Source organism: Mesorhizobium sp. EU05-FHT14A09, assembly GCF_058790995.1.
Genome location: NZ_JBYTDF010000006.1, coordinates 150,119 through 262,619, shown reverse-complemented (window position 1 = coordinate 262,619; position 112,501 = coordinate 150,119). Strand labels below are relative to the sequence as shown.

The 112,501-nt window shown below is 64.1% G+C and carries 104 protein-coding genes and 2 riboswitches (2 of these 106 cut by a window edge); of the genes, 45 read left to right on the top strand and 59 right to left on the bottom strand.

Annotated features, from left to right (window positions below; genetic code table 11):
* Positions 1-452, top strand: partial view of an AcvB/VirJ family lysyl-phosphatidylglycerol hydrolase gene (locus AC3WTO_RS21700; protein WP_492462985.1) — the 3' portion only. Its footprint begins 877 nt before the window's first position; the window shows 452 of its 1,329 coding nt (coding positions 878-1,329); its start codon lies beyond the left edge, outside the window; the stop codon is at positions 450-452.
* A 24-nt stretch (positions 453-476) separates the two neighbouring features.
* Here the strand turns inward: AC3WTO_RS21700 and AC3WTO_RS21695 are convergent, their stop codons facing one another.
* A complete protein-coding gene (locus tag AC3WTO_RS21695) occupies positions 477-1,343 on the bottom strand; it encodes a helix-turn-helix transcriptional regulator (protein WP_492462984.1) in 867 nt (288 codons plus the stop codon).
* 129 nt (positions 1,344-1,472) lie between these two features.
* Here AC3WTO_RS21695 and AC3WTO_RS21690 point away from each other — a divergent pair, with 129 nt between their 5' ends.
* On the top strand, positions 1,473-1,889 hold the full coding sequence (locus AC3WTO_RS21690; RefSeq protein WP_492462983.1) for an ester cyclase: 417 nt from the start codon (positions 1,473-1,475) through the stop codon (positions 1,887-1,889).
* A 43-nt stretch (positions 1,890-1,932) separates the two neighbouring features.
* Here the strand turns inward: AC3WTO_RS21690 and AC3WTO_RS21685 are convergent, their stop codons facing one another.
* Complete coding sequence (locus AC3WTO_RS21685; RefSeq protein ID WP_492462982.1) at positions 1,933-2,685, bottom strand: carbon-nitrogen hydrolase family protein; 753 nt, start codon at positions 2,683-2,685, stop codon at positions 1,933-1,935.
* Positions 2,686-2,810: 125 nt separating this feature from the next.
* On the opposite strand from AC3WTO_RS21685, the gene AC3WTO_RS21680 reads away from it, so the two are divergent.
* Positions 2,811-3,641, top strand: coding sequence for a GNAT family N-acetyltransferase (locus AC3WTO_RS21680; RefSeq protein ID WP_492462981.1), 831 nt, complete (start codon positions 2,811-2,813; stop codon positions 3,639-3,641).
* Positions 3,642-3,658: 17 nt separating this feature from the next.
* Here AC3WTO_RS21680 and AC3WTO_RS21675 read toward each other — a convergent pair whose 3' ends face one another.
* A complete protein-coding gene (locus AC3WTO_RS21675) occupies positions 3,659-4,837 on the bottom strand; it encodes an MFS transporter (protein ID WP_492462980.1) in 1,179 nt (392 codons plus the stop codon).
* A 125-nt stretch (positions 4,838-4,962) separates the two neighbouring features.
* Here AC3WTO_RS21675 and AC3WTO_RS21670 point away from each other — a divergent pair, with 125 nt between their 5' ends.
* Positions 4,963-5,550 carry a TetR/AcrR family transcriptional regulator gene (locus AC3WTO_RS21670; RefSeq protein ID WP_492462979.1) on the top strand — a complete coding sequence of 196 codons (588 nt, stop codon included), beginning with the start codon at positions 4,963-4,965 and terminating at the stop codon, positions 5,548-5,550.
* 393 nt (positions 5,551-5,943) lie between these two features.
* On the top strand, positions 5,944-12,609 hold the full coding sequence (locus tag AC3WTO_RS21665; protein WP_492462978.1) for an autotransporter outer membrane beta-barrel domain-containing protein: 6,666 nt from the start codon (positions 5,944-5,946) through the stop codon (positions 12,607-12,609).
* Positions 12,610-12,652: 43 nt separating this feature from the next.
* On the opposite strand, the gene AC3WTO_RS21660 is transcribed toward AC3WTO_RS21665, so the two are convergent.
* The 3 genes from AC3WTO_RS21660 to AC3WTO_RS21650 form a co-directional block, all read right to left on the bottom strand.
* On the bottom strand, positions 12,653-13,189 hold the full coding sequence (locus AC3WTO_RS21660; protein ID WP_492462977.1) for a PRC-barrel domain-containing protein: 537 nt from the start codon (positions 13,187-13,189) through the stop codon (positions 12,653-12,655).
* Positions 13,190-13,350: 161 nt separating this feature from the next.
* Positions 13,351-13,656 (bottom strand): hypothetical protein, encoded by a 306-nt coding sequence (locus AC3WTO_RS21655; protein ID WP_492462976.1) that lies wholly within the window; start codon positions 13,654-13,656, stop codon positions 13,351-13,353.
* Between the two features lie 120 nt (positions 13,657-13,776).
* A complete protein-coding gene (locus AC3WTO_RS21650; RefSeq protein WP_492462975.1) occupies positions 13,777-14,076 on the bottom strand; it encodes a DUF982 domain-containing protein in 300 nt (99 codons plus the stop codon).
* Positions 14,077-14,292: 216 nt separating this feature from the next.
* On the opposite strand from AC3WTO_RS21650, the gene AC3WTO_RS21645 reads away from it, so the two are divergent.
* A complete protein-coding gene (locus AC3WTO_RS21645) occupies positions 14,293-15,489 on the top strand; it encodes an MFS transporter (RefSeq protein WP_492462974.1) in 1,197 nt (398 codons plus the stop codon).
* Positions 15,490-15,711: 222 nt separating this feature from the next.
* On the opposite strand, the gene AC3WTO_RS21640 is transcribed toward AC3WTO_RS21645, so the two are convergent.
* From AC3WTO_RS21640 to AC3WTO_RS21605, 8 genes are all read right to left on the bottom strand, one after another.
* Positions 15,712-16,857: an alpha-hydroxy acid oxidase gene (locus AC3WTO_RS21640; protein WP_492462973.1), complete on the bottom strand. Its 1,146-nt coding sequence runs from the start codon at positions 16,855-16,857 to the stop codon at positions 15,712-15,714.
* Between the two features lie 161 nt (positions 16,858-17,018).
* The gene (locus AC3WTO_RS21635) at positions 17,019-17,795 is read right to left on the bottom strand and encodes an L-fucose dehydrogenase (RefSeq protein WP_492462972.1); all 777 of its coding nucleotides are present in this window, start codon (positions 17,793-17,795) and stop codon (positions 17,019-17,021) included.
* 3 nt (positions 17,796-17,798) lie between these two features.
* Positions 17,799-19,073, bottom strand: a complete 1,275-nt coding sequence (locus tag AC3WTO_RS21630; protein WP_492462971.1) for an L-fuconate dehydratase — start codon at positions 19,071-19,073, stop codon at positions 17,799-17,801.
* 27 nt (positions 19,074-19,100) lie between these two features.
* Complete coding sequence (locus tag AC3WTO_RS21625) at positions 19,101-19,958, bottom strand: fumarylacetoacetate hydrolase family protein (protein ID WP_492462970.1); 858 nt, start codon at positions 19,956-19,958, stop codon at positions 19,101-19,103.
* Between the two features lie 77 nt (positions 19,959-20,035).
* On the bottom strand, positions 20,036-20,977 hold the full coding sequence (locus tag AC3WTO_RS21620; RefSeq protein ID WP_492462969.1) for an ABC transporter substrate-binding protein: 942 nt from the start codon (positions 20,975-20,977) through the stop codon (positions 20,036-20,038).
* Between the two features lie 92 nt (positions 20,978-21,069).
* On the bottom strand, positions 21,070-22,071 hold the full coding sequence (locus AC3WTO_RS21615; protein ID WP_492462968.1) for an ABC transporter permease: 1,002 nt from the start codon (positions 22,069-22,071) through the stop codon (positions 21,070-21,072).
* 15 nt (positions 22,072-22,086) lie between these two features.
* On the bottom strand, positions 22,087-23,589 hold the full coding sequence (locus AC3WTO_RS21610; RefSeq protein WP_492462967.1) for a sugar ABC transporter ATP-binding protein: 1,503 nt from the start codon (positions 23,587-23,589) through the stop codon (positions 22,087-22,089).
* A gap of 1 nt (position 23,590) precedes the next feature.
* Complete coding sequence (locus AC3WTO_RS21605; RefSeq protein ID WP_492462966.1) at positions 23,591-24,319, bottom strand: SDR family oxidoreductase; 729 nt, start codon at positions 24,317-24,319, stop codon at positions 23,591-23,593.
* A 193-nt stretch (positions 24,320-24,512) separates the two neighbouring features.
* Between AC3WTO_RS21605 and AC3WTO_RS21600 the strand changes: the two genes are divergently transcribed.
* The 3 genes from AC3WTO_RS21600 to AC3WTO_RS21590 all read left to right on the top strand — a co-directional run bounded on the left by AC3WTO_RS21600 (position 24,513) and on the right by AC3WTO_RS21590 (position 27,907).
* Positions 24,513-25,205 (top strand): FadR/GntR family transcriptional regulator, encoded by a 693-nt coding sequence (locus AC3WTO_RS21600; protein WP_492462965.1) that lies wholly within the window; start codon positions 24,513-24,515, stop codon positions 25,203-25,205.
* 262 nt (positions 25,206-25,467) lie between these two features.
* Complete coding sequence (locus tag AC3WTO_RS21595; protein ID WP_492462964.1) at positions 25,468-26,373, top strand: helix-hairpin-helix domain-containing protein; 906 nt, start codon at positions 25,468-25,470, stop codon at positions 26,371-26,373.
* Between the two features lie 406 nt (positions 26,374-26,779).
* Positions 26,780-27,907: a hypothetical protein gene (locus AC3WTO_RS21590; protein WP_492462963.1), complete on the top strand. Its 1,128-nt coding sequence runs from the start codon at positions 26,780-26,782 to the stop codon at positions 27,905-27,907.
* 95 nt (positions 27,908-28,002) lie between these two features.
* On the opposite strand, the gene crcB is transcribed toward AC3WTO_RS21590, so the two are convergent.
* Positions 28,003-28,434: a fluoride efflux transporter CrcB gene (gene crcB, locus AC3WTO_RS21585; RefSeq protein ID WP_492462962.1), complete on the bottom strand. Its 432-nt coding sequence runs from the start codon at positions 28,432-28,434 to the stop codon at positions 28,003-28,005.
* Between the two features lie 51 nt (positions 28,435-28,485).
* Positions 28,486-28,679, bottom strand: a riboswitch (Fluoride riboswitch).
* Between the two features lie 69 nt (positions 28,680-28,748).
* A complete protein-coding gene (locus AC3WTO_RS21580; RefSeq protein WP_492462961.1) occupies positions 28,749-29,654 on the bottom strand; it encodes a LysR substrate-binding domain-containing protein in 906 nt (301 codons plus the stop codon).
* Positions 29,655-29,755: 101 nt separating this feature from the next.
* On the opposite strand from AC3WTO_RS21580, the gene AC3WTO_RS21575 reads away from it, so the two are divergent.
* Both AC3WTO_RS21575 and AC3WTO_RS21570 read left to right on the top strand, forming a co-directional pair.
* Positions 29,756-29,905: a hypothetical protein gene (locus AC3WTO_RS21575; protein ID WP_492462960.1), complete on the top strand. Its 150-nt coding sequence runs from the start codon at positions 29,756-29,758 to the stop codon at positions 29,903-29,905.
* A gap of 27 nt (positions 29,906-29,932) precedes the next feature.
* Positions 29,933-30,544 carry a class I SAM-dependent DNA methyltransferase gene (locus tag AC3WTO_RS21570; RefSeq protein ID WP_492462959.1) on the top strand — a complete coding sequence of 204 codons (612 nt, stop codon included), beginning with the start codon at positions 29,933-29,935 and terminating at the stop codon, positions 30,542-30,544.
* Between the two features lie 19 nt (positions 30,545-30,563).
* Here AC3WTO_RS21570 and AC3WTO_RS21565 read toward each other — a convergent pair whose 3' ends face one another.
* Positions 30,564-30,971, bottom strand: coding sequence for a GFA family protein (locus AC3WTO_RS21565; protein WP_492462958.1), 408 nt, complete (start codon positions 30,969-30,971; stop codon positions 30,564-30,566).
* Positions 30,972-31,138: 167 nt separating this feature from the next.
* Complete coding sequence (locus tag AC3WTO_RS21560) at positions 31,139-32,092, bottom strand: helix-turn-helix domain-containing protein (protein ID WP_492462957.1); 954 nt, start codon at positions 32,090-32,092, stop codon at positions 31,139-31,141.
* 109 nt (positions 32,093-32,201) lie between these two features.
* Here AC3WTO_RS21560 and AC3WTO_RS21555 point away from each other — a divergent pair, with 109 nt between their 5' ends.
* Complete coding sequence (locus AC3WTO_RS21555; protein ID WP_492462956.1) at positions 32,202-35,876, top strand: autotransporter domain-containing protein; 3,675 nt, start codon at positions 32,202-32,204, stop codon at positions 35,874-35,876.
* A gap of 18 nt (positions 35,877-35,894) precedes the next feature.
* On the opposite strand, the gene AC3WTO_RS21550 is transcribed toward AC3WTO_RS21555, so the two are convergent.
* From AC3WTO_RS21550 to AC3WTO_RS21530, 5 genes are all read right to left on the bottom strand, one after another.
* Complete coding sequence (locus tag AC3WTO_RS21550; protein ID WP_492462955.1) at positions 35,895-36,959, bottom strand: ABC transporter ATP-binding protein; 1,065 nt, start codon at positions 36,957-36,959, stop codon at positions 35,895-35,897.
* An 89-nt stretch (positions 36,960-37,048) separates the two neighbouring features.
* Positions 37,049-39,079, bottom strand: a complete 2,031-nt coding sequence (locus AC3WTO_RS21545; RefSeq protein ID WP_492462954.1) for an aldo/keto reductase — start codon at positions 39,077-39,079, stop codon at positions 37,049-37,051.
* A gap of 34 nt (positions 39,080-39,113) precedes the next feature.
* Complete coding sequence (locus AC3WTO_RS21540; protein WP_492462953.1) at positions 39,114-39,947, bottom strand: carbohydrate ABC transporter permease; 834 nt, start codon at positions 39,945-39,947, stop codon at positions 39,114-39,116.
* Positions 39,947-40,807, bottom strand: coding sequence for a carbohydrate ABC transporter permease (locus AC3WTO_RS21535; protein WP_492462952.1), 861 nt, complete (start codon positions 40,805-40,807; stop codon positions 39,947-39,949). Before AC3WTO_RS21535 ends, AC3WTO_RS21540 begins: the two co-directional genes overlap by 1 nt.
* 169 nt (positions 40,808-40,976) lie before the next feature.
* Entirely contained in the window at positions 40,977-42,248 is a 1,272-nt protein-coding gene (locus AC3WTO_RS21530) for an extracellular solute-binding protein (protein ID WP_492462951.1), read from the bottom strand.
* A gap of 602 nt (positions 42,249-42,850) precedes the next feature.
* Between AC3WTO_RS21530 and AC3WTO_RS21525 the strand changes: the two genes are divergently transcribed.
* The gene (locus tag AC3WTO_RS21525; RefSeq protein ID WP_492463014.1) at positions 42,851-43,663 is read left to right on the top strand and encodes a helix-turn-helix domain-containing protein; all 813 of its coding nucleotides are present in this window, start codon (positions 42,851-42,853) and stop codon (positions 43,661-43,663) included.
* Between the two features lie 36 nt (positions 43,664-43,699).
* Here AC3WTO_RS21525 and AC3WTO_RS21520 read toward each other — a convergent pair whose 3' ends face one another.
* Entirely contained in the window at positions 43,700-44,509 is an 810-nt protein-coding gene (locus AC3WTO_RS21520; protein ID WP_492462950.1) for an SDR family oxidoreductase, read from the bottom strand.
* Between the two features lie 193 nt (positions 44,510-44,702).
* On the opposite strand from AC3WTO_RS21520, the gene AC3WTO_RS21515 reads away from it, so the two are divergent.
* The 7 genes from AC3WTO_RS21515 to AC3WTO_RS21485 all read left to right on the top strand — a co-directional run bounded on the left by AC3WTO_RS21515 (position 44,703) and on the right by AC3WTO_RS21485 (position 53,124).
* The gene (locus AC3WTO_RS21515) at positions 44,703-45,602 is read left to right on the top strand and encodes a LysR family transcriptional regulator (protein ID WP_492462949.1); all 900 of its coding nucleotides are present in this window, start codon (positions 44,703-44,705) and stop codon (positions 45,600-45,602) included.
* A 144-nt stretch (positions 45,603-45,746) separates the two neighbouring features.
* Positions 45,747-46,775 carry a BMP family protein gene (locus tag AC3WTO_RS21510; RefSeq protein WP_492462948.1) on the top strand — a complete coding sequence of 343 codons (1,029 nt, stop codon included), beginning with the start codon at positions 45,747-45,749 and terminating at the stop codon, positions 46,773-46,775.
* Between the two features lie 254 nt (positions 46,776-47,029).
* Entirely contained in the window at positions 47,030-48,559 is a 1,530-nt protein-coding gene (locus AC3WTO_RS21505) for an ABC transporter ATP-binding protein (protein ID WP_492462947.1), read from the top strand.
* Between the two features lie 405 nt (positions 48,560-48,964).
* A complete protein-coding gene (locus AC3WTO_RS21500; protein WP_492462946.1) occupies positions 48,965-50,014 on the top strand; it encodes an ABC transporter permease in 1,050 nt (349 codons plus the stop codon).
* Complete coding sequence (locus AC3WTO_RS21495; RefSeq protein WP_492463013.1) at positions 50,014-50,955, top strand: ABC transporter permease; 942 nt, start codon at positions 50,014-50,016, stop codon at positions 50,953-50,955. Before AC3WTO_RS21500 ends, AC3WTO_RS21495 begins: the two co-directional genes overlap by 1 nt.
* A complete protein-coding gene (locus AC3WTO_RS21490; protein WP_492462945.1) occupies positions 50,952-52,229 on the top strand; it encodes an amidohydrolase family protein in 1,278 nt (425 codons plus the stop codon). The genes AC3WTO_RS21495 and AC3WTO_RS21490 overlap by 4 nt, the downstream gene beginning before the upstream one ends.
* A 94-nt stretch (positions 52,230-52,323) precedes the next feature.
* The gene (locus AC3WTO_RS21485; RefSeq protein WP_492462944.1) at positions 52,324-53,124 is read left to right on the top strand and encodes an MBL fold metallo-hydrolase; all 801 of its coding nucleotides are present in this window, start codon (positions 52,324-52,326) and stop codon (positions 53,122-53,124) included.
* Between the two features lie 14 nt (positions 53,125-53,138).
* Here AC3WTO_RS21485 and AC3WTO_RS21480 read toward each other — a convergent pair whose 3' ends face one another.
* On the bottom strand, positions 53,139-54,125 hold the full coding sequence (locus AC3WTO_RS21480; RefSeq protein WP_492462943.1) for a GlxA family transcriptional regulator: 987 nt from the start codon (positions 54,123-54,125) through the stop codon (positions 53,139-53,141).
* A gap of 109 nt (positions 54,126-54,234) precedes the next feature.
* On the opposite strand from AC3WTO_RS21480, the gene AC3WTO_RS21475 reads away from it, so the two are divergent.
* Positions 54,235-54,876: an HD domain-containing protein gene (locus AC3WTO_RS21475; protein ID WP_492462942.1), complete on the top strand. Its 642-nt coding sequence runs from the start codon at positions 54,235-54,237 to the stop codon at positions 54,874-54,876.
* A 245-nt stretch (positions 54,877-55,121) separates the two neighbouring features.
* Here AC3WTO_RS21475 and AC3WTO_RS21470 read toward each other — a convergent pair whose 3' ends face one another.
* Positions 55,122-55,835: a glyoxalase superfamily protein gene (locus tag AC3WTO_RS21470; protein ID WP_492462941.1), complete on the bottom strand. Its 714-nt coding sequence runs from the start codon at positions 55,833-55,835 to the stop codon at positions 55,122-55,124.
* A 327-nt stretch (positions 55,836-56,162) separates the two neighbouring features.
* Between AC3WTO_RS21470 and AC3WTO_RS21465 the strand changes: the two genes are divergently transcribed.
* Complete coding sequence (locus AC3WTO_RS21465) at positions 56,163-57,632, top strand: nucleobase:cation symporter-2 family protein (protein ID WP_492462940.1); 1,470 nt, start codon at positions 56,163-56,165, stop codon at positions 57,630-57,632.
* Between the two features lie 80 nt (positions 57,633-57,712).
* On the opposite strand, the gene AC3WTO_RS21460 is transcribed toward AC3WTO_RS21465, so the two are convergent.
* The 8 genes from AC3WTO_RS21460 to AC3WTO_RS21425 all read right to left on the bottom strand — a co-directional run bounded on the left by AC3WTO_RS21460 (position 57,713) and on the right by AC3WTO_RS21425 (position 67,723).
* Complete coding sequence (locus tag AC3WTO_RS21460; protein ID WP_492462939.1) at positions 57,713-58,546, bottom strand: ATP-binding cassette domain-containing protein; 834 nt, start codon at positions 58,544-58,546, stop codon at positions 57,713-57,715.
* Positions 58,543-59,259 (bottom strand): siderophore-interacting protein, encoded by a 717-nt coding sequence (locus tag AC3WTO_RS21455; protein ID WP_492462938.1) that lies wholly within the window; start codon positions 59,257-59,259, stop codon positions 58,543-58,545. The genes AC3WTO_RS21460 and AC3WTO_RS21455 overlap by 4 nt, the downstream gene beginning before the upstream one ends.
* Complete coding sequence (gene fhuB, locus AC3WTO_RS21450; RefSeq protein WP_492462937.1) at positions 59,256-61,226, bottom strand: Fe(3+)-hydroxamate ABC transporter permease FhuB; 1,971 nt, start codon at positions 61,224-61,226, stop codon at positions 59,256-59,258. The genes AC3WTO_RS21455 and fhuB overlap by 4 nt, the downstream gene beginning before the upstream one ends.
* On the bottom strand, positions 61,223-62,152 hold the full coding sequence (locus tag AC3WTO_RS21445) for an ABC transporter substrate-binding protein (protein ID WP_492462936.1): 930 nt from the start codon (positions 62,150-62,152) through the stop codon (positions 61,223-61,225). Before AC3WTO_RS21445 ends, fhuB begins: the two co-directional genes overlap by 4 nt.
* Positions 62,153-62,173: 21 nt before the next feature.
* Positions 62,174-64,582, bottom strand: coding sequence for a TonB-dependent siderophore receptor (locus AC3WTO_RS21440; RefSeq protein ID WP_492462935.1), 2,409 nt, complete (start codon positions 64,580-64,582; stop codon positions 62,174-62,176).
* A 257-nt stretch (positions 64,583-64,839) separates the two neighbouring features.
* A complete protein-coding gene (locus AC3WTO_RS21435; RefSeq protein WP_492462934.1) occupies positions 64,840-65,838 on the bottom strand; it encodes a FecR family protein in 999 nt (332 codons plus the stop codon).
* Positions 65,839-65,964: 126 nt separating this feature from the next.
* Entirely contained in the window at positions 65,965-66,480 is a 516-nt protein-coding gene (locus AC3WTO_RS21430; RefSeq protein ID WP_492462933.1) for an RNA polymerase sigma factor, read from the bottom strand.
* A gap of 385 nt (positions 66,481-66,865) precedes the next feature.
* Positions 66,866-67,723, bottom strand: a complete 858-nt coding sequence (locus tag AC3WTO_RS21425; protein WP_492462932.1) for a LysR family transcriptional regulator — start codon at positions 67,721-67,723, stop codon at positions 66,866-66,868.
* A 92-nt stretch (positions 67,724-67,815) separates the two neighbouring features.
* Here AC3WTO_RS21425 and AC3WTO_RS21420 point away from each other — a divergent pair, with 92 nt between their 5' ends.
* The gene (locus AC3WTO_RS21420; RefSeq protein WP_492462931.1) at positions 67,816-68,274 is read left to right on the top strand and encodes a DUF3237 domain-containing protein; all 459 of its coding nucleotides are present in this window, start codon (positions 67,816-67,818) and stop codon (positions 68,272-68,274) included.
* Positions 68,275-68,286: 12 nt separating this feature from the next.
* Here AC3WTO_RS21420 and AC3WTO_RS21415 read toward each other — a convergent pair whose 3' ends face one another.
* Positions 68,287-68,505 (bottom strand): hypothetical protein, encoded by a 219-nt coding sequence (locus AC3WTO_RS21415; RefSeq protein WP_492462930.1) that lies wholly within the window; start codon positions 68,503-68,505, stop codon positions 68,287-68,289.
* A 190-nt stretch (positions 68,506-68,695) separates the two neighbouring features.
* Between AC3WTO_RS21415 and AC3WTO_RS21410 the strand changes: the two genes are divergently transcribed.
* On the top strand, positions 68,696-69,076 hold the full coding sequence (locus AC3WTO_RS21410; protein ID WP_492462929.1) for a RidA family protein: 381 nt from the start codon (positions 68,696-68,698) through the stop codon (positions 69,074-69,076).
* Positions 69,077-69,121: 45 nt separating this feature from the next.
* Here the strand turns inward: AC3WTO_RS21410 and AC3WTO_RS21405 are convergent, their stop codons facing one another.
* The gene (locus AC3WTO_RS21405; RefSeq protein ID WP_492462928.1) at positions 69,122-69,520 is read right to left on the bottom strand and encodes a DoxX family protein; all 399 of its coding nucleotides are present in this window, start codon (positions 69,518-69,520) and stop codon (positions 69,122-69,124) included.
* A gap of 692 nt (positions 69,521-70,212) precedes the next feature.
* Between AC3WTO_RS21405 and AC3WTO_RS21400 the strand changes: the two genes are divergently transcribed.
* A complete protein-coding gene (locus tag AC3WTO_RS21400; RefSeq protein ID WP_492558436.1) occupies positions 70,213-70,566 on the top strand; it encodes a hypothetical protein in 354 nt (117 codons plus the stop codon).
* A gap of 34 nt (positions 70,567-70,600) precedes the next feature.
* Here the strand turns inward: AC3WTO_RS21400 and AC3WTO_RS21395 are convergent, their stop codons facing one another.
* From AC3WTO_RS21395 to AC3WTO_RS21385, 3 genes are all read right to left on the bottom strand, one after another.
* Positions 70,601-71,065, bottom strand: coding sequence for a hypothetical protein (locus tag AC3WTO_RS21395; protein WP_492462926.1), 465 nt, complete (start codon positions 71,063-71,065; stop codon positions 70,601-70,603).
* A gap of 234 nt (positions 71,066-71,299) precedes the next feature.
* Entirely contained in the window at positions 71,300-71,635 is a 336-nt protein-coding gene (locus AC3WTO_RS21390) for a cupin domain-containing protein (protein WP_492462925.1), read from the bottom strand.
* 30 nt (positions 71,636-71,665) lie between these two features.
* Positions 71,666-71,806, bottom strand: coding sequence for a hypothetical protein (locus AC3WTO_RS21385; RefSeq protein WP_492462924.1), 141 nt, complete (start codon positions 71,804-71,806; stop codon positions 71,666-71,668).
* A gap of 105 nt (positions 71,807-71,911) precedes the next feature.
* On the opposite strand from AC3WTO_RS21385, the gene AC3WTO_RS21380 reads away from it, so the two are divergent.
* A complete protein-coding gene (locus tag AC3WTO_RS21380; protein ID WP_492462923.1) occupies positions 71,912-72,463 on the top strand; it encodes a hypothetical protein in 552 nt (183 codons plus the stop codon).
* Positions 72,464-72,474: 11 nt separating this feature from the next.
* Here the strand turns inward: AC3WTO_RS21380 and AC3WTO_RS21375 are convergent, their stop codons facing one another.
* The 4 genes from AC3WTO_RS21375 to AC3WTO_RS21360 form a co-directional block, all read right to left on the bottom strand.
* Positions 72,475-73,464: an AraC family transcriptional regulator gene (locus tag AC3WTO_RS21375; protein WP_492462922.1), complete on the bottom strand. Its 990-nt coding sequence runs from the start codon at positions 73,462-73,464 to the stop codon at positions 72,475-72,477.
* 37 nt (positions 73,465-73,501) lie between these two features.
* Entirely contained in the window at positions 73,502-74,329 is an 828-nt protein-coding gene (locus tag AC3WTO_RS21370; RefSeq protein ID WP_492462921.1) for an SDR family oxidoreductase, read from the bottom strand.
* A gap of 118 nt (positions 74,330-74,447) precedes the next feature.
* Positions 74,448-74,660, bottom strand: a complete 213-nt coding sequence (locus AC3WTO_RS21365; protein WP_492462920.1) for a tautomerase family protein — start codon at positions 74,658-74,660, stop codon at positions 74,448-74,450.
* 29 nt (positions 74,661-74,689) lie between these two features.
* Positions 74,690-75,424, bottom strand: a complete 735-nt coding sequence (locus AC3WTO_RS21360) for an SDR family oxidoreductase (protein WP_492462919.1) — start codon at positions 75,422-75,424, stop codon at positions 74,690-74,692.
* Between the two features lie 154 nt (positions 75,425-75,578).
* Between AC3WTO_RS21360 and AC3WTO_RS21355 the strand changes: the two genes are divergently transcribed.
* Positions 75,579-76,475 (top strand): LysR family transcriptional regulator, encoded by an 897-nt coding sequence (locus AC3WTO_RS21355; protein ID WP_492462918.1) that lies wholly within the window; start codon positions 75,579-75,581, stop codon positions 76,473-76,475.
* Between the two features lie 7 nt (positions 76,476-76,482).
* On the opposite strand, the gene AC3WTO_RS21350 is transcribed toward AC3WTO_RS21355, so the two are convergent.
* Entirely contained in the window at positions 76,483-76,905 is a 423-nt protein-coding gene (locus AC3WTO_RS21350) for an ABZJ_00895 family protein (RefSeq protein WP_492462917.1), read from the bottom strand.
* Between the two features lie 521 nt (positions 76,906-77,426).
* Between AC3WTO_RS21350 and AC3WTO_RS21345 the strand changes: the two genes are divergently transcribed.
* From AC3WTO_RS21345 to AC3WTO_RS21335, 3 genes are all read left to right on the top strand, one after another.
* A complete protein-coding gene (locus AC3WTO_RS21345) occupies positions 77,427-77,795 on the top strand; it encodes a DUF2147 domain-containing protein (RefSeq protein ID WP_492462916.1) in 369 nt (122 codons plus the stop codon).
* Positions 77,796-77,799: 4 nt separating this feature from the next.
* A complete protein-coding gene (locus AC3WTO_RS21340) occupies positions 77,800-79,227 on the top strand; it encodes a cryptochrome/photolyase family protein (RefSeq protein ID WP_492462915.1) in 1,428 nt (475 codons plus the stop codon).
* Positions 79,228-79,328: 101 nt separating this feature from the next.
* Entirely contained in the window at positions 79,329-79,730 is a 402-nt protein-coding gene (locus tag AC3WTO_RS21335; RefSeq protein ID WP_492462914.1) for a DUF2177 family protein, read from the top strand.
* 6 nt (positions 79,731-79,736) lie between these two features.
* On the opposite strand, the gene AC3WTO_RS21330 is transcribed toward AC3WTO_RS21335, so the two are convergent.
* The 4 genes from AC3WTO_RS21330 to AC3WTO_RS21315 all read right to left on the bottom strand — a co-directional run bounded on the left by AC3WTO_RS21330 (position 79,737) and on the right by AC3WTO_RS21315 (position 82,947).
* Positions 79,737-80,768 (bottom strand): SAM-dependent methyltransferase, encoded by a 1,032-nt coding sequence (locus AC3WTO_RS21330; protein ID WP_492462913.1) that lies wholly within the window; start codon positions 80,766-80,768, stop codon positions 79,737-79,739.
* Complete coding sequence (locus AC3WTO_RS21325; RefSeq protein WP_492462912.1) at positions 80,759-81,586, bottom strand: DUF1295 domain-containing protein; 828 nt, start codon at positions 81,584-81,586, stop codon at positions 80,759-80,761. The genes AC3WTO_RS21330 and AC3WTO_RS21325 overlap by 10 nt, the downstream gene beginning before the upstream one ends.
* Before the next feature lie 192 nt (positions 81,587-81,778).
* Positions 81,779-82,402 carry a ChrR family anti-sigma-E factor gene (locus tag AC3WTO_RS21320; protein ID WP_492462911.1) on the bottom strand — a complete coding sequence of 208 codons (624 nt, stop codon included), beginning with the start codon at positions 82,400-82,402 and terminating at the stop codon, positions 81,779-81,781.
* Positions 82,399-82,947 carry a sigma-70 family RNA polymerase sigma factor gene (locus AC3WTO_RS21315; RefSeq protein ID WP_492462910.1) on the bottom strand — a complete coding sequence of 183 codons (549 nt, stop codon included), beginning with the start codon at positions 82,945-82,947 and terminating at the stop codon, positions 82,399-82,401. Before AC3WTO_RS21315 ends, AC3WTO_RS21320 begins: the two co-directional genes overlap by 4 nt.
* 258 nt (positions 82,948-83,205) lie before the next feature.
* Between AC3WTO_RS21315 and AC3WTO_RS21310 the strand changes: the two genes are divergently transcribed.
* The 3 genes from AC3WTO_RS21310 to AC3WTO_RS21300 all read left to right on the top strand — a co-directional run bounded on the left by AC3WTO_RS21310 (position 83,206) and on the right by AC3WTO_RS21300 (position 87,643).
* Positions 83,206-84,546 (top strand): NAD(P)/FAD-dependent oxidoreductase, encoded by a 1,341-nt coding sequence (locus AC3WTO_RS21310; protein WP_492462909.1) that lies wholly within the window; start codon positions 83,206-83,208, stop codon positions 84,544-84,546.
* Positions 84,543-85,313 (top strand): DUF1365 domain-containing protein, encoded by a 771-nt coding sequence (locus tag AC3WTO_RS21305; RefSeq protein WP_492462908.1) that lies wholly within the window; start codon positions 84,543-84,545, stop codon positions 85,311-85,313. The genes AC3WTO_RS21310 and AC3WTO_RS21305 overlap by 4 nt, the downstream gene beginning before the upstream one ends.
* 347 nt (positions 85,314-85,660) lie before the next feature.
* Entirely contained in the window at positions 85,661-87,643 is a 1,983-nt protein-coding gene (locus tag AC3WTO_RS21300; RefSeq protein ID WP_492462907.1) for a NosD domain-containing protein, read from the top strand.
* Positions 87,644-87,740: 97 nt separating this feature from the next.
* Here AC3WTO_RS21300 and AC3WTO_RS21295 read toward each other — a convergent pair whose 3' ends face one another.
* Positions 87,741-88,067: a PRC-barrel domain containing protein gene (locus AC3WTO_RS21295; RefSeq protein WP_492462906.1), complete on the bottom strand. Its 327-nt coding sequence runs from the start codon at positions 88,065-88,067 to the stop codon at positions 87,741-87,743.
* A 124-nt stretch (positions 88,068-88,191) separates the two neighbouring features.
* Positions 88,192-93,321 carry a putative Ig domain-containing protein gene (locus AC3WTO_RS21290; RefSeq protein WP_492462905.1) on the bottom strand — a complete coding sequence of 1,710 codons (5,130 nt, stop codon included), beginning with the start codon at positions 93,319-93,321 and terminating at the stop codon, positions 88,192-88,194.
* 305 nt (positions 93,322-93,626) lie between these two features.
* Here AC3WTO_RS21290 and AC3WTO_RS21285 point away from each other — a divergent pair, with 305 nt between their 5' ends.
* On the top strand, positions 93,627-94,643 hold the full coding sequence (locus AC3WTO_RS21285) for a helix-turn-helix domain-containing protein (protein ID WP_492462904.1): 1,017 nt from the start codon (positions 93,627-93,629) through the stop codon (positions 94,641-94,643).
* Positions 94,644-94,691: 48 nt separating this feature from the next.
* On the opposite strand, the gene AC3WTO_RS21280 is transcribed toward AC3WTO_RS21285, so the two are convergent.
* Entirely contained in the window at positions 94,692-94,922 is a 231-nt protein-coding gene (locus AC3WTO_RS21280) for a hypothetical protein (RefSeq protein ID WP_492462903.1), read from the bottom strand.
* Positions 94,923-95,274: 352 nt separating this feature from the next.
* Between AC3WTO_RS21280 and AC3WTO_RS21275 the strand changes: the two genes are divergently transcribed.
* A complete protein-coding gene (locus tag AC3WTO_RS21275) occupies positions 95,275-96,249 on the top strand; it encodes a nucleoside hydrolase (RefSeq protein ID WP_492462902.1) in 975 nt (324 codons plus the stop codon).
* An 803-nt stretch (positions 96,250-97,052) separates the two neighbouring features.
* Here AC3WTO_RS21275 and AC3WTO_RS21270 read toward each other — a convergent pair.
* The 3 genes from AC3WTO_RS21270 to AC3WTO_RS21260 form a co-directional block, all read right to left on the bottom strand.
* Positions 97,053-97,490, bottom strand: a complete 438-nt coding sequence (locus tag AC3WTO_RS21270; protein WP_492462901.1) for a VOC family protein — start codon at positions 97,488-97,490, stop codon at positions 97,053-97,055.
* Between the two features lie 288 nt (positions 97,491-97,778).
* Positions 97,779-98,435, bottom strand: coding sequence for a hypothetical protein (locus AC3WTO_RS21265; RefSeq protein WP_492462900.1), 657 nt, complete (start codon positions 98,433-98,435; stop codon positions 97,779-97,781).
* Between the two features lie 323 nt (positions 98,436-98,758).
* Positions 98,759-99,166: a GGDEF domain-containing protein gene (locus AC3WTO_RS21260; protein WP_492462899.1), complete on the bottom strand. Its 408-nt coding sequence runs from the start codon at positions 99,164-99,166 to the stop codon at positions 98,759-98,761.
* 7 nt (positions 99,167-99,173) lie between these two features.
* Between AC3WTO_RS21260 and AC3WTO_RS21255 the strand changes: the two genes are divergently transcribed.
* The 4 genes from AC3WTO_RS21255 to AC3WTO_RS21240 are packed head-to-tail and all read left to right on the top strand — an operon-like array spanning position 99,174 to position 100,013.
* A complete protein-coding gene (locus AC3WTO_RS21255; protein WP_492462898.1) occupies positions 99,174-99,311 on the top strand; it encodes a hypothetical protein in 138 nt (45 codons plus the stop codon).
* A gap of 2 nt (positions 99,312-99,313) precedes the next feature.
* Complete coding sequence (locus AC3WTO_RS21250) at positions 99,314-99,556, top strand: hypothetical protein (protein ID WP_492462897.1); 243 nt, start codon at positions 99,314-99,316, stop codon at positions 99,554-99,556.
* The gene (locus tag AC3WTO_RS21245; protein ID WP_492462896.1) at positions 99,541-99,750 is read left to right on the top strand and encodes a hypothetical protein; all 210 of its coding nucleotides are present in this window, start codon (positions 99,541-99,543) and stop codon (positions 99,748-99,750) included. The genes AC3WTO_RS21250 and AC3WTO_RS21245 overlap by 16 nt, the downstream gene beginning before the upstream one ends.
* On the top strand, positions 99,747-100,013 hold the full coding sequence (locus tag AC3WTO_RS21240; protein ID WP_492462895.1) for a hypothetical protein: 267 nt from the start codon (positions 99,747-99,749) through the stop codon (positions 100,011-100,013). The genes AC3WTO_RS21245 and AC3WTO_RS21240 overlap by 4 nt, the downstream gene beginning before the upstream one ends.
* 56 nt (positions 100,014-100,069) lie before the next feature.
* Here AC3WTO_RS21240 and AC3WTO_RS21235 read toward each other — a convergent pair whose 3' ends face one another.
* The 5 genes from AC3WTO_RS21235 to AC3WTO_RS21215 all read right to left on the bottom strand — a co-directional run bounded on the left by AC3WTO_RS21235 (position 100,070) and on the right by AC3WTO_RS21215 (position 106,188).
* Positions 100,070-101,776: an amidohydrolase gene (locus tag AC3WTO_RS21235; protein ID WP_492462894.1), complete on the bottom strand. Its 1,707-nt coding sequence runs from the start codon at positions 101,774-101,776 to the stop codon at positions 100,070-100,072.
* Between the two features lie 111 nt (positions 101,777-101,887).
* Positions 101,888-102,811 carry an alpha/beta hydrolase gene (locus AC3WTO_RS21230; RefSeq protein ID WP_492462893.1) on the bottom strand — a complete coding sequence of 308 codons (924 nt, stop codon included), beginning with the start codon at positions 102,809-102,811 and terminating at the stop codon, positions 101,888-101,890.
* 24 nt (positions 102,812-102,835) lie between these two features.
* The gene (locus AC3WTO_RS21225) at positions 102,836-104,236 is read right to left on the bottom strand and encodes a sensor histidine kinase (protein WP_492462892.1); all 1,401 of its coding nucleotides are present in this window, start codon (positions 104,234-104,236) and stop codon (positions 102,836-102,838) included.
* The gene (locus tag AC3WTO_RS21220) at positions 104,233-104,904 is read right to left on the bottom strand and encodes a response regulator (protein WP_492462891.1); all 672 of its coding nucleotides are present in this window, start codon (positions 104,902-104,904) and stop codon (positions 104,233-104,235) included. The genes AC3WTO_RS21225 and AC3WTO_RS21220 overlap by 4 nt, the downstream gene beginning before the upstream one ends.
* Before the next feature lie 471 nt (positions 104,905-105,375).
* The gene (locus AC3WTO_RS21215) at positions 105,376-106,188 is read right to left on the bottom strand and encodes an FkbM family methyltransferase (RefSeq protein WP_492462890.1); all 813 of its coding nucleotides are present in this window, start codon (positions 106,186-106,188) and stop codon (positions 105,376-105,378) included.
* A 203-nt stretch (positions 106,189-106,391) separates the two neighbouring features.
* Between AC3WTO_RS21215 and AC3WTO_RS21210 the strand changes: the two genes are divergently transcribed.
* The 6 genes from AC3WTO_RS21210 to AC3WTO_RS21185 all read left to right on the top strand — a co-directional run.
* Positions 106,392-106,685 (top strand): PilZ domain-containing protein, encoded by a 294-nt coding sequence (locus AC3WTO_RS21210; RefSeq protein WP_492462889.1) that lies wholly within the window; start codon positions 106,392-106,394, stop codon positions 106,683-106,685.
* A 101-nt stretch (positions 106,686-106,786) separates the two neighbouring features.
* A riboswitch (cobalamin riboswitch) is annotated at positions 106,787-106,993 on the top strand.
* A 182-nt stretch (positions 106,994-107,175) separates the two neighbouring features.
* Positions 107,176-109,026 carry a TonB-dependent receptor domain-containing protein gene (locus tag AC3WTO_RS21205; protein WP_492462888.1) on the top strand — a complete coding sequence of 617 codons (1,851 nt, stop codon included), beginning with the start codon at positions 107,176-107,178 and terminating at the stop codon, positions 109,024-109,026.
* An 82-nt stretch (positions 109,027-109,108) separates the two neighbouring features.
* Positions 109,109-109,927, top strand: a complete 819-nt coding sequence (locus tag AC3WTO_RS21200; protein ID WP_492462887.1) for an ABC transporter substrate-binding protein — start codon at positions 109,109-109,111, stop codon at positions 109,925-109,927.
* Positions 109,924-110,925, top strand: a complete 1,002-nt coding sequence (locus AC3WTO_RS21195; RefSeq protein WP_492462886.1) for a FecCD family ABC transporter permease — start codon at positions 109,924-109,926, stop codon at positions 110,923-110,925. Before AC3WTO_RS21200 ends, AC3WTO_RS21195 begins: the two co-directional genes overlap by 4 nt.
* Entirely contained in the window at positions 110,922-111,731 is an 810-nt protein-coding gene (locus AC3WTO_RS21190) for an ABC transporter ATP-binding protein (protein ID WP_492462885.1), read from the top strand. The genes AC3WTO_RS21195 and AC3WTO_RS21190 overlap by 4 nt, the downstream gene beginning before the upstream one ends.
* Positions 111,718-112,501, top strand: partial view of a DUF6925 family protein gene (locus tag AC3WTO_RS21185; RefSeq protein WP_492462884.1) — the 5' portion only. It continues 257 nt past the right edge of the window; the window shows 784 of its 1,041 coding nt (coding positions 1-784); the start codon lies at positions 111,718-111,720; the stop codon falls past the right edge of the window. The genes AC3WTO_RS21190 and AC3WTO_RS21185 overlap by 14 nt, the downstream gene beginning before the upstream one ends.

Genomic DNA, 112,501 nt, shown 5'->3' with positions numbered 1-112,501 from the left:
CACTGCATTACTTCTGGGCGAAGCGCACACCGCAGGAACTGGCCGCCGACATCAGCACTCTGATCAAGGGCGCGGACCCGCAGGGTAAGCTGCCGATCATGCTGATCGGCTATTCCTTCGGCGCGGACACGATCCCCTTCGCCTATCCGCTGCTGTCCAAGGAGTTGCAGGACAGGACCAAGGTACTCGGGCTGATGGCGCCCAGCATTTCCACCTCGATGCAGGTCACCATCTCCGGCTGGCTCGGCATCGACGACAGCGGCTATCCGGTGCCGCCGGCGATCGCCGCCCTGCCCAAGGACAAGGTGCTGTGCATCTACGGCAAGGACGATGACGAAGGCGGCTGCGAGGATCCGGCCGTCAAGGACATCACCAAGATCGAGACGGATGGCGGCCATCATTTCGACGGCGAATACACCAACATCGCAAAGCGGTTCCTCGACAAGCTCTGAGGCGTCCCCGAACTGGCGCGACAGCTATCGCACCATCGTGCCGACCTGCCGTTCACGCCATGCGCGCATCAGCGACGCGACCTTCTCGGCACTGCCGCGGGTGGCCGGTGCGTAGATGACGATGCGCATGGTGGGCGCATCCTCCAGCAGCAGGACCGTCTGGTCGAGTTCCAGCTCGCCGGTGCCGGGCACGTTGAAACGCTTGGGCTTTTCGTTCCTGACCGTCACATCATGTTCCGGCCACCAGGCCCGGAAGGATGGGCTTATCCCCTGCAGCCGTTCGATCAGCGTCAGGAAACTGGCATCGTTGCGGTTGCGCCCATATTCGATGCGGAAGCGGGCCAGCATCGATCGCGCGGCGACCTCCCAATCCGGAATCGCCGCCTGGTGCTCGGGACTGGCGAACATCAGCCACAACATGTTGCGGTTCTGCTGCGGCAAAGGCGCCAGGTCGCCGAAGACGGCGGACAGGCACTGGTTCCAGGCTGCGACATCAAGGCATGGGCTGGCGATGTAGGCCGGCCCCTCGATCGCCTCCAGCATGCGCAGATGCGCCGGCTTCAGGACCAGCCCCGCAACATTCTGGTCGGGAGGCGGACGGTTCTGGGCGAGGCTGAACAGATGGGTGCGCTCGTTCGGATCGAGGCGCAAGGCATGAGCGATGCGCTCCAGGAAATGCGCCGAGACCTCCATCTCGCGCCCCTGCTCGAGCCAGGTGTACCAGGTGACGCCGACGCCGGCCGCCTGCGCCACCTCCTCGCGACGCAGTCCCGGCGTGCGCCGGCAGCCGGTCATCGGCAGCCCGATATCGGCCGGCTGCAGGCGGCCGCGACGCGTGCGCAGGAACTGCGACAGTTCCAGCCGGTCAGACAATCTTGGATGCCTCGTCATGACGATTGCCAGTGATAATAGGATAACTTCTTCACTGTAATACGATGAGAGCATCACTCATCTTCCCGTCGCAGGCAACGAGCGTTTCCGTGAAAAGGAAAGCTCCCACCGCCGGGAAAAGGACAAAGCATGACATCGAATGACGCACGCAAGCGGCTGCTGGCCTTCCGCAGCCGGCTTTATGTCGACCATGATCTCAGCGCGGTCGATGAATATCTGCATCCGAACTTCGAAAGCGACTCGCCGCTGATCGCAAGGCCGGGACGCGAAGCCTACAAGCAGTTCGTCCGCATGCTGCATGGAGGGCTGCCGGACCTGAGGCCTATCGAGCAGGCGATCCTGGTCGAACAGGACACCATGATGGCGATGACGATCTGGCGCGCGACGCATTCAGGCCCCTTCCTCGGCGTCGCCGGCACCGGCAAGGCCGTGATCTTCAAGACGGCCGATCGCTACGAATTGCGTGACCAGCAGCTCTATCGGCATTGGGATGTCGTCGACCGCCTCGACGCCTCGATCGCGATCGGCCTGCTGCGGCCGGCGTGAACGGCACCGCGCGGGAACCGGCATCCTGGCGTCTTGGCCGGCGCTAGATGGAAGTGGAACTGACCGGCAGGTCAAAGACCAACAGCCCCGGCCGGTTCAGCGGCAGTTGCGCGGCGACGTCGCCCGACGGGCCGAGGACCGCTGTCGGGCCCCAGCATATCCGCCCGTCCCTTTCGCCCGTCACGTCGGCTGAAACCAGCCACATCCCGTTCTCGCGGCAAAGTTCGGCACGCACCGCATTGTGGGCATGCCGGTATTTTTCCGCCTTATGCCGCGGCAACATGTTGTTGGCCGGACAAACGATGAGAAAGGCGCCGCTGTCGGCCAGGAACCTCGACGCAGCAGGGAAATTGGTGTCAAAACAGATGTTGATGCCGAACCGCAGCCCATCGACCTCGAACACATCGGCGCTGTCTCCGGGATGGAAGCAGCGTTCCCGGGACAGCAGATGGATCTTGCGATAGCGCCCGACGAGGGTCTGGCGATGCACCACGACGGCGGTGTTGAAAAGCCGACCTCCCTCGATCTCGATAAGGCCGAAGACGGTCATCGGTGCGTCTGGCGGGAACATGCGCAGGAGTGCCGCAAAGGCCGGCGAGCCAAGGTCGATGGCGTGCCTCCATGCAACCTGCTCAACAGTCAGATAACCCTGGAGGAAACATTCCGGCAGGCACAACAGCGACGCACGTTCACGCTGCGCCCTGTCGACCAGATGCAGCAGGTGTCCGGTCGCCGCCGCGATGTCCTCGCGAAAATCAGGTGTCTGAGCGGCCGCAATGCGAATGGTCGTCCCCATGCTAGAGCATTTCCAGTTTTTCCCGATCGCGGGCGGCCCCTGGATCGCCCTTTTCATCCAGGTGGTCATGCCGAATCGGCCGGCAGCACGGTAGGTCGGTGTGTGACACTGGCATGGGAAGAGATATGGCACCTGAAATTTCGTTCTTCTCCCTGGTGCATGTCCCGCTTGCCGAAGCCTGCGCAACGCTGAATGCCGGCTATGAAGGCTACATCGTGCCGATCGCCTTCGATTCCGCCTCGCTCGCCCGCCGCATCCAGGCGGAGCATATCGACCTGGTGTCGAGCCAGCTTCTGCGTGTTGACGACAAGACCGCCGGCATCATGCTGATCGCCCGGCGCGGCCGCACGAGCCGGCTCGCGGCGCTCGGCATCGCACCGGGGTTGCGTGGCGCCGGCATCGGCTCGCGAGCGGTGGCCGCCGCGATTGCTGCAGCGCAGGCACGCGACGACGAGCGCATGGTGCTGGAAGTGATCGACAGCAACGTCAAGGCGATCGCCACCTATACGAAAGCCGGCTTTGCCCCACGCCGTACGCTGGTAGGCTATGCACATGCCCCGGTGCAGGCATCACCGCTATCGGACGAAGCCTTGCCCTGCGCGGTCGACAGCGCCTTGCCGTTGCTGCTCGATGCCTATCCGCGCGATGCGAGCTGGCAGACCGCGCCGGTTTGCTTTGCCGGCGCAGCACAGCCGACCGAGGCGTTCCGGAGCGGCGACGCCGCCGCGCTGGTCGATGCCAGCGGACCGGCGGTGCGCCTGCTGGCGTTCGCCGTTCGCTCTCCGCGACAAGGCATCGGTCGCCGCTTCATGCAATCCCTGCTGGCGCGGTTTCCGGAGCGGGCCTGGTCGATTTCGGCAACCTTGCCGGCCGGGCAAGCAGCGGAATTCCTCGGCGCCACCGGCTGGAAGCAAACTGCGCTGTCGCAGCTGGAAATGGTTTTGCCCCAGGGATAAGGCCGCGCCGTTTCCGGCTACGAGAACCGGCGCGCGCCCGCGGGCGCCAGGCTGAGCAGGCCGAGAAGCGCCAGGGCAAAGCCGATCCACAGCGGTGAGGTCAGTCCGAAGCCCGACGAGATGCCGAGGCCGCCGGCCCAGGCGCCGAAGGCCAGCCCGACATTGATGATCGAGACGTGGACCGTGTTGACAAGCGGACCGGCCTGCACCACGCGCATGACACGCGCCACCATGGCCGGATTCAATGGCAAGCCGAACAGGCCGACAAGCACCGAACCCGCGATCGCCACGGTCGCATTGCCGGCAAACAGCGCGAAAACGAGCAGCGCCAGCGACAGCACGGCCAGCCCGCCGACGAGGATCGTCAGGAAATGGCGGTCGGCGTAGCGGCCGATGACCAGATTGCCGACAACGGTGGCGGCGCCATAGACGGCAAGGACACCCGGGACCGCGGTCGGGGCGAAGCCGGTGACTTCGATGAAGATGGGCGAGAAATAGCTGAAGGCGGCAAAGGTCGCGCCGATGATGAAGGCACTGGTGGCGTATGCCGCCCAGAGACGGCCATCGCGGAAGGCTTTCACCTCACCCGCGAGGCTGGCGACGGTGCCCGGCCGATCCCGATCGTTTGGCGCAAGGGCTGCGATCAGGGTCATGCAAAGCGCTGCCAGGACGATCACCGCCCAGAAACTCGCCCGCCAGCCGAAATGCTGCTCGATGATCGTCGCGGCAGGCACGCCGACGACCGTGGCCAGCATCAGGCCTGCAAGAACAAGCGATGACGCCCGCCCCTTCCGGTCGTGTGACACAAGACCGGCGGCGATCGAGATGGACACGCCGAAGCAGGCGGAAGCGGCCACACCGGTCAGGATGCGGGCAGCGGCCATGACCGGGTAGGCTGACGTTCCCGCCGCAACGAGACTTCCGGCGATGTAGACGACGAGCAGCGCAAGCAGCGCCGCCTTGTTCGAAATGCCGAGCCTGAGCAGCAGCACGGTCAGGATCGGACCGCCGACGACCATGCCTGCGGCATAAAGCGAGATGAGATTGCCGACCTCGGCGATGGAAGCATCGAAGGCCTGCGCCAGCGTCGGCATCATGCCTGCCACCATGAATTCCGACATGCCGAGCATGAAGCAGGTCAGGCTTAGGACATAGACCACGGGCGGCATGGCCGCGCGTGCGATCTCCGGCGACATGCAGGGTTCCAAGGTGCTCATGAGCGGCACGCCCTCTTTCTGTAATTTCGATTACAGAAATGGCTATCGACCTTGCCAGGCGCGGTCAAGCAATTTATGTAATCGAAATTACAGAAAGGATTCCGATGTCGCCGCGTGGCCGTCCCCGCAGTTTCGATCGCGATCAGGCGCTTGAGCGCGCGATGGAAGTATTCTGGTCGAAGGGCTATGAGGCCACGCAGATCGACGACCTGATGTCGGCGATCGGCATCGCCGCTCCGAGTTTCTATGCGGCCTTCGGGTCGAAGGAAGCGGCCTTCATCGAAGCGGTGGATCTCTATGTCGTCACGGTTGGTTCGCGCTCGATGCAAGCGCTGGAGGCTGCGCCCACGACAAGGGAAGGCATCCGGGCGATGCTTGGTTGCAGCATCGACGTCGCGCTTTCTTCAAAGTCGGGCGGCTGCCTGCTGATCCTCGGCGCGGTCAATTGCCTTCCCAGCCATCAGCCGGCCCGCGAGCATCTCATGAAAGCCCGCCGCAAGACCGTCACGCTCATCAGGGCGCGGCTCCAGCGCGGCATCGAAGATGGCGACCTTGCCGGGACCGTTGATGTCGACCAGCTGGCCGCCTTCTATCACGGCGTGCTGCAGGCGATCTCCTTCCAGGCACGCGATGGCGCGACCCGCGCTGAACTCGAGGCTCTGATCGAGCCGGCCATGGCGGCGCTGTCCTGAGCCGTCGCCTCGCAGGCGTCCTGCCGCCCGACCTATCCTCGGGCGCTCCCGTCAATTGCGCGGCTTGTTGCCGGCGCGGGGGTCGTGAACCCCATCAGTGGTCGGTGCGGGTAACGATGAACACACCAATTAATCAATTAGAATTTTCTAATATTCACTGACCCAGAAACGACCGATTGAGCACAATCTCGGAATATTCTTCCTCGACCAAATTATCTTCGATTCATGAAGAGACACCGATTCAATCAATTAACACGATAAATATGATGTATACTTAAATTATGAATTTCTAAAATAGGCTACATTCTAGATATTCTTTCCTAAATTGGTTGCGCCCACTCAACCTGCTGGCTAGAACCGATTCGGTATTACTCCAGGTTGCAAGGGGCGCGTATGCGGCAGGCTCGACACGGCTTCATATGGTCAACAACCTTCCTGAGCAGTCTCGCCGGGCTGTCGTCGGGACTTCTGCTTTTCCCGACGGGCGCCCTGGCCAACTGCACCACTGTGGGTGGCGTCACCACCTGCGACACCGCGGCACCCAATCCCTATACGACGCGCGTCGGCACCGGTACGGCTGACAACAACCGCACCGTGACGGTCGGCAGCGGCGCGACGATCAATGTCACCGCCAACAACGCCATCAGCCTCGGCAACGCCGCCACCATCACGATCGACGGCACCGTCCGCAACGTCGCCAACACCCCGAACGGGGCCGGCACCTCGAACACCGGCAACAACACGGTCGAATTCGGCAGCAACAGCACGTTGAGGATCAATGCCGGCGGCAGCATCATCGCGGCCGGCAACTCGACCAATTCGGAAGCCATCAACCCGACCGGCTTCGGCAACACCATCATCAACTACGGCCTTATTCAGGCCACCACCAGCAACGCCATCTGGTTCGAAGACCGCGTCAACGGCACCAAGAATGTCGTCGACAATTACGGCACCATCGAAAGGGTCGGCGGCGGCGGCGTGATGGGCAGCAGCGGCAATTCCGGCATCACTTTCTACAACCGCACCGGCGCAAAGATTTTCGGCAACCTCACCTTCAGCGGCGGCAACGACGACCTGATCTTCGAGTCAAACTCCACGGCATCGGGTGGTATCAATGGCGGCGGCGGCACCAACAACCTGACCCTGCAGGGAGCGGCCGGTTCGAACGATATCCTGCCCGGCAGCATCACCAACTTCAGCACGCTGACGAAGGACGGCCAGGGCCAGTGGACCGTCACCGGCAGCCTGTCCGGTTTCACCATCGTCACCGTCAAGAACGGCGTGCTGGCGCTCACCGGCAACAATGCCGGCTATACCGGCAACCTGATCGTCGAGCCGACCGGCATCCTGGAAGCGCGCGCGCAGAGCCTACCGACCAAGGCGACTGCTTCCGACAACGTCAACAACGTCCAGAACGACGGCCTGGTGCGCTTCACGCAAGGCGACAACGGCAGCTATATCGGACAGATCACCGGTTCGGGCTCAGTGGTCAAGCTCGGCGCCGGCGTGCTGACGCTGACGCCCGCCGTCGCAGCGGGCAACACCTTCCTCGGCGGCCTGTCGATCAACCAGGGCACGGTGGCGGCGGCAGCCGACAACGCGCTCGGCGGCGCGACGGGTTCGCTGACCTTCAATGGCGGCACGCTGCAGCTCAACAGCAGCTTCGATCTCGCCAGCAGCCGCGCCGTCACCATCAACGCCGCCGGCGGCACCATCGACACGCAGGGCTTCCAGTCGACGATCAGCCAGGGCATCACCGGCACCGGCGCACTGACCAAGGCAGGCTCCGGCACGCTGGTGCTCAACGGCGCCAACAGCTATGGCGGCGGCACCGTGATCAATGGCGGCGTGGTCCGGGTTTCCAATGACGGCGATCTGGGCGCGACGTCCGGCGGCGTCACCTTCAACGGCGGCACGCTGCAGCTCAACAGCAGCTTCGACATCAATGCCGGGCGGGCGCTGACCGTCAACGCAGCCGGCGGCACCATCGACACGCAAGGCTTCCAGTCCACGGTCAGCCAGGGCATCACCGGCGCCGGCGCGCTGACCAAGGCGGGAACCGGCACGCTCACCCTGACCGGCGCCAACAGCTATGGCGGCGGCACGACGATTGCCGGCGGCACTTTGCAGCTTGGCAATGGCGGCACCACCGGCTCGATCACCGGCAATGTGACGAATAACGGCACGCTCACCTTCAACCGCTCCGACGCCGTCACTTTCGGCGGGCTGATTTCAGGCACCGGCGCGGTCCAGCAGATCGGCTCCGGCATCACCACGGTCACCGGCGCCAACAGCTATAAGGGCCCGACGACGGTCGGCGCCGGCACACTGATCGTCAACGGCAACCAGACCGCCGCGACCGGCGACACAACCGTCAATGCCGGGGCCACCATCGGCGGCACCGGCACCATCGGCGGCAGCATGACGGTTGCGAACGGTGGCACGCTGGCGCCCGGCAATGTCGGCACGACGCCGGGAACGCTCACCGTCAACGGCGCGGTCGTGCTCAACAACACCACCAACCTCAACTACAATTTCGGCCAGGCCAATGTCGCGGGCGGCCCCTTCAACGACCTGACCAATATCGCCGGCAGCATCGTCCTGGACGGCAAGCTCAACGTCAACCTGACGCCGGGCGGCTCCTTCGATCCGGGCGTCTACCGCATCATCAACTATGGCGGCGCGCTGCAGAACAACGGGCTGGACATCGCCAGCCTGCCACCGGGCACACCGCCCGGCACCTTCTTCGTGCAGACCTCGGTTGCCCAGCAGGTGAACCTCGTCAACACCGCCGGCCTCCAGCTCACCTTCTGGGATGTCGGTCCGAAGAACAATGGCGCGGTCAACGGCGGCACAGGTACCTGGCAGAATGCCGGGGCGACGGACAACTGGGCCGACCAGTCCGGCGCGGTCAACGCTCCCTGGGCCGACAGCGGCTTCGCCATCTTCATGGCGACGCCGGGCACCGTGACGGTCGACAACGGCAATGGCGCCGTTCGCGCAGCCGGCATGCAGTTCGCCAGCGACGGCTATGTCATCCAGGGTGGTACGCTGACGCTGGTCGGCGCGCCGACCTCGATCATCAAGGTGGGCGACGGCACCACCGGAGGCGCCGCCTATACGGCGACGATCAACTCCGTGCTGGCCGGCACGACGCAACTGGTCAAGACCGATCTCGGCACGCTGGTGCTCAACGGCGCCAACACCTACACCGGCGGCACCGCCATCAATGGCGGCACGCTGCAGGTGTCGAGCGACGGCAATCTCGGCGCGGCAGCGGGCGGGCTCAGCATCGACGGCGGCACGCTGCGGCTGGGCGCCAGCTTCAACATCAATGCCGGCCGCGCCATCACGCTCAATGCAGGCGGCGGCACGGTCGACACGCAAGGCTTCCAGACCACGGTCAGCCAGGGCATCACCGGCGCGGGCGCTCTCACAAAGACGGGAGCCGGCACGCTGGTGCTCAGCGGCGCCAACGCCTATGGCGGCGGCACGACGATTACCGCCGGCACGCTGCAGCTCGGCAATGGCGGCACCTCCGGCTCGATCACCGGCGATGTGACCAACAACGCCACGCTCGCCTTCAACCGCTCCGACATCGCCACCTTCGCCGGCGTGATTTCCGGCACGGGCGCTGTCCAGCAGAACGGCATCGGCACGACGGTGCTGACCGCCGCCAACACCTACACCGGCGGCACCACGATCAATGCCGGCACCTTGCAGCTCGGCAATGGCGGCACGTCCGGCTCGATCACCGGCGACGTCACCAATAACAGCACGCTCGCCTTCAACCGCTCCGACGCCATCACCTTCGGCGGACTGGTTTCGGGAACGGGTGCCGTCACGCAGATTGGTTCCGGCATCACCACGCTGACCGGAGCCAACAGCTACACCGGCACGACGACGGTCAGCGCCGGCACATTGATCGTCAACGGCAATCAGGCTGCCGCGACAGGCGCAACGACCGTCAATGCGGGCGCCACCATCGGTGGCACCGGCACGATCGGCGGCAACGTCGCCATCGCCAATGGCGGCACACTCGCCCCCGGCGAAGTCGGCACGACGCCGGGCGCGCTGACCATCAACGGCACGCTCGCCCTCAACGACACCTCGAACCTCAACTACAATTTCGGCCAGGCCAACATCGCCGGCGGCGCCTTCAACGACCTCACCAATGTCGGTGGCGATCTCACCCTCGACGGCAAGCTCAACGTCAACCTGACACCGGGTGGCGCCTTCGAACCCGGCATCTACCGTGTCATCAACTATGGCGGCACGCTGACCAACAACACGCTGGACATTGCCAGCCTGCCGCCCGGCACACCTCCAGGCACCTTCTTCGTGCAGACCTCGGTTGCCCAGCAGGTCAACCTCGTCAACACCGCCGGCCTGAACCTGACCTTCTGGGACGGCGATGCCGGCCCCAAGAACAACAGCGCCGTCAATGGCGGCAACGGCACCTGGCAGAATGCCGGCGCGTCGGACAACTGGACCGACCAGACCGGCGCGGTCAACGCAGCCTGGGCCGATGGCGGCTTTGCCGTGTTCATGGCAACGCCTGGCACCGTCACCGTCGACAACGGCAATGGCGCGGTGCGCGCCGCCGGCATGCAGTTCGCAAGCGACGGCTATGTCATCCAGGGCGGCACGCTGACACTGGTTGGCGCACCATCGTCGACCATCCGCGTCGGCGACGGCACCACCGTCGGTGCCGGCTACACCGCAACCATCAATTCGGTGATCGACGGCGCCACGCAGTTGGTCAAGAGCGACCTCGGCACGCTGGTGCTCAACGGCGCCAACACCTATACCGGCGGCACCGCCATCAATGGCGGCACCGTGCAGGCGTCGAGCGACGGCAATCTCGGCGCAGCCTCGGGTGGTCTCAGCTTCAACGGCGGCACATTGCGGCTCGGCGCCAGCTTCGATGTCGGCGCTGCCCGCGCCGTTACGCTCAATGCAGGTGGCGGCACCGTCGACACGCAGGCTTTCCAGACGACCGTCGGCCAGGGCATCACCGGCGCCGGCGCGCTGACCAAGACAGGCACCGGCACGCTGACGCTGACCGGCGCCAGCAGCTATGCAGGCGGCACCACGATCACGGCGGGAACGCTGCAGCTCGGCAATGGCGGCACCTCCGGCTCGATCGTCGGCAATGTGACCAACAACGGCATCCTCGCCTTCAACCGCTCCGATGCCACCACCTTCGCCGGCGTGATCTCAGGCACCGGCGCTGTCCAGCAGAACGGCACCGGCACCACCGTGCTGACCGCCGCCAACAGCTACACCGGCGGCACCACGATCAATGCCGGCACCTTGCAGCTCGGCAACGGCGGCTCCTCAGGCTCCATCGTCGGCAACGTGACCAACAACGGCACCCTCGCCTTCAACCGCGCGGACGCCCTTACCTTCGGCGGGCTGATCTCGGGTACGGGTGCCGTCAGGCAGATCGGCTCGGGAACGACCACGCTGACCGCCGCCAGCACCTACAGCGGCGCGACCACCGTCGCCAGCGGCACGCTGACGCCCGGCGGCGCCAACATCCTCAGCGCATCCTCCGCCTTCTCGGCTCTTTCCGGCGGCACGCTGGCGCTCAACGATTTCGACCAGACGCTGGCATCGCTTTCCAATGCCGGGCTCGTCGATCTCGGCACCGGCAAGCCGGGGACAATGCTGACCATCGCCGGCGACTATGCCGGCAATGGCGGCACGGTGCAGCTCGCCACCGTGCTCGGCGGCGACAATTCCATGACCGACAGGCTGGTGATCAACGGCGGCACCTCCGGCACCAGCGTGCTGAAGGTGGTCAATGCCGGTGGCAGCGGCGCACCGACGATGCAAGGCATCAAGGTGGTGCAGGTGGACGGCAATTCGGCCGGCACCTTCTCGCTGGCCGGCGACTTCACCTTCAAGGGTGCGCCCGCCGTGGTTGCCGGCGCCTATGCCTATCGCCTGTTCCAGGGCGGCGTCTCGACGCCGCAGGACGGCGACTGGTACCTGCGCTCGGCGCTGACCAACAGCGACCCGCAATACAATCCGGGTGCCCCCGTCTACGAGGTCTACCCGCAACATCTGCTCGGCATGAACGGCCTGCCGACGCTGCAGCAGCGTACCGGCAACCGCTACTGGAGCGGCGGCGGCGCCAATGTGGTGGCCGAAGGCGCCGATGCCCCGGCCGAGAACCCGGCGCCGGATGGCGTCACGCCGACCTCCCAGGAAGGCCGCGGCATCTGGGCCAGGATCGAGGGCGCGCACAGCAGCATCGACCCGGCCTTCTCGACCAGCAGCGCCAGCTATGATCAGAACGTCTTCCGCCTGCAGACCGGCGTCGACCTGCTGTTGGCCGAGAACGAAGCCGGCCGCCTCCTTGGCGGCATCGCCATGCATTACGTGCACGGCAAGACCAATGTGACGGCGCCGAGCGGCGACGGCAGCATATCGAGCGACGGCTATGGCTTCAGCGGGACGCTGACTTGGTACGGCAATGACGGGCTTTATGTCGACGGACAGGCACAGGCGACCTGGTACGACAGCAATTTGTCGTCAAGCTCGACCGGCATGGCGCTGGCCTCGGGCAACAATGGCTTCGGCTATGCGCTGTCGCTGGAAACCGGCAAGCGTTTCGCGATCGGCGAAGGACTGACGCTGACGCCACAGGCACAGCTGGTCTATTCGCGCGTCAGGTTCGACAGTTTCGTCGATCCGTTCGGGACCGATGTCAGCCTGGAAGACGGCGACAGCCTGCTCGGCCGGCTCGGCATCTCGCTCGACCGGGAGAACTCGTGGACCGCGGCCAATGGCACGCTGACCCGCAGCCATCTCTATGGGCTGGCCAACCTGCGCTACGAATTCCTGCAGGGCACACGCGTCGATGTCGCCACCGTCGATTTCGCGAACAGGACCGACCGGTTCTGGGGAGAAGTCGGCATCGGCGGTTCCTACAACTGGAACGACGACAAATATTCCGTCTATGGCGAGGGATCGGTGGCCACCAGCCTGTCCAATTTCGGCGACAGCAATGCCATCAAGGGAACGCTGGGCTTCCGCGTGAAGTGGTAGGCGGAGAAAAGGCCCCGACCGAAACCGGCCGGGGCCTTGTCATTTATTGAGCGGGTGCCGGCGAGGCCGGTGCTGGTGCAGCGCTGCCGGCACCGGCAGCGCCTGAGGCGGCATCGGCAAGCTTGCCGCGGTCGAAGGCCGGCGCCGCGTTGAGCTGATCCTTGCTGGCCTTCATCACCAGCCAGGTCTTGCCGTCGCTGCGCGTCGCCACCTGCAGCTGGTCCGGGCTGACCGCGACATCCTTCTCGCCGACACCGAGGAAACCGCCGACGCCGACGACCGCGGCTTCGATCTTGCCCTCGGACGTCAGGATAAGGTCGTTGACCTTGCCAACGGTCGCGGCATCGGCCTTTTCGCTTTCATAGACGCTTTCGCCGATGAAGGACGACGCCAGGATCTGGCCATCCTTCGGTTGGATCGCCCCGACAGTGCCGGCGTCGGTGCCGGCCGGGGCGGCGAAGACGTCCTTGGTCTGAACCGACATCTCGGTCTCGGCCGGTGCGCTCGGCGTCGCGGTCTGCGCAAGGGCAGAGCCGGTCATCAGCAACGAGGCAGCGAGAAATGTTGTTCTGATCATCATGTGAGTTTCCTTTCTGCGTGGACACATAAAGCCAACGGAACCCGGCGGCGCCGGTTCCAGAAATCTGATCCGGTGGGAGGGATTTTTGCTGTGGGATGAAAGGCTTGGATGAATGCTGGCCGGGACGCGGCACGCCCGGCCAGCGACTTCAGACGGCTGCGTTACTTGCCGCAATAATTGTCGTTGACGACCGGGCCGTTGCCCGGCTGCGGTCCGTCATATCCGGGCTGGTAGGCACATGGGCCTGCACCACTGTTGCCCTGAGACGGCCCGCTCTGATCGTTGATGCTCTGGGTGGTCGTCGTATCGACTGCATCGGGATAGACCGGCTGCGGCTCGACCGTGGTCTGCGCCGGCTGGTTCGGATCGACGCGGTCATTGACCATTGGATCACCCATGCTCTGGGCCATGGCCGAACCGGCGAGTCCGACCGCGAAAGCTGAAGCGATGACGATCTTCTTGAGCATGATGCTCTCCTTTTTCGTCTGGTTGGTTTGCATAGGGCTAACCGGACACGGGAAGGAAGGTTCCGACAAAGTTCGGGCGATGTGCAAATCCTTGCGGATCTCACGCGGCCGCCGCTCGATCTAGCGACGCCCGGCCTTGAACAGCGGCTCGCGTGGTTTGCTCACCATGACGGGCACATCTTCCGCGCGCACATAGATGCCGGTCACCTCCGCAAAGCCGATGAAGGTGCGCATGGCGTCGAGCTCGGAGACATGTCCGCTCGACACGGCGTTGCAGGCATTCCAGGTGCACATGTAGACGTGGCCTCGCCTGTCTTCCGGCCAGCGGCGAAGGAAATTCAGCGCTCGCTCTACCGTTGCTATTTCTTCGACCCTGCCGTCGAACATGACGTGCACGGGTCTGTTTGGCTGCCTTTCCATTGCGGCCTCCCGAACCCACGGCGGTGGGTTTGGGTCAACGCAGCCACGCGGCCTCCGGTTCAGAAATCTTTGCAAGGGAGGCGGGGGGTACAGAGACTCGTTTCCACCCGTTCTGGATCAGCCGAAGCTCGGCCGCGAACTCTTGCCCAACCCGGCATATGGCGATATTGCGCCGCAACATAACAATGCGCGGCTGCGTCGCGCAGGAGCAGCCTGATGTCCCAGACCGACCTAGCCATCGACGAGAACGAGCCGGCCGTGCGGCCGTGGCTGGTGATGCTGGCGCTGGCGATCGGCGGCTTCGCCATCGGCTCGACCGAATTCGCGGCGATGAGCCTGCTGCCTTACATCGCGTCGGGGCTCGGCATCGACGAACCGAAGGCGGCGCATGCGATCAGCGCCTATGCGCTGGGTGTGGTCGTCGGTGCGCCGATCATCGCCGTGTTGTCGGCACGCGTGCCGCGCCGCACGCTGCTGATGGCGTTGATGGCGGCCTATGGCATCACCAACTGCCTCACCGCTTTGGTGCCCAATTATGAATGGCTGCTGGTGCTGCGCTTCCTGAGCGGCATGCCGCACGGCGCCTATTTCGGCGTGGCCGCACTGGTCGCGGCATCGCTGGTCGGCCCGAAGGAGCGCACGACCGCAATCGCCCGCGTCATGCTCGGCCTCACGGTGGCGACGATCATCGGCGTGCCGGCGGCAACCTATCTCGGCCAGGCTTTCGGCTGGCAGGCGGGTTTTGCCCTGACCGGTGTGCTGGCGCTGGCGACCTTCATCATGGTCGCCCTGTTCGCGCCGCGCGACAGGCCCGACGAAGACGCCAGCCCGCTGCGCGAACTGGGCGCCTTCCGCAACCGCCAGGTGCTGCTGACGCTGGCGACCGCCATTGTCGGCTTCGGCGGGCTTTTCGCGGTCTATTCCTACACCGCCTCGACATTGCTCGAAGTGACCAAGGCTGATCCGCGCGTCGTGCCGCTGGTGATCGGCCTGTTCGGCGTCGGCATGACGCTGGGCAACCTCATCTCGGCCTGGGCCGCCGACAAGGCGCTGAAGCCGACGGCGACGGTGCTGATCATCGCCAGCGCTGCCGCGCTGTTTGCCTTCCCCTCTTCGGTCGGCTCGTTGTGGTCGATCTCGCTGGTGGTGTTCCTGATCGGCTGCACCACCGGCCTCGCCATCGTGCTGCAAACCTACCTGATGGACGTGGCGCACGATGCGCAGACGCTCGCCGCCGCCGCCAACCACAGCGCCTTCAATGTCGCCAACGCGCTCGGCCCCTGGCTGGCGGGCCTAGCGATTACCGCTGGCTATGGCTTCCCATCGGCCGGCTATGTCGGCTGCGCGCTGTCGCTCGGCGGGCTGGTGCTGTGGCTGATCACGCTGTGGGACGCGAAGCGCCGGAAGGTTTAGGGACGCGCGATCTTTCCTTCTCCCCCTGTGGGAGAAGGTGGCCGAGCCCGGTGGCGAAGCCGCCGGAAGCGAGGTCGGATGAGGGGTGCTGGACGGAGCGCAGCTTTCCCGACCATCGACCGATGCAGGGCGCGTAATCTCGCTCGATTTCGTTTCTTCCAACACCCCTCATCCGCCCTTCGGGCACCTTCTCCCACAAGGGGAGAAGGGAACGTCGCGCTCCTAGCGAAACCGCAAATTCTTCCGGGTAAGCTGGTCGATCGTGGTGCAGCCCATCAGCTTCATGGCGCGTTCGATCTCGATGCGGATCTGCTCCAGTGCGCGCTCGACACCGGCCTGACCGGCGGCGGCAAGCGGGAACAGATAATAACGGCCGAGCCCGACCGCCCTGGCACCCAAAGACAGCGCCTTCAGCACATGGGTGCCGCGCTGCACGCCGCCATCCATCATCACGTCGATGCGATCGCCGACGGCATCGACGATCTCGGCGAGCTGGTCGAAGGCGCTGCGCGAGCCGTCGAGCTGGCGGCCGCCATGGTTGGAAAGCACGATGCCGCTGCAGCCGATCTCGACGGCGCGGCGGGCATCCTCGACCGACATGATGCCTTTCAGGCAGAACGGCCCGCCCCAGTGCCGCACCATTTCGGCGACGTCGTCCCAGGTCATCGACGGATCGAGCATCTCGGTGAAGTAGCGGCTGATCGACATCACGCCGCCGCCCATATCGACATGGCTGTCGAGCTGCGGCAGCCTGAAGCTTTCATGGGTCAGGTAATTGAGCGCCCAGGCCGGCTTCACCGCGAACTGGGTGATGCCGGCAAGGTTGAGCCTGAAGGGGATGGCAAAGCCGGTGCGCTTGTCGCGCTCGCGGTTGCCGCCGGTGATGCTGTCGACCGTCAGCATCATCACCTCGACGCCGGCCTGTTTGGCGCGCGCCATCATCTCGCGGTTCAGGCCGCGATCCTTGTGGAAATAGAACTGGTAGACCTGCGGCGCACCGCTGATCCGGCGCGCCTCCTCGAGGCTGACGGTGCCGAGCGAGGAGACACCGAACATGGTGCCGTATTTGCCGGCCGCCGCCGCGACGGCGCGCTCGCCCTGATGGTGAAACAGGCGCTGCAGCGCCGTCGGCGAACAATAGACCGGCAGCGCCAGCTTCTGGCCCATGACGGTGACCGACAGATCGATGTCGGTGACGCCACGCAGGACATTGGGCACCAGGTCACAGGCCTCGAAGGCTGCCGTGTTGCGCCGATAGGTGACCTCGTCGTCGGCGGCGCCGTCGATGTAGTTGAAGATCGGCCCCGGCAGGCGCCGCCTGGCCAGCTCCCGGAAATCATGGAAGTTGTGACACTGGCTGAGACGCATGAAGCTCTTTCCCTGGAGCGCGGTGACCGAAGTCTACGCGACTGGCGACACCAGAGCGTTTCCGTTTTTCACGGAACGCGGAAACGCTCCAAGTTTTGTTTTCGAAGCATTTTTGTAACGCCAAGTGATTCCATTTGGCTACAGAATGCTGCAGGCGATATCTAGCCGATGGCCCGGTCAAGGTGCGTATAGCCGCCATCGACGAACAGCCACTGGCCGGTGGTGTGACTGGCGCGCTCCGACAGCAGGAATACGACGGTGGCGGCGATTTCGTCGGCCGTCGTCATGCGCTTGCCGAGCGGAATGGCGGCGGTGATTTCCTGCAGCCTGGCCTGCGGATCGGGAAAGGTCGCCAGCCAGTTCTCGTAGAGAGGCGTCAGGACCTCGGCCGGGATGACCGCGTTGACCCGAATGCCGTCGCCCAGCAGAGCAGCCGCCCATTCCCGCGTCAGCGACAGCTGCGCGCCCTTGGCCGCGGCATAGGCGCTGGTATTGCCCTGGCCGGTGACGGCGGTCTTGGACGAGATGTTGACGATCGCGCCCCGGCTCTTCTTCAGGAAAGGCAGCGCGTGATGCACGACCGCGTAGTAGTGCACCAGGTTGCGGTCGAGCGACCTGCGGAATTCGGCTGGGCCGGCATCGAGCCCGACACTGTCGTTGACGCCGGCATTGTTGACGACGCCGTCGATCCGCCCGAACGATGCTGCCACCTGGGCGATCGCCGCTGCCGTCTCGCTATCGGATTCGAGGTTGGCCTGGAAGAATGCCGCTGCCGGTGACAGCGCCTTGAGCTCAGCCTCGAACTCGCCGCCGAGCGGGCTGCGGCCGACGATGGCCGGAATGGCCCCTTCGGCCGCCAGACCGAGCGAGATGGCACCGCCAATGCCGGAGCCGCCCCCGGTCACGATCACGACCTTGCCGGCAAGACCCAGATCCATCGGTCAGCCCTTGAACTGGTACTGGCTGCGCGATTGCGGCTTCATCTCGATGGAGAAGCCGGGCAGTGCCGGTGGCATATAGGCGGCGTTGCGGATGTCGCAGGGGTCGACGAAATGCTCATGCAGATGGTCGACATATTCGATGACGCGCCCTTCCTTGGTGCCGGACACGCAAAGATAATCGATCATCGACAGGTGCTGAACATATTCGCACAGGCCGACGCCGCCGGCATGCGGCCAGACCGGCAAATTGTATTTCGCGGCGATCAACAGAACGGCGAGCACCTCGTTGAGGCCGCCCATGCGGCAGGAATCGATCTGCACGATGTCGATGGCGCCTTCGGCGATGAACTGCTTGAACATGATGCGGTTCTGGCACATCTCGCCGGTCGCGACCTTGATCGGCTTGACCGCCTCGCGGATCTTGCGATGGCCGGCGACGTCGTCGGGGCTGGTCGGCTCTTCGATGAAGAACGGTTTCGAGAAGGCGAGCTGCCTGAGCCAGTCGATCGCCTGCGGCACTTCCCAGACCTGGTTGGCGTCGATCATCAGGTAACGGTCCGGACCGATGATCTCGCGTACGATGCTCAAGCGCCGGATGTCGTCTTCGAGATCGCGGCCGACCTTCATCTTGATGTGGTTGAAGCCGGCGTCGATCGCTTCCTTGCACAGCCGGCGCAGCTTCTCTTCGGAATAGCCGAGCCAGCCTGCCGAAGTGGTGTAGCAGGCATAACCTTCGCGCTTCAGCGTCGACACCCGGTCGGCCTTGCCGGCCTCGGCCTCGCGCAGGATCGCCAGCGCCTCGTCGGGGGTGAGCACGTCGGTGAGGTAGCGGAAATCGACGATCTTCAGGATCTCTTCGGCGCTCATGTCGCCGACGAGCTGCCAGACAGGCTTGCCGGCCTGCTTGGCCAAAAGGTCCCAGATGGCGTTGACGACGGCTCCGGTGGCGAGGTGGATGGCGCCCTTGTCGGGACCGATCCAGCGCAGCTGGCTGTCGCTGGTGAGGTGGCGCCACATGCGGCCCGGATCCTCCGCGACCCAGCCAAGGTCCAGGCCGACGACGAGATGGCGCATCGCTTCGATGGCGGCGCAGCAGATCTCATTGCCGCGGCCGATGGTGAAGGTCAGGCCGTGGCCCTCGAGCCCGCTCTCGGTCTTCAGGATGACATAGGCGGCGGAATAATCCGGATCGGGATTCATCGCGTCCGATCCGTCGAGATGTTCGGAGGTGGGGAAGCGCAGGTCGAGCACTTCCATGTCGGTGATCTTGGCCATGACCGTTTCCTATGCCGCTTATGCCGATTATGCCGCGTCGATGACGCGCTGGCGCTGTTCGCCCAGGCCCTCGATGCCGAGACGCATCTCCTGCCCTGCCTTCAGATAGACCGGCGGCTTCTGGCCGAGGCCGACGCCCGGCGGCGTGCCGGTGGAAATGACATCGCCCGACTGCAGGCTCATGAAGCGGCTGAGGTAGCTGACGATGTGGCGCACGGAGAAGATCATGGTGCTGGTGGAACCGTCCTGATACTTGACGCCGTCCACAGAGAGCCACAGCCGCAGGTTCTGCGGATCGGGCACCTCGTCGGCGGTGACCAGCCAGGGACCGGTCGGGCCGAATGTGTCGCAGCCCTTGCCCTTGTCCCACTGGCCGCCGCGCTCGATCTGGAACTCACGTTCGGAAACGTCGTTGATGACGCAATAGCCGGCGACATGGTCGAGCGCGTCCGCCTCGTCGATGTAGCGGCCGGGCTTGCCGATCACCACGCCGAGCTCGACTTCCCAGTCGGTCTTGACCGAGTTGCGCGGGATCTCGACATCGTCATTGGGGCCGACGACGGCGCTGGTCCATTTGTTGAAGACAACGGGCTCCGGCGGGATCGGTGCGCCCGTCTCGGCGGCATGATCGGCGTAGTTCAGGCCGATGCAGATGAACTTGCCGATCGCACCGATGCAAGCACCAAGACGAACATCGGACTGGGGCGTTCCGCCGACCTTCGGCAGGGTTTCGGGATCGATGGCGCGCAGGCGCTCGAGGCCGGCCGGCGTCAGGACGTCGGCGGCAATATCGGGGACGATGCCGGCCAGCGACCGGATCTGACCGGCCGTGTCGAGCAGGCCCGGAAGTTCTTGGCCCTTGAGGCCATAACGCACCAGTTTCATAGGGTCACCATTGTGGGAATGCGTGAGAAAACGCGCGGGCGACGACGTGCCGCCCGCACAAGTCAAATGGATGGGTCTCAGTCGTAGAGAACGGCCGCGATCTCGGGCTTGTCGATGTTGGTCTTGTCGTACCAGAAGAAGCCGGTATCGATCTTCTTCTCGACCTTCTCGCCCTTGCTGGCCTTCACCGCAGCTTCGACGGTCTTGTAGCCGATGCCGACCGGGTTCTGGGTGATGGCGCCGGCCATCAGGCCGTCCTTGATCGCCTGCTTCTGCAGCGCGCCGGAATCGAAGCCGATGATGGTGACCTTGCTGCCCAGTTCCTTGACGCCGTTGACGACGCCGATGGCCGAGCCCTCATTGGTGCCGAACACGCCCTTCAGATCCGGGTTGCCCTGCAGGATCGACTTGGTGATCTCGGTCGACTGCAACTGGTCGCCGCCGCCATACTGCACCGAAACGATCTCGATCTTCGGATAGGCTTCCTTGATGCGGTTGACGAAGCCGTCGCGGCGATCGATGCCGGTGCGGCTGGTCTGGTCATGGGCGACGACGGCGATCTTGCCTTCCGAGCCGATCAGCTCGGCCATCTTGTCGGCGGCAAGGGCAGCGGCGGCAACGCTGTCGGTCGCGGCGGTGGCAACCGGAATGTCGCTGTCGACGCCGGAGTCGAAAGCGACGATCGGGATGCCGGCGGCTTTGGCCTGCTCAAGCAGCGGAATGGCGGCCTGGCTGTCGAGCGCGGCGAAGCCGATCGCAGCCGGCTTCTTGGCGATGGCAGCACTCAGCATATCGATCTGGCGATCGACCTGAGCTTCGGTATCCGGACCTTCGAAGGTGACGGTCACGCCGAGGTCGGCGCCGGCCTTGTCGGCACCGGCTTTCACCGCCTGCCAGAACTGATGCTGGAAGCCCTTGGAGATCAGGGCGACATAAGGCTTGTCCTGCGCCATCGCGGGCGCGGAAAGCGCGAACAAAGCGGCGCTGGCTGCGCCGATCAAAAGACGTCTGGTAATCACTTTCGGGTTCCTCCACTCATGTTGTTTTCCACCACGCACACCGGCGCGGTTCCTGGCGGCGTTCAGGCCGCCAGAACTTTTCGCATCGCGGGTCACGATGCGTTCCTGTTGCGCAGCATGTCGATGTAGACGGCCAGGATGATGATCGTTCCGGTGATCACCGTCTGCCATTCCTGGGGCACCGACATGATGCGCAGACCGTTGGCGAGCACCGAGATGATCAGCGCGCCGATCAGGGTGCCGAGGATGGTGCCGCTGCCGCCGGCCAGCGAGGTGCCGCCGATGACGACGGCGGCGATGGCGTCGAGCTCGTAGCCCTGGCCCAGCGCCGGCTGCGCCGAATTCAGGCGCGAAGCGATCAGAAGTCCGGCGATGCCGCAGATGGCACCGGCCAGCGTGTAGACGGCGACCTTCCAGCCCTTGGTGTTGACGCCCGACAGGCGCACTGCCTCCTCGTTCGAGCCCAGCGCGAAGGTGTAGCGGCCTAGCGCGGTGCGGGTCAGCGTCAAGCTGATGACGATGGCGACCGCGAACAGCACCAGCACGCCGTTGGGCACCGGCACCGCCGGGATGATCGTGCCGACGATCGAACCCTGCGAAATGCCGGTGAAGCCGGGCGTGCCATTGAAATAGATCGGCCGCGTGCCGGAAATGACCAGTGACAGTCCTTTCAGGATCAGCATCATGCCGAGCGTGGCGATGAAGGGCGGAATGCGCAGCCGGGCAACGATGTTGCCGGTGACGAAACCGGCGCCGGCGCCGGCCAGGATCGCGCCGGCAATGCCGAGCGGCAACGGCAGGCCGAGAAAGGTCAGGACGACGCCGGCGATGACCGCGCAGAACGTCATCAAGGTGCCAACCGAAAGGTCGATGCCGCCGGTAATGATGACGACGGTGGCGGCGATCGCCAGCACGCCGTTGACCGAGGTCGCCTGCAGGATCGCCAGGACGTTGCTGGTCTGCAGGAAATTGGGCGAGGCCAGGCTGAAGACGACGAACAGGATGATGAGGCTACCGAAGGCGAGCAGCTTGTAGCGGGCGCCGCCGGCGCCCTGCGATTTGCCGATCAGGTTAGCGAAGACATTGTCGCTCATATTTCTTCTCTCTCCCTAGGCCGCCGTGCCGCGCAATGTCGCCAGATGCATGATGTCTTCCTGTGGCGCCCCCGCCGGCAGGAAGCCAGTGAGCCGGCCCTCGCACATCACCGCGATGCGGTGGCTTAGGCGCAGCACTTCCGGCAGTTCGGACGAGATGACGATGATGGCCTTGCCTTCGGCGGCGAGCGCGTTGAGCAGCTTGTAGATCTCGCTCTTGGCGCCGATGTCGATGCCGCGCGTCGGTTCGTCGAAGATCAGCACCTTGCAGTCGCGCAGCAGCCATTTGGCGATGACGATCTTCTGCTGGTTGCCACCGGACAGCAGGCGCGCCGGCTGGCGATCCGACGGTGTCTTGATGGCGAGCTTCTCGATGTATTCGTTCGCCGCCGCGTGCATGGCCTGCTCGTCGAGGACACCGAGAAACTTGCTGAAACGCGGGATGCTGGCGAGCGCGATGTTGTTGCGCACATCGAGGCCAGTGGCGAGACCAAGCGCCTTGCGATCCTCCGACAGGTAGCCGATGCCGTGGCGCACCGCATCCTGGGGGGCCGCGACATCGATGCGTTTGCCGCCGAGCAGAATGTCACCTTTGTCTGCCTTGTCGGCGCCAAAGATCAGCCGTGCCACCTCAGTGCGGCCGGCACCCATCAGCCCGGCGAAACCGAGGATTTCGCCGGCCTTGACCGCGAAGGAGACGTCGCGCACCTGGCTGCCGCGCGTCAGGCCGCGCACTTCAAGCGCGACGGGTGCTGCCGACAGATCGGGCACCGCCGGCGCCTCATTGTCGATCTCGCGACCGACCATCATCGAGATGATCTTCGAGATCGGCGTTTCTTTCGCATCGACCGTGCCGACATAGGCGCCGTCACGCATCACCGTGACGCGGTCGGCGATGCGTTTGATCTCGTCCATCTTGTGCGAGATGTAGACGACGCCGACGCCGTCGGCCTTCAAGCGGTTGATGATGGCGAAGAGCTCGGCGACTTCCTTGTCGTTGAGCGCTGCGGTCGGCTCATCCATGATCAGGATGCGCGAGCGGAACGACAGCGCCTTGGCGATCTCCACCATCTGCTGCTTGGCGATGGTGAAGGAACCGACCGGCGTGCGCGGATCGAGCGAAAGGCTCATGCTCTTGAAGACGTCGGCGGCATAGGCGTTGAGCGCTGCCTCGTCGAGCAGAAGCCCACCGGCCTTGCGTGGCTCGCGCCCGATCAGGATGTTCTGGGCGGCGGTGAGATGCGGCATCAGGATCAGCTCCTGATGGATGATGCCGATGCCGGCGGCGATCGCGGCGCGTGGCGAGCCGAGATCGACCGGCTGGCCGCCGACCAGCACCTCGCCCGCGTCGTGACGGTAGATGCCGGCCAGGATCTTCATCAGCGTCGACTTGCCGGCGCCGTTTTCGCCCATCAGCGCATGGACTTCGCCCGGGCGCAGGTCGAACTGCGCTGCCTTGAGGGCGCGCACGCCCGGGAACGCCTTGTCGATGCCCCGCATGGTGACGAGGTCGGTCATCTCAGGCCGTCCAGCCGCCGTCGATGATGTAGGTGTGGCCGGTCGTGAAGGTGGCGCCGGCCAGGTAGACGACAAGATCGGCGACCTCGTCGGCAGTGCCGATGCGACCCATCGGTTGGCGCGCGACGAAGGCCTTGCGGGCTGCCTCGTAGTCGCCGGTAGCTCTGAGCCGCCCTTCGAGCGACGGGCTGTCGACGGTTCCCGGGCAGATGGCGTTGCAGCGGATGCCGCGCGAGACGTAGTCGGCGGCGACCGATTTGGTGAGGCCGATCACCGCCGCTTTGCTGGCGGAATAGGCGAAGCGGTTCGGCACGCCTTTGATGGAGGAAGCGACGGTCGCCATGTTGATGATGCAGCCGGAACCGCGCTCCAGCATGCCCGGCAGCACCGCCTTGATGGTGCGTATCTGCGCCTTGAAATTGAGATCGAGGGCGAAATCCATCTCGTCCTCGGTGCAATCCAGGATGGTGCCGTTATGAACGACGCCAGCGCAGTTGAAGAGGATGTCGACGGGCCCTACCTCCGCAGCCACGACGTTGACCGCGGCGCTGTCGAGCACGTTCAGCACCCGGGTCTCGATGCCGTGTCCGGCAAGCCCGGACAGAAGCTCCACATTGATGTCGGTGGCGACGACACGGGCGCCCGCCTCGGCAAGCGCGATGGCCGAAGCGCGGCCGATGCCTTGTGCGGCCGCGGTCACGAGACAGTTTTTCCCTGCCAGATCAGCCATGCGAACTCCTCCCGTACCGCGCAGTCGCCTTTCAATAGGCAAGCACGGGTCATGCTGTCAAGTGGTCATACCACCAGATGCCAGATGGTCAGACCAGTGGACGGACAAGGCTGGCTTCGTTATGCTCGTCGCGAAAATTGTGATCGTCGCCGGCGCATGACCGATTCGTGCAGCCGCCCGGACGGAGGTGGGTTTGAAACTCCAGGCTGTCTCGAACAGGAAGCTTTATCTGCAGATCGCCGACCAGATCCGCGACCAGATCCTGTCGGGCGAGGCGACACCCGGCCAGCAACTGCCGTCGGAACGCGATCTCGCCGTTTCGCTCGGCGTCTCGCGGCCGACGGTGCGCGAAGCGCTGATCGCGCTGGAGGTCGCAGGCATGCTGGAGGTGCGCGTCGGTGTCGGCGCCTTCCTGAAAGCCCCGGCCGATCCGACCGGGGCCCTTTCGGAAGTCGGCCATTCGCCAATCGAGGTGATGGCCGTACGCCGCCTGCTGGAACCGGAAGCGGCAGCCCAGGCCTCCCAGCACATTTCAGCGGAAGGCCGGCGGCGGCTGAAGGCGGCGATCGTGGCACTGCGGGACGAAACGGCGCGCGGCGACTGGTCGAACGACAGTGACCGCGCCTTTCACATGACGATCGTCGAGAACTGCGGCAACCGGCTGCTGCGCGAGATGATTTCGCAGCTTTGGGCATCACGCTCGGAAGAGATCGACCAGCAGTTTCACCGTCACCTCGCCGAGGCGCCGGTGCTGCGCAGCCACATCCTCGACGATCACGAAGCCATCTGCACCGCCATCCTCACCGGCGAGGCTGACCAGGCTCGCGACGCCATGGCGGCACATCTGAGCTATGTCGAAGAGGCCATGCTGCGCGTATGGGATTGATGGTGGATCATCCCAATTTCGCGCACCTTGCCGGACCTTCCTTCGCCGCCCCGGAACGGATTGACAACCGCACGAACGACCGCAGACCGCGGAGTGCAGGGCCATGCAGGGACGCTGATGGCACAGATGACAGGCGGGGCATGAACTAAGTTTCTGATTTGATATAGACTTTAATACAAGCATCTTTCCTTTTGCAGCTACTCTGTCACAAGATGACGTGTCGCAAAAATTTGGCGGGACGATTTCTGACAGGAGAGAAGCAATGACTTTTTTCTACGTGATATTGGCATTCATTGTCGGCTTGTTGCTCGGCTGGTTTTTATGGGGACGCCTGCGCGATGAACTTGCGCGTGTGCAGGGCGATCTCGACAGCATCCGCAACGAGCGGGACAGGCTGAAATCCGATGCAAAGCGCCTGACAGGCGACCTGGAAAGCTGCGCCAGCGCGCGCACCGATCTCGAGCGGCAACTGCGCGAGACGAAATCCGTCTCGTCCTCACCGGCTCCGCTGCTGGCTTCGTCGGCTACGGTTTCCGCAGCCCCGAGCAAGCCTGCGCAAGCCAAGCCTGCTGCAGCCAAGGCACCTGCGGCCAAGGCTGCGACAGCACCCGCAGCCAAGGCCGCCCCAGCCAAGGCACCGGCGACCAAGCCAGCCGCAGCAAAGGCGCCTGCAGCCAAGCCGACCCCGGCAAAGGCGCCCACGGCCAAGGCAGCGCCTGCAAAGGCGCCTGCGGTCAAGTCAACCCCGGCCAAAGCACCCGCCGCCAAGCCTGCCCAGGTCAAGGCGGCTGCAGCGCCTGCAGCCAAACCAGCCGCAGCCAAGACGCCTGCCGCCAAGTCGTCCCCAGCCAAGGCACCGGCAGCCAAAGCTGCCCCAGCAAAGGCGCCAGCGGCCAAACCAGCCAAGTCATCGGCTGGAGACGATCTGCGCCGCCTGATCGGCATCGGCCCCGTCAATCAGCGCCGTCTCAAAGAACACGGCATCACGACCTATGCCCAGATAGCGGGATGGACCGCGGCGGACATCCAGCGCGTGGAGGAATATCTCCAGTTCGACGGACGCATCGAGCGCGAGCGCTGGGTGCAGCAGGCCAAGCTTCTCGCCGCTGGCGACGAAAAGGAATTCGCCCGCCAGTTTCCGACAGCTGGAAGCTCGAACAACACGTAATACCAGAGGCCCTGGATGTTGCTCATCCAGGGCGCCTCAATCGCCGGCGCAGCCCATCCGGGCCGCTTGGCTAACGGGCGCGGCGCGCAGTCGCGCGCTCCAACGGTCAATCAAGATGACCGTTGGTAAAAGTATTTTCCGGATCGGCGGTGCGGGCCTTCCCGCGCCGCTTCCTCATCTCTACAGCGAACCCAGCCGCTTCGATGCTTCCCCATCGTCAAGTGGCCTGACCACTTGACAGCATGACCGTTGCGAGCCAGTCTATGTCCAAGATGCGGAGGAATGCGTAATACGGGTGGGCATTTGATCACCCGCGGGCAGGGCTTAATTAGATCAACGCGCTTCCGCGGTCTCATAACTCACGTCCAAGAGCCGAGGGCTCCGGATATGATCATGGGGGCTGGATATGCTCGATTTAAGCAACATTCCGGAACGGATGTACGAAGCGGCGTTCCTTCCGGAACTCTGGGTGCCGTTGCTCGACGACCTGGCGATCGCCACAGGCTCCGGTATCGGCGCGATCAGCATCTACTGGCCCGAGCAGAGGGGCATCACGACCTCATTCGAAGTCTCACCGGCTCGCCCGCTTTGGGTCCAGACCCCGGAAGAAACCCAGAACTGGCTGGCCGATATCCGTTCGGACGGCTACGTCAATCGCGGCTTCTTCCAGGCCGACCCCTATGCGGGGGACTGGGGCGATATCTCCGACCTCGACATTCGCCTCAAGAACCATGCGGAACGGGGCCTCGGCGTCGAGACCGGGGCCGTGCTGGAGCAATTCAACGGCGAGGTGATTACGCTCGAATTCGCGCGGCGGTTCGGCGATCCGCGCTACGACGACGCTGTGATGGCGAGCCTGAACAGCCTCCATCCCGCTTTCAAACAATCGGCATTCTTCGCTTCGCGCCTGCAGTTCGAGCGCGCGCGCGCCAGCATCGAAACTCTCAATGATTTCGGCCTGCCCGCCGTAGCCCTGAACAGCAAGGGCCAGATTCTCTACGCAAACGCGTTGTTCGACGGCGTCGACCACTACGTGTCCAGAACCGCTTCCGGCCGGATCGAGATCAGAGGCAGCGACGGGCTGCGCAAGACCTTCGCCGAGGCACTGGAGCGATCGGCGACGGCCAGTGTGAGCGTGGCTATTCCGGCTGGCGATTTCAGGAGTGCCGCCACCATCCAACTGATGCCGCTATGCCGCGATGTGAGGTCAATCTTTGCCCTGTCCGGCACGATCATGGTTCTGTGTCCTGTCGCGACGACCGTCGGCGTGCCACCAGCCGGGCTTGTTTCGGACCTGTTCGGATTGACGCCCGCAGAAGCAAGACTCGCCGCCGCCCTTGCCACCGGCCTTTCGCTGCGCGACGGCGCCGCCAACCAGGGCATCACCGTCGGTACGGCACGCAGTTATCTGATCCGGATTTTCTCCAAGACGAACACCAGCCAGCAAAGCGAACTCGTCAGCCTGCTGAAAGGCATCGCGGCATCCAGCTATGGCAACACCTTCGAAATAGCGAAGTCTTCAGGGGGGCGGTAGTTTCACGGATATCTGTTCTGCCTGCCTGTCCGGATGATGCGGAGCTTCGAAAGACGGACGCAAGCCGCCGCATGAACGCCGGCGTTCCATCATGTTCAGGCATCTTCTTCCAGCGTGGTCTGCGCGATCCGGGTCTCGCCGTGATTGAGCCAGGACGCAGCCAGATGCCCGGCTGCGACAGCCGCGGTGCACAGGGCCACGGAGGCGGCGATGTTGATCACCGCCCGGACAACCGCGCCGGAACGGAGCAGGTCCAGGGTCTGCAGGCTGAAGGAGGAAAAGGTGGTGTAGCCGCCGCAGATGCCGATCATGACGAACAGGCGTACGGCTTCGGGAACCGGGTAACGCCCCTGCGCCAAGGTGAGCGTGCCGAAAAATCCGATCAGCAGCGATCCGGTGACGTTGATGATGATGGTGCCCCAGGGCAGTTGGCCGCTGATCGGCAAGGCGAGCCAGGACACGAGATAACGCGCCAGCGTGCCGAGCGCACCGCCGAGCATGACCACGAGACAGTTGGTGAATGACATTTTCGATCCTTCCATATGCGGCAGGATCGGGACAGACTCCTACCGCGTTGTTACGCAGCAGGAGTCATCAGCCACAGGATTCCGAGCAAGAATGAAAATGCTCTAGTGGCATTTTGTAGCCAAGTGGAATCACTTGGCGTTACAAAAATGCGACGAAAACAAAAACTTAGAGCGTTTCCGCGTTTCCGTAAAAAACGGAAACGCTCTGGTGGCGGTTTCGGGAGAACTCCATTCCCATCGATCGCAATCTGGCCCAGCACGTCCGTCATTGCAAGCGTTGGCGGTAAAGACTGTCGGGCAATCGGCTTCTTGCCCTAGCGAGCCTCCAGCCTTCGCGCCTCTTCGGTCTGGCTCAATATCCAGTCGCGGAAGACCTTGATGCGCGAGGAATTGCGGCGGCTCTCGAGATACACCAGCCAGTAGCCATCACCGTCCGAGCCCAGGGCCTCGAAAGGCTGGATGAGCTGTCCCTTGGCGACAAGGGCGTCATAAAGATTGCGCGTCAGGATCGCGGCGCCCTGGTCGGTGAGTGCCGCCATCGCATCATAGACCTGCGAGCCGAGGTCCGGCCCATGGATGGCGCGATCGATATCATATCGCACGCCGGCCGCCTCGAACCAGATCTTCCACCATGGGTCGTCGGCGCAGCACAGCGGTACCTTGTAGAGATCTTCCGGCGTGTGGATGCCGCCGACGCTTTCGGCAAGGCGCGGGCTGATCATCGGGCAATAGTCCGCCTTGAACAGATAATGCGCGGCCAGCCCCGGCCAGCTGCCGCTGCCGGTACGAATGGCGACGTCGGTGGCCTCGCGGGTAAAATCGACAAGCCGGGGCGACGTCTCGACCTTCACGGCAAGCTCGGGATGCATCAGCTGGAATGTTCCAAGGCGAACCGCGAGCCAGTTCGACGCGAAGGTCTGCATGGTCGAGACGGAGAGCACGCCGCCTGCCCCGCCCTTGGCCGCTAGCCAGCCGTCAGCCAGCGTCGCGAAGGCCGATGAGGCTTCCGGCGCCAGCCGCGCGCCGGCCTCGGTAAGCTCGATCTGCCTTGTCTTGCGGATGAAAAGCGGGGTTCCGGCGCGTTCCTCCAGAAGCTTGATCTGGTGGCTGGCAGCAGACTGAGTCATGCCGAGCTCATCGGCGGCCTTGGTGAAACTTCCGAGCCTGGCCGCGGCTTCGAACACGCGGACGGCTCCGAGAGGGGGCAGTTTCCAGCTCATTACACATTACTCCTCCTCATGCATGATACGCGACGTTCGATTGGAAATGAAGCGCCGTCGGGAGCAATATCCTTTCATCAGATCCCAGAAAGGAACTTGCCATGACCACGCTCTCGAACCTTTCCGCCCACCGCCACCTCGCCCGCCTGCTGTTCGCTCCGTTCAGGCCACGCCCGCAGGACCTGCTCGCCCGCAGCGACCTGCCGGATCATCTCAAGCGCGATATCGGCCTGCTCGACGGCGCGCTCTAAGCTCCAGCACACAAGGAGGGACGGATCATGACCATCGCCGCGGAAGCCCTCAAGCAGAGCCGCCAGGTCGTCGACATGTATGAAGCCTATGCCGACCGCTATGACGAAATCGTCGGGACCGAGCCGATCGAACGCGTCAAGGCAGCGCTGCAGCGTCTCGCGGCCGAAGTCGGCCCCGGCAGCAAGGTCCTGGAAATCGGTTCCGGAGCCGGTCGTGAGGCTGACCTTCTCGAAGATCTCGGCCTGCATGTGCGGCGCACCGATGCGACGCGGCGCTTCCTCGAAATCCAGGCCGCTCGCGGCAAGCAGGCCGATCTGCTGGACATCGTCACCGACGACCTGGCCGGTCCTTACGATGCCGTGGTTGCGCTCTGTGTGCTGTTCTACGTTCGCCGCGCGGAGATCGGCGACGTTCTCGCCAAAATCGCGGATTCGCTTCGACCAGGCGGCGCTTTCCTGGTCTCCATGCGTCACGGTGACGGCGAAAAGAATGCCGACTACCAGACCGTGCTCTGGCGCCGGGACGCTTTCGCCGTTCTGCTTGAACGGGCCGGCATGACCATCCTGTGGGAAGAATTCGCCGTCAACAACGGCAATGGCGACGAATGGATCAGCTTCCTCGCCACGAAGACGGCCTGACTTGTTCGTGCCGCGTGCCTCACCTGCCGATCGGCAGGCCTTCGAAATGGTCCACTGCCGCGTCGAGCTGCACCCAGTCATGCTTCGACTGCTCGAACACCGACAGTGCGGGCGGCGCGAAGGTCGGGTCGGCGAATGCGCCGACCGCCACGCCGATCATTTCCGGTGACGCTTCCGCCTTCCAGTAGAGGGTCGAACCGCAGCTCGGGCAGAAATACATGCGCACCTTGCGGCCGCTTTCGGCAGTGCGAATGAACTCCTGCGACGGTCCCGAAACCTCGACGCATTGGGCCGCGTAGAACGCGTTTGCGCTGAAGGGCGAACCCGTCCTGCGCTGGCAGGCGAAACAATGGCACAGTGCCGTCAGTTGCGGCGCCTCGTGCAGCGTCAGTCTGAGCGCGCCACACGCGCATTGGGCAATAGACATAACAACTCCTCCCGCTTGCGCAGTCAAAATGCGTTGGATTGTGTGCTGGGATGCTGGCTCGAACGACGCCGGCCAAAGGCGGAGACCTGATGCGATTTCAGGGCCGCGAGAGTTGCAAGGTAGGCTGCAAGACCGTCGAAGTCCAGCCGGGACCGTGCCCGGGGAGTTCAGGCGGCCGGCGTCGCGGTTGCGGCCGCCGCCAGCTCGCGCATGTCGCGCGGCGTCATGCCGTAGCGGTTGCGGAACATGCGGTTGAAATTCGACGGATCGAGGAAACCGCAATTCGCGGAAATCTGCGCGACGCTGAGATCGAGAGCCGGCTGCAGCGCAAGCATGCGCCGCGACCGTTCGAGCCGCGCCGTCCAGATGGCGGCGGCAACCGATTTAGCCTGGCCGGCAAAGGCGCGATAAAGTTCGGAGCGCGAGCATCCGACAGCCGCCGCTACACGTGCCGGCGACAGCTGCGCATCGCTGTGCCGCTGGTCGATGACCATCAGCGCGGCGGTCAGAACATCGCCCGACGGCAGATCGGCCGCCTCGTCGGCGACGGTGCGCAGCAGGGCGCAGGCAAGGTCGGTCGCCGCGTCGATCGCGGCCTCACGCCCGACAGCAGACAGGCCGCGCATGCGTTTTGCGGTCAGCGCCAGGTGCGAGCCGAGCAACTCAGCCAATCCCGGACGATCCAGTCGTTTGCCACCGAGCGTCATGGCCCGGCGACCGGCGAGCGCGGCAACCCGTTCGCGCGGTATGACGATGGCGATCTCGCGATGGGACGACCATTCGGCACGCACCGGCCGGGCGAAATCGACGACATAGAGGTTACCCGCCACCAAGGCGTGGTCGTGGCCGTTCTGGCTGACCCGCGACGGGCCATCGACAAGCATGCCGACATAGATCTCGTCGCCGCCGTCGCTGGCGCATCGCCGCGCGCCACGCTCGACACGGATCGCTTCCGACGTGTGGTCCCAGAACTCGCCGCGGCGCCCCTGCGTGCGCAGCAGCCTGGCGAAGAAGCCGGGCTCGGACCCCATGCGTGCGATCGACATGCGGCGCAGCACATCACTGCTCCAGTAGTCGAGGCGCTGCCTGGCCTCTACCTTGCCCGTGTCGAACTCGATCATGGCTGCTGTCGGTTGCTTTTGTTGTCTTCTTTGCTATCGCCGGGACGCCCAGACCATCGGCCGGGACGCTGGATCATTGATCTCGAGGGACCTCGATCCCCTATGGGCCATGACCCATTTTCAATCTGCCAGAATGCCGATCGACTTCAAGTCCCGCCTGCGTGTTCTCCGCAACTCCGCCGCGATGGTGTTGACAGCCGCCGCCCTTACCGCCCCGCTCGATGCGCTGGCGCAGGTCACCAAATCGGGCGATGTCGTGGAAAACTGGAACGGAACCGGGCTCTATGTCGTCGGGCTTTACAGTCCTGGCACATTGACCATCACAAGTGGCGGCACCGTCACCACCATCAGCGAAGCCTATCTTGGATACAACGCCAATGGGCGGGGAACGGTCGATGTCAGCGGCACCAATGCATTGTTTGAAGTCAACGGTTCCCTCATCGTCGGTCGCCAGACAGGCTCGTCGCTGACGATCAGCGGTGGCGGCAAGGTAATCAGCAGCGCCGGTGCCATAGCCCTCGGCTACGGGATCACCAGCACGGTTCTGGTAAAAGGCAACGGATCGCTGTGGGACAGCGGCGCCAGCCTGACGATCGGCGGCAGCCAGGCATTTGGCTTCCTGACCATTGAGGACGGCGGCCGCGTCAACTCGGCGTCGGCGACGCTCGGCCAAAGCCTTTTTTCGGAAGGGACTGCCACCGTCACTGGTGCCGGTTCAGTGTGGGCCAACAGCGGCAAGCTGGTCGTCGGCAACGATGAAGTCGGAACGCTCACCATCAGTGACGGCGGCCGCGTCACGTCCGCTTCGGCGAGTCTGGGCGAAAACCGTCTTTCTACCGGTACAGCAACTGTAACCGGAGCCGGCTCGCTCTGGGAAAACAGCGGCAGACTGATCATCGCCAACGGCCAATACGCCGTCGGAACCTTCACCATCAGCGATGGCGCGACGGTCAAGACCGGCACCTATGCCGGAGGTGCCGCCGATTTCGTCGGCATCGCTGGAGCGGCAACCGCCCGCGGCACCCTCAACATCGGCGCTGCATCGGGCTCTGCGGCAGCGACTGCCGGCACATTGCTGGCCGACCAGATCCGCTTCGCCCTCGGCACCGGAACCATCGTCTTCAACCATACCGGGCTGCCGGACAGATCGGACCTGGACTTCGTCGCCGCGCTGCGCGGCAACGGCACCATCAAGCATGAAAGCGGCACCACCATACTCTCAGGCGACGGTTCGGCCTTCACCGGCAGCACCACCGTTTCGGGCGGCAAGCTGATCGTCGCTAACAAGCTCGGTGGCTCGGTCGTCGTCGGCAGCGGCGCCACGCTGGCAGGCAGCGGCACGATCGGTTCAGGCGGGGCATCGGCGGTCACCCTGCAATCGGGTGCTCTCCTGTCGCCGGGCAACTCGCCGGGCACGCTGACGATCGCCGGCAACCTTTCGCTGGCGAGTGGCTCGACCTCCCGGTTCGAACTCAACACGCCGGGCCTGGCCGGTGGCGCCACCAACGATCTCGTCAAGGTTACCGGCAACCTGACGCTCGGCGGCACACTGGATGCCAGGGTGGCCTCGGCGGGATATTACCGGCTTTTCGAATATGGCGGGCTGACGCCGGGCAGCACATTCGACGCCGAGACCGTGACCTCGACCAACTTCACGGTGGCGCGGCACATCGTCGGCTTCGATGTTCCCGGCCAGGTCTACCTGATCGCGCTGGGCGCCGGTCAGACCATCCAGTTCTGGGACGGCGGCAACGCGACGCCCAACGGTGCAGCCGATGGCGGTTCCGGCATATGGGACATCATCGGCCCGAATTGGACCAGCGTCGATGGCGCGACGAACCAGCCCTGGCTGCGTTCCGTCGGCGTGTTTGCCGGCAGCGCTGGCACAGTCACGGTCGCCGGGACCAGGGAGTTCGATACGCTGCAATTCGTGACGGATGGCTACCGTGTCACCGGTGGCAGCCTGGCCTTCAACCCGGCTTCGGGCTCGACCGGCACCATTGCCGTCGATGGCGGCGTCACGGCTGTCGCCGATTCCATCCTGGTCGATGGCGCAACCGCCAGGGATTTCGCCAAGGCCGGCAGCGGCACGTTGGTGCTCAATGCCGCCAACAGCTTCACGGGCACAACCACCGTGAGCGGCGGCAAGCTGGTCGTCGGTGATGGTGCCCATCCCGGCGCCAGCCTGGCGGGCCTAGTGACCGTGAAGTCGGGCGCAACGCTCGGCGGCATCGGCACGCTGGGCGGCCTGATGGCCGAGAGCGGCGCCATTGTCGCGCCGGGCAACTCGATCGGTACGCTGAATGTCGCCGGCGATGTAACGTTCGCGGCCGGCTCGACCTATGCGGTGGAGATTGCCGGCAATGGCAGCAGCGACCGCATCGCCGTCACCGGCACGGCAACGCTTTCCGGCGGCAAGGTGGAAGTGACCGCGCTGGACGCACAGGCCAGCTACCAGGACGGCCAGCGCTACATGATCCTGACTGCGACCGGCGGTGTTACGGGCAGCTTCGATCCTGTGGTGCTTTCACGCTCGGCCTTCCTCAATGCCAAGCTGTCGCAAGGTGCCAACGCAGTCGACCTGACGATTGCGATCAAGAAGCCGGAGGAGCCCGGCAGACCCGAGGAGCCAGGCAAGAAGCCGCTGTTTGTCACAGTGGCGAATACCTACAACCAGACACAGACGGCCGGCGCGCTGGATACGCTGCAGCAAAGCGGTGCAGCGCTGGCGCTGTACAACACGCTGCTTTTGCTGTCGGCGGATGAAGCCCGCGCCGCTTTCGACGGCCTTTCGGGCGAGGTCAACGCCTCGACGGTGACCGGTCTGCTCGAAGACAGCCGCTTCACGCGCGATGCCATCAACGATCGCCTGCGTTCCGCGTTCGAGACGGTCGGTGCAGAACCGCTGCCGCTGATGAACTATGGCAAGGATGCCAGGGAAATTACCACGGCTTCTGTCGCTTCCGAACGCTACGGTGCCTGGGGCTCGGTGTTCGGTTCATGGGGACATTTCGGCGGCGACGGCAATGCAGCAAAGCTGAGCCGTTCGACCGGCGGCTTCGTCACCGGTGTCGACGGCCTGATCACCGACGACATCCGCCTCGGCTTTCTCGCCGGCTACAGCCATTCGCGCTTCAAGGACCGTCGCTCATCCGCTGCGAGCGACAATTATCATCTCGGCATCTATGGCGGCACTGAGTGGGGCAACCTCTCCTTCCGTTCCGGCCTTGCCTATACGTGGAGTGAGATCGAAAGCAGCCGGCAGGTCAGCTTCCCAGGCTTCAGCGACAGCCTGAGCGGCGATCACCGCGCCGGCACCACGCAGGTCTTCGGCGAACTCGGCTACGGTATGAAAGCCGGCAGCTTCGCCTTCGAGCCGTTCGCCAACCTCGCCTATGTCAACGTGCACAGCAACGGCTTCACCGAGACGGGCGGCGCATCAGCACTCATCGTCCAGAGCGGTTCCAACGACATCACCTTCACCACGCTGGGCATCCGCGCCGCGACCGATTTCGACCTCGGTTCAACCAAGGCCACAGTTCGCGGCATGCTCGGCTGGCGGCATGGTTATGGCGATGTCACGCCTGCAGTGAGCCAGGCCTTCAGCGGCTCCAGCGCCTTCACCATCGCCGGTGCGCCGATCGCCAGGGATGCGGCCGTCATCGAAGCCGGGCTCGACTTCGCCATCACCCCGCAAGCGACACTCGGCCTTTCCTATCATGGCCAGGTCGGCTCGAAGGCAAGCGACCATGGCGTGCGGGCGGATTTGAATGTCAAGTTCTGACACCGACGAGCGAAGGGCTCAGCGCAGCCTTTTGCCGTTGTGGTCGAAAATCAAAGCATTGTCCGGCTTGAACGACATCCGCACCGAAGAACCCGGTCCCCGGTCGTGATAGCCGCGCCGTTCGACCAGGAGCTTTTCGCCGCTCGACAGCCGGCCGTGCCAGATCGAATTGCCGCCCAGGTTCTCGATCAGGTCGATCTCCATCGCAAGCGAAACACCGCCGTCGCCACCGATCTCGAAATGCTCCGGCCGCAGCCCTATCGTGACCTCGTGGCCGGCCGCCGGCCCAGATGACAACGCCGGTGCGAATGCCGTTTCCGCCAACCCGATCGTGCCATCCGAGCCCATGACGCCCTTGAAGAAATTCATCTTCGGAGAGCCGATGAAGCCGGCGACGAAAGCGTTGTCGGGATCGCGGTAGAGATCGATCGGACGGCCCTGCTGCTCGATGACGCCGCCACGCAGCACGACGATCCGGTCGGCCATGGTCATCGCCTCGACCTGGTCATGCGTGACGTAGATCATGGTGGCGCCAAGCTGCCGGTGCAATTTGGTGATTTCGACACGCATCTGCACCCTGAGCTCCGCGTCGAGATTGGACAGCGGCTCGTCGAACAGAAAGGCCTTAGGGTGCCGCACGATGGCACGGCCGATGGCAACGCGCTGCCGCTGCCCGCCGGAAAGCTGCGCAGGCCTGCGTTTCAGCAGCGGTTGCAGTTGCAGCGCCGCCGCGGCCTCGGCGACCCGTCTTTCAACCTCGGCTTTCGCCATGCCGCTCATGCTGAGGCCGAAGCCCATATTCCGCTCGACAGTCATGTGCGGGTAAAGCGCGTAGGACTGGAAGACCATGGCAAGCTCGCGATCACCGGGCTCTATCGCGTTGACCCGCTTGCCGTCGATCAGCACATCGCCGGAAGTGACGTCCTCCAGCCCAGCGATCATGCGCAGCAAGGTCGACTTGCCACAGCCGGACGGGCCGACGAAGACACAGAACTCGCCCGCCGCGATGGCGAGATCGACACCGTTGATGACGTCGACCACGCCAAAGGACTTCCTGACCGCTTTCAGCTCGATGGCGCTCAAATCATGGCTCCCTGCTTGATGCACCCTAGAGCGCCGCGTGTCCGTTCGGATGCGCAAAGGACGCTCTTGGCACTTAGAAGCTGCGTCATTCACCCGGCCTTGCGCTGCGGCGCCGGCCCATTGACCAGCCATTCGAGATCCGCCGCCGACAGCGTGATGTCGAGCGCCTGCAGGCTGTCGTCCAGCTCGCCCAGAGTTCTCGGCCCGATCAGTGGAACCGACGGGAAAGGCTGCGCGAGCACATAGGCCAGCGCGACATGGATCGGGCTCCTGCCGAGGCGGCCGGCCAGTTCGATTGCCCTGTCGCGGCGGGCGAAATTGTCCTCGGAATACCAGACCCGTACCAGTTCCTCGCTGTCCAGCTTGTCGCGGCCGGCGCGCTCGGTGAAGAAGCCGCGCCCCTGGCTCGACCAGGCGAAATTCGGCATCTGCCGCTCGATCAGCCAGTGCCTCCAGCCAGCGTCGGAGGCGGCGACGCAGCCATCCCAGATCGGCACCAGCATTTCGGCCAGCGAGAAATTGTTCGACAGCGCACCCGGCGCCTGCCTGCCGTTCCTTTCGGCATAGTCGATTGCGGCCGCCATGCGCTCGCGCGTCCAGTTGGAACCGCCGAACGGCCCACGGATGCGGCCCGCCCGCACCTCGGCATCCATAGCATCGACGAATTCGCCGACCGGCACGTCCGGGTTGTCGCGGTGCATGAAATAGACGTCGACATGATCGGTCTGCAGCCGGTCGAGCGATAACGCGAGTTGCCTGCCGATCGCGTCGGGCGTGCAGAACGGCGTGTGGGCGCCCTTGCCGATGACGACCGATTCCTCTCGCGTGCCACGGCTGCGTTGCCAGTCGCCGAACAGTTTTTCGGTATAGCCGCCGCCATAGATGAAGGCGGTGTCGAAGAGGTTGCCGCCAGCCTCGAAGAAAGCATCGAGCAGGATCGCCCCGGAAGAGAAGGTACGGAAATCCTCGAAGCCCAATGCCAGCACCGAAGCCGGCTTGGCGACGCCCGGGATCTGGCGCTTCGGGATGCGCGTGCCGTTCCGCGCAAGCTTGCGGCCGGAAATCGTATGCGGACGACCATCCGCCTTCTCGATGCCATATTCGAGGCCGATCGCGGCACGCCATCTGTCCATCACGCGCAGATTGCCCAGGCTGTCCGCCCAATCCATGCCAGGCCAGGCGAATTCCTGCCTTCCGGCCAGGATCGCGTCGCCGGCCGCATCGACTTCGAAAGAATAGAGCCAGCCCTCTTCGCGGACCTCGACTGTCTGCCGCCCGTCGGCGGTAACCACATCGATGTGGCCGGTGCCGCCCTGCTTGCCGGAGGCGAACCAGAAATCGGTGACTTCGATGTGCCCTTTCGTGCCGAAGATGCGCAGCACATTGTCCTGGGCGAGCAGGATGGAACAGGAGACCTCGGCGACGATGCCGTTGCCAAATTTGAGCAGCGCCGAAGCCCATTCATCGACGCCGGTGACGCCGAGATGGCCGGCACCGGTGCCGCTTTCGGGATCGAGGAACGGCTTGCCAGCGGAAGCACCGGCAATCAGGCGGGCCATGGAGACCGGATAGCCGCCGACATCGAGGATGCCGCCGCCGGCAAGGTCGCTGTCGAAAAGGCGATGTTCGGGCATGACGGACGGCATCGCATAGCCGAAGCTGGAACGGATCAGCCGCACCTCGCCGATGGCGCCCGTCCCGATCAGCTCGACCAGTTTCAACGTCTGCGGATGCAGGCGGTACATATAGGCCTCGCCGAGGAAGCGGCCAGCCTTGCGCGCGGCATGCATCATGGCATCCGCCTCGAAGGCGGTCAGTGCCATCGGCTTCTCAACCAGAACATGCTTGCCGGCTTCGAGCGCCTTGATCGCCCATTCGGCGTGGCCCGGGTGCGGCGTGGCGATGTAGACGGCATCGACGGCCGGATCATCGAGCAACGCATCGTAGCCTTGAAGAATGCGGGCGCCGGGAAACGCCTCGGCAAGTCCGGGCTTGCCGGGATCACGCGCGGCAATGGCAGCCAGCACGCCGTTGCGCGAATGCGCCAGCCCGCCGGCAAAAGCCCTGGCGATGTTGCCGGGCCCGACGATGCCCCAGCGGATCTTGTTCGGCGTGCTCATGATGGTCTCCTCGATTGGCAGCAGGCCGAAACGGTCACTTGACCGCACCGGCCGAGATTCCGGCGATGAAATGGCGTTGCAGGGCGACGAACAGCACGAGCATCGGCGCGGTCAGCACCACCGCACCGACCATGATGCCGCCCCAGGACACTTTGGTGAGGCCGATCAGACTGCCCAGCGCCACCGGCGCGGTCATCATGTCCGGCCGGCTGGTGACCAGCAGCGGCCACAGATAGTAGTTCCAGCTGTTCAGGAAGAGGATGATCGACAGCGCCGCGAGCGTCGGCCGCGTCATCGGCAGCGCGATGTGGAAGAAGGTGCGCCATTCGCTGATGCCTTCGACCCGCGCCGCGTCGAACACCTCTTCCGGCAGCATGGTGAAGGACTGGCGCATGAACAGCACGCCGAGCGAATTGAACAGCGGCGGCACGATCAGCGCGAACCAGCTGTTGGCCATGTTGAAGTCGCGCGCCACCATGATGAACTGCGGGATGACGACGACGAAATAGGGCAAGGTGATCGTGCCGAAAATGATGCCGACCACCGCCGTGCGGCCGACGAAGCGATAGCGGGCCAATGCCCAGCCGGCCATCGCGGTGAGCACCACCGACAGCAGCGTGTAGACCGACGCCACGACGATCGAGACGACCATGGCACGGATGAAATCCGTGTCGTGCTGCAGATTGGCGAAGTTGTCGGCGAAGGCCGTCGACGGCAGCAACTGGATGGTCGCGCCGAAGATGCCGTCGTCGGGCAGCGTGGCGAAGACGAGCATCGTCCACAGCGGGAACAGCCAGATCAAAGCCAGCGGCAGAAGCACGGCGTGAAGGGCGATGGCGCGCCGTGTCCGGGTGGTGAAAGACGGCATCAGCGGCGCTCCTTTCCAGCCCACATGTTGAGCAGCGAAAGCGCCATGGCGATTGCCGCGATGGTGTAGGCGATGCTCGAGGCATAACCGAAGTTGAACGACAGGAAGCCCTGCCGGTAGAGCAGCATGCCCAGTGTTTCGGTGGCGCCGCCGGGGCCACCGCGGTTGGTGATGAGGAACGGCTCGGTGAACAGCTGCATGGTGCCGATGATCGACAGCACGATGCAGAACAGGATGATCGGCCTGAGCAGCGGCACGGTGATGAACAGGAACTGCCGCGTCTTCGAAACCTTGTCGAGGGTGGCGGCCTCGTAGAGATCCTGCGGGATGGACTGCAGCCCGGCGAGGATCAGGATGGCGTTGTAGCCGGCCCAGCGCCAGGTGACGGCGATGATGATCAGCGCCATGGCCGCGGTCGGGTTCGACGTCCAGGAGATCGGTGCGATGCCGACAATCGCCAGCAGCTTGTTGATGATGCCGAACTCGTAGTTGAACATCAGCCGGAAGACGGCGGCATAAGCGACCTCGCCGACCACGACGGGTGCGAAGAAGGCGAAGCGGAACAATCCCCGCACCTTGAGCAGAGGCGAGTGCAGCAGCACGGCCAGCACGGTCGCCAGCGTGATCATGACCGGCACCTGCACGACGAGGATGATCAGCGTGTTCTTCAGCGCATTGGCAAAGGCGGGGTCGACCAGCAGCCGGCCCCAATTGGCCTGCGGCGCGAATGTCCATGGCAGGCGGCGCGTGTTGAGGAACGACATCCAGAACGAGCTGATGATCGGCCACACCCAGAAGGCGAGAAAGATCAGCAGGTAAGGCGTCAGGAAACCGTAGGCTGTGAGTGTGCGCGGCCGCATGCCAATTCCACCAGAGCAATTCCAGGAAAACTGCGCAGCGGTTCTCCGTCCGGAATTGCGTTAAAACAAATACTTAGAGCGTTTCTGCGTTTCCGTTAAAAAACGGAAACGCTCTAGACATGAGACACCGGCGACAGGCCGAAACCCGCCGCCGGCGTCCCTGGGGAGGTTACTGGGACAGGGGCAGACCTGTTGCCAGCTCGATCTGCTTGGCAGCGTCGTCGAGCGCTGTCTTTGCATCCGGATAGCCGCCTTCGATGTATTTCAGCTGCGTGGCGGTGAGGATCTTGTTGGCGTCGGTGAAATAGGTGGTGCCGCGGCTGGGCTTGACCTTGGGCAAGGTTGACAGCACGTCGACCCATATCTTCTGGTCACCCCAATAGGGCTGGCCCGATTGCACGAACGGATCGTCGAGCGCGGACAGAAGCGACGGCACCAGCCCGTAGGCTTTCAGCATGGCGACCTGCCCCTCGACCGTTCCCAGCGCGTAGCTGGTGAAGGCGTAGGCAGCTTCCTTGTTCTTCGAGGCCTCGGTGATCGCCAACGACGACCCGCCCAGATTGGCCGCATGCGGGCCGTCTGCCGTTGCGCTGGGCAGCGGATAGACGCCCCATTTGCCGGTCAGGTCCGGCGCATTGGAGCGGATCGTGCCCTCATACCAGCCGCCGAAGATATGCGTGGCGACCTTGCCGGCCTTGGTGGCCTGGATCTTCTCGTCCCAGTTGGCGGCGCTGACGAGGTTGTCCGCCTTCATCTTCTTCACGGTTTCCAGCGCGGTGACGCAGCCGGGCTGGTTGACCGTGATGGCGGAGCCGTCCGGTGAAAAATAACCGCAGCCCTGCTCGTTCGAGATCATGCGGAAGAACTCGTCGTCGCCGTTGAGGTCGGCCTCGGTCATGATGACACCGGGATTGGCCGCCATGACCTTCTTGCCGGCAGCGATGAAATCATCCCAGGTCTTGATGGAAGCCGGATCGACGCTTGCCTTCTCGTAGAAGTCACGACGGTAGAACACCGTGACCGGACCGGAATCCCATGGCATGGCGTAGACCTTGCCGTTCGCCTCCAGCTCGACGCGCTTGAATTCGGGAAACAGCTGCGCCGTGGCGTCGGTGTAGCCGAGTGTCTTCAGGTCGGCGAAACAATCGGGGAACTGGTTCCAGAAGATCTCGGCTTCCTGGTTTTCGACGGAGATGATGTCGGGCAGCCCGGCGCCGCCGGCGGCGCAGCCGGCGAGGGTCTTGTCGAACACCTGCTGGTTGCCAAGGTCCTGGACATTCACCTTCACATTGGGGTGCTGCTTGTTGAAGCCGGCGATCGTTTCCTTCAGCGACGAAGCGGCGACATTCCAGCTCCAGATCGTGATCTCGCCGGACTGGGCGAGCGCCGAACCCTGGCTGAGCGCAAGCGCCATTGCCGCGCACACGAGTGTGGTACGCATCCTGTTCCTCCCATTTCGATTGCTCTCTCCCGGAGCAGGCCGAGATTATCGGATGGAATATGCCGGTCTCCCGCAAACGGAACATGAATTTGCCGAATGGTAAGATCGTGGGGGCATTGTCCGGTCCGGCTGGGGGTATTGTCCGGTCCGGCTATCGTGGCCGCTGGTTCCTCCTCCCTCTTCAAGGGCAGACAATCGTCTATGGCGCGATGCCCCCCTCTCCGTCTCGGGCCTTGCCCGATTCACCTCTCCCCCGCCTTCGGCAGGGGCGAGGAACTGCAGCTCAAGCGGCGGCGCTTTTCCAGCTTGGGTTCCTCGCCCCCATGAAACGGGGGTGAGGTGGATCGGCTTCGGCGGCAAAGCCGCCGTTGCCGAGACGGAGAGGGGGAACTCATATGCTTACCCTCCCCTTCTGGGGCAGTATCGGGGGTATTGGCCGGCTAAGCTGCGCCGGCCGCGCTTCCATTTGCGCTTGCAAAGGACCACGCTACACTGGACACGGTTCTTCGCTTGCGGAAACAGGAGCTCTCGGCTTGGTGGACGGCAAGGGTGCAGGCGGTTCTTACTGGCGTACCGGCGCAAGCACGGTTGAAGCCTTCCCCATGCAATTGCAGATGTTCCACACCCACCCAGTTGTCATGGAGGGGCCGCACTGGCACGCCCAGGTCGAGGTGAACTTCATCGTGCAAGGCCAGGTCCATTATTTGATGGCCGACCGCGAAGTGGTGCTGACGAAGGGCGATCTCTGCCTGTTCTGGGGCGGCATCCCGCATCAGATGGATTGGCGCAGCGACGATACGATCTATGCGGGCGCGCATCTGCCGCTGGTGCATTTCTTCAGGCTGAACCTGCCCGCCGGCGTGCAACAGCATCTGATGGCGGGCCACGTGCTGATCCTGCGCGCGACGGACCCGGCCGACGGTTGCAATTTCGAGCGCTGGAACCTCTATGCCCGCTCCGGCGATGCTGCCAAGGCCGCGCATGCCGTGAACGAACTGCTGCTGCGCATCGAGCGCATGCGCTTCGAGCCCTATGAATTGTTGCCGGGCGTTGCCGCGGCAAACACGGTCGACGAGTTCGATCAGCGCGCTTTGCCGCTGGCGCTGCGGATCTGCTCCTACATCGCCGACAATTTCCGCGACGACATCAGCATCGCCGACATCGCCGCGGAATTCGCCATTCATCCGAAATATGCCATGAGCGTCTTCCGGCGCTCCACAGGCATGACGCTCAACGAATATCTGAACCTTCTGCGCCTCAGCTATGCGCAGGCGATGCTGATGCGGGAGGACGCCAACGTCCTGCACATCGCCATGGAAAGCGGGTTCGGCTCGCTGAGCGCCTTCAACAAATCCTTCCGCAGGCTGGCCGGCATGACGCCGTCCAGCTTCCGCCGCGCGGGATCGACCGTGTGACGGCGCCTGCAGGCGAGCGAGCCTCGGACCAGCACATCACATGTTGAACATGCGCTTCAATGACTGCGTGAAGGCCTCGTCATCCTGCTGGCGGCGCATGTCGATGAACATGTTGGTGTCCTTGCCGGTCGGATAACGCAAGCGGTCCTTGCCATCTGTCGCAGCCGTGAAGATCGCCTCGGCGACGTCCGATGTCTCCGCTGCCGGAAGGGTGGCAAAAGCCTCCACCGTGCCCTTCACCAGCGCCGCATATTCGGGCATGGATTCATCGGCGCTGAAGACCAGCGAGCGGCTGCCGAAATCAGACTTCGTCATGCCCGGCTCGACCAGCTTCACCCGCACGCCGATGGCGCCGAGCTCGTAGGCGAGCGCTTCCGACAGACCTTCCACCGCGAACTTGCTGCCGTGATAGAGCGAGCCCAGCGGGAACGCGACGCGCCCGCCCATCGAGCTGATGTTGACGATCGTGCCCTGACCGCGACGGCGCATATGCGCAAGCACCGCCTTGGTGACTGCCAACAGGCCGACGACATTGGTGTCGAACTGCTTGCGGATGGTTTCGAGCGATGTCGCCTCGAGCGGGCCATAGGCGCCGAAACCCGCGTTGTTGATCAGGACATCGATCGCGCCGAACGCGCTCATGCCCTGGGCGACGGCATCGCGAATGCTCGCTTCATCCGTCACATCGAGGCGCAGGACACGAACTTTGTCGAGCGTGCCGAGCTCGGTCTCGTTTTGCGGCGTCCGCATGGTGGCGATGACGTTCCAGCCACGCGCCTGGAACAGTTTGGCGGTTTCCCGGCCGATGCCGGTCGACGCGCCCGTGATGAAAACTGTCTGCGACATGCTCACTCCTTCGCCCACCGGCATGCGGCGGGCCCTTGCTTTGCGGCCCAGGGATAGAGCCGCCATGAGTGGCATGTAGCAATTCTGATTATGGAGATAATCTGCCGAAAACGGGAAGGGTCTTGAACTTGAAGTTCATAGTCGTAAGCTGCTGCACAGACCTGCCATCGATGATCCGGACTGGCTTGACCCGATGAATCGCGACCTGTTCGACGGACTGCCGCATTTCCTGGCCGTCGCCCGCCATGGCGGCTTCAGTGCCGCCGCCGAGGCGCTCGACATCAGCCCGACCGCGATGAGCAAGGCGATCCGGGCACTTGAGACACGCTACCAGACCAAGCTTTTCCAGCGCACGACCCGGCATGTGCGGCTGACCGATGCCGGCGCGGAACTGTTCCAGCGCCTCGACCGCGCGGCCAACGAGATCAGCGATGCGCTGGCCACCCTGAGTACGGCCCAGTCCGTGCCGGCAGGCACGCTGCGGCTCACCATCCCGCGAAGCGCCATGCGCCATCCGGTCCTGCCGATCATCGAGCGTTTTCAGGAGCTGTATCCGAGGGTGGTGCTCGACATATCGCTGAACGACGCGCTCGTCGATCTTGTCGCCGAAGGCTTCGACGCCGGCATCCGGCTGGGCGAGGCCATCGACAAGGACATGATCGCGGTACGGCTGACACCGGGGAACAGATGGGCCATCGCGGCGAGCCCAGACTATCTTGCCCGTTCGGGCACGCCGAAGCGGCTCGAGGACCTGTCGCAGCACAAGGCCATCCTGTTCCGGTTCCAGGCCTCGCGGACACTTCACATCTGGGAGTTCGAGCGCCGCGGGAGAACGATCCGCGTGAAGATGCCCCAGCAGGTGATCGTGGACGACCGGCTGGCGCTGGTCCGTCTTGTGAAGGCTGGGATCGGGCTTGGCTATGTCCAGGAGCCGGAGGTCCAGGAAGAGGTCGAACGCGGCGAGCTCAAATTGTTGTTCGCCGACCAGATCGGCAAGGATGACGGCATCTTCCTCTATTTCCCGACGGCGATGCAGAGCCAGCCCAAGCTGCGGGCCTTCATCGATGTGGTCCGAACGATACACGCCCGATAACGGCACCAGCTTCTTGTGGGCTTCGCCATCTCGAAATTGCCTAGCCCGGCATCCTGTGTCATCGCCACGGCACATTGTGCTCGCGCGAGTCTCTTGGTAGTTTTGACCAAAAGATAAAAAAGCCACCCAGGGGAACCAAGCAAAATGTCGACTTCCAGCTCCTTTACGCCGTCCCGCCGCACCATCCTGAAAGGCGTCGGTGCCGGCGCCGCACTTGCCATGACCGGCGGCTTCGCCGGCCGCGCCTTCGCTGCCGACCCGATCAAGGTCGCCGCCGTCTACACGGTGCCGGTGGAACAGCAGTGGGTGAGCCGCATCCACAAGGCGGCCAATGCCGCCAAGGAACGCGGCGACATCGACTATGTCTTCTCGGAAAACACCGCCAACACCGACTATGAGCGCGTGCTGCGCGAATATTGCGAGGCCGGCCACAAGCTGATCCTCGGCGAAGTCTTCGGCGTCGAGGACGCGGCGCGCGCGGTCGCCGCCGACTATCCGGATGTCGCCTTCCTCGCCGGCTCCAGCTTCAAGCCCGACGCGGCGAAGGCGCCGAACTTTGCGACCTTCGACAACTACATCCAGGACGCCTCGTACCTCAGCGGACTAATCGCCGGCGCGATGACCAAGTCGAAGAACATCGGCATGGTCGGCGGTTATCCGATCCCGGAAGTGAACCGGCTGATGAACGCCTTCATCGCCGGCGTGAAGGAAAGCGCACCCGACACCAAGTTCCAGATCGCCTTCATCGGCTCGTGGTTCGACCCGCCCAAGGCCAAGGAAACAGCCTTCGCGCAGATCGATGCCGGCGCAGACCTGCTCTACGCCGAACGTTTCGGCGTGTCGGACGCAGCCAAGGAACGCAAGGTGCTGGCGGTCGGCAACGTCATCGACACGCAGAAGGACTATCCCGACACCGTGGTCGCTTCGGCATTGTGGCATTTCGAACCGACGCTCGACCATGCGATCGCGCAGGTGAAGGCCGGCGCCTTCAAGGCCGAGGACTACGGCGTCTACTCCTTCATGAAGAATGGCGGCTGCTCGCTGGCGCCGCTCGGCTCGTTCGACGGCAAGGTGCCGGCCGAAGTGATGGCCAAGGTCGCCGAAAAGGAAAAGGCGATCAAGGACGGCAGCCTGTCGATCGAGATCGACGACAAGGAGCCGAAGTCGAGCTGATATGGGCCGCGATTAATGCAGCATCGATCTGGTGCGTCCTTCGAGGCTCGCCCGGCCAAGGTGAGAGCTTGCCCTACAGCGATCTGCGGGCTCGCACCTCAGGATGAGGACGGTTGTGCAACGGCGCCAAATGCCGAAGCGTTCCGGAACTCCGGCTTGAAGTTTCACAACCGTCCTCATCCTGAGGTGCGAGCCCGCACTGCGTTGGAAGGATGGCACAAGTTTAAACGGGCGAGCCTCGAAGGACGCACCGGATGACATCCTCTTCGACGGGCAACGCTCCGGCACTTCGCCTCTCGGGCATCACCAAGCGTTTCGGTGCGCTGACCGCGAATGACGGCATTTCGTTCGAACTCCGGCAGGGCGAAGTCATTGCCCTGCTCGGCGAGAACGGCGCCGGCAAGACGACGCTGATGAACATCCTGTTCGGCCACTATGTGGCCGACGAAGGCAGCGTCGAGGTGTTCGGCAAGCCGTTGCCGCCGGGAGATCCGAAGGCGGCGCTGGCTGCCGGCGTCGGCATGGTGCACCAGCATTTCACCCTGGCCGACAACATGAGCGTGATCGACAACATCGCGCTCGGCACGCAGCCGCTGTTCCGACTGAAACTGGATCGTTCGGCAGCGCGTGCCAAGATCGACCAACTGGCCAGGGATTTCGGCCTGGCCGTCAAGGCGGATGCGCTGGTGGCGGACCTGTCCGTGGGCGAACGCCAGCGTGTCGAGATCCTCAAGGCGCTCTACCGCGACGCGCGGGTGCTGATCCTCGACGAACCGACGGCGGTGCTGACGCCGACGGAGACCGAGGCGCTGTTCAAGACGCTGAAGCTGCTGGTGGCCAAGGGCCTGTCGGTGATCTTCATCTCGCACAAGCTGAACGAGGTGATGGCGGCCAGCGACCGCGTGCTGGTGCTGCGCGCCGGCAAGCTGTCGGGTGAGCGCCGCACCGCTGACACCAACCGTCACGAGCTGGCTGCCCTGATGGTCGGGCGCGAGGTGACACCGCCTGTCGTGGCCAAGGTCGAACGTGGTGCCCTGCTCTATGAGCTGAAGGGCGTCTCGACCGCGCGGCGCGCGCATGGCACCGCGCTGAACGAGATCGCGCTCGCGCTGCATGGCGGCGAGATCACCGGTGTCGCCGGCGTCTCCGGCAATGGCCAGGCAGCGCTCGCCGGGCTGCTCGCCGGCATGGAAGCACCGGTCTCGGGCACGGTGCAGGTCAATGGCGTCGCGGTGACGACATGGTCGCCACTGGCGGCATTGAATGCCGGTATCGCCCGCGTGCCGGAGGACCGGCACAGGCAGGGCGCTATCGCCGACATGAGCGTCAGCGAGAACGTCATCGCCGAGCGCTATCGCGACCGCCGCTTCAGCCGCGGCGGCCTTGTCGACTGGGCGGCCGCGCGCGCCTTCGCGCAGTCGATCATCGACGACTACGAGGTGAAGTGCCCCTCGCCCGAGGCACGCATCCGGCTGCTGTCCGGCGGCAACATGCAGAAGCTGATCCTCGGCCGTGCGCTCGATCCCAACCCGTCCGTCATCCTCGCCAACCAGCCCTCGCGCGGGCTCGATGTCGGCGCCGTCGCCTATGTGCATTCCAGGCTGCTTGAAGCGCGTGCGTGCGGTGCCGCGGTGCTGCTGATTTCCGAGGACCTGGAGGAGTTGCTGGCGCTGTCTGACCGCATCGTGGTGATCTCGGAAGGGCGGCTGTCGAAACCCTCGGCGCGCGGCGAACTCACCATCAGCCAGATCGGCGCCATGATGGCCGGGCACGAGGCGGCGTGATGGGTGGCGGCTGGCATTGGTTCGGTGCTGTTCCTCTCGTCGAGGCCGGGCAAATTCTCCTACGTTCCGGAATGGATCCCCGGCACGCTCCGGTCGCTTCGTTCCCTCACGCGGTCGAGGATGACGAGTGGCATGGGGCGCTCCGGCCAATCGCCAACGCCGAGATCGGCAGATGGCATATGACGGCCTCACCATTCTCCAACGAAAGCGCTAGCGGCGGCGTCGAGTTCGGCTCAAGCATTGTAGGTGGCGCCGACGTCAACAATTGGCGCCAGCAGAAAATGAAGTCCGTCATCCTCGACCTCGCGAGCAACCGCAGGGCGCGGCGAATGTCGGGGATCCATTCCGGAACGTCGAAGACCATGCACATGACTGGTCGTCCCCCACTCTCCCACGGACACCACCATGCGGCTTGAACCAAAACCGGCGCCGTCGCTGGCGATGTCGATCCTCTATCCGGCAGCGGCGATCGTCGTGACCTTCATCATAGCCGGCGTGCTGGTGATGCTCGCCGGCGCCAATCCGTTCTCGGTGTTCCGGCTGGTGCTGAAAGGTGCTGCCGGTTCCCAGTTTGCTATCCTTGAAACGCTGACGCGCGCCACGCCGCTGATCTTCACCGGCCTTGCCGTGGCCGTCGCCTTCCGCGCCAAGCTGTGGAACATCGGCGCGGAGGCGCAGCTCTATATGGGCGCCATCATCACCGTGGTGCTGGGCACCGGCGCGCTGCCGCTGCCGGCGATCATCCTGGTGCCGCTGGTGATGCTGGCATCCCTCATCGGCGGCGCTCTGCTGCTGGCCGGGCCGGCCTGGCTGAAACTGCGCTTCGGTGTCGACGAGGTGGTGACGACGCTGCTCATCAACTTCATCGTGCTTTTGTTCGTCTCGATGCTGCTGGAAGGCGTGCTGAAGGACCCGATGGCGCTCGGCTGGCCGCAGTCGCCGAAGATCATCGCCGAGGCGCAGCTGCCGCGCGTCATCACCGGCAAGCGCCTGCATTATGGTTTCGTCATCGCGGTCGCGCTGGCCGTCGGCCTGTGGTTCGTGATGAAGAAGACCGTGCTCGGCTACGAGATGCGCGCCGTCGGCCATAATGCGGAGGCCGCGCGCTTCCTCGGCATGCCGGTCAACGGCGTGCTGATGAAAACGGCGCTGCTGTCCGGCGGCATTGCCGCGCTTGGCGGCTTCTCCGAGGTCGCCGGGCTGAAGGGCAGCCTGACGCTCGATCTGTCGCCGGGCTTCGGCTACACCGGCATCGTCGTTGCCATGCTCGCCATGCTGAACCCGATCGGCGTGGTGTTTTCCGCGATCTTCGTTGCCGGCATCTTCGTCGGCGCGGCCGCCATGAGCCGCAGCGCCGGCGTTCCGAGCTACATTGCCGACGTGATGGTGGCGACCTCGCTGCTGACCATGGTGACGGCAATCATGCTGTCGCGATACCGGGTGAAGTGGAAATGATGGACGCCGTCGAAATCCTCTTCACCGCCAGCTTCTGGGTCGCTGCTATCCGCATCGCCTCGCCGCTGATCTTCGCCACGCTGGGCGAGCTGATCTGCGAGCGCGCCGGCGTGCTCAATCTCGGCATCGAAGGCATCATGACCGCCGGCGCCTTCGCCGGCTGGTTCACCGTCTATATGGGCGGCGACCTGTGGACCGGCGTGCTGGTCGCCGGACTTGTCGGCATGGCCTTCGGCCTGCTGCACTCACTGCTCACCGTGCCGCTCGGCCTGTCGCAGCATGTCGTCGGCATCGGCGTGACGCTGCTGGCAACCAGCCTGACCTATTATTTCTACCGGCTGGCGTTGCCGGAAGTGACCTCGCCGCCGAAGATCGAGCCGTTCCAGCCCTGGGCCATACCCGGCCTGTCGAAACTGCCGGTGATCGGCGAAGCTTTGTTCACACAGACATCGCTGACCTATCTCGCCTTCGTCTTGGTCATCGTCGTGGCCTGGGGGCTCTACCGCACGCCGCTTGGCCTTGCCGTGCGCGCGGTCGGCGAAAACCCGGGCGCGGTCGAAGCACAGGGCATCTCGGTGACCGCCGTGCGCATGGGCGCGGTGATGGCCGGCAGCGCGCTGATGGCAATCGGCGGCGCATTCCTGACCATGTCGGCCTTCAACTCATTCTTCTTCAACATGATCAACGGACGCGGCTGGGTCTGTATCGCGCTGGTGGTGTTCGGCTCCTGGCGACCGGGCAAGGCGCTGCTCGGCGCGATCCTGTTCGCCGCTTTCGACGCCTACCAGATCCGGTTGCAGCAGCTCTCCGGCGGCGTGGTGCCCTACCAGGTGTTCCTGATGCTGCCCTATGCGCTTTCGATCCTTGCCCTCATTGTGGTTGCAAGGCGGGCGACCTATCCAAAGGCCCTCATGGTGCCCTACCAGAAAGGCGAGCGATGAATTTCGACCTGATCGTCAAGACGGCAACGCTGGCCGACGGCCGTGTCGCGGATATCGCCATCAAGGGCGACAGGATCGCCGCCATCGAACCCAGGATCGAGGCCGAAGCCGGCCGCGTCATCAATGCTGCCGGCAATCTGGTGTCGGCGCCGTTCGTCGACCCGCATTTCCACATGGACGCCACGCTGTCCTACGGCATTCCGCGCATCAACGCCTCGGGCACGCTGCTGGAAGGCATCTCGTTGTGGGGCGAGCTGAAGCCATTGCTGACGCATGAGGCTGTGAAAGAACGCGCGCTTGCCTATTGCGACTGGGCGGTGTCGATGGGCCTGCTCGCCATCCGCACCCATGTCGACACCTGCGACGACCGCCTGCTGGCGGTCGAGGCGCTGCTCGAGGTGAAGAAGGAGGTCGCGCCCTATATCGACCTGCAGCTCGTCGCCTTTCCGCAGGACGGGCTCTACCGCTCGCCCAACGCCCGCGAAAACACCATCCGCGCGCTCGACCTCGGCGCCGACATCGTCGGCGGCATTCCGCATTTCGAACGCACCATGGAAGACGGCCGCCGCTCCCTGACGGAGCTCTGCGAGATCGCCGCCCAGCGCGGGCTGATGGTCGATATCCATTGTGACGAAACCGACGATCCGCTGTCGCGCCATATCGAGCAGCTGGCCTATGAGACGCAGCGGCTCGGCCTGCAGGGACGCGTCGCCGGCTCGCACCTGACCTCGATGCATTCGATGGACAATTATTACGTCTCCAAGCTGATCCCGCTGATCGCGGAAGCGCAGGTCTCGGCGATCCCCAATCCGCTGATCAACATCATGCTGCAGGGCCGCCACGACAGCTATCCGAAACGCCGCGGCATGACGCGCGTGCCGGAAATGCTGAAGGCCGGCATCCGTGTCGGCTGGGGTCAGGACTGTGTGCTCGACCCATGGTATTCGCTGGGCACCGCCGACATGCTGGACGTCGCCTTCATGGGCCTGCATGTGGCGCAGATGTCATCGCCTGCCGACATGGCGCGCTGTTTCGACATGGTCACCAATGTCAATGCCGCAATCATGGGGCTAGACCACCTCGGCATCGAAGTCGGCAAGACAGCGTCGATGGTGATGCTGGATGCCGGCAACCCGATCGAGGCACTCCGGCTGCGCGCCGAACGGCTGTGCGTGATCGCCAAGGGCAAGGTGGTGGCCGAGCGGCCGAAGCGCGACACGGCGCTGAACATCGCCGGGCGTCCTTCGAGCATCAACCGGCGGCACAAGGCATAACGCGGTTCTGGCCCACAGGAAGGGAATGCAGGCCACCTGCTGTGTCCTGTGCGCGTGTTGTATAAGCCTGCGTTGAAACCGCGACAGGTGCTGCATGAAGGTCCTTTCCCACAGCGTCGACGTGCTGGCCGTGACATCCGGAGGATGGCGCATCTGGTCACTCTCGGACGGCCATGTCGACATGGAAGCCAGCCTGTTGCGGGATATCGAGGACAATCCCTTCCCGCCAAGCGTGAAGGCAGGCGAGATGGTCCGCCTCTCCGTGAACTGCTTCGTCGTTGCGGCTCCGGACGGACAGAGCGTTCTCATCGATTGCGGCGCCGGCGGCAGCTGGGAGCCGACCATGGGCAAGCTCGAGAAGGTGATGACGGAAGCCGGGATCGACCCGGCCTCGATTGCCATCCTGGCAGCCACGCATGCGCATGAAGATCACGTGTCCGGGTTGCTGACACCCGATGGGCGCGCGCTTCTGCCGAAACTGCAGGCGATCGTGATTGGCGAAGATGCCGTCAAGGGCTTCTTCGGCAAGTCGCATCTCGCGGCGTTCCGGCCGCTGCTGAGGCCGGTTCGCGACGGTGACCGGCTGGAAAGCGGGCTGCAGGTGGTGGCACTGCCGGGCCATGCCCCCGGCCATGTCGGCTACGCCCTCAAGACCGGCGAAGACGACTTCCTGTTCTTCGGCGATGTCGTGCACGTGCCGGCCCTGCAGTTCGCCGACCCGACGGTCAGCTGGGGTTATGACGACGACCAGCCCACCGCGCGCGCGACGCGGCTGGAGACCCTGCGGCAGGCGGCAAGCCGGGGAACCTGGATCGCCGGCGCGCATCTCGGCAGGCCGGGGATCGGGCGGGTGGTTTCGCAGGACGGCTCGTATCGTTACGAACCGGCCGCCTGATCATCGAGCTCTTCTCAGCTTAGCGCAGCGAAACGCTTGCGATACTCGGCCGGCGTCACGCCGACGTGGCGGGCAAAGGCGCGGCGCAGCGTGTCGGCGTCGGCAAAACCGCAATGGGCGGCGACCTGTTTCGGCGCTTCATGGCCAATTTCCAGGAGTCGTCGTGCCGCGCTGACGCGCGCCTCCTCGACCCAGCTTGCCGGCGTGATACCGACCTCGCTGCGGAACAACCGGGAAAAATGCCGCGGGCTGATATCCAGGCGCGCGGCAAGATTGGCGACGCTGTGGTCGAGGGCCGGATTGACGGCGACCCAGCGCTGCAATTCCTGAAGTGCGGCACGGCCTGTCGGCACCGCTTCGCCCTTGCGGCTGAACTGCATCTGGCCGCCTGGCCGCTTGAAGAACATCACCAACTGGCTTGCCACGCGCATGGCAATATCACGGCCGAGATCCTCCTCGACCAAAGCGAGCGCCAGGTCGAGCCCCGACGTCACGCCGGCCGCCGTGCGTACCGGGCCATCGCTGACATGGATGGCATCTTCATCGACCGTCACTTCAGGGAAACGCCGCGCCAATTCTCCCGCCACCGCCCAATGGGTGGTGACGCGGCGGCCATTGAGCAGGTCGGCAGCCGCGAGAAAAAACGCGCCGCTGCACACCGAGCCGAAACGCCGTGTCCCGGGCGCCCGTTGCCGGAGCCATTCGACGACAGCCCCTTCCACGGGCATCTCGGCCGCATGCGGGCAGCCAGCCACCAGCAAGGTGTCGATCGCTTCGCCTGCATCCTCGGTTACGGCCATGTCCGGCAGCAGCCTTGCACCAGACGAACTGCGCAGCGGACCTGGTTGCTTCGCCGCGACGACGGACCGGTAAACCTCGCGCCCGGCCTGGACGTTCGCTTCGGCGAAGACGTCGAGCGGCCCAGACACGTCGAGGAGCTGCACACCTGGCAGGGCCAGCATCACGATGCTCATCGGCAAGGTCTTTGGTCTCGTCCGCATGCGTGTCCGCCTGAATCCGGTTTTGTCTTAATTCGACGCGTTACGACAATTGCAGACAGATATAGCTGAATCCTATGCTGGCGACCAGCAACAGATGCAGGAAAGAACCATGTCACCCATCGTCAAGGACGCCTCGATCCCCGACAGCAAGCTGGCACGTGCCATCACGGACTTCATCCGCGACACCGAAACCGACCTGCTCTTCAACCATTCGAGCCGGGTCTATCATTTCGGCGCCCTGGCGGGCGTCCATCGCGGCCTGACCTTCGACCGCGAGCTGCTCTATGCCGGCGCGATGTTCCACGACATCGGCCTGATGCCGAGCCACAGCAGCAGGCACGAACGTTTCGAGGTCGACGGAGCGCATGCCGCCCGCGACTTCCTGCGCAGCCACGGCATAACCGAAGAGGACGCCTACACGGTGTGGACGGCAATCGCGCTGCACACCACGCCGGGCGTTCCGCAACACATGCATCCCGTGGTGGCACTGGTGACGGCCGGCGTCGAGATGGACGTGCTCGGGCTGACCTACGACCAGTATTCGAACGCCGAGCGCGACGCGGTGGTCAGCGCATTTCCGCGCACGCCGCAGTTCAAGGAAGACATCATCCAGGCCTTCTATGACGGCATCAAGCACAAGCCGGACACAACCTTCGGCAACGTCAAGGCCGACGTCATCGCCGACAAGGAACCGCATTTCCACCGTGGCAATTTCTGCAGCGTCATCCGCTGCTCGCATTGGCACGGCTGACATCCCAGGACGTAATTCCAAGGAAAGGCGCGCGGCGACATTTCTCCAAAAGATCCCTGGAAACAAATAGTTAGGAAAACGAAACGCTCTGGGCTCGACGATCGAGCGTCACGCGCAAACCTTCACGGCTTGGCGCACTCTCCTTCGGGAGAGGCCGAGGTCCGCACAACGGCGTGCGGGCCTCGGCTGGCCTGGCGGCCTGAAGCGACCCGTCGGCGCGGGTCGCAGGCTTTGCTCTCTTTCGCTCAAGCCCCTGGAAGGCGCTTCGAGAAATCCAGATTGATCGGTCTCGACCTTTCCGGCCGCGATCCGACTGTCGGCATCACCTCGATGCCGACTTCGGTCAGTTCGAAATCCCGCGCCCAGGCGCTGCCGGTGCCGCGCAGGTAGAAGCCGAAATTGATGATCTCGGCGCCCGCCTCCACATCGAGCACGATGCGCCGCGTCGTCCAGCCATTCGTCCCGCGCAGGACGCCGTCGGTCGCCCGTGCTTCCATGTTGTCGAAATTGAGCACCTTGCCCTGAGCCCCATCCACCCGCAGCCAGAGCGTCACCGTGCCTTCGACACCTTCCGTCCTCAGGCTCGCCGAAAGCATGATGCGCCTGCCGGCATAACCATCGGCCAGGAAGGTCTGCATCAGCGTGCCGAAGCCGTTCCATCTGTTGGCGTCGTCAGCCAAATCATGCCGGCTGCGGATCAGTGCGGCCCCTTCGGCCTCGTCCACTCCCATCTCATAGTCGCCGCTGCGGGAGCCGCTCACGATCCAGCCTTCCGGCAGGCGCAGCAAGCTCCCATCCGGTTGCGGCTCGATCTTCGCCGCCAGAGTGTTCCAGTCGGCAAGGCCGAACTGATGAGCGACAAGTTCAAGGCAATCGCTGTGGGAGAGGTCGATCTTTCGTTCGCGTAACCCCTGTCGCAGGGTCTTCGCCATAGCCTTCGCATCGCGGAATGTGCGCATGTCCAATCCTCTGTAGGGACGAACGTGTGGCCAGTGCTCGCATTGCTGACAGGTCCGTCCACAAGGGTCAGACGATCCATGGAAAGCGTGCATTCACCAGACCCGAAGGCGCGAGCGGCAGGCTGCACAAGCCTTGCCACAAGCTACCGCCGGGACGGTGATTCCGCAAGCGCGTCAGGCAGTTGCGAACTGAAATGGCGGCAGATGCACCGCGTCGATTACCGCTCTCAGCTTTAAAATGCTTCACCAAAAGCGGGACTAATCTCTTGGGTTCAAGTCATCGAAGATAAAGCTGCGTATTTCGTTCAAGCAGGGGAGGAGACCAGTTTGACCGCAACGTTATCGCAAGTGCAGGTGCAGGAGCGGCCGGAGGACGAACATCTCGGCCTGTTCGCCAATCTCGCCTATGGCTTTCAACATGTGCTGACCATGTATGGCGGCATCGTCGCCGTGCCGCTGATCGTCGGCCAGGCGGCCGGCCTTTCACCCGGCGAGATCGGCCTGCTGATCACCGCCTCGCTTTTCGCCGGCGGGCTGGCGACGATCCTGCAAACCCTCGGCGTCCCTTTCTTCGGCTGCCAGTTGCCGCTGGTGCAGGGCGTATCCTTCGCCGGCGTCGCCACCATGACGGCGATCGTGACCGGCGGCGGCGGCCTGCCGCAGGTCTTCGGCGCGGTGATGGTGGCTTCCTTGATCGGCCTTCTGATCACGCCGGTGTTTTCACGGATCACCAAATTTTTCCCACCGCTGGTGACCGGCATCGTCATCACCACGATCGGGCTCACCTTGATGCCGGTGGCGGCACGATGGGCGATGGGCGGCAACAGCGCTTCGCCGGAATTCGGCAGCACCGCCAATATCGGGCTGGCGGCGTTGACGCTGCTGATCGTTCTGCTGCTCAGCAAGCTGGGCAGTGCCACGATCTCCAGGCTTTCGATCCTTTTGTCGATGATCATCGGCACGGCCGCGGCGGTCGCGCTCGGCATGGCCGACTTCTCGAAGGTGATGGACGGGCCGGTCTTCGCGCTGCCGTCGATCTTCCATTTCGGCCTGCCGGTGTTCGGCGTGGCGGCAACGATCTCGATGCTGATCGTCATCATCGTGACGCTGGTCGAGACCTCGGCCGACGTGCTGGCGGTGGGCGAGATCATCGGCACCAAAGTCGATTCCCGCCGCCTCGGCGACGGCCTGCGCGCCGACATGCTGTCGAGCTCGCTGGCGCCGCTGTTCGGTTCCTTCACGCAAAGCGCCTTTGCCCAGAATGTCGGGCTCGTCGCCGTCACCGGCGTGAAGAGCCGTTATGTGGTGGCCAGCGCCGGCATGATCCTGATCACGCTCGGCCTCCTGCCGATCATGGGCCGGATCATCGCGGCGGTGCCGCCTTCGGTGCTCGGCGGCGCCGGCGTGGTGCTGTTCGGCACGGTGGCGGCAAGCGGCATCCGCACGCTCTCCAAGGTGGAATACACCAACAACATGAACCTGATCATCGTCGCCACCTCGCTCGGCTTCGGCATGATCCCGATCGCGGCACCGCAGTTCTACGAGCATTTCCCGGCCTGGTTCGCCACCATCTTCCACTCCGGCATCAGTTCGGCGGCGGTGATGGCGATCGCGATGAACCTGTTGTTCAACCATTTCCGCACCGGCAATTCCGACCAGCAGTCGGTGTTCGTCGCCGGCATGGAGCGCACCTTGCGCTACCAGGACATCGCCTGCCTGCATGAGGGTGACTATTTCCTCGACGGCAAGCTCTACGATTCCACCGGCAAGCCGGTGCCGATCAAACACGAGCATTGAAGCGGCAAACGCATACGCATCCGCGCGTCTGCAACCACTCGCGTCCCCGAAACGCCTACTTCTCCTTTCGGGGACGTGTCCTAGTCTGCGATCGCCACCGGATATCCGCCGGAGGGATGCGACATTACCTGCATCTCCACGCCATAGATATCGCGAAGCCGGTCCGGCGTGACGATCTCCAGCGGCGTGCCGCGCGCAATCAGCCGGCCTGAGCGCAACGCCACGATCTCGTCGCAGAAGCGCGCCGCCATGTTGACGTCGTGCAGCACCACCACGACGCCGCGCGAATGGCCGAGTTCACGCACCAGCGACAGCACCTCGATCTGGTGGGCGATGTCGAGCGCCGAGATCGGTTCGTCGAGCAGCAGGCATTCGGCATCCTGCGCCACCAGCATGGCGATCCACACACGCTGGCGCTCACCGCCGGACAGCGTGTCGACCAGCCGGTCTGCGAAGGCAGCGATGCCGGTGCGTTCGATCGCTTCTTCAACCTTGTCGCGATCGGTCTTGCCGAAACGGCCGAGCGCGCCATGCCAGGGATAGCGGCCAAGCGCGACGAGTTCACGAACCTTGAGGCCGGAAGCCGGTGGCGTGTGCTGGGGCATGTAAGCAAGGCGGCGGGCGAACGGGCGGTCGCTCCACTGGCTGAGCGCCCTGCCCTCGAAGGCGACGCTGCCGGAGCTTGCAGGCAGTTGGCGGGCGAGGATCCTCAGCAGCGTCGACTTGCCGGAGCCGTTGTGACCGATGAGGCCGACGACGCGCCTCGGCGCAAGCGTCAGCGACACCGTGTCGAGAAGCGTCCTGCCGGCCAATTGGAACGACACATTGTCAAGCGCAAACAGCGGCGTGCCAGGCGCCGATCCCGTCGCGTTGCTGGCGGCGTCACCCGACGATGCGGCCCGGGAAGCGCTCATCGCACCGCTTCCGTGGCGCGCCAGTAGGCGACGTTGATGTAGCGTCGTTTCTGGGTGACCCGCAAAGCCGGGCGCAGAGCCTCGCAATCGGAAAACTCGCCCGCAATCCAGATGAAGTGGTCCTCGGCCGCGCCTGCCAGTGTCGAGATCGCCCTGTTGGTGGCGGCAATGAAATCGCCGTGCCTGCACTGATGCCGGCAGAACCAGCAAAGATCGATGCCGTCGGGTCGCACGAGATCGCAGACGACGTCCTTGTCGTGCGCCTCGATCAGGACGGTGCCGCGCGCCTCCGGCGGCAAGGTCTCGAGGATGCGGGCGATGGCGGGAAGCGCCGTCTCGTCGCCGGCCAGCAGGTAATCGCGCGCCGGTTTCACACCGAGACCGCATGGTCCGGAGATGCCGCAGACATCACCGATCCTGGCCTGCCGCGCGAAATCACAGGCCGGCCCGGCAGCTTCATGCAGGACGAAATCGACATCGATCCAACCCTGCGCGGCATCGATGTGCCGGATCGTGTAGTAGCGCGTGACATGCCCGCTGCGGGTCGACACCGCGCCATGAGCCTCGTCGGGAACGTGCAGCCGCAAATGCAGGTTGGCTTGCGTGTCGAAGCGGGCAAGATCGTTGCCTGCAAGTCGCAGGCGATGCATGCGGGCGGACAAACGCCGTGTCTCCACGACGGTCATGACCCGGAAGCCATTGTCTTTGCTCATGCGCGCCTCGCGATCAGCAGGAGGAGAAACGGGCCGCCGACCATGGTTGCGAGCAGGCCAGCGGGAATCTGGAACGGAAAGATGACGGTGCGGCCGATCCAGTCGGCGATGAGCAGCACCAGCCCCCCAATCAGGGCGGAAGCGGTCAGTTGCAGGCCGGCCCGCTGGAAACCCGACAGCCTTGCGAGATGTGGGCCCATCAACCCGGCGAAGCTCAGGGGCCCGACCAGAATGGTGGCACCGGCGGTGAGCAGCGCGCACAGCGAAAACAGCAGGTTGCGGCTGAGGTTTTCCGGCACGCCATTGGCAGTGGCGATGCTTTGCCCGAGCGGCAGCAGTTCGAGCCAGCGCCGGATGAAAGGAACACAGCACAAGGCGGCTGCCAGCATCGCCGTTGCAATCAGCGCCTCCCCCGGACGCACGGCATAGGTGGAACCCGACAGCCAGGCCAGAACCTGATCGAGGCGCGGATCCTGCGCGGCCATCAGCACCGCCATCACGAAGCCGGAGACGGAGCTGAGCGCAATGCCGATCAGCAGCAGGCGGTCACCGTTGAAGCCCGGCTTGCGCGACAGCACCAGCATCAGCAGCAACACGGCGAATGCGCCGACCGAGCCGGCAACAATCTGGTCGGTGCGTGTCGAAGCCGTCGCGGTCAAGAGCAGGGCAATCACCGCCAGCATCGCGCCAGACGAAACACCGAGCACCTCCGGCGAGGCCATGGCATTGCCGGTGACGCGCTGCAGGATGGCACCGGCCAGCGCCAGCATCGCACCACCACTGAAAGCAGCAAGCGCGCGCGGCCAGCGCCAGCCGACAGCGGTATCGGCGAAATCGCGCGTGACGGTCCAGCCCTCGACGCCGCGACCGAGCGATACGGCAAGATAGCACAGCACGACGAGCAGCAATCCCAGCACGAAGAGTGCAGCGACGGGATTTTCGAGACGGCGCGTCGCCGGGTCGCTGCCCGATGTCAGCGGCGCCAGCATCTTGAGGCGCCGGATCAGCATGAACAGCAGCGGCGCGCCGAGCAGTGCGGTAACCGCGCCGGTCGGAAACAGCCGGTAGGTGACGGGAAGCGAAAGCACGACCTGGTCGGTGGCTGTCAACAGCACGGCCCCGACCACCGCCGCCCACAGCATCTCGGCGCCGGTTCCCCTGGCCCCTGATGCACGCGCCAGTGCAGGCGCTGCGAGGCCGACAAAGCTGATGACGCCGACGGCCACGGTCGTCACCGCCGTCAATCCGGCGGCGACGACGAGAGCCGCCAGGCGATAGGTGTTGAGCGGCAGGCCGAGGCTCCGCGCATTGGCATCGTCGAGGACAAGCAGCGTCAGCGGACGAAGCAGCAGGCCTGCCAGCACCGACAGTACCAGCAGGCGCGGCGCCAGATAGGCGGCACCGCTCCAGTCCTGCTGGTCGAGATAGCCGGCGCCCCAGATGAAGATGCCGACCAGGAAGTCATGGTTGAACAGCGACAGCACTGCACTCGCCGCGCCGCAATAGAGGCTGACGATCATGCCGGCGAGGGTGACCGTGACCGGCGAAAGCCCCTTGCGCCACGATAGCGCGAGCACCGCGAAAAGCGCCAGCAGCGCGCCGGCAAGGCCAAGCCATTCGCGTTGGGCATCAGCCCATTGCGGCAGCCAGAGCGTCGCGGCGGCAAGCAGCAGATAAGCGCCGGCGGAAACCCCCAAGGTCGCGGGCTCTGCGAGCGGATTGCGCAGGATGCGTTGCAGGATCGCGCCGGCGAGACCCAGTCCGGCACCGGCCATCAGGCTGACGGCGATGCGCGGCAGCACGGTGTAGTGCAGCAGCATCTCGCCGGTTACATCCGGATCGGGAAACAGCATTGTGCCGATGCCGGCGCCTTCGGGCAGCAGCGCGCCGACATTGCGTAGGATCAACGCCAGCGACAGCACGGTGAGAAAGGCAGTGGGAACGGCGGGGTGGACGAACCGGTTCATCCGCTCGCGTCCTCCGCCAGGGCGATCGAGGCAAGCCGGGCAAAACGGCAGGCTGGCGGCAAGCCACCGTAGAACAGCACATCGGCGACGCGTGTCACGCGCCTTTCGCGCACGAAGGGCAGGCTCTTGATGACCGGCGCGGCCAGCAGCCTGTCCAGCCTGGCGCCGCTGCTGTCGCCGATGCACAGCAACCGTGCCTGCGGATAAAGCGCGAGCCGGTCGGCACTGACGGTTGTGTGGCCGTAGAGCGAACTATGGCCATCCCAGGCGTTGTCGATGCCGAGGAGATCGAGCACGTTCTGGAACAGGCTGTTCCTGCCGAATACCAGCAGGCGGCGGCCATCGATGACAGTCGCGACGATGAGCGGCCTGCCATCATAGGCAGCGAGGCGCTTCTTCGCTTCCGCGATTTCCGCCTGGAAACCGGCCTGGAAGCGGTCGAATTGTGCGGTCGCCCCGAGTTGGGCGGCAAGTTCTGACAGGGCCTTGCGGCCACCATCCAGCCGGTTTGGCATCGACGACAGGCGCTGATCGAACAGGCAGACCGGGGCGATAGACTGCAGCCGCGCATTGACCGGTCCCTCGTCGGCGCTCTGCACGATCAGCGTCGGCCTGAGATGATCGACAAGTTCGAGATTGGGTTCCGATCGCAGGCCGAGTTCGGCTGTCGCGGGCGGCAACACCGGCTCGACGACGAGGCTGGCGTAAAGTTCCAGTTCCGGCATGGCGGCGGGGATGATGCCGAGAGCGAGCAGGTTCTGCCCGCTCACCCAATCCATCGCAATGACGGCGCCCGTCGTTGCTGCCCGGGAAGCGCCGCGCGTCAGGACAAGAGCCCCCGCCCCGCAGAGCAACGCCCTGCGGGACAGCGCCAGGGTCGGCCAATTCCCACTCGGGATCACGCAATTCCGGACGGAAAACCGCAACACACTTTTCCTGGGATTGCTCTAGAACTTGGCCTGCAGCGAGAAGGAGACCATCCGTGGCGTGCCGAGATAGTAGCTGTTCTGCCAGTAGTTCTCGTTGGTGATGTTGCTGACGTTCAGCCGCATCGTCAGCGGACTGCCGAAACGGTCGACTGTGTAGCGCAAGCCGAGATCGGCGGTGACATAGGCCGGCAGACGGTCGGTGTTGGCATCATTGGCCCACTGTTTGCCGGTGTAGTAGACGCCGCCGGTCAGGAACAGGCCCTGCACCGCCGGTACTTCATATTCGGCATAGATCTTGGCAAGAACATTGGCGACGTTCATCGGGCGGGTACCGTTGAATTCGCCGCCCTCGACGCGCGGATCGAGCCAGGTCAGGCCGCCAAGAATGGTCAGGTTGTCGTTGATGCGGCCGGTGGCGGTCAGTTCGGCACCGCGATGGCGCTGGCGGCCGCTCTGGGTGTAGAGCCCGTCAGCGTTGGTCAGTTCGTACGCCTTGGAGATGTCGAAGAGAGCGGCCGTCCACAGAACGCCGGCGAGCTCCGCCTTGACACCGACCTCCTTCTGCTTGCTGACCATCGGGGCCATGATCTGGCCGGAATTGGTGGCCGTGTCGGGGGCAATGCCACCCTGCTCCAGGCCTTCGGTATAAGTACCGTAGAGCGTGACCTGCTCGATCGGCTTGAACATCAGCGATACAGATGGCGAGAGCCGGCCCTGGTCGTAGTCGGGGCTGGTCAGTGCGCCCGTGCTATCGAGGCTGCGGGTCTGGATGACGCTGTAGTTGGCACCGACCAGCGCCGACCATTGCTCGTTGAACTCGATATGGTCGCCGACGACGAAGTTCTGGTTGCGTACGTAGCCAGAGTCATAACGGAACGAATTGTCGACCGGGAAAACCGGCGTGGCCAGATGCCGGGGCTGCGTCATCGGGAATGGGCCGATCCAGCCGGTGTTGGGATTGTAGTCCGTCGTCCAGCCTTCGTCCTGATACATGTAGTAGCCGGCCGTCAGCTTGTGCGCGATGCCGCCGGTATCGAAGGAAGCGTCGGCGAAAAGGTTCGCTGCCGAGAAGGTGTTTCCTGATTCACCGGAGTGGATGCCGATCTGGTAATATTCGCCGGGGGCGCGGACCGAGTTCATGGTGTGGTCCTGGACGGGCCGGTCGATGATCTCGCGCATGTAGCCACCGCGTAGCGTGATGGCGTCGTTCAGCTCATAGGTGAGCTTCGCCGAGACCCGCTTCTTCTCCATCTCGTCGCGGATCCAGGGCTGGCTCCAGTTCCTGCGAGCATCGGGTGCCTCGCTGTGCGGCACGCCGTCCCCGAACGCCCAATATGAGTTCGCGACGTCGATATCGTTCTTCGACCAGGCGGCGTTGAGCTCGAGCTTCAGCTTCTCGGTGATGTTCCAGTCGAAGGCGCCGCTGGCCAGGAAGCGGTCGGTACGCTGGTCGTCGATCGCGGTGCTGCCGCCGGCCCTGACGATGTTGAAGCGATAGCCCATCTTGCCTTCGGTATCGATCGGCCCGCCGAAATCACCGTGGATGAAGGCCTGTCCGGCGCCATAGGTGCCAGCGGTGACGCTGCCGAAGCGTTCGGCGGTTGGGCGCTTGTAGACATAGTTGATCATGCCGGCCGGCGAGGCAGCGCCATACAGGAAGCCGGAAAGACCGGACAGCACCTCGGTGCGTTCCTTGTCCTCCAGCATGGTGCCGTGGCTGTAGGAACGGCGGAAGCCGTCCTCGGCGGTGTCGTAGGTGGTGAAGCCGCGCAGGTTGGCCATCGGCGCCCAGCCGGAGATCTGCGGCGTCTGGCTGCGCACCGTCGGCAGCACACGGTAGATGTCCTCCGGCGACTGCGCCTGGATGTTCTGGATCAACTCGCGTGGCGCGACGCTGACGGAAAACGGCGTGTCGCGGATGGGCGTCTGGCCGAGCAGGCCGAGCGACGAGATGGTCGAAGACCGGTAGCCATCCTTGGCGAGGCCATCCTGCTGCAGGGCGGCAGCCGTTCCCACGCCAGCGAGCGTGATCTTTTCCAGCAGGGTGCCGCCGCTGACCGCAACCGTGTCGCCGCCAGCGACCTCTGCGGCTCCGCCCGCCGTCAGCGCCGCGGTGGACGGCCCGGAAATCTGCGCGCCGACGCCGGTGCCGGCCAGCAGCGCGCGCAGCGCCTGCGCCGGCGGCATGGCGCCGCGCACCGGTGCCGAGCGCTTGCCGGCCACGGCCTGGGTGGTGAAGCCGACCTCCCAGCCGGTTGCCTTGATGAAGGCGGCGATCGCGGAAGGAAGCGGCTGCGCCGGGATGTTGAAAGTGACGGTCTGCGCGACGGCCTGCTGCTGCTGCGCGACGACGGGACCGAAAACACCGCCGGCAAGAACCGTCGACGCGATCAGGACGGAGAAGAGACGCCGCCTGGGGCAATTCACGTGCGCAGCGGTTTTCCGTCCGGAATCGCGTAGAAACGAAGAGTGAGAGCGTTTCAGCGTTTCCGTGGAAAACAGAAACGCTCTGGTGCGGCCTGCCTTGTCGTCACCGCACCTTGCATCAGCCCACGCACTCCGATCCATCGACGCCCCACTTGTCCCGATATCTGTCTCGATCGGGTCGGCGCGCACCTTGCATTTGCCGACCCATACACACCTGACAATCGGGCGTGGCAAATCTCACAAAAAAAGTTGAGTTTTTAATGCAGGATTAAAATTCCGCCGGGAAGCCGGGTAACGGCAGCACCCGTGGCCATTGCCAGCGAGCGTACGATGCGCTCGGGATCATCGAGGCGATAGTTGCCGTTGACCCTGAGACTGGCGAGCCGGCTGTCGGTGACGACGATCGAATGCCTGTAATACCGGCCAAGCTGTTTCAGCACCGCACCGAAGGGCTGATCCTGGAAGACCAGTCTTCCCTGCAGCCATGCAAGCGAAGTGGTGGCATCGGTCTTCCTGACGGCAGAAAGCGCCGTTGCGGTCGCGGTGATGCTTTCGCCGGGTTCGAGCGATGCCATGTCCGTGCGCCCGGGCAGGCGGGTGACGTCGACATGGCCGCGCTCCAATACGACGGTGTCTTCGTCGCTGTCCCTCAGGACGGAAAAGGCAGTGCCTTTCACCTCGACTTCCGAAAATGCGGCGGCAACCTTGAAGGGGCGCGACGCATCCGGCACGACATCGAAATAGGCTTCGCCCTGAAGCAAGGTGACCGAACGCCTGCGCCCTTCGAAATCCACCGTGACGGCCGAGCCGGTGTTCAGTGTCATGACCGAACCATCCGGCAGCGTAACCACGTCGCGCGCGCCGGTGGCGGTGATGTAGTCGGCCTGCCATTGCAGCCTGAGCAATGGGTACTGCTGCACGCCGACGGCCAAAAGCACCGCCGCAGCCATGGCCATTGCCGCCGTGGCCCATCTGCGGCGGCGAACGGGCCGGACCATCTGCCGAGCATCAGGACGAGACGCAATGTCATGAGCGACCATGTCCATTTCGGGGAGATTCCACGCGCCAGCGACGACGGCGAACGTTTTGGCGTGGGCGGGATCTGCACTCCGCCAGGCTTCGAAGCGGGCCTTCAACACGGCATCCTGCGGCGTGGCCTGCAGCAACAGCAACCAATCGAGCGCGGCATCCGTCACCGCGTCGGGATGCACGAAGCCCTGCTCGTTGTCGTTGCGCCCTGATTTATCGCGTTCCACGATCCGGCATTCCCAAAAGAGCCGCCTTGTACCTGAGACACCCTGCAAGCCGGAATCTCACAAAAATGCCTCTTCCGAGGCGCGGCCTCCAGCAGACCTCCCCCGCGATCGCTTCCTCGAGTGACATCAGTTGCGGTCGATCCTGGCCAGTGCGTCGACGCAATGTGCATGCGCCAGCTTGAGGTCGTTGAAAACCGTGCCCGGCGAGACACCCAGATGCTCCGCGATCTTCGGATAGGGCCATTTCTCGACCCGGCTCAGGACCCACACCGTGCGTGCACGTTGTGGAAGCCTTGCGACCGCTTCCCTGAGGCATTGCAGGCGCTGCCGATGGATGAGAGCGGCCTCCTGTGACGGGATCGCCGAAGCGATGTTGGCGAGATCGGTCTCCGATATGTCGTCGCGCTCGACACGGCCGCGCATGTCCTGGCGCCGCTTGTGGTTGAGCGCGAGATTGCGCGCCGTCTGGAAGAGGAACGCCTCGACATGATCGATGGTGCCGCTCTCCACCACCTTGCTGGCACGCACATAGGTTTCCTGCGCGACATCCTCCGCCACCTGCGGATCGCGCACGATGCGCATCACGCTCCACATGATGGATTTGCGTTTGCTGAGGTAGATGCTGGCGAGGGTGGCACTCACGATAGAGGCTCCTCCGCCACCAAAGCGGGGATGCGCAGCCGCGACCTGCCGCACAAGAAGCGGTGCGCCGTGCTGATTGTCCCGGTCCGTTCCACGCCTGATACCGCCCGCATGCCTCCCGACGCCCCAATCGGATTTGGGTCAATCCACTACCAAATGGAAATCGTCGTGCAACCGCAATGATTTAGAATGAATCCAGACAACATGGCATAGCCATGATCCGATCCTCGCCGCGGTCGATCGATCTTGCGGCAGCCTGATGATTTCATTGACTCATTTGAAGTTTCCGGCAGCCGCTTGACCGCGAAGCCGCCAGTCGCGGAATCGGCACGCGACGTGGCATAACCGCAACATCGTTTTCGGGTCCGCCACGCTCGGCCGTTCGTCAGACAGCTTGCCTGGCCTGTTCCGAGAGCCAGGCGCAAAGCTGGCGTGGCGCCAGGCGGGTATCACCCGCGCGCACCAGGGCGAAATGCCAGGCCGGTCCACTCAGCACGCAGGAGAAAGGCGCGATCAGTTGCCCGGCGTCCAGAAGCGGCGCGAACAGTGATGGCGACAGCAAGGCCACGCCGAGCCCCGCAACGGCTGCGTTGGCGTCAAGCTCGTGGGTCGGATAGTCGACCGAGGCAAAACGCAGGCCGCGAGGCGTTTGGCAGCGGGCCGCGGCAAACCATCGATCCCAATCCGGGTGCGGCAGCAGGTCGAAACCGGCCAGCGCGCGGGCATCATCCAGCGTACGCCCGCCGAGCAGGGACGGCGCCAGCATCGGCATCACTTCGACAGGCGTGAGCCGGTACTCGTCGAGCCCGGCCCAGCCGCCGCGGCCGGTGCGGATGGCTACGTCGAAGGCCTGCGTCTCGCGCACGTCTGCCGTGACATCGATCTCGATGCGAGACGGCATCGGGGCGATGTAGCGCGCGAGGCGCGGGGCGAGCCACCGCGAGGCAAATGTCGGCGGGGCCGTGAGCCGCAGCGGCGGTGTCGCAGCCTGGAATTCGGCGAGCGCATCGGCGATGCCGGACAATGCTTCATGAACCCGTCCAGCCAGTACGGAGGCGGCAGCCGTCGGCGCGACGCGGCGACCGACACGTTCGAACAGCGACTGGCCGAGCTCGGCCTCCAGGGTGCGGATGCGCAGGCTGACCGCCGCCGGCGTCAGGAACAGGCGCTCGGCCGCGCGCGCGAAACTGCCCGCCGACACGCAGGCTTCAAGCACCCGCAGGGATTCCAACGATGGCCGCATGATCAGTTTCTCTTGTGAGGCACACAAGCAATGCGCGTTTTGAAAATGGACAACCGAGGCGCAGATGTCGGCACCAAAATAGGAGATCGACCATGCCCCTGCAATCACGGCATCTGTTCACGCTTTTCCTTTCGCTGCATCCGACGATCGAGCTCGGACAGACGCCCGCCGGCGGCCGACGCATCTTCCCCGTTGCGGGAGGGCATTTCCACGGCGAACGCATCAGCGGCGAGGTGTCGCCACTGATCGGTTCCGACCTGCTTCTCGCCCGTCCTGACGGCACGTTCCAGCAGGATGTCCGGCTGCTTCTCACAGCCGAGGATGGCGGCCTGGTTCTGATGACCTATCGCGGCGTGCGGCACGCATCCGCCGCGGTCGATGAACGGCTGCGACGCAACGAACCTGTCGATGCCGGTGAATATTATCTGCGCACCACGCCCTATTTCGAGACCGCGGCACCGGCCCATGCCTGGCTGAACAGGATCGTCTCGGTCGCCGCCGGCGGCCGATGTCCGGACGGCGTCGAATACGAGGTCCATGAGATCCTTTGAACGCCTGCCCGGCTATTTCGCCCGCAGCTGCGCGTCGTAGGCGCTGTCCAGGCGGTCCAACATGCTCCGGAACTCCTGGTCGACGTCGAGCATGCCTGGCCTGATCTGAAGCTGCAGCGCGGCACGGCGCAGCAGGATGGCGACGTCGTCCAGCGACAGCTCGGCGACATTGTCTGCCGCTCGCCCGAGTTCCTCGATCAACCCCTCGTCACTGTCCGATGGTACGCCCATGCTTCCCCGCGGAGCGTTGCCTGACCGCTCCTGTCTAGCACAATCAGGCCGGCGAAGAAATCGCTCGGCTTCGTTCATGCGGAGAGACGACAGCAGGCGGCCGCATGGGCTGCCGGCTGGTACACACTTATTGCCTTGAAGACATAATCTGCCACTGGCTACGATAGACGGGGCAGTCTGGGGAGCTGAAATGCGCCGTGCCATCACCACAGAGCGAGCCGTAGCCATCGGCCCCTATTCCCACGGCGTGATCGCCGCTTCCGGAATGATCTATCTCTCCGGGCAGACGCCGCTCGATCCCGAAACGGGATCGCTGATCGAGGGAGACATCCAGGCGCAGACGACGCAATGCCTGGACAACCTCGAAGCAGTGCTGCGCCAGGCCGGGCTGTCCTTCGACAATGTGGTCAAATGCAATGTCTTCCTGACGGACATGGCCAACTTCGCCGCCATGAACGAGGCCTATTCACGGCGCTTTGCCGCGCCCTATCCCGCGCGAACAACAATAGGCGTGGCGTCGCTGCCCGCGAATGCGGGGGTGGAAATCGAGATGATCGCCCAGGCGCAGTGACGCCGGCGACATGCCCGCGCTGCCGGCACGAGAAACAACCAGAAGCTATCGCGGCTGCAGATGGCTTGCCAGTTCGGCGCGCAGCCCATCGAGACTCCAGCGTCCGGCGCCGGCAGTGACCAAATACATGCAGACGACGCTTGCCAGCGTGAAGCCGGTTGCCTCCGTCGTCGGCCAATAGAAGCCGGACTGGTACCAATAAGGGTACATGACGATGAAATTGACCGACAGGATGAAGGCCGCGGCGCGCGTGAACAGACCGACCAGGATCAGCGCCCCGGCCAATATCTGCACCCAGCGTGAAATCCAGTAGATCAGGAAGGCCGGGTTGTCCGTATCGATCGGCGGCTGCACCAGGGTCGGGATGCTGCAGTAGAGATAGGTCAGGCCGCAGACGATCCGCATGACGCCCAGCATATGCTGAGAATACTGCTCCGGTTTCATGACACGCCCCACCAATCGCGTTTCATCTATTGCACAAATCCTAAACTTGTAAATCGATAAAATAATTGCCGATCCAACCAAAATAAATCTTCAAATGAAATATATTTCAATAAATGATATAGCGTCTTCATATTATGAAATGCTTGTAACATTGCGGGCTCCACGACCCTGAAATAGTATATGCGGAAGATTATTCGCATCGTCGCCCATCGATGCTTGCCCGTGCCGAGGCCGAGGAATGAACCACAACTGAGGCGGTTTCCAGCGCAGACGGAGTTTGCATCACAGGCGTGATGCCTCAACCCGGCCCTGATCGCCCTGGCACTGTTTGCCATCTTCGCGCTGGCGCTGGTGGCGATGGACCTGCGGTCGCCCAGCCAGCCGCGGACGCCATCGATGAGCCGTATCGAGGGCCAGCCCTACAAGAAGCGGTATGCCGCGCCTGCCTTCAGATATTCTGCCGCCCCGGGACCTCAGTCGAAATGATCGACGCCGCTCGGACATATCCCGTCGGTTTGCCGCAGCATGTCGAAATACGTCATCTGCCGTATTCTTGAACCGGCATCGGGCTGCTACCTGCTGGAGCGTTTCCGTTTTCCACGGAAACACCGAACCGCTCCAACTCTTTGTTTTTGCGTAATTCCTGACAGAAAGTCCGTTACACATTTTCCTGGAATTGCTCCAGGGGCAGCATGAGCCGTTACATGGAACCCTCGAAACCAAGCCGTGACAAGGTCGAGGGCGAGCAACGCAGCCTCGCCGACCTCAGACATGTGCAGTCGTTCCGGTCTGGGCAACCTGTACCCGAATGGCTGCTGTTCCTCGAGCCGAAAGGCCCGCAGGCGAACCGCGGCACATTCTGTTTCGCCGCCGACGCCGACCTTTATGAGCGGCAGGGCAGATACTGGCTGCTGCCGACCGATCCGCTGACGATGCAATTCATGTTCGCGATGATCGGGACGCAGGATTGCACACTCATCGCCGGCAGCCAGCAGATCTCCTGGCCGGGCCAGATCATGACAGCCCGTTCCGCGGAGAACGGCTGAGATGCGCAGCGGCTGTGCATAGTTTGCCCGAAATTCACTCCACCCGGTTCGGGCAGAGCGCCTTGAACTGGCCGAGCGCGACGTCGTAGCCGGATGCGCTGGAGCCATCGAGCGGCTCGCCGCCGCCGGCTTCGAGCAGCAGGAATTCGGTGCCGGTGCCGGCGGCATCGTAATCCGGGTTCTTGCCCTTGAAACGGTAATCTTGCCCATAGAAGGTCTTGAACGTGCCGGCTTCACAATTGGCTGTGATGTCCGGCTGCAGCTCGGTCTTCATGGTATCGGAAACGCATTTGCGCGTGACCTTCTGCACGTATTCGCGGCAGTAGGCGATGGCGTTGGCCTTGGTGAGCCTGGCGGTGATCCTGGCGTCGGCCGAGCCGATGTCGGACTTCTCGACCACCGTCACTTCCTCGCCGGCGCGCGAGCCGTAGAAAATCGTTTCCGCCTGGGCGGCAGCGCTCATGGCAAGCAGCAGCCCGATCGTGGTGACTATGCGCATCTTTATTCCTTTCCAGCCGCGCGGCCTCATAACACGCCACGGCTCCCCTTCGCCTCCCCCTTCCATACAGATATGGCCGCGCCCTCCCCAGCATGCGCGACCTGCTGGATTGGGTCTTCGCCCCAGCTTAGGCTTTTTTGGGGCACTCAGGCCGGCATCGCCTCGTGGCCCAAACGATTGGTATCTGGCGCAGCCATCCGCACGGGGATGGCCGACCGACAAGCCGGAGGGGCTTCAGGGGAAGATCACATAGGCCTTGCGGACCGTCTCGGCGATGTCCCATTCGCCTTCGGTGTTGGCGGCGAAATAGATCGCATCGCCGGCGCCGAACACGATCGTCTCGCCCCCGTCCGGGGTGAAACTGCCATGACCGGAGATGAAATAGCTGTATTCAGCCTGGGGAACCTGGCGGCGGAAGCGGCCCGGCGTACATTCCCAGAAGCCGGTGGCGCCGACCGGAAGCTCCTGATCGGCACCAATCCTGACAAGCGCCGCCGGCTCGCTCGTCGGCTTGCTGACCGCCACGGGCGGACCGAACGCGCTATCGGCACGGATCAGGGTTGGGGACACGATGGGGTTCTCCTTGTTTTGAAAGACGGTTCAGACCAGCCGGTAGAACTTGTAAGAATAGTACGAGATCACCAGCGCAATGGCGACCATGCGCAACCCGTTTCGTCTGTTAATCCAATCTCCGAAGAACGTGCCAAGAATGTCGAGCAGAATGCCGATGAGGTCGACCATGGGACGGATCTGGGGGTTCCCGCGCCGATTTCCAATAGCCTGATCCGTTGAAGTTCCTCGGCGCAGGCGCCATCTTGAGATTGGCAAGGGAAGTCCGAGGGGCAATTGGACGGGGTCATCGAGATCATCTTCACGACCTATGAGTGCGGGGCGAGAGCCGTCTGGACATTCCTTGGAATGTTCGTCCTCTTAACGGCGCTTGGCAGCATCGTGATGGTTCTGCCCGTGCTTTCGATCCGGAATGCACCGGCACCAGAAGCTCAATCCGAACAACTGGATCGACCCATCGTCTACTGTCTTGTCGGACTAGCGTTGGTGCTGCTCTGCGTGTTCGCAGCTGCAGTCGCGTTAGGAGGATCAAATACGTCACTGGTCACCTATCCAGATCGTATAGAGGTTCGTGGCTGCCGCTACGTTCGCCCGTTCCTGGCAGTCTTCGACCGATCCGAAATGACGACCACGTATCGTATGAAGCGCCACAAGAACGGCGTGAGCCACATGCTGCGCCTTCGGCAGGAAGGTCAGCGCACGATCTATCTGAGCCTGGGTGGCGGCGATACCGACCAACAGTTTGCGCAGATCTTTCCGACAGCCATGAAAGACTATGCCGACGAACTGACACGCGAAGGCCGCAGCGTGAGGTTTGACATTCCGTAGCGTATCGCCAATCAGGCCGCACTATCCTGCCTGACGCGCTCGGGCGTCGTGCCGGTCCAGTTCCGGAAGGCGCGGTAAAAGGAGTTCGGCTCGTCGAAGCCGAGCAGGAAGGCGATCTCGGCGGCCGGCAGCGTCGTCTTTTCGAGATAGTGGCGTGCCAGCGCCTCGCGCGTCTCGTTGAGGATTTGCTGGTAGCTGGTGCCCTCCGCCTCGACCCGCCGTTGCAGTGTGCGCTTGCTCAGGGCGAGCTTGCGGCCGATGGCTTCCATCGAAACAAGGCCGCTGGGCAGACCTTCGAGCAGGGCGGCGCGAACACGCCTGGCGGTCGTGACCGGCATGTCGAGATCGGACAGGCGCTGGCGCAGATCCGGCTCGAAGGCAGACCATAACTGCTCGTTCGAGGTGAGAAAGGGCCGCCTTGCATCCGCCGTCGCGAAGGTGACGGCATGGCTGGCCGCGCGCTCCATCGCGACACCGAGGAAGGCTTCATAGGGCGCAAGCGGCGACGGCAGCACGGTGGTCGAGACAGCGAGCGGGCGGATCATTTCGCGGGTGCCCATACACACCAGCGTCACACAGAACAGCAGTTCCATCACCACCAGTGAGACTGGCGGCGACAACGGCGCGTCGAGCCAGGTGAATTCGATGGTGGTGGTGTCGCCCTGTTCGAGGACATCGAGCCGGATTGGCGCGACGAGCGCCTTGTATCTGGCGATGCGCTGTGCGGCCACGACGAAGTCTGGACTGCACAGCGCGGCAAACAGCGGCGGCGAGAAGGATTCCGCCCGGACCACCTCGCAGAGGCGGATGGGCAGCAGCGGATCCTGCGTCTCGGCCTCGAGACCGCGCCAGAACCGGTAATAATCCTGCGCGGCGAGGCGCATCGACGGCTGCTGCATGAGGTCGTCCGCCAGCCCGGCGCGGCGCAGCACATTGGCCGGCACCACGCCGAGATCACGCAGCAGCGACTGCGATGTCGTGTTGAGGGCGTAGCTGTGCATGGCAGGCGTTAGACCACCAAGGCGCGCTGCATGTCCATCACTTCGCGTCCGCTATGCCGAAGCGGGCCTTCATGCTGGCAAAGAACACTGCATCGCTGCTCGCCCGTCGTTCTGCCAAAAGAGCTACGGCATCCGCGCCGGCCTCCCAGCGCAGCTGGCCGGTTTCGTCCGTCGCGGCGTCGTAGACGACTTCGGCGATGCGCTCGGGCGACGAACCCTGCGCCATCATCGGGCCGAGCACCTCGATGGCCTTCTGCATCAGCGGCTGGTATTCGACAAGCGCCGGTTCGTTGGAGACATCAAGGGAGCGACCGCCGAAATCGGTGTCGATGCCGCCCGGCTGGACAAGCTTGACCCGGATGCCGAGCGGCGCGAGTTCGTATTGCAGTGCCTCGGACAGGCCTTCCACGGCGAATTTGGAGCCGTGGTAGAGGCTGTTGAGCGGGAAGGTGATGCGCCCACCGATCGACGATATGTTGACGATGGTGCCGCTTCGGTTGGCGCGGAAATGCGGCAGCAACGCCTTGGTGGTTGCGATCAGGCCGAGCACGTTGACGTCGAACTGGCGCGCGATCTTTTCCTGCGAGGTCGCTTCCAGCGGCCCGTAGGTACCGTAACCGGCATTGTTGATCAGCGCATCGATGCGGCCGAAGCGCTCGAGGCCGGCCTCCACGGCTGCACGGATGGAGGCGTTGTCCTGAACGTCGAGGCGGGTGACCAGGGTGTTGTCGAGCCGATTGAGTTCGTTCTCCTGGTCGGGGCTGCGCATCGTCGCGACAACGTTCCAGCCGCGTGCCTGGAACAGCTTGGCCGTGGCACGGCCAAGCCCGCTCGACGTGCCGGTGATGAAGACGGTGTTTGGCATATCATGCTCCTGTTGATGCGGAGCAGGCTATGGCGGCGCAGCGCTTCACACAGTGGCGGACGATGCCAATCCGCAATCCGATCGTGCCAAAGTTGGCGGCCGGAACGCGCTGTCCGCTCTAGTCTTTCGCCCGATAGGCTTCGGGGACGACAAAGACCTCGTCGGCGCGGCCGTAGCCGCCGTCCGGCACTTCCTCGATCAGCACCATGGTGTGCGGGCGCGCGGCTTCGCTGAAATAATCGACGAACAAGGCGGTGACGCGGTGGACGATCTCTGCTTTCTGGGCTTTCGACAAAGCGGCCTGCGGCACCTTGATGTTGGCGAAGGGCATGTTGGTTGCTCCGGTTTGACTGTGAAGGTTCAGATGACGCCGCCATTGGCGCGGACGACCTGGCCATTGACCCAACCGGCGTCGGGCGAGGCCAGGAAGGCGACGACGCGGGCGATGTCTTGCGGCTGGCCGAGACGTTTGAAGGGGTTCATGCCGGTGATGGCGCGGACCTGCTCCTCACTCTTGCCCTGAAGGAAGAACTGCGTCTCGACCGAGCCGGGCGCGACGGCGTTGACGGTGATGCCGCGCGGTCCGAGTTCCTTGGCCAGGATATGGGTCATGGCCTCGACCGCCGCCTTGGTGGCGGCATAGACGCCGTAGCCCGGCTGGTAGAGCCCGACGACGCTGGACGAGAAGGAGATGATGCGGCCGCCGTCGCGCAGCCGCCGTGCCGCTTCGCGCATGCCGCGGAAGACGCCACCGAGATTGAGCGCGACCTGGCGGTCGAAATCAGCATCCGCGACCTCGGCGAGCGCGCCGAGTTTCATGCTGCCGGCGTTGTTGACCAGGACATCGATGCCCTCGAAAGCCTGTTCGGCATGGTCGAACAGAGAGGTCACGCCGGACGCTTCGCCGATGTCGGCCTGGACGGCGATGGCGCGGCCGCCTTCGCGCTCGATGGCTGCGACGACCTGTTCGGCCTCGTCACGGCCGCGTGCATAATTGACGATGACGGCGAAACCATCCTGGGCAAGCCGTTGCGCCATGGCGGCGCCGATGCCGCGCGAAGCGCCGGTGATGATGGCGACACGTTGTTTTTCCATGATGTGATCTCCTGTGGCGTGGTCAGGAGATAGCGACGGCAACGTTCGGGATAATCGCCCTGGTCTCGCCATTACTATTCGGATATTCTGAACAATTGCGATATGTCATCGACCGGGCCTGCCGTCCGGGTCGTCATTCGAGCGGAGACCGGGCATGGATCGCCTCGAGCAGATGCGCCTGTTCGTGCAGGTGGTGGAACGGCGCAGCTTCACGGCGGCCGCGGCCGATCTCGGCGTGCCGCGCTCCACCGCCACCGAGGCGCTGAAGCGGCTGGAAGCCAATCTCGGCGCGCGCCTTTTGGAGCGGACGACGCGACATGTGGCGCCAACGCCGGACGGCGAGGACTATTACCGGCGCTGCCTGGACATCCTCGCCCAACTCGACGAGGCCGAAAGCGACCTACGCGACGGCCAACCGCGCGGGCAGCTGCGGGTGGATGCGCCGGGCCTTCTGACCCACACCTTCCTCTTGCCGCGACTGCCAGAATTCCTGGCACGCTATCCGCTGATCGACCTGCATCTGGGGCAAGGTGACCGGCTGGTCGACCTGGTGCGGGAAGGCATCCATTGCGCGATCCGCGCCGGCGAGCCGGCCAGCAGCGGCATGATCCTGCGGCGGCTGGGCATGATCGAGGAGATCACGGCGGCGAGCCCTGCCTATCTGAAGCAACACGGCACGCCGCAAAGCCCGGACGATCTCGACGGACACCGGATGACGGGCTTCGTGTCGTCGCGCACCGGCGAGGTGATGCCGCTGGAGTTCATGGCCAACGGCAGCGTGCGCAAGATCGTGCTGCCCAGCCGCGTCACCAGCAACAATTCCGACACGGCAGCCGGACTGGCGCGGCTCGGCCTCGGGCTGATCCAGGCGCCGCGCTACCGTTTCACGCCGGACCTTGCCAGCGGCGCGCTGGTCGAGATCCTTCGCGCCACGCCGCCGCCGCCGACGCCACTGTCGGCACTTTACCCGCAGAACCGCCAGGTGGCGCCGCGCCTGCGGGTGTTCCTCGACTGGGTGGCGGAGGTTCAGGCAGGCTGCGCTTTAGAGTGACACAGCATCAGCCTTGACGTTGCCGCCTTTGTTCCAGCCCTTTAAGAAATTGGCGCCCCACAGACGATCGGAATCCGATCATCAGCATAACCAGGCTGAGGACTGCCCCAAGAGCAAAGGCGAAGGCGAGAAAACCTGCCGGCTCGCTGCCCAAAACCAGAAGCAGCACCGGGGTCTGGATTACCATGGACACCGCAAGGCAGCGAAAGACCAGGGGCCAATATTCAAAGCCCTCGATTTCCCGCCCGGTCCTTTGGACGAAACGATAGTGCGTGGCGAATATCGCCCCGATTTCAATGCCAACGGCGAGGCCGGAACCACTTTTCTCAAGAATTGGAAAAGCCACAGATGCCGCTATGAAGGCGACAATCAGGACAAGACGAACGCCGCCATAAAACAGCGCAAACCGCCACAGCTTCACCGGTTCCATGCATAGCCCCCACCACCGCTCCCAGCATCGCGCAGAAATCGCAAGGGCGCAACGACCGCTGCCGCCGCGTGCTCCCTCCGAGGTCGAGGATGACGGCTACGAGGAATGTTCCGGCCAATCTCCGACATTGACGACGATGACAATGCTTTCAACATCCGGGCTGGTAGCGTCCATCGTTGGCCATTGGTGCAAGGCATAGCAAGCTCGTTATCCTCGACCTCGCAAGGAGCGCATCCGCAGCCTCAAACGCTCCTGCCGCCATAGGCCTCCTGTGCCTGCTCGATCTCGTGGCAATGGCCGATGGCCCAGTCGAGGGCGGCGCCGAGCGGGACCTGCAGCGTGCGGCCGAGATCGGTGGCCGTAGAAATTGCTACGAGCGCGTTCGCCCAGCGGAGACAAGATACCCTGCGAGCCGGGACCGGCAGCCTTCGTCAGCTTTCTGCCGTTGCAGGTGATCCAGCGGCCTGTCTGCGGCGTAACCCCTTTGCTTTGCGAGAACCGGGGCTTGCGAGGGGATGGACATGCGCGCACTTGTCGTATCGACCTTGGCGTTGGCCGTGGTTTGCGGAACGGCCATGGCCGGCGGGATCGAGGGCAAATGGAAACGAGGCGACGGCAATGCGCTGGTGCGCATAGCACCCTGCGGCGACAAGGTCTGCGCCACCAATCTGTGGATCGGCGACACCAGCAAGGGCGAGGCGGCCGGCGACCGGCTGGTGATGTCGCTGACGCCGGGCGCGGCCGGCAGCTTTTCGGGCACGGCCTACGATGCCAAGCGCAAGCTGAACTATTCGATCGTGCTCACGCCGCGCAAAGGCGGCCTGATCACGCGCGGCTGCTTCGTCGGCAAACTGATCTGCAAGGATGTGTCCTGGACGGCGGCCAGATGACGTCATGACCGGCAGTCCCATGATCGTGCTTTTCCGCAACGACCTGCGGATTTCGGACAACAAGGCACTCGCCGCCGCCGCAGACACCGGCAGGCCGGTCGTCCCGCTGTTCATCCTCGACGAAACGGGCGCCGATGCCCGGCCCCATGGCGGCGCCAGCCGGTGGTGGCTGCATCACTCGCTGGCCGCGCTCGGCAAGGCGATCGAGACGCTCGGCAACCGGCTGCTGCTGCGGGCGGGCGCGACCGACAGGATCGTGGCGGACACCATCAAGGCGAGCGGCGCCGACACGGTGTTCTGGAACCGACGTTATGATCCAGCCGGAATGGCCGTCGACGCGGCGCTGAAGAGCCGCCTGCGCGCCGACGCCCTGCAGGCCGAGAGCTTCGACGGCTTCCTGCTGCATGAGCCGTCGCGCGTGGCCACGCAATCGGGCGATTTCTACAAGGTGTTCACGCCCTTCCACAAAAGGCTGCTGGCGGACGGGGAGCCGCGCGACCCGGTCGACGCGCCGAAGCAGCTTGAACGATGCGAAACAACGCTGGCTTGCGAAACGCTCGATGCGCTCGGGCTACTGCCGCAGCCGGACTGGGCCGGCGGGCTGGCCGAGCGCTGGCGGCCCGGCGAAGAGGGCGCGCTGGAGCGGCTGGAGACGTTCCTCGACGAACGCCTGGCCCGTTACACTGAAGGGCGCGACAGGCCGGGCGAGGACGCCACCTCCGGCCTGTCGCCACATCTTGCGCATGGCGAGATCACACCGTTCCGGATCATGGCGGCGTTGCGGCGCAGGCAGGGCCGCGGCGCCGAGAGCTTCGCCAGGGAACTGGCCTGGCGCGAATTCTGCTACCATCTGCTCTTTCATCGCCAGGCATTGCACCGTGAGAACTTCCGCCCGGAATTCGACGCCTTCGCATGGCGCAGCACACCGAATGCGCTGGAGGCGTGGCAGCGTGGGCGGACCGGCTATCCGATCGTCGACGCCGGCATGCGCGAGTTGTGGCAGACCGGCTATATGCACAATCGCGTGCGCATGATCGCCGCCTCCTTCCTGATCAAGGACCTGCTGATCGACTGGCGCGACGGCGAGGCATGGTTCTGGGACACGCTGGTCGATGCCGATGCCGCCAACAACCCCGCCAACTGGCAATGGGTGGCCGGGTCGGGCGCCGATGCGGCACCCTATTTCCGCATCTTCAACCCGGTGCTGCAGGGCGAGAAATTCGACCCACAGGGCGATTATGTGCGGCGCTGGGTGCCGGAACTGACGAAACTGCCGGACCGCTTCGTCCATCGGCCATGGGAGGCGCCGGCATCGGTGCTGCACGATAGCGGCCTGGATCTCGGCACGGACTACCCGCAACCGATCGTCGACCATGCGCAGGCGCGGGAGCGCGCGATGGCGACCTATCGGGCGACGCGCGGCGATAACTGATCCAATCGCGTGGGCGGCGCGTATCTTTTGAACACGCGCTGCCATGCGCCGCGACAAGGTCGCGGCCATCGGAAATGCGCCAGCCATCGGGAGACGACGCCGTGACCTACATCGTTGCCTACATCGCCTCGCTGATCGTATTCGGCGCACTCGACGCCATCTGGCTGACCACCATGACGAGCCGGATCTATCGGCCGGTGCTGGGCGATATCCTGCTGAGCGACCTCAGGATCGCGCCGGCGCTCGCCTTCTACCTGCTCTATCCGGTCGGTCTCGTCGTCTTCGCCGCCATGCCGGCCTTGCGCGCGGGATCGGCGGGAACGGCGCTTGCCCATGGCGCGCTGTTCGGCCTGATCGCCTACGCCACATACGACCTCACCAACTATGCGACGCTGCGCAGCTGGACACTGCAGATCACGCTGATCGACCTCGCCTACGGGACGGTCGTCGCGGGCCTGACCGCACTGGCCGCCTACCAGGCGGCGCGCTGGGTTGCAGGGTGAGGCCGACTAATCGCGCGACGGTGCCAGTCGGTAGTGGCTGATACCCCAGGCGCTGCCGCCGGCATGACCGAACAGGCCTGAGGTGGCGAGGAAGAACAGGCGCCAGCGGCGATGCCATAGGGCGGCGTCCTTGCCATAGACCTCCCGCAGGATAGCGCCGACCTCGCCGGCCCTGGCGTCGAAGTTGGCGAGCCAGGCATCCGCGGTGTGGCGATAGTGCTCGCCGCTCCAGCGCCATTCCTGCTCGACGGTGAAGCTCTCCGCAAAGGCATGCATCAGACCATGGCTCGGCATGAGGCCGCCGGTGAAGAAGTATTTGGCGATCCAGTCGGCCGGATTGTTGCTGTCGAAGCGATAGGGCGCCACGGCATGGCTGAAGACATGGACGAAGGCGCGCCCGTCCGGCACAAGCCAGCCCTTCATGCGCGCCAGCAGCATCCGCCAGTTCGCCATATGCTCGAACATCTCGACCGAGACGATGCGGTCGAACCTGCCGACAGTGTCGAAATCGTTCATGTCAGCGGTCACGACCTTCAGGTTGGTCAGGCCGCGTCTGGTGGCCTCGGCCTCGATGAAGGCGCGCTGCGAATGCGAATTGGATACGGAGGTGATGCGGGCGTTTCTGAAACGCTCGGCCATCCACAGTGAAAGCGAGCCCCAGCCGCAGCCGAGTTCGAGGATCGCCTGTCCGTCGCGAAGGCCGGCATGGTCGGCCGTGCGTTTCAGAGCCAGTTCCTCGGCCTCGGCGAGCTTGGTTTCGGAAGAGGCGAACAGGCAGCACGAATATTTGCGGCGCGGCCCGAGCACCAGGCCGAAGAAGCGCTCGGGCAACTCGTAATGCTGGGCGTTCGCATCGGCGGTGTGAATGGCGACTGGGTAGTTCGACATCGCATCGGCGAACTCCCGCTCGATGCCCTCCGGCGAGAGGCCAAGGCGGCGGTCGGTGCGCGCGACCAGCAGGCCGATGGCGCTTCTCAGCACGGGATCGGGCCATGGGAACGTTTCGCCCAGTTGCACGGTACGGTCGATCAGTCCCATGAAGTCACCCGTGTTTTCACGCCCGGTGGCAAGAGGAAGAAGGTGCTGATGCGCCGTTGGTAGGCGCGATAGGCGTCGCCACGCGTGGCCAGCATGTGCTCCTCCAGCGGCGGCACGCCGGATACATAGGCGAGCAGCCAGTACATGCAGACGGGAGCGGCGAGCGCTGCCCAGCCCGATTGCCATGCACCGATGGCCAGCAGCGGATAGGCAAGCCAGCCGAGCCACTCGAAGAAATAGTTGGGATGGCGCGACCAGCGCCAGAGACCTGCCTCGCAAACCTTGGCGCGGTTGGCCGGATCGGCGGCGAAGCGGCGCAGTTGCGCATCAGCCGTGGCTTCGCCGGCTATCGCGACAGCCATGATCGCGACCGCGAGCCAGTCCTGCAGGCGCAGCGCGGGTTCAGGATTGGCGGCGGCCAGCACCATGGCGAGGCCGAGCGGGATGCTGACCAACGCCTGCTTCTGCAGCAGGAAGAACATCTGGCGCGGCGCATCCGCTCCCCAGCCCTCCAGCAGCCTGGCATAACGCGGGTCATCGGTGATGCCGCGCGTGCGCTGGGCGATGTGGAGACCAAGCCGCAGCGCCCACAGGCAGGCGAACGCCGCGACCATGGCGCGGCGCGGCGCAAGCGCCTCCGCCCCGGTGGGCGGCAGGAGCGCGCCGGCAAGCCCGACGAGGCCGACGCTGAAGGTCCACACCGTATCGACCCAACCGGAATTCCTCGTCCGGCGCCATGCCAGCCAGGCGAGCGTCATGCCGATGGCGAGTGCCAGCGCGACTATGATGAGCGTGACCAGGAACATCGCGACGGTCATGACCGAGGCGCTCCCGCATGGGCCGATGTTCCGACGGGAGCTGCCGGCGTCAGCGTCCCGCCAGGGTTCTGCGGCGTTCCGGAATGGATCCCCGACACGCTTCGCTTCGCTACGAGGTCGAGGATGACGGAGATGGGGGCACGCCGGCTCATCTCCGACGATTTCGATCGACCGCCCGCCATATCGCCTCCCTCACAGCCGGATCAGCGGCTGCAGCAGGCGGCCGAGGCGGCTCTGCAGGCGGATGTTGCCCTGCAGTGCGACGATGCAGATGCAGGGTTCGCCCTCACAGACCGTGGGTTTGTGCTCCATCGTCTCGTCGGCCTCGTCGAAATCGCCAGGCCCATAACGGCCGAAGGCATGTTCGAAGGCACCTTCCAGCACGCAGGTCCATTCGTAGCCGGCGTGCTTATGGTGCGGCAGCCTGGTGCCGGGCGCGGCCTTCAGCATGAAGACCTTGATGCCGTCGACCTCGGGGACGGACACCGAGCGCTGGCGAACACCCGGCCCGACCCAGCGCCACGGCCCGAGAGCATAGTCGTCGAGCGGATCGGCCTGTGTGGTGTCAGCCGGATGCATGCGTTCATTCTCGATGAGGCGCAGAGCGTTTTCGAGGGCGGTTGATTTCATCGCCACGGGCGGGGCTTCCTCCAGCAACGCGCCGCCGACTGCTTCGAACCGGGTCACGTCCGCCCGGCAGGCCGGGCAGCGGGCAAGATGCATGGAGACGATGAGCGCGCGGGCCTGATCGAGCGCACCCGCCGCATGGAGGGCGAGCGTCTCTTCGCTCGGGTGATGGGTGATGTGGTCGTTCATTGCAGTTCACCAAGCCGATCGCGCAGGCGCTGCAGGGCAAGCCTGATGCGCGACTTCACAGTGCCAAGCGGAATGCCGAGCAGTTCCGCGATCTCAGAATGCGCGAGCCCGTCGAAGAACGACAGCCGGATGACCCGGACCTGTTCTTCCGGCAGCGTCGCCATCGTCGAGCGGACAAGGCCTTCACGCTCGGCGATCAGCAGATGCTGCTCGGGCTCATTCAAGTCTTCCTCGTCCGGCTCATCCTGCTCCTCCAGCCAGACGGCAGCGCGGCCCTCGCGCCGGATGATATCGACGCTGACATTGCGGGCGATGGCATAGACCCAGGCCGACGCGCTGGCGCGGGCCGGGTCGAACTGCCCTGCCTTGCGCCACAGCCTGAGCAGCGTTTCCTGGGCGAGGTCCTCCGCCCGGTCGGCGCTGGCGCCCCGGCGCATCATCATCGCCTTCACGCGCGGGGCGTAAAATTCGAACATCGCCGCGAAGGCCGCCCGGTCCTGGGTTGCCGCGATGCGCGTGATCAGCCGGGCTGGATCGAATTCCACCATCACGTCGCAATATAGGTCCAAGCGTGCCGCGGCTGGCAAGAGATCACCACAATGCTGCTTTCCGTCGACTTTCCAACCGGATTACGCATGGCGGCGCGATTTGGATCACCCATTCCACGAAAAGCGTGTGACGGGTTTGGAGCGTCTCTGCGTCTCCGCGAAAAACGGAAACGCTCCAGCCGTGATCCGAATGCGCCTGCGACACGTATCTGGTGCGACGGTCGCATTCCCGGCCGCCGCAGGCAGGGGCAGAGCATGCAACAGGCAAGAAAACGCATCGCCGTGATCGGAGCAGGCATCTCCGGCCTTTCGGCGGCCTGGCTGCTGGGGACACGGCACGATGTCGTGCTCTATGAGCGCGAGAAGCGGCTGGGCGGCCATTCCAACACGGTGATGGTGGAAGGCGCGCCGGAGCCGGTGGCGGTCGATACCGGCTTCATCGTCTACAATGAAACGACCTATCCCAACCTGACGGCACTGTTTTCACATCTCGGCGTCAAGACCAAAGCTTCCGACATGTCGTTTGCGGTGTCGCGCGATGCCGGCCGGCTGGAATATTCCGGCACCGGCCTCGGCGGCCTGTTCGCGCAGAAACGCAACGTGGCCAACCCACGCTTCTGGTCGATGCTGCGTGACCTGGTGCGTTTCTACCGTTCGGCCGCCGCCGACCTCGCCGACATGCCAGCCTCGCACACGCTGGGCGACTACCTGCAGCGCGGCGGCTATGGCGCGGCGTTCCGCGACGACCACCTGCTGCCGATGGCCGGCGCGATCTGGTCGGCGCCCTGCTCGGCCATCCTCGGTTATCCGGCCTCCGCCTTCATTTGCTTCTTTCACAACCATGGCCTGCTGATGCTGAACGGGCGGCCGCAATGGCGCACGGTGGACGGCGGCAGCATCGCCTATGTGCGCAAACTGGCGGACGCCTTCCGCGGCAGCATCCGCCTCGGCGCCGACATCGCCGCGATCACCCGGCACGGCAACCATGTCACCATTGCGGAGCGACACGGCCGCAGCGAACGCTTCGACGCGGTGCTGATCGCCACCCATGCCGATCAGGCGCTCGGCCTGCTGGCCGACCCCTCGCCCGAGGAACGCACCCTGCTCGGCGCCTTCCGCTACAGCCGCAACGAGGCGGTGCTGCACACCGACACCAGCGCCATGCCGCGCCGGCGCGCGGTGTGGTCGAGCTGGAACCATGTCGACGGCAGCGCCGGCGATGATGGCGCCAGCGTGACCTACTGGATGAACCGGCTGCAAGGCTTCGAGACGCCGCGGCCACTGCTGGTGACGCTGAACCCGCACCAGCCGCTGGACGAAGCCCGGGTGCTGCACCGCGAAACCTATCACCATCCGGTTTTCGACAGCGCGGCCATCGAGGCGCAGAGGCGGTTGTGGACCCTGCAGGGCCAACGGGGCACCTGGTTCTGCGGCGCGCATTTCGGCTCGGGCTTCCATGAGGACGGCCTGCAGTCGGGCCTGGCGGCGGCGGAAGCACTGGGCGGGGTGGCGCGGCCCTGGACAGTGGCCGGGCAATCCTCCCGCATCTCGCTGCCCGAAAGCTGGCCGCAACAGCCGCGGGAGATCGCCGCATGAGCCGGTCCGTGCTCTATTTCGGCACCGTGTTCCACCGCAGGATGAGGCCGCGCACACATGCGCTGAAATATCGCCTGTTCTGGATGCTGCTCGACCTGGACGAACTGGCCACCCTGCCCGGCCGAAGCGCGCTGTTCTCCTACAACCGCCGCAACGTGCTGAGCTTCCACGACAAGGATCACGGCGACGGCTCGGGCGCGCCGCTGCGCCCGCAGATCGAGAAGATCCTCGCCGATCACCACATCGCTTTCGACGGCGGTCCGATCCGGCTGTTCTGCATGCCGCGCGTGCTTGGCTACGGTTTCAACCCGATCAGCGTCTATTTCTGCCATCAGCGGGATTGCCGGCTGGCCGCGATCGTCTACGAGGTGCACAACACCTTCGGCGAGCGACACAGCTATGTGTTCGACGCAGGGGACGGCGAGCGGCCGGGCACGCATGGCTGCGCCAAGCGCTTCCATGTCTCGCCGTTCATGGACATGGGCATGCACTACGAATTCATGACGCTGTTGCCGGCGGAGCGCTTCGCGCTCACCATCCGCGGCGCCGACCAGGACGGCACGCTGATCCATGCCTCGCTGGCGGGCACGGTCGCGCCTTTCGACAAGGCTGGCCTGCTGCGCGGGCTGCTGCTCTACCCGCTGCTGACCTTCAAGGTGATGGCGGCGATCCACTGGCACGCGCTGCGCCTGTGGCTGAAAGGCATCCGCATCCGCCGCAAGCCGGTGCCGCCGAAGGAACCGACGACGCCTGTGCGGGCATCGTAAGGGTCGGCATCATTTCCTGTTGACGCGGCCCGGGGTTTGCCTCGCGCAAAACCGGCGATTGCCCTAGCCTTGGGCACATCCTGATAAGGTGAATTGCTCGCCAAGAGCGGGGCCTTCGTGCCACCTGCCGGAGCAATGTCGGTTCTCACCGCCGACGTGAAGCGAAGCTGCGCCTTCAAATCTCCAATTGATGTGTCTCCCGCTATCGCGGCCTCCGCAAAGCACATTGGGCTTGATCGAAAACGGGAGCTGGCGGCGGCACCAGAGGCAGCATCTCGGGCCTGCCGCAGGCATTCACGCTCAGAACTCTCCCCCCCAAAAAAACCAACGCGACAAAGGATTCTGCGATGTCAGATCAAACGCTGAAGGCAACGATCGCCGAAGCTCAAGCCGACACACCGGTTGGCAATCCGACTTTCTACACAATCGCCTTTTACAACGCCGCCCAGCAGCCCGGCAGCGGTTCGACCTATAAACTGGCGGCGGTTCAACCGGCGCACCAAGGCAAATTTCAGAATGGAAACGGCGCCTGGTATGAATTCGCCAGTGATTGTTTGCGTCCAGAGCAATTCGGCCAGATAGGCGTCAACGTCGCTGGCGACACGGTAGCCTGGAGGGCGCTCGTGTCCGTGGCGAACGCACGCGGTGGCTCCCTCCGTATCGAAATGCCGTCTCAAACCTATCGACTCAACGGAACCGGAGTGGAGTTCGATGACCAGAGCTTCACGAATTTCCAGACCATCGAGATCTCCGGAACGGGGGGTACGGAAGTCAGGCAGATGAGCCGCCTCTCGAAGACCTTCAAGTTTGTGCAGCAGGGAGGGAAGCTCAAGGTCTCGGGCCTCACCGCGATCGGCTACGCACAAACACAGATCGATGCAGGACTGACTCCGGACGAGATCAATTTCAACAGTTCGAGCGGAAATGCCGTGGCCGCGATTTATGCGAAAAACATCGAGGAAGTCGATGTCCGCAACGTGGCAACCCACAATCACGCAGGCCGCGACATTCACTGCTTTGGCGTCACTTCTCTGAAATGCCGGGATCTCGATCTCGTCGGTCTCGGTCCAAAATACAATCGGCCGATACAGGACGGGCATCAGGGGAACGGCGAAGACGCCGCCATCTACCACATCCCGTCAGACTACAGCGCCAATGGCACCGCCTGGAAGCAAACCCTGGAAATCCAAAACTCGCGCATCCGATGGCATTCGATCTGTGTCCGAACCATCCTGAATAAGGCAATTATCCTGCACGGAAATTACTTCGGCGAAACGCCAGGCCAGCACCACATCTATGACAGTGATAGCGACGGCCACGACATTGTCGGCAACGTCTTCGACGGCTGTCGCCAGCTTGGTTACAAGATGCAATTCGAGAACCGCGCCGGCACGGAGATCGGCGAGCTATATGATCCCAACAAACCATCGTACAAGGTCGGCGACATCGCCCGCCGCTACTCGATCCTTTGGATCTGCACGTCGGAGTATTCGCCAGGGGGCGCGGATCTCTCCACGCAATACTGGAAGGTGCATCCACGCTTTCGCCGCACCAGCGGTGTGTGGTCCGGCAACGTATTCCGGGATTGCGGCGGCGGCATCGGCATCATCGCAGCGTCGTTGGTGTATCCCTACAACATCTGGTCGGAAGGGTACGTCTTTTCCGGAAACAGCTTTGAGAGTTGCGTCATCGGCCTGTATCTGCACCGTTGCTGGAAGGCGACGGTTGTCGGCAACAACATCCAAAACCCAGACTACGGAATCTTCGGTAGCGATTTCTGCGGGGCGATTACCAACAACGACATCTGGACGAGCAAGCGTCAGGCTATTCTTCTCTCAATCGCAAAGACGACGGCTATCGAGAACAATCGTTTGTGGAATTGTGCCCTTTCAGGCGGTGGTCTGCACGAAAAAACACCAATTGTTCTCAGCGCCCCAGACGGTAATTCGCCTCCTGAAAACGCCACAAATCCGCAGGTCTTCTTCAGGAATAACGGCCTCTTCTTCCAAACAATCGGGGATGTCTCCGCCACCGACGCAGCGGGTGACTACCTTGCATGGGGTAGCGATCCACGGCTGCGCTGGGACATTGAAGGTACTTACGGTACGCCCACAAACAAAAAATTCCGGATCGATGGAGCAATCGGCTACCAGTTCGGCAATCATTTCTCCCAGTATTACAATGCCGCGCAGAATGATCCGCTGTTCACTCTCGCATCGTGGAGTACGCAATATACGATAACCGGGACTGGTGCGCCCAATATCGGCCACTCGGTTGCAACACTGGCGTCGATCCTTGGCGGCAAGCGCGTGATCAAAACCACCGGCTAAATAAGTCACTGAGACGGGACCACTCGGTGGCTCTCGTCAGGTACATCGGACTCGCCCGCCGTACGGAAAGCCGCCCTCACGGGCGGCTTTCTGCGTGTCAGGATGCCGGCCAGGGCGCGCCGCCGTCGGGCTCGCGGTGCTCGGGCATCTGCTTGAGCTGGTCTTCGGTGAAGGCGGTGACGGCGTGAACCTCGCCGTCTTCATCGCGCATCAGATCGAGTTGGCTGGCGCGCAGCGCCACCGGCTTGGTGCCGATGCCGAGGAAACCGCCGACATCGACGATGACCTCGCTTTCGCGACCGGCGCCATGGACATGGGAGATGGCGCCGAGATTGGCATCGTCCAGGCCATAGACGGTGACGCCGGCCAAGGTGGCAGAATTGATTTCAGCCGCGGTGAGACGGACATGATTGGTGTGGTCCATGGTTGTCTCCTTTCGGACGTTGTCCCTTCGGGTACAGACAACCCCAACCGTTGGACCGATCGTGTGTTCCGAAAATCTGCCGGTTGCCCTCCCCTGACCCTGCGAACGAATTGCCAGCTGCCTCTCAGAATTTTGCGCCGGCGTTGATTATGAAACCATGGCTGGCGTTGCTTCGGTTGCCGAACAGCCCGCGATATTCCAAGCGCAGGGACAGGTCCTGCATGGTCTGGATATCCAGGCCAAGGCCAAGCTGGAAACGATCCCTCGCCGTTCCATCGGCGGAAGCCGTGAAACCCGGCCCCGCGAAGATGTCGGCATAATTCAAGGTGACCGAACTGCGCGATTCGAAATCGTGCTGATATTCGAGCCGCAGCTTCGGGGTGATGGAGCCGAAGCCGACCGGGTATTTGTAGTCCAGCGTGAGACCGATGTTGCCGGTCTTGCTGCTGATGTCCTGTTCGCCATAACGCAGCGCGTAGAGCACGTCACCGGCTTCCGTGTAGCCGCCGAGCGTCGCCTTCGCCACATCCAGCCTTCCGTAAGGCGTGATGCGCCACTGATCGAACTGGAGCCTGGCGCCTGCCGAGACCGAGGCCAGCCACTGTCCGCCGTCACGGCTGCCGGTGACGAAATTTCCGTTCTGCGTGACGTGACGCAGCGAATCGAAGTTCAGCCATTGATAACCGGCCAGGCCGTCGATGAAGAACACCTCACCCGGATGGTAGCTGGCGTAGACGACGGACGTGTAGCTCTCGCCCTTGCTGCGGCTGCCCTGGTCGCCGATGTCGGTGTCGTCACGGCCATAACCGACCCCCACGCCGAGCGTGAGGTCGTGGTTCAGGCGATAATCGATACCGGTGCTGAGGCCGGTGGTGGTGAATTCATAGCCGGCATCGCCCTCGTGCTTGCCGACGGTGATGGAACCTCCCGTCCAGAGTGTGAAGCGAGTGCGACGACCGCTGCCTGGTGCGACTTCGCCGAACGCGCTCTTGAATGGAGCGGCCAGATCGGGCTTGGCCTGCAGGGCACAATCGGGTTGCATTGGCCGGCAGACGGTGTCGTAGCCCAGCATGATGCCCTGGACGAAGCCGAGCCCTTCTTCGAGCGGCCGCGTGGCGTCGTCGTCATGCAGGCTGTCGAGACGTTGCTGGAAGTTGCCGACCTGCGATGCCGCGAAACGCTGCGCCGCCTGGGCCTGTGCCGCCATCACGCCGGTTACTTCCGGATCGGTGGTGGGATCGACCCTCGGCTGAACCGCGATCGTGACGGTTGCCGGCGCCGAGGTCGCGAAATCATTGGTCAGCGTGTAAGTGACCGCCACGGCGCCGCTGAAGCGCGCGTCGGGCGTGAAGGAAAGATCGAGGCCGTTCAGCACGGCCGTGCCGGAATTCTCCGGCGTCACCGATCTCAATGTCGCAGCCTTGAATGGTCCGCCGGCTGCCATCCTGGCCAGACTGATCATGACTGGCTGGCCCGCCACGACGGAGGCGCTTTGTGATGCCGGGACCGGCAATGGATCGACCGTAATCGTCACTGTTGCCGGCCCCGACGGGCCCCCCGGCCCATTCGCCACATAGTCAAACGTATCCGTGCCGGAAAAAGTCGCGGCAGGCGTGTAGGTGATGACAAATCCGGAAATGCTTGTCGTGCCATTTGCCGGAGCACGCGATATCGCAATCGAGGTGATGGAACCTGCGTCGTTTTTCGTGACATCGACGTCGACCGGCTTGCCGCCCATCGTGTGGGCTGCATCGGCGGTAGCGGTCGGCACACCATCGGCGATCACCAGGGAATAATTCACCGTCCTGGTGCCGGGTGTCCCCGTGGTGCTGTCGATGGCCGTCACCGCGAAATTGAAGGTGCCGGCCTTGTCCGGCGTGCCGCTGAGCACACCGGTGGCGCTGTCGAGCCCGACGCCTCCCGGCAGGCTGCCCGAGACCTGGTAGGTGTAAGGCGCGACGCCACCGCTCGCCAGGACGGTCGCGGTGTAGGCTATCCCCTGCATACCGCCAGGCAGGCTGGCCGGGGTGACGGTCACTGCGGGCGCGGCGATGACCAGCGTGTAGCCCTGCGTGGCTTTTGCCGCAGTCCCGCCGGTGCTGTCGGTGACCTCGACCGAAATCGCGAACGACCCGGCCTGCGTCGGCGTGCCGCGCAGGTCGCCGGTGCCAGGGTCAAAGCCGATGCCCGAGGGCAGGCTTCCCGACAGGGCATAGCGGTAAGGGGCGATGCCGCCGGTGGCCGAAATGACCTGGCTGTAAGCAGCACCCGAAGTGCCCTGCGGCAGGCTTGCCGGGGCAAGGCCCAGCATCGGAACGCGAACGGTCAGGACGTAGCCGGCGCTGACTGATTGCCCATGCGCATCGGTTGCCTGCACGGTCAGCGGGAACGAACCCGCCTCGGTCGGCGTGCCGGAGATCGTTCCTTCGACGAAAGTAAGCCCATCGGGAAGTCGGCCCGACTGCAGCACATAAGCATAGGGTGCGACGCCACCACTGGCGGAAAGGGAAGCCGAATAATTCGTGCCGGCCGTCGCGTCCGCCAGGGCGGACGGCGTGAGGCCGAGGTTCGGTGCGGCAACCGTCAATGAATAGCTGTCGGAAACCCTGAACGGTGCGCCGCTGCCGGTCGTACCGTCGGTCGCCGTTATGCTGATGGGGTAGGTTCCGGGCTGCGTCGGCGTGCCGCTCAGCGTATCGCCGGAGAAGGTCATCCCGGCCGGCAATGTTCCGCTCACCGCGTAGCTGAAGCTGCCGGAGCCGCCGGATGCCGTGAAGGCCTGCGAGAAGGTTTCGCCATAACGCAGCGCGATGCCACCGCCGGCCGGCGACAGTACCAGCGTCGGCGCCGCCACCTGAAGCGTGGCATTGCCGCTGACCGGAAAAGGCCCGGTGCCGGTGCTGGCATCGGTCGCCGACACGGCGAGCTGGAAGCTGCCAACTTCGGTCGGTGTCCCCGAAATGGTGACGCTGTTCGCGCCGGTGCCACTGACGCCGAGACCCGCCGGGAGCCCGGTTACCGCGACCTGCGTGTAGGGTGCCGCACCGCCCGTGAAGGTGAAGGTCTGCGCGAAAGGCCTGCCGGCCTGCGCCGACAATGAACCAGTGGGCGCGACGACCAGCGTCGGCGGGGTGACGGTGATGCTGACCGTTGCCGGCGCCGATGGCCCGGCCTCGTTGCTGGCGGTGTAGGTGAAGGAATCGGGACCCGCATAGCCCGCAGCCGGCTGATAGGTGATCGATGTGCCTGACGGAAGCGCCACTCCGTGCGCAGCAGGCAACACAACGGCGACGGATGTCGCGCCGCCGCCGCCCAGGCCGGGCGTGATCGTGTTGGCGACGCTGCCGTAGGCGACCGTGGCGGAGGCCGGGTTGGCGACGGGCGGGATGTCGGTGACGGTCAACCGGTAGCTGCGCGTGCCGGTATAGGGACCGGTGCCGCTGCTGCTGTCCCGTGCCGTGACCGTGAAATCATAAATACCGGGCGTCGTGGTCGTCCCCGAAATCTGTCCGCCACTGCCGAGCGCCACGCCGGATGGCAGGGCGCCGCTGGTGACGGCGTATGTATAGGGCGCGGTGCCGCCGCTGGCCGGATTGATCATGGCGGAATAGGCGGTACCGACGACGCCGTTGGCCAGCGTCGTTGCCGGCAGGACGATCGCGGCCGGATCGACGGTGAGCGTATAAAGGCGGGCGCCGTTCTGGTTGTTGGCGTCGCCGGCCGTGACGGTGAAGCCGAAGGATCCGCCGGCAATCGGCGTTCCACTGATCGTTCCGCTCTGTTCGTCCAGCTGCAGCCCCGCAGGCAGTGCGCCGCCGGTGCGTGTGAAACGATAAGGTGCGATGGCGCCGGAGGCCGACAGCGTCTGCGTGTAGGGAAGGCCGACGGTTGCGGCGGAGAGCGTCGGCGGCGCCACCGCGATGGCCGGCGGCGTCACGACAAGCGTCATTGCCTGGGTCGACGCAATCGCATTGGCATCGGTGGCGCGGACGACGAAGTTGAAGGTACCGCTCTGCGTCGGCGTGCCCGAGATCTGTCCGTTCGAAATCGACATGCCTGTGGGCAGCGTGCCGCTGTGCAAGGCGAAGGCATAGGGCTCGGTGCCGCCGGTCGCGGAAAGCGCCTGCGCATAGCTGGTGTTGTAGGCGGCGTTGGGCAAGGTGACCGGGCTGACCGAGATGACGACGAAATCGACCGAATTGGTGGTGCTGGTCGATGCAAGGTTGGTGAGGCCCGAAGCGCTGGCCACGCCTTCGGGAATCGTCGCGACGACCGTGCCGCTCCGCGTCATGCCGCTGACGGCGATTGTGTAGGTGGTGCCGGAACCGGTGACGGTGGCGGTGGTGGCGCCGGCGGTTCCGGAGAGCTGGACGCCGGTTCGGGAGAACCCTGTCACCGCCCGCTCGAAGACGGCCGTGAAGCTGACCGGTGAGGTGCCGGTGGGGCTCGCCTGGCCGGCGGCATTGTTGACGGTGACATTGGGCCGTGTGTTGACGATCTGGTTGGAGCCGGTTGCCGTGCTCTTGTCGCAGACGGCGTTGCCCAGGAACTCGGCGGTGACCGCGTGGTTGCCGACAGGCAGCGTCGCGGTCGAGAAATCGGCATAGGAGTCGCCGACGCGATTGGGCCGGGTGTAATTCAGCCCGACGGTCGTCGACTGCGGACCGACGGTGATCTTGACGGAACCACTGGGCGCCTGGCCCGCATCGCAGCCGAGCGACGACACCCTGGCACGGATCAGCACCGTCTCTCCAGGCAAGGCTGGATTGGGCGATGAAGAGACGGTGGTGGAGGTACCGCCTCCGCCCTGTTTCGTCGCGGTGGCGTAGTTGGTGGTGAAGTCGAAATTGCCGCCGGTGCGGGTTCCGGTGAAGCGGATGTTGTCGCCGAACTGGCCGGTGGTGTTGTCCGTGGCAGTGGTCACATAGCTGCCCCTGCAGTTGAACGGAATGACGAAGCCGCTGGGCGGAATGGCGTCGCAGGTGATCGGCACGCCCTTGATGTTGGAGCTGGCGGCGTTGATCGATCGTATGTTGACGGAGCCCGGGGTGATCCTGATCGAATAGGTCATGGTGACGCCGGCGCCGGTGTAGGTAGCCGGCGAAATGGTGAGGGTGGCCGATTGCGAGAAGGCGGCCGGCGACGAAACCAGCAGGCAGAAAAGCGCGATGCACATCGCAAGGCCTGTGCGTAAAGCAAGGCACAGCCGTGCCGCACGCTGGCCGCAAGCGGCAACGTCATTCAAAACAAGCACTTGAACCACCCAGCACTCGCCGCAATCGCGCCCGGATCCCCATCCGATGGCTGCTTGAAACACGAGTCCGGCAGGGAGTCAGCAAGCCCAAGGGACCAGCTTCGTGAAAAGCCATTGCTTTGAGACGCTCGATCAATCGTTTCGCGAAATATCGAACATCCAGGCGACGCAATTTTCAGGAACGGGGAAGCAGCGAGACGCGTTGAGCCAGGGTATCCGTCCGAAATGGCGCTGCCGTTTCGAAAGAGATGTCGCCGCCTTGCCTGGTGGCTTATAGGCATGACTGGGGGAAGCTTTATCCGCGCATGACCATACCGAGACTTTATTATGTGACGGCCGGGCTGGACCCGGAGACGGCCTTCGCGACGTGGAGCGCGGTGCTGTCACCGCTGTTCGAACCGCGGCCATGGACGCGAAGCAAAAGCCTGCCGACCGGATCGGCCAATGGCGTGATCCTGGGCGACATGGTCATCGCCAAGGTGGCATTCGAGCCGCAGGCTTTCCTGCGCGATGCGGAGCGCATTGCCGTCACCCCCGGTCACATCCTGCTGCACCTCTATCTGAGCGGTGGTTTCACAGGGATGATTTCAGGCGAGCAGACCTCGATCGGGCCTGGCAAAGTGGCGGTGATCGACCTCGCCCACGAGGTGCGGACGCGGGCGTTCGCCTCCAACACCGTCTCGCTCGTCGTACCCCGGACAATGCTGCCTGACATGGAGCCAGGCAGCCTGAAAGCCCGGCTCGATGCAGCCCGCAACGAGCTGCTTGCCGCACACATCCGCTCGCTGCAGGAGCGCAGCATGCAGATCGCCGAGGACGAGGTCGACGCCACCGTTGCCGAGACGGCGGATTTCCTGAAGCGCCTGTTCACGCAGTCGGAACTCCCGGACAGGACCACGCGCAATGCCGACGACGACCTGCTGTCGCTGGCGCAATCGATCATCCGCGACAATCTCGCCACCGGCAAGCTGTCTCCGCACTTCCTGGCCGACGGGCTCGGCATTTCGCGCGCCTCGCTCTACCGGGTATTTGCCCCGCATGGCGGCGTCATGCGCTCTATCCAGGAGCGCCGACTGATTGCCGTGCGCGCGGCGTTGAGCGATCCGCTCGAAACCCGCAAGCTGACGCGTATCGCAACCGATCTCGGCTTCAACAGCGAAGCGCATTTCAGTCGCGCCTTCCGCCAGCGTTTCGGTGTCACCGCAAGCGACTATCGCCGGTTGCAGCTCGAGACATCCCTGCACACCCAGTTGACCAGCCCCGAAGTCGTCAATCAATGGTGGGTGGATGTCGCCACCCGGCCACGACCGGTCCGCGCGTAGCGACCGCGCCGACAACGCGCGGCGAGGTTGTGGCAATGGCGCAGCGGCTCAGCCCCTCGCCCTGACCGCCCGCCACAGGCCGAACATGAAGACCGCGCCGCCGAGGACGAAGGTGGGCACGAAGAGCTGCAAGGCTTCCCAGTCGTGCCATTTCAGCGAGAAGCCGGTGCAGCCGGTCGGGCTCATGCCGCAGGCGAAGGCGTTGAGCAGATACCAGCCGGCAAAGGTGGCGCCGAAAATGAGCGCACCGACGACCATGAGGATGATTGCGGATTTCATGCCCGCTGATAGCGGCGGGTGAGGCCTGGGGCAATGCGGGTAGGGATGGAAGGGGGGCACCTTCGATCGCTAGCGCTGCCCCTCATCGCCCTGCCGGGCACTTCTCCCCGTATAGTGACGGGGAGAAGAAGGCTGACCGCAGCGACAGCGTTCCTTCTGCAACGCTGGCGACTGGCGAAAGCGTCGACGCAAGCGCCCCTCGCCCCGTTTACGGGGAGAGGATGCCGGCAGGCAGGTGAGGGGCGGCGCGGACAGTCGACGTTAGACCAGCAGGCGGGATGGCTGCCTGTCGAACCTTGACGCTGCCAATCGCGATAGTCTCTAGTTGCAGCAACGCACAGCGAGGTGCCCTTTGGAAAAGATCATCCTGGACTGCGACCCCGGGCACGACGACGCCATCGCCATCCTGCTGGCGGCCGGCAATCCGAACATCGACCTGCTCGGCATCACCACCGTTTCCGGCAACCACAATGTCGAGAACACCACGCGCAACGCGCTGTCGGTTTGCACCGCCTATGGCATCAAGGTGCCGGTGGCGAAGGGGTCGCCGGGGCCGATGCTGAGCGAGCAGGTGCTGGCCGTCGAGATCCATGGCGAGACCGGCCTGGACGGGCCGGTTCTGCCGCCGGCCTCGTTCGAGCTCGACACGCGCCATGGCGTGGATTTCATCATCGATACGGTGATGGCGCATGAGCCGAAAACGGTGACGCTGGTGCCGGTCGGTCCCTACACCAATATCGGCCTCGCCGTGCGCAAGGAGCCACGCATCATCGAGCGGGTGAAGCGGGTGGTGGCGATGGGCGGCAGCTACACGCGCGGCAACATCACGCCGGCGGCCGAGTTCAACATCTATGGCGACCCGGAAGCCGCCGACGTGGTGTTCCGCGCCAACTGGGACGTGACCATGGTGGGGCTGGACCTGACCCACCAGGCGCTGGCGACGCCGGACCTGCAGGACAGGGTGCGCGCCGTCGGCGGGCCGATCAGCCAGTTCATCCTCGACATCTGGGACTTCATCGCGACGACGCATGGCGGCCTGCTGCAGATCGACTATCCCGCCGTGCACGATGCCTGCTGCGTGGCGGCACTGATCGACCCGAGCGTGTTCACCACCGAGAAGGCCGACATCCGCGTGGAGATCGCTGGCCGGTGGAGCAAGGGCATGACGGTGTGCAACTTCGAGAGGATGGGCGGCATGCACCATTTCGGCGGCACGGCCAGCGAGCAGGTGAACTTCCGCCACACCGTGGCGATGAAACTCGACCATGCCAAATTCTGCGATCTGATCGTTGACACACTGGAGCGGCTGAGCGCGCGGAAGGGGTGAGCGGGATGGGGGCGGTTGGGAGCTTGATGGCTCAACTGACGGGAGCCGCACTTCAACTGCTGGTGCCGCCCCTCATCGCCCTGCCGGGCACTTCTCCCCGTAAACGGGGAGAAGGAAGCTGACCGCAGCGATGGCGTTCCTTTCTGCAACGCTGGCGACTGGCCAAAGCGTCCGCGCGAGCGTTCCTCGCCCCGTTTACGGGGAGAGGATGCCGGCAGGCAGGTGAGGGGCAGCGCTGACGGTTGCTCGAAAGACGAAGTCCCGTTCCGGAATGGTCCTGGCCGAGCTTGTAAAAACTGATGGCTGGTCTGGACCGCCGTCCCTCTTCACCGTTCCGGAATGGATCCCCGACACTCTGCGCTCCCTGCGGTCGCTCCGAGGTCGAGGATGACGGAACTCACTAACCGCCGCGAAACCGAAGCGTAGCCGGCCACCCGGGAAGACGCCGTTGCATAGGGACGACAGATCTCTGATGTGAGACACCGGCCTGCCGATAATGCGGCGCGCTACGGTGCCAGTTAGCGCCGGCCAAAATGCAACCCCGTCATCCTCGACCTCGAAGGGAGCGAAGCGACTGAGAGTGTCGGGGATCCATTCCGGAACCCGGGTGAATGGAACTGGTCCTGGCCGAGCTAGTAAAAACTGATGGCTGGTCTGGACCGCCCTCCCTTCTTCACCGTTCCGGAATGGATCCCCGACACTCTGCGCTCCCTGCGGTCGCTCCGAGGTCGAGGATGACGGAAGTTGGGGTTCGCCGCCGCGCAACCGAAGCGCGGCAGGTGATTTCCGAAACGAGAGCAGCCCTATTTGAGTTCCTGCGCCAGGCCGATCAACAGGCCTTCCGGGCCGCGGATGTAGCAGAGGCGGTAGACGTCCTGGTAGTCGACGACCTCGCCTTCGAGCTGCGCACCATGCTTGCGCAATCGCTCCAGCGTGTCGTCGAGGTCGTCGACGGTGAACATGGCGCGCAGGTAGCCGAGCGCGTTGACCGGGGCGGTGCGATGGTCGGCGACGACGGCGGGCCCGATGAAACGGGAGAGTTCGAGCCGGCTATGGCCATCGGGCGTGCGCATCATGGCGATCTCGACATGCTGGTCGCCGAGCCCGGTGACACGCCCCGCCCATTCGCCCTCGATCGTCGCCCGCCCTTCGAGCTCAAGGCCGAGCTCGCGAAAGAACTCGATCGCCTTGCCGAGGTCCTCGACGACGATGCCGATATTGTCCATGCGCTTGAGTGCCATGTGTCTCTCCTTGTTTGGAGCATGATCTTTCCAAAAACCGGTTCCCATTTTTTTGGGATCATATCTCTCCTTGTTTGGAGCATGATCTTTTTCCAAAAACCGGTTCCCACTTTTTGGGATCATGCCAGTCCTTTGCTGGAGCATGATCTTATCCAAAAACCGGCCCCCACTTTTTGGGATCATGCCAGTCCTCTGCTGGAGCATGATCTTATCCAAAAACCGGTTCCCACTTTTTGGGATCATGCTCTGGGCCCGATGGTCAAAGGCGCCGGGGCCGTTCGTGAAGGCTCAATCCGGCAGCATGTGGTCGGCGACGCTGTAGCTGTGGCTCGCCTGGTAGGCGTTGCGGCCGCGGTTCATGTGGGTAAGGTTGAAGGTGCGGATGGCGCGCAAGGCGCGGGGATTGGCGATGAACTGGCGGATCGAGGCCGCGCCGCGCAGCTTGACGATGAACATGTCGGGGCCGCTCGGGAAAAACCAGCTGACATCCTCCGGCCTGGCGACGCTCTGTTCGAGGAAGGCTTGATCCATCAGGTTTGGCGTGGCCGACCCATCGATGGTGAAATCCGAAAGATGCAGGATGAAGCGAGCGCGGACATCCTCGCCGTCGGCGTAAATCGTGAACAGTTCCATCCAGCTCGCATTGACGCGGACGAGCGGCTTGTCCGAGGTCGACGGCAGGCAGGACACCGACCAGTAATAACGCTCGGTCCGGCGAGGAATCGGAATGCAGGCCGGACCGTAGAGCGTCAGCAACTCCAGCACCGGCCTGCCCTGCGGACGACGCAGCAGCTTCTCGAAACGGGCGGCGTATTTGAAGCGATGTTCGAGGGATTCGGCGCGCTCGGTCGCGTCCGGCAGCTCGGCCTTGCCGTCCCGCCACTCCTGCTGCTGTTCAGGGGAGAGGAACTGGCGCAGGCCGGTCGGGCTGGAGGTCTTTGCCATTCAGGCATCCTGTGCATGTGCTGCGTGCAGTCTAAGCACGTGTATGAACAGCGGACACCCCCGTTTGTCAGGAGGCTTTCGGGCATGGCGATGCAAGCCTGATTGGTGGTCTGGGGCGTTGTGCCTTCGTCACCGTTCCGGCTCCCGACACTCTCCGCTCGCTTCGCTCCCTGCGAGGTCGAGGATGACGGTGGTGGGGAGTGCTCCGGCCAATCCTCAGCGTCGTGGATGACGCCGACGTTCCTGGTTGGCGTTTGTTCGCGATGGCGTTGATCGTAGCGTCCCCGTCATTGCGGATGAGCGCCAAGTTCTGGTTGCCGAATCTAGACGGCGATGGCCTGGACGGGGTCGAAGGGTGCATCCTTTCCGCCCAACGCGGTGCGGTTGCGGCCGGCGAGTTTGGCGCTGTAGAGCAGCTTGTCGGCTTCCCTGTAGAGCGCCGCGAAGGTCGGATCCTGCGATGCATCCATCATGCCCATGCTGGCGGTGACGGGGCGGCCGAGGCCCGGGACGGTGTTGGCGACGATGGCCGGGATCGCCTGGCGCCGGCGCTCGGCCCGGGCGTGGGCATCGTCTCCGCGCACCAGCAGCACGAATTCCTCGCCGCCGAGGCGGAAGGCATGAACCTGCGGGTCGGCGTGGAGCGCTTCGGCAACGGCTTTCAGCACGGCGTCGCCGACCACATGGCCGTGGACGTCGTTGACCGCCTTGAAGTGGTCGAGGTCGAGCACGGCAAGCGTGCGATATCAGATCGGCGAGCAGCTCTCGAACGATCCCGATGTGGTGACGGCCGCGACGATCGCGGCAACGGCGCTGGTGGGCGCAGCCACCGAGTTCGGCTATTTTCTGGCGCGCCGGTTCGGCTGGAAGCTCTGACGATGCTGGCGCTCGCCTTGCAGCACTGGCCGGCCATCGTCGCCGCGGTCATCGCCGTTTTCGGCGGCTGGAAACTGCGACAGTCTGGCGTCAACGCCGAGCGCGCGCGCCAGGCACGCGAGAAACTGGCGGCCGCCGAGGATCGCCTTGAAATGCAGCGCGAAGCGACCACCGCCGAGCAACGAGCCGCAGTCATGCGGGACGACGAAGCGCACAAGGAGGCCATGCGATGGGCAAAGCGCTGATCATCCTCGTCGCGCTGACACTCGCCGGCTGCGTCTCCAGATCGGGCGGCGCGCTGCCGTCCAATCCTCGCTCCATCTGGTGCGACCACAATTCGCCGCGCCGGGACGCCACACCAGAAATGCCCCGGCGCGTGCTGGACGAGATCAACCTGCACAATGCCCTGGGCGAGCAATGGTGCGGATGGACGCCATGATCAGACGCGTTGCCATCGATCCGGATGAACTCAAGCGCATCGTCAAGGAAGCCATCCGCGAGGAGCTATCCGCAGCGGGATTGCGCGTCGACGAACCCGAACACCAGTTCGAAGCACGGGAGGACTTCCGCTTCCTTCGGCATCTGCGCCAGGCGCTTGCCGGCGTCTCCAGCAAAGTCGGCGCGGCCGTGATCCTGTCGATCGTCTCAGGTCTGCTATGGCTTCTTTGGAACGGTGTCCAGGCACTGCTGCCGCCGAAATAACAGCTCAGCAGCAATGACGAAGCGTTTGTAACAGTCACCATTCGACGAATGGCTGGTCATCTCGCTCCACCGCCGAACAGCTCTTCGGGATCGAAGACTGCCTTGCCTTGCAGCAGCGTGGCAACGACCTTGGCATTGCCAATCGCCTTGACCGGAACCTTGAGGATATCGCGGTCGAGCACCGCGATATCGGCGATTTTTCCAACCTCGATCGAGCCTGTCGTCCTGTCCTGATGCAACAGCCGGGCCGGATTGATGGTCATCCACGCAATTGCAGTAGCGACATCGGGGGCGCCGTCCTTTTCCCGCGTAACCGCTGTCTGGATCTTGACCAATGGCGACAACTCGTCAGCGTCGAAATCGCTGCTCATCACCACATCGGCGCCCATGGCCTGGAGCGTGCCGGCCGGCATCATGAAGTCGGCCCTGTCGCCGATGAACTGGCGGATGAACTTCACATAATCCTTGTCTACGGAGCTTGGAGCGAGCTGGAAGTCGGCGACGACGCCCAGCTGCTTGAACCGCGGCAGATCGGCCTTGTCGACCAGATAGAGATGGGTCAGACGATGCGGTCCGGGCGCAGCATCGGCTTGCGCAATCGCATCGAGGGCAAGCCGCGCGCCACGGTCGCCCGTGACGTGGTAGTGGAGCTGAAAGCCCTTTTCGGACAGAACTTTCGAGTAGCGGTTCAATGTCTCGACATCAAAATAGAGAAAACCACGATCGAAACCATGATCGATGCCGGCGCCCGGCTTGTAGGGCTCCAGGACAGCCCCTGTACGCTGCTCCAGGATGCCGTCGACATAGATCTTGACCTGGTTGAAGCGCAGCAGGCTGCTGCGATCGTTCGAGAACTGCCTGGTGAGCGCCGCAATCTGCTCGTCGAAAGGCATGTCCGGGTAAACGTAGAGCGCATTTGAGGCCCGCACCGTCAGCGTGTCGTTGGCCAGCGCTTTTTGCCAGACCTTGACGTGACCTTGCGGCCAGAAGCCACCCGCATCGCTCACGCTGGTTATGCCGTTCTCGGCCATGGTCCTCAGGGTCGGCAGCATGCTCTGATAAGCAAATTCGACATTTTCAGGCGTGTCCGGGAAGGCTAGGTTGCGCAGTTTCTGCTGCGCATTTTCCAGCACCACGCCGTTCGGTTTGCCCGTCTTCCTGTTGCGCAGAATGATGCCGCCGGGCGGATTGCCCTCGATCGTATCATAGCCGGCAGCATGCAAGGCGGCTGAGTTGGCCCAGGCGCCGTGGCCGATGTCGTCGAGGATCAAGACCGGCCGATCGGGCGAAATCTCGTCGAGCAGCGCAACCGGATCGTCGCTCTGGTCGAGCAGATTGGTCATGCTGACGCCGGATCCGAGCACCCAGTCGGTCTTGCTGCTCTTCACACAGGCCTCGACGGTCGCCAGGGTATCGTCGATTTCATCGAAAGGGCCGAATTCGCACAGGATCTCGTTGACGCCAGCTTCGACGAGATGGACATGCGCGTCCTGAAAACCCGGCAGCACCATCCTGCCGGCGAGATCGATGACTTCGGCTTCGTTGCCGGCGGCAGCCAACACATCCTGCGTGGCTCCCACCGCAGTGATCACGCCGTTTTCATCGATAGCCATCGCCTCGGCCTTCGGCGCCTTCGGGTTGACGGTATGAATGCTGGCGTTGGTCAGTACCATGGTCTTGGCCATGGCAGGCGAGCTCACCACCACACCAGCAGCCAGAAGCAACCATGACAGGTGCAATCGGCGACGATGAATGCCAATCATCTCAGGTCCTCCGAGGACGCCACGATCTAAGCTGCTTTGCCATCAGGCCACAAGCATGCAGTGCACGCCTCGCACATGCCAAGCGATATCCGAGGCCAAGGGCCAGCCCGCCTATTGCCGGATCGTCGCTTCCCTGAGCCGATGATCCTGCTCGAACACAGCGTTTTTCCCGGAGAAGACCGCCTTGGCGGCCCGATCGCCGATCAATTGCCAGCGCAACCACGCGGTGACGTAAGGCAGGAATGCGCCAACGCCCTCGCGACATCCGATGGTGAAGGGACGGCACGCCGGCTGCCCCTGGACATCATTGTGGTCCGCGTCGCCCACCATGGCCATGGCGGCCAGGCGACCATCGGGAACTTCGCCAAAATACCGCTTCACCATCGCCGATGAGGAGAGCGGATCCCTCTCACCCGACAGGAAAAGCAGAGACTGGTTCCGCCGCAAGGCAAACGGGATCAAAGCGCAATGGTCCTGATTGCACAAAGCGCGGCCGGGCAAGTCCAGCAAGATGGCGGTCCTGATGCCGGAGGACACAAAAGCGGCCGCATTGAAGGCCCCTGACGCGCCTTGAGAATGTCCCACGGCAGCGACCCTGCGGAAGTCGGACAGCGAGGCAAATTTGCTGTTCCGCAGCACGGCGAGAGCATCCAGCACGGTGTCACCCGTGCCGACACTGCTGTCGTTGGTTGCGACGACAATCATACCCCACGATGCCAGATGCCTGAGCAGATACTGGTATTTTGCCGGCGTAGCCCATGTGCCATTGCCCCAGGTGACAACCGGAAAAATCTCATCCGCCTTTCGCCCCTGCGGCACATAGACATCCACCTTGTTGCCCTTCCGGTCGCAACACAGCGACTGGCCCGCCTTGCCGACCGCGTATGGGCCGGGTTTTTCGAAAGCGTCCAAACCACGCCCTTGAGCAAAACCGAAGGTGGACAACAGAACCAGCCAGAGCACCGCGACCATGCCGACCGGGAAAACCCGGCCGCCGGCATGAAATATTTCGCCAGTATCCGCCTGAAGCCGCATGACATTCCCCTTCGACAGGATGGACTAGAAAATCGGGCGATCCAGCGCATCTTCGAGCTTATCGGGAGAAAACAGCAAGCGCACGGTCAGCCCGCCTCCTTCCGTTTCCTCGAGCTCGATAGTGCCGCCATGCGCGCTCATGATCTGCTCGACGATGGCAAGCCCCAGTCCCGTGCCTTCGCCTTCACAATCCTTGCCGCGCACGAAGGGCTGCAGAACCTCGCCTCGCTCGTCGATCGGGATGCCCAACCCGTCGTCGATGACGCGGATTTCGACAGACGGCAGCACCGCCACGACGATCGATTTCGCGCCAACGGCGTGCCGGACCGCATTGAGGATCAGATTTTCCAGCGCGACCTTGATCGCGGCCTCCGACCCAAGGAGCGAAACCGGCCGCGCCGGCGCTCTCAGCTCGATCTCGATGCCATGCCTGAGGGCCATCGGCACCTGATCGGAGATAACCGTCCGGGCGACAGCGGCAAGATCGGTGTCCGCAAAAGTCAGTGACTGGCCGGACAGGCGTGCAAGCTGGAGCAGCGTCGTCACAATGGAGCCGAGATGCGAGGTGTCGCGGATGAGCGCATCGCGCAGTTCGCCATTCGGAACCTGTTCCAGCTTCAGACGCATCTTGGTCAACGGGGTGCGCAGTTCATGCGCGGCATTGGCAAGGAAATTGCGCTGCGCCGCAAAGGCGGCGTCGATACGCATCAGCGCCGTGTTGAAAGCCGCAACCATCGGTTTCAGTTCGCTGGGCGTGTCGGCGTCCGAGATGCGGCGGCCATTCGGCAATCCGTCGATCTGTTCGGCGGACCGGACGACGCGCTGCACCGGCCTTGCCATCGTTCCCCGAACGATGATGACCGCAATCGATGTGGTGGCAACCAAGATGAGACCGAACAGGGGCAACAGGCCCTGGGACCGTACCGGCACGAGAGCGACGAGAACGGTCTCCCAGTTCGAGAGCACGATCCCGCCAACGGAGACAATCTTCAGACCATCGTCCCGGCTAACCGACTTGATGGCGAGCATATCGCGGTTGTCCTGGCGGTAACGGAATTCGGAGTATTCGATCTCGATTGGGATCTGGTCGAACACACGCCTGGCCTCAGACGGCTGGATACCGCGCGAAATTGCCTGCCGGCCATCTTCGATGACGTACCAGTAGGCCGGCTGGGCTTCAGCGAACGCGACAATGTTTGTTGCAAGCTTCTGCCTGTCGAGCACCAGGCGCCCTTCAGCATCATGGACTATGGCAGCGCTCAACGTGCGGGAAAGTTCGCTGGTGTTGATCTGCAGCCGGTCTTCGGCACTGATCGAGACCAGGATGGCGAGTGTCAGCACGGTGCCCAGCAACATCACGATCGCCATGCCGACGATCAGCAGAACAGCTACGGGGAAGGCGATCGACCGGCGCAAGCTGGTCATTCCAGAACCAGCATGTAGCCGATGCCGCGCACGCTCTTGATGATGGCATCGCAATCGGCCTCACGCAGACGCCTGCGCAGTCGCGACACGTGCGAATCCAGCGCGTTGGATTCGATATCCTCGTTGATGTTGTAGACGGAGGATTCCAGCGTTTCGCGCTGCACGACACGGCCGGCACGCCGTACCAGCGTCTCCAGGATCGCCAGTTCGCGTCGGGGAACGTCCAGCACCTTCTGCCCGACGCTTGCCAGCCGATGGTGGAGATCGAAAGCCAGGTTGCCGAACTGGGTGGACCCCAGCACGTCCAGGCTGTAGCGACGCAGGACAGCGCGGGCGCGGGCGACCAGTTCCATCGGCTCGAACGGCTTGCCGACATATTCATCGGCGCCCTTATCCAGGGCCGACGCGATGTCGTAGGGATCGTCCAGGGCCGTCAGGACCAGCGTCGCCGGCCGCGGTTGCAGCCGGCGCAAGACCGGAAGCAACGACAGGCCATCACCGTCCGGAAGCCTGCGGTCGATGATGACGAGATCGAACTTGTGGGCGATCAGCGCCGCCTCGGCTTCGGCGATGGAGGCGAAGGTGTCGGCGACCCCGATCGCCGCTTCCATGATCGTCTTCAAGGACGAAGCGAGCTCGCGATCATCTTCAACGATCAGAACATGCATGGTTGGCTATTTCCGCCGGAAACTCGGCCTCTGCCGGAAGGCTTTCCGCAGTCGACACGATCATTCCTCATACTCTTCACCATCGCGCGAGCGATAGTCCCGGCGGTCCCTTTCGATGTCGAACCGCTGCAGGCAACGCGAAAAATCAGAGGTGCGGTCATCAAAACCATAGGACAAGCAGCGCTCACGATCGCGCGTGTTCTGGCAGGCTGAAAGTACCACACAGACACATATCAGAAGTCCTGGACGCAGAAGGCATCCAAGACGCCTCAATCGCCGGCGCGACCCATTCGGGTCGCCTGGCTCGTGCGCCAGCAGGCGCGGCGCGCGGTCGCACGCTGGCGGTTGGCATAAGACATGGAACAGGCGCATGGCAGACCTCGAAACCCATTTCGCTGGCCGCCTGTTTCCGGTTGCCACATTGCAGCAATGTTACGGGAAACCGGCTTAATGACGCCGCAAGGCGATGGGTTATCGGGGCACACAGAACATGTCGAAATGCGGCCAGCGGCCGAGATCCTGCGGTCCCAGCAGTTGCCCCTTGAGCTCGGAGTAGGGCCATGAACGGTGACAATCGTAGCCAAGCCCGTTCATGAAAGCGAGAAACGCCGCTCTCTGTTCAACCGAGGTGCGCTTGTAGACTTCGCACAGGATGAAAGGTCTCACCTGGACGATCAGCTCGCGCATTGTCTCAAGCACGGCATGATCGTTGCCTTCGGCATCCGTCTTGATCAGGCGAACGCGCCGCAGCCAGTCGGCATTGGTGGCGGAGAGTTCGGCAAGCACGTTACAACCTTCGACTTCCAGCGGGTACATATGACCATGGAAAAGCCGGCCGAAGCGATCGAGATCGCCACCGTTGCAATAGCCGGGGTCGCTGTAGTTGAAGACGAGTCTTGACGGTTTCTCAGTCGCGGCAAAAGGCAGGATCTCGATCGGCGCGGCTTGCGTGTTGAGCGACGCGTTGGCCTTCAGGACCGGCCAGAGATAACGATTGGGCTCTACAGCGAAGACCCGCCCAGCAGGCCCGACAGCGAGCGCATAAAGGATTGTGGTGTCGCCGACATGCGCGCCAACGTCGATGACAGCATCGCCCGGCGCGAGATATCTCTTCAGCTCGTCGATCGCGCCCTGACTGATTTCGGGTGCGGCACATTTGGGATGCTGCCATACTGCGAACCGCACCGGCTCGCCATTCGACAGCCCGAACTCCTCCACCGCGTAGCTGTAGGTTTTCGGGCTTTCGCGGAAGCCGAGCGCAGCAAACACATCCCTGAGTTTCACGGCAAATCCCCACCGGCATCGCTTTCCAATCGCACCAAGCTTGCCGAAGCTCAACCGCTTTCGCATGCCGCGACGATTCGCATGGACATTGACGGACGGTTAGCCATCCCTTGCGGCAAATCGCCAACACAGCCCGCAGTGGCATTGATGGTAACCCGCGCCCTTCCTAAAATAACAATACTGCAGCGTGAGTCCCCACCGTCATGTCCGAGCAGGAAACGAACCATCGCGAACGCGAGCACCGACAGCGGGTGCTCAAAGGGGCTACGATCATCACCAGCATCCACAATTCGGAAATCCCCTGCGTCATTCGCAACCAGCATTCGAACGGCGCCGAACTGAAGGTGGCGGCCGACGCACTCATTCCCGAACGCTTCAGCCTCTACGTGCCCGTCGACGGCGTTGCCTATGAATCCATCCTGCGCTGGCGCCGCAACGATCGCATCGGCGTGCAGTTCACCGGCACGGGACCAAAACCGCGTTTTCACTACGGCTGACCGCTCGCCAAGCGCCCTCAAGATCCTGGAAAACCACCATTCTCCAGCGATCGGGGGCGAAACCCGGAATGCCTTGGTTGACGCCCGGCATTGCCGTGGCTAGCTTCGGCCTCGGAACGGGTTCCGCCGCAAGGCGGATGAAAAGGGAACACGGTGCGGCCAGACAATCGGCCTAAACCGCGACTGCCCCCGCAACTGTAACCGTTGAGCCTTCTTCCAAGATGCCACTGGCCGCCTTGCGCGACCGGGAAGGCGGAAAAGGGCGATGACACGGAAGTCAGGAGACCTGCCTGTTCCAGTCACCCATGCTTGATCACGAGGGGTGGTCAGGCGCGGTCGTCCGTGGCGGTGACACGTGAAGTGTTGCCGCATGCCGGAATGGCCGGAAGGTGAAATGCGATTGTCCGCAAATCTGCCTTCAGCTCCCTGAGCCTGCGGTTCGGAATGAACCTTGCGGCGCGATTGCGCCGTCGACCTTTTGGGGGCGGAGTTGAAGAAGACTGTTGTTCTGGCCGGTGCCGTCGCGCTGGTTTCCACAAGCCATGCCGGGGCCCAGGACCCCGGCGGAACGATGCTGGAACGCATCGTCATCACCACACCGCTGCGGCGCGAGACGACGCTGGAGCGCTCGACCTCGTCGGTGACGGTGATCGACCGCCGGAGCATCGAGCGGTCGGCTGCGCCAGACCTGCCCTCGCTGCTCAAATCCCATACCGGCGTCTCGATCGTCTCTTATGGCGGGCAAGGCGCCGCCGCCAATCTTTACCTGCGCGGCATGTCGGCCAGCCAGACGCTGCTGCTGGTCAACGGGGTCAGGGCGAGCTCGGTTACCACCGGCACGGCCTCGCTCGGCAACATCCCGCTGGATTCGATCGAGCGCATCGAGATCGCCAAGGGCGCGCATTCGGCGCAATACGGCTCCGACGCGATCGGAGGCGTCGTCAACATCATCACCAGGCAAGGCGGCCCGTGCGCAGAAGGCCGGGACAGCTGCGGCTCGGTCAGCGCCGGCGTCAGCCACCCCTGGGGCGGCACCCTGTCCGGCAATCTCGGCGGCCGCAGCGCGGGCGGCGTCGACTATTCGATCGGCGGCAGCCTGCTCGGCACGCGCGGCTATGACTTCACGCTGCCAACCGCCTTCGGCCATGAACCGGACGATGATGGCTACCTGCTCGGTTCGATCAACGGCTCGCTGTCGAAGCAGTTCGACTGGGGCCGGATCTACGGCGACGCCCTGATTTCCCGCAGCCGCGGCCAATACGATGCTTCCTATCCCGGAGCCAACGAAGTCGACACGACCAGCTTTGCCGGCAAGCTCGGCACCCAGATCAAACATTCCGAAGACTGGTCGTCGACGCTGGAGCTGTCGAGTTCGGTCGATCGATCGCGCAATTTCCGCGATGGCGTTGCCGGCGACAACCGCTTCAATTCCAGCCGCCATGGTCTGTTCGCTTCCACCACGAAGAATTTCGACACCGGCACCGTTGCACATGTGCTGACCGGCGGTGCCGAAGTCTATCGCGAACAGGTGAACTCAACCGTCGACTTCGACGTGACGGCACGCACGCTGGCAGCGGTGTTCAGCCAGTATTCGCTGTCCTATGAGGCGCTCACCATCGACAGCGGCATCCGCTACGATCACAACGGCCAGTTCGGTGGCGCCACCACCTACAATGTCGGCGCGAGCTATGAGGTCCTGCCCGACCTCAGGCTGCGTTCATCCTATGCCACCGGCTTCAGGGCACCGAGCTTCAACGAGCTTTATTATCCGAACTACTCCAACCCGAACCTCAAGCCGGAGAAATCCAGATCCTATGAAATCGGGCTGAACTGGCAGGCAACAGCCGACACCAATCTCGACATCGCCTTCTATCAGACCTGGCTGACCGACGCGATCGCCTCCAATCCACCAACCTACCTGCCCTTCAACGTGGCCAAGGCGCGTGTCACGGGTTTCGAGGCAGCGCTCGCGCATCGTTTCAGCACGGAGTGGAGCGGGAAGGTGACACTCGATGTTCGCGAACCGCTCAACCAGGACAATGGCAAATACATTCCCTATCGCGACCGGCTCAAGGCGACGGCAGAAGTGACCTATAGCCCGACCGGGCCGCTGGAGCTGTCGACGCGGGTGCTCTATGGCGCGGCGCGGTATGCCAATGCCGCCAATGCGGTGAAGCTGCCGGACTACGTCACAGTGGATTTCACCGCACTCTATGCGCTGGACACGGCATCGCAGGTGAAGTTCGCGGTCGAAAACCTGTTCGACGCGGACTATTCGACGGTGACAGACTATCGTGCGCCGGGCCGGACTTTCAATCTGAGTTTCACCCGGACATTCTGAGGGCCGGTAGGTGGCAATGCAGGCACGCAGGTCAGCGACATCGAGCAACGGGGCTTTGCCCCGAGGCCCTTGGTTATCCCTGATGGCCGGCAGCCTGTTGCTGGCAGCCGGCAGCGCTTCGGCAAACGACGCACCGAGACGCGTCGTCTCGATGAATGTCTGCACCGACCAGATGGCCATGCTGGTGGCCGGTGACGGCCAGCTTCATTCCGTTTCCTACCTGGCCAGCGATCCGGCAACATCGGTGCTGGCCGATGAAGCGCGACGCCTGGCGGTCAACCATGGCCAGGCGGAAGAGGTGTTCCTAATGCAGCCAGACCTTGTGCTTGCCGGCAGCCACACGACCCGCGCGACGGTCGGCCTGCTGCGGGACCTCGGCATCCGCGTCGAGGAATTCCAGCCCGAAACCTCCTTCGAGGACGTGCGGGCGAGCCTGAGACGCATGGGCGACATACTCGACCGGCGAGAGCGGGCGGAAACCCTGGTCACGGAACTCGACCGCAAGCTCGCCGAAGCGAAGGCACGATCGCATCCGAACATCACCGTCGCGACCTACTACGCCAATTCCTACACGTCCGGTGCCGGCACATTGATCGACGCCGTGGTGGCGGCGTCCGGCCTGACCAACCTGGCGACGAAACTCGGGCTGACCGGCACACAGCAGTTGCCGCTGGAGCTGCTGGTCATGGCGAAGCCGGACATGCTGGTGGACAGCGAGGCACGCTACGCGGCGCCCGCCCTGGCGCAGCAGACCTTCACCCACCCCGCCTACAAAATGCTCGCACAGGAGACCGGACACGTTTCCGTGCCGGCCAGATACACCATCTGCGGCGCGCCCTTCACCGCGATGGCGGTGGAGATGCTGGCGCAGGCCGCCGCAAACCGTGCAGGGCAGCCATGACCGAGATTGCCCGCTATCGCCTGCTGCTCGCCATGCTCGGCCTTCTGGTCGCGGTGCTCTTCGTGCTGTCGCTGACCGTGGGGCCAGCCGCCATCGCCTTCGGCGACGGCGTCACGGCGCTGTTGTCCGGCAAGGGGGATGCCATCGCGCTGATCATGCGCGAAATCCGGCTGCCGCGCGCGCTGCTCGGGCTGATGATCGGCGCGACGCTCGGCCTGTCGGGAGCGGCGCTGCAAGGCTATCTGCGCAATCCGCTGGCGGAACCCGGCCTGATCGGCGTCAGCGCGTCAGCTTCGCTGGGCGCCGTGCTTGCCATCTATAGCGGCCTGACCGTCGTCTTCCCGCTGGCACTGCCGCTTTCCGCCCTCGTTGCGGCGATCTTCGCCGTGTTCGTGGTGCAGGCACTGGCCGGACAGCGCTCCAACACACTGACCATCATCCTTGCCGGCGTCGCCGTTTCCAGCTTCGCCGGCGCGATGACCTCGCTGGCGCTCAACCTGTCGCCCAATCCCTTCGCCGCACTCGAGATCATGTTCTGGATGCTGGGCTCGCTCACCGACCGGTCGATGACGCATGTGTGGCTGGCCGCGCCGTTCATGCTGATCGGCTGGGTGCTGCTGGCAATGCTGGGACGCGCGCTCGATGCGCTGACACTGGGGGCCGATACCGCCGCTTCGATGGGCATCGACATGCGCCGCGTGCAACAGCTGGCGGTGCTTGGCACAGCCGCCTCGGTGGGCGCCGCGACCGCGGTCGCCGGCGCCATCGGCTTCGTCGGGCTGGTGGTGCCGCATCTGCTGCGACCACTGGTCGGCGCAAGGCCGTCGCGGCTGCTGCCGGCGTCGGCGCTCGGCGGCGCCGCCGTGGTGCTGGCCGCCGACATACTGGTGCGCCTCATCGCACCGGGACGGGACCTGAAGCTTGGCGTGCTGACGGCGATCGTCGGGGCTCCTTTCTTCCTCTGGCTTGTCTATCGCGAACGGCGGAGGCTGGCATGAGCCTGCTTGCCGTTTCCGGCCTTTCGGTTTCACTCGGCCAGCGGCGCGTGCTGGACGATGTTTCCTTCGCCATCGGATCGGGCGAATTCGTCGGGCTGATCGGCCCGAACGGCGCGGGAAAGTCGACCTTGCTGAAGGCAGGCCTCGGCCTGGTGCCGTCGCAGGGCGGCATCTCTATCGGCGGGCACGACGCGGCCAAGCTCGGCGCGCGGGAGCGTGCCGCCAGGATCGCCTATGTCGCGCAAGAACACGAGATCGCCTGGGCTATCCCGGTCGAAGCCATCGTCGCGCTGGGGCGCACGCCACATCGGCCGGGCTTCGCCGCTGCGTCGCCAGCCGATCATGCGGCCGTGGAACAGGCGATGCGGCGCATGGAGGTCGACCGTTTCCGCGATCGACCCGCCACAGACCTTTCCGGGGGCGAAAAGGCACGCGTGCTGATCGCGCGCGCACTGGCCCAGAAAACGCCCCTGCTGCTGGCGGACGAACCAACGGCGGGGCTCGATCCATCACACCAGATCGCGCTGATGCGCCTGTTCGCCCAACAGGCGAAACAGGGACGGAGCGTGGTTGCCTCGCTGCACGACCTTGGCCTGGCAGCGCGCTGGTGCAGCCGCCTCATCCTGCTCGACCAAGGCCGCATGGTCGCAGATGGTGCTCCCGACAGCGTGCTGACGGCGGAAAGCCTCGCCCGCGTCTACGGCGTCGAGGCTTATTTCGGCAGCTCCGCCGGGCGCACCATCATCCAGCCGCTCGACCTGGTGCGGTCCGAAGACAAACAGGAGAACGATGATGACCGAACTTGAACCGCTGTTGCAGAGGCACCTTGGCGACTGGCGGTCGGGCTGGAGCATGGGTTCCTTCGGCGCCATCGCCGAGTTCCATCAGGACGCGGACGAACAGCCGGTGATCGATGAGCCGCTGGAGCTGACCCGCGCGACACGGCGCGGCGCCATCCGGCTGGAGCGCCGGCGCCTGGCAGAGGCGACGGCGATTGCCTATGAGACGCTGAGCCCGAAACGGCATCGCTGGAGCCACGCCGTGGCGCTGTGCCTGCCGGCAGCACATGCGCGACGCAACGAACACACGGTGCTGACCGAGATCGGCCCCGACGACGACGCCATCCGCGGCATCGACCGCACCGGCATCCTGTTCGACATGGGGCTCGGCCTGGCGCAATGCGATTTCTGCATCCGCACCAGCGACCCCAAGCTGCTGGGTGAACTGCGCGCCCATCTCGGCCGGTCGCTGTTCGAGCCGGGCAATGGCGCGACCGCCGCCATCATGGCCGCGCATCCACATCGCGTCGCCCTGACAGCGCTCGGGCGTGTCGAGGTCTACCAGAAGATCGGTGGCCCGGACACCGGCGGCGTTTCACCGGCCGGACCGCACACGCATCTCCTGCCCAAACTGCTGGCCAGCGGCCGCACCCATTCGGCCAACACGCCGATACCGCAGGGGTTGCTGCCGCTCACCTTCCTGCATCCGGGCAATCCGGTGATCGGTGCGATGGGCGAGGACCAGCCCTTCGACGTCGACCTGCACGAGGCATTCCAGGACCTGTTCAGACGCTATG

What these genes read in the sequence shown, in the direction of transcription:
- AC3WTO_RS21695 (WP_492462984.1), bottom strand. Translation starts at nt 1,343, where the DNA reads ATGACGAGGCATCCAAGATTGTCTGACCGGCTGGAACTGTCGCAGTTC.
- AC3WTO_RS21690 (WP_492462983.1), top strand. Translation starts at nt 1,473, where the DNA reads ATGACATCGAATGACGCACGCAAGCGGCTGCTGGCCTTCCGCAGCCGG.
- AC3WTO_RS21685 (WP_492462982.1), bottom strand. Translation starts at nt 2,685, where the DNA reads ATGGGGACGACCATTCGCATTGCGGCCGCTCAGACACCTGATTTTCGC.
- AC3WTO_RS21680 (WP_492462981.1), top strand. Translation starts at nt 2,811, where the DNA reads ATGGCACCTGAAATTTCGTTCTTCTCCCTGGTGCATGTCCCGCTTGCC.
- AC3WTO_RS21675 (WP_492462980.1), bottom strand. Translation starts at nt 4,837, where the DNA reads ATGTCGCCGGAGATCGCACGCGCGGCCATGCCGCCCGTGGTCTATGTC.
- AC3WTO_RS21670 (WP_492462979.1), top strand. Translation starts at nt 4,963, where the DNA reads ATGTCGCCGCGTGGCCGTCCCCGCAGTTTCGATCGCGATCAGGCGCTT.
- AC3WTO_RS21665 (WP_492462978.1), top strand. Translation starts at nt 5,944, where the DNA reads ATGCGGCAGGCTCGACACGGCTTCATATGGTCAACAACCTTCCTGAGC.
- AC3WTO_RS21660 (WP_492462977.1), bottom strand. Translation starts at nt 13,189, where the DNA reads ATGATGATCAGAACAACATTTCTCGCTGCCTCGTTGCTGATGACCGGC.
- AC3WTO_RS21655 (WP_492462976.1), bottom strand. Translation starts at nt 13,656, where the DNA reads ATGCTCAAGAAGATCGTCATCGCTTCAGCTTTCGCGGTCGGACTCGCC.
- AC3WTO_RS21650 (WP_492462975.1), bottom strand. Translation starts at nt 14,076, where the DNA reads ATGGAAAGGCAGCCAAACAGACCCGTGCACGTCATGTTCGACGGCAGG.
- AC3WTO_RS21645 (WP_492462974.1), top strand. Translation starts at nt 14,293, where the DNA reads ATGTCCCAGACCGACCTAGCCATCGACGAGAACGAGCCGGCCGTGCGG.
- AC3WTO_RS21640 (WP_492462973.1), bottom strand. Translation starts at nt 16,857, where the DNA reads ATGCGTCTCAGCCAGTGTCACAACTTCCATGATTTCCGGGAGCTGGCC.
- AC3WTO_RS21635 (WP_492462972.1), bottom strand. Translation starts at nt 17,795, where the DNA reads ATGGATCTGGGTCTTGCCGGCAAGGTCGTGATCGTGACCGGGGGCGGC.
- AC3WTO_RS21630 (WP_492462971.1), bottom strand. Translation starts at nt 19,073, where the DNA reads ATGGCCAAGATCACCGACATGGAAGTGCTCGACCTGCGCTTCCCCACC.
- AC3WTO_RS21625 (WP_492462970.1), bottom strand. Translation starts at nt 19,958, where the DNA reads ATGAAACTGGTGCGTTATGGCCTCAAGGGCCAAGAACTTCCGGGCCTG.
- AC3WTO_RS21615 (WP_492462968.1), bottom strand. Translation starts at nt 22,071, where the DNA reads ATGAGCGACAATGTCTTCGCTAACCTGATCGGCAAATCGCAGGGCGCC.
- AC3WTO_RS21610 (WP_492462967.1), bottom strand. Translation starts at nt 23,589, where the DNA reads ATGACCGACCTCGTCACCATGCGGGGCATCGACAAGGCGTTCCCGGGC.
- AC3WTO_RS21605 (WP_492462966.1), bottom strand. Translation starts at nt 24,319, where the DNA reads ATGGCTGATCTGGCAGGGAAAAACTGTCTCGTGACCGCGGCCGCACAA.
- AC3WTO_RS21595 (WP_492462964.1), top strand. Translation starts at nt 25,468, where the DNA reads ATGACTTTTTTCTACGTGATATTGGCATTCATTGTCGGCTTGTTGCTC.
- AC3WTO_RS21590 (WP_492462963.1), top strand. Translation starts at nt 26,780, where the DNA reads ATGCTCGATTTAAGCAACATTCCGGAACGGATGTACGAAGCGGCGTTC.
- crcB (WP_492462962.1), bottom strand. Translation starts at nt 28,434, where the DNA reads ATGTCATTCACCAACTGTCTCGTGGTCATGCTCGGCGGTGCGCTCGGC.
- AC3WTO_RS21580 (WP_492462961.1), bottom strand. Translation starts at nt 29,654, where the DNA reads ATGAGCTGGAAACTGCCCCCTCTCGGAGCCGTCCGCGTGTTCGAAGCC.
- AC3WTO_RS21575 (WP_492462960.1), top strand. Translation starts at nt 29,756, where the DNA reads ATGACCACGCTCTCGAACCTTTCCGCCCACCGCCACCTCGCCCGCCTG.
- AC3WTO_RS21570 (WP_492462959.1), top strand. Translation starts at nt 29,933, where the DNA reads ATGACCATCGCCGCGGAAGCCCTCAAGCAGAGCCGCCAGGTCGTCGAC.
- AC3WTO_RS21565 (WP_492462958.1), bottom strand. Translation starts at nt 30,971, where the DNA reads ATGTCTATTGCCCAATGCGCGTGTGGCGCGCTCAGACTGACGCTGCAC.
- AC3WTO_RS21560 (WP_492462957.1), bottom strand. Translation starts at nt 32,092, where the DNA reads ATGATCGAGTTCGACACGGGCAAGGTAGAGGCCAGGCAGCGCCTCGAC.
- AC3WTO_RS21555 (WP_492462956.1), top strand. Translation starts at nt 32,202, where the DNA reads ATGACCCATTTTCAATCTGCCAGAATGCCGATCGACTTCAAGTCCCGC.
- AC3WTO_RS21545 (WP_492462954.1), bottom strand. Translation starts at nt 39,079, where the DNA reads ATGAGCACGCCGAACAAGATCCGCTGGGGCATCGTCGGGCCCGGCAAC.
- AC3WTO_RS21540 (WP_492462953.1), bottom strand. Translation starts at nt 39,947, where the DNA reads ATGCCGTCTTTCACCACCCGGACACGGCGCGCCATCGCCCTTCACGCC.
- AC3WTO_RS21535 (WP_492462952.1), bottom strand. Translation starts at nt 40,807, where the DNA reads ATGCGGCCGCGCACACTCACAGCCTACGGTTTCCTGACGCCTTACCTG.
- AC3WTO_RS21530 (WP_492462951.1), bottom strand. Translation starts at nt 42,248, where the DNA reads ATGCGTACCACACTCGTGTGCGCGGCAATGGCGCTTGCGCTCAGCCAG.
- AC3WTO_RS21525 (WP_492463014.1), top strand. Translation starts at nt 42,851, where the DNA reads ATGCAATTGCAGATGTTCCACACCCACCCAGTTGTCATGGAGGGGCCG.
- AC3WTO_RS21520 (WP_492462950.1), bottom strand. Translation starts at nt 44,509, where the DNA reads ATGTCGCAGACAGTTTTCATCACGGGCGCGTCGACCGGCATCGGCCGG.
- AC3WTO_RS21515 (WP_492462949.1), top strand. Translation starts at nt 44,703, where the DNA reads ATGAATCGCGACCTGTTCGACGGACTGCCGCATTTCCTGGCCGTCGCC.
- AC3WTO_RS21510 (WP_492462948.1), top strand. Translation starts at nt 45,747, where the DNA reads ATGTCGACTTCCAGCTCCTTTACGCCGTCCCGCCGCACCATCCTGAAA.
- AC3WTO_RS21505 (WP_492462947.1), top strand. Translation starts at nt 47,030, where the DNA reads ATGACATCCTCTTCGACGGGCAACGCTCCGGCACTTCGCCTCTCGGGC.
- AC3WTO_RS21500 (WP_492462946.1), top strand. Translation starts at nt 48,965, where the DNA reads ATGCGGCTTGAACCAAAACCGGCGCCGTCGCTGGCGATGTCGATCCTC.
- AC3WTO_RS21495 (WP_492463013.1), top strand. Translation starts at nt 50,014, where the DNA reads ATGGACGCCGTCGAAATCCTCTTCACCGCCAGCTTCTGGGTCGCTGCT.
- AC3WTO_RS21490 (WP_492462945.1), top strand. Translation starts at nt 50,952, where the DNA reads ATGAATTTCGACCTGATCGTCAAGACGGCAACGCTGGCCGACGGCCGT.
- AC3WTO_RS21485 (WP_492462944.1), top strand. Translation starts at nt 52,324, where the DNA reads ATGAAGGTCCTTTCCCACAGCGTCGACGTGCTGGCCGTGACATCCGGA.
- AC3WTO_RS21480 (WP_492462943.1), bottom strand. Translation starts at nt 54,125, where the DNA reads ATGCGGACGAGACCAAAGACCTTGCCGATGAGCATCGTGATGCTGGCC.
- AC3WTO_RS21475 (WP_492462942.1), top strand. Translation starts at nt 54,235, where the DNA reads ATGTCACCCATCGTCAAGGACGCCTCGATCCCCGACAGCAAGCTGGCA.
- AC3WTO_RS21470 (WP_492462941.1), bottom strand. Translation starts at nt 55,835, where the DNA reads ATGCGCACATTCCGCGATGCGAAGGCTATGGCGAAGACCCTGCGACAG.
- AC3WTO_RS21460 (WP_492462939.1), bottom strand. Translation starts at nt 58,546, where the DNA reads ATGAGCGCTTCCCGGGCCGCATCGTCGGGTGACGCCGCCAGCAACGCG.
- AC3WTO_RS21455 (WP_492462938.1), bottom strand. Translation starts at nt 59,259, where the DNA reads ATGAGCAAAGACAATGGCTTCCGGGTCATGACCGTCGTGGAGACACGG.
- fhuB (WP_492462937.1), bottom strand. Translation starts at nt 61,226, where the DNA reads ATGAACCGGTTCGTCCACCCCGCCGTTCCCACTGCCTTTCTCACCGTG.
- AC3WTO_RS21425 (WP_492462932.1), bottom strand. Translation starts at nt 67,723, where the DNA reads ATGCGGCCATCGTTGGAATCCCTGCGGGTGCTTGAAGCCTGCGTGTCG.
- AC3WTO_RS21420 (WP_492462931.1), top strand. Translation starts at nt 67,816, where the DNA reads ATGCCCCTGCAATCACGGCATCTGTTCACGCTTTTCCTTTCGCTGCAT.
- AC3WTO_RS21415 (WP_492462930.1), bottom strand. Translation starts at nt 68,505, where the DNA reads ATGGGCGTACCATCGGACAGTGACGAGGGGTTGATCGAGGAACTCGGG.
- AC3WTO_RS21410 (WP_492462929.1), top strand. Translation starts at nt 68,696, where the DNA reads ATGCGCCGTGCCATCACCACAGAGCGAGCCGTAGCCATCGGCCCCTAT.
- AC3WTO_RS21405 (WP_492462928.1), bottom strand. Translation starts at nt 69,520, where the DNA reads ATGAAACCGGAGCAGTATTCTCAGCATATGCTGGGCGTCATGCGGATC.
- AC3WTO_RS21400 (WP_492558436.1), top strand. Translation starts at nt 70,213, where the DNA reads ATGAGCCGTTACATGGAACCCTCGAAACCAAGCCGTGACAAGGTCGAG.
- AC3WTO_RS21395 (WP_492462926.1), bottom strand. Translation starts at nt 71,065, where the DNA reads ATGCGCATAGTCACCACGATCGGGCTGCTGCTTGCCATGAGCGCTGCC.
- AC3WTO_RS21385 (WP_492462924.1), bottom strand. Translation starts at nt 71,806, where the DNA reads ATGGTCGACCTCATCGGCATTCTGCTCGACATTCTTGGCACGTTCTTC.
- AC3WTO_RS21375 (WP_492462922.1), bottom strand. Translation starts at nt 73,464, where the DNA reads ATGCACAGCTACGCCCTCAACACGACATCGCAGTCGCTGCTGCGTGAT.
- AC3WTO_RS21370 (WP_492462921.1), bottom strand. Translation starts at nt 74,329, where the DNA reads ATGCCAAACACCGTCTTCATCACCGGCACGTCGAGCGGGCTTGGCCGT.
- AC3WTO_RS21365 (WP_492462920.1), bottom strand. Translation starts at nt 74,660, where the DNA reads ATGCCCTTCGCCAACATCAAGGTGCCGCAGGCCGCTTTGTCGAAAGCC.
- AC3WTO_RS21360 (WP_492462919.1), bottom strand. Translation starts at nt 75,424, where the DNA reads ATGGAAAAACAACGTGTCGCCATCATCACCGGCGCTTCGCGCGGCATC.
- AC3WTO_RS21355 (WP_492462918.1), top strand. Translation starts at nt 75,579, where the DNA reads ATGGATCGCCTCGAGCAGATGCGCCTGTTCGTGCAGGTGGTGGAACGG.
- AC3WTO_RS21350 (WP_492462917.1), bottom strand. Translation starts at nt 76,905, where the DNA reads ATGGAACCGGTGAAGCTGTGGCGGTTTGCGCTGTTTTATGGCGGCGTT.
- AC3WTO_RS21345 (WP_492462916.1), top strand. Translation starts at nt 77,427, where the DNA reads ATGCGCGCACTTGTCGTATCGACCTTGGCGTTGGCCGTGGTTTGCGGA.
- AC3WTO_RS21340 (WP_492462915.1), top strand. Translation starts at nt 77,800, where the DNA reads ATGACCGGCAGTCCCATGATCGTGCTTTTCCGCAACGACCTGCGGATT.
- AC3WTO_RS21330 (WP_492462913.1), bottom strand. Translation starts at nt 80,768, where the DNA reads ATGGGACTGATCGACCGTACCGTGCAACTGGGCGAAACGTTCCCATGG.
- AC3WTO_RS21325 (WP_492462912.1), bottom strand. Translation starts at nt 81,586, where the DNA reads ATGACCGTCGCGATGTTCCTGGTCACGCTCATCATAGTCGCGCTGGCA.
- AC3WTO_RS21320 (WP_492462911.1), bottom strand. Translation starts at nt 82,402, where the DNA reads ATGAACGACCACATCACCCATCACCCGAGCGAAGAGACGCTCGCCCTC.
- AC3WTO_RS21310 (WP_492462909.1), top strand. Translation starts at nt 83,206, where the DNA reads ATGCAACAGGCAAGAAAACGCATCGCCGTGATCGGAGCAGGCATCTCC.
- AC3WTO_RS21305 (WP_492462908.1), top strand. Translation starts at nt 84,543, where the DNA reads ATGAGCCGGTCCGTGCTCTATTTCGGCACCGTGTTCCACCGCAGGATG.
- AC3WTO_RS21300 (WP_492462907.1), top strand. Translation starts at nt 85,661, where the DNA reads ATGTCAGATCAAACGCTGAAGGCAACGATCGCCGAAGCTCAAGCCGAC.
- AC3WTO_RS21295 (WP_492462906.1), bottom strand. Translation starts at nt 88,067, where the DNA reads ATGGACCACACCAATCATGTCCGTCTCACCGCGGCTGAAATCAATTCT.
- AC3WTO_RS21285 (WP_492462904.1), top strand. Translation starts at nt 93,627, where the DNA reads ATGACCATACCGAGACTTTATTATGTGACGGCCGGGCTGGACCCGGAG.
- AC3WTO_RS21280 (WP_492462903.1), bottom strand. Translation starts at nt 94,922, where the DNA reads ATGAAATCCGCAATCATCCTCATGGTCGTCGGTGCGCTCATTTTCGGC.
- AC3WTO_RS21270 (WP_492462901.1), bottom strand. Translation starts at nt 97,490, where the DNA reads ATGGCACTCAAGCGCATGGACAATATCGGCATCGTCGTCGAGGACCTC.
- AC3WTO_RS21265 (WP_492462900.1), bottom strand. Translation starts at nt 98,435, where the DNA reads ATGGCAAAGACCTCCAGCCCGACCGGCCTGCGCCAGTTCCTCTCCCCT.
- AC3WTO_RS21250 (WP_492462897.1), top strand. Translation starts at nt 99,314, where the DNA reads ATGCTGGCGCTCGCCTTGCAGCACTGGCCGGCCATCGTCGCCGCGGTC.
- AC3WTO_RS21245 (WP_492462896.1), top strand. Translation starts at nt 99,541, where the DNA reads ATGGGCAAAGCGCTGATCATCCTCGTCGCGCTGACACTCGCCGGCTGC.
- AC3WTO_RS21240 (WP_492462895.1), top strand. Translation starts at nt 99,747, where the DNA reads ATGATCAGACGCGTTGCCATCGATCCGGATGAACTCAAGCGCATCGTC.
- AC3WTO_RS21235 (WP_492462894.1), bottom strand. Translation starts at nt 101,776, where the DNA reads ATGATTGGCATTCATCGTCGCCGATTGCACCTGTCATGGTTGCTTCTG.
- AC3WTO_RS21230 (WP_492462893.1), bottom strand. Translation starts at nt 102,811, where the DNA reads ATGCGGCTTCAGGCGGATACTGGCGAAATATTTCATGCCGGCGGCCGG.
- AC3WTO_RS21225 (WP_492462892.1), bottom strand. Translation starts at nt 104,236, where the DNA reads ATGACCAGCTTGCGCCGGTCGATCGCCTTCCCCGTAGCTGTTCTGCTG.
- AC3WTO_RS21220 (WP_492462891.1), bottom strand. Translation starts at nt 104,904, where the DNA reads ATGCATGTTCTGATCGTTGAAGATGATCGCGAGCTCGCTTCGTCCTTG.
- AC3WTO_RS21210 (WP_492462889.1), top strand. Translation starts at nt 106,392, where the DNA reads ATGTCCGAGCAGGAAACGAACCATCGCGAACGCGAGCACCGACAGCGG.
- AC3WTO_RS21200 (WP_492462887.1), top strand. Translation starts at nt 109,109, where the DNA reads ATGGCCGGCAGCCTGTTGCTGGCAGCCGGCAGCGCTTCGGCAAACGAC.
- AC3WTO_RS21195 (WP_492462886.1), top strand. Translation starts at nt 109,924, where the DNA reads ATGACCGAGATTGCCCGCTATCGCCTGCTGCTCGCCATGCTCGGCCTT.
- AC3WTO_RS21190 (WP_492462885.1), top strand. Translation starts at nt 110,922, where the DNA reads ATGAGCCTGCTTGCCGTTTCCGGCCTTTCGGTTTCACTCGGCCAGCGG.